90 protein-coding genes, 4 tRNA genes and 2 pseudogenes (1 of these 96 running past the window's edge) are annotated in these 115,343 nt (G+C 61.6%); 50 read left to right on the top strand and 46 right to left on the bottom strand.

Going from position 1 to position 115,343, the window contains the following annotated elements:
* Nucleotides 1-56, bottom strand: partial view of a copper homeostasis periplasmic binding protein CopC gene (gene copC / locus FIV35_RS16495; RefSeq protein WP_034098885.1) — the 5' end (the start) only. It extends 310 nt beyond the left edge of the window; the window shows 56 of its 366 coding nt (coding positions 1-56); its start codon is at nt 54-56; its stop codon lies beyond the left edge, outside the window.
* 116 nt (nt 57-172) lie between these two features.
* On the opposite strand from copC, the gene FIV35_RS16490 reads away from it, so the two are divergent.
* The gene (locus tag FIV35_RS16490; protein ID WP_034138650.1) at nt 173-793 is read left to right on the top strand and encodes a TetR/AcrR family transcriptional regulator; all 621 of its coding nucleotides are present in this window, start codon (nt 173-175) and stop codon (nt 791-793) included.
* A gap of 119 nt (nt 794-912) precedes the next feature.
* On the opposite strand, the gene preA is transcribed toward FIV35_RS16490, so the two are convergent.
* From preA to hydA, 3 genes are all read right to left on the bottom strand, one after another.
* Entirely contained in the window at nt 913-2,187 is a 1,275-nt protein-coding gene (gene preA, locus FIV35_RS16485) for an NAD-dependent dihydropyrimidine dehydrogenase subunit PreA (RefSeq protein ID WP_034098881.1), read from the bottom strand.
* Nucleotides 2,187-3,554, bottom strand: coding sequence for an NAD(P)-dependent oxidoreductase (locus FIV35_RS16480; protein ID WP_034138649.1), 1,368 nt, complete (start codon nt 3,552-3,554; stop codon nt 2,187-2,189). Before FIV35_RS16480 ends, preA begins: the two co-directional genes overlap by 1 nt.
* A 146-nt stretch (nt 3,555-3,700) precedes the next feature.
* Nucleotides 3,701-5,140 carry a dihydropyrimidinase gene (gene hydA / locus FIV35_RS16475; RefSeq protein ID WP_034098877.1) on the bottom strand — a complete coding sequence of 480 codons (1,440 nt, stop codon included), beginning with the start codon at nt 5,138-5,140 and terminating at the stop codon, nt 3,701-3,703.
* A gap of 591 nt (nt 5,141-5,731) precedes the next feature.
* On the opposite strand from hydA, the gene FIV35_RS16470 reads away from it, so the two are divergent.
* Nucleotides 5,732-7,219: an NCS1 family nucleobase:cation symporter-1 gene (locus tag FIV35_RS16470; protein WP_034138648.1), complete on the top strand. Its 1,488-nt coding sequence runs from the start codon at nt 5,732-5,734 to the stop codon at nt 7,217-7,219.
* Nucleotides 7,220-7,243: 24 nt separating this feature from the next.
* Nucleotides 7,244-8,527 carry a Zn-dependent hydrolase gene (locus FIV35_RS16465; protein WP_034138647.1) on the top strand — a complete coding sequence of 428 codons (1,284 nt, stop codon included), beginning with the start codon at nt 7,244-7,246 and terminating at the stop codon, nt 8,525-8,527.
* A gap of 57 nt (nt 8,528-8,584) precedes the next feature.
* Here FIV35_RS16465 and FIV35_RS16460 read toward each other — a convergent pair whose 3' ends face one another.
* The 4 genes from FIV35_RS16460 to FIV35_RS16445 form a co-directional block, all read right to left on the bottom strand.
* On the bottom strand, nt 8,585-9,043 hold the full coding sequence (locus tag FIV35_RS16460) for an REP-associated tyrosine transposase (RefSeq protein ID WP_034115379.1): 459 nt from the start codon (nt 9,041-9,043) through the stop codon (nt 8,585-8,587).
* 943 nt (nt 9,044-9,986) lie between these two features.
* Nucleotides 9,987-11,405, bottom strand: a complete 1,419-nt coding sequence (locus FIV35_RS16455; protein WP_034138646.1) for an efflux transporter outer membrane subunit — start codon at nt 11,403-11,405, stop codon at nt 9,987-9,989.
* The gene (locus FIV35_RS16450) at nt 11,389-12,555 is read right to left on the bottom strand and encodes an efflux RND transporter periplasmic adaptor subunit (RefSeq protein ID WP_034138645.1); all 1,167 of its coding nucleotides are present in this window, start codon (nt 12,553-12,555) and stop codon (nt 11,389-11,391) included. Before FIV35_RS16450 ends, FIV35_RS16455 begins: the two co-directional genes overlap by 17 nt.
* Complete coding sequence (locus FIV35_RS16445; protein ID WP_083377854.1) at nt 12,545-15,766, bottom strand: efflux RND transporter permease subunit; 3,222 nt, start codon at nt 15,764-15,766, stop codon at nt 12,545-12,547. The genes FIV35_RS16450 and FIV35_RS16445 overlap by 11 nt, the downstream gene beginning before the upstream one ends.
* Before the next feature lie 193 nt (nt 15,767-15,959).
* On the opposite strand from FIV35_RS16445, the gene FIV35_RS16440 reads away from it, so the two are divergent.
* Nucleotides 15,960-16,370 carry a PA0061/PA0062 family lipoprotein gene (locus FIV35_RS16440; protein WP_034098864.1) on the top strand — a complete coding sequence of 137 codons (411 nt, stop codon included), beginning with the start codon at nt 15,960-15,962 and terminating at the stop codon, nt 16,368-16,370.
* Here the strand turns inward: FIV35_RS16440 and FIV35_RS29620 are convergent.
* A complete protein-coding gene (locus tag FIV35_RS29620) occupies nt 16,367-16,519 on the bottom strand; it encodes a hypothetical protein (RefSeq protein WP_167389900.1) in 153 nt (50 codons plus the stop codon). The genes FIV35_RS16440 and FIV35_RS29620 overlap by 4 nt on opposite strands.
* 187 nt (nt 16,520-16,706) lie before the next feature.
* Here FIV35_RS29620 and FIV35_RS16435 point away from each other — a divergent pair, with 187 nt between their 5' ends.
* A complete protein-coding gene (locus tag FIV35_RS16435) occupies nt 16,707-17,369 on the top strand; it encodes a peptidase C39 family protein (protein ID WP_052198982.1) in 663 nt (220 codons plus the stop codon).
* Between the two features lie 48 nt (nt 17,370-17,417).
* On the opposite strand, the gene pbpG is transcribed toward FIV35_RS16435, so the two are convergent.
* Together pbpG and folD are read right to left on the bottom strand one after the other, a co-directional pair.
* Nucleotides 17,418-18,341 (bottom strand): D-alanyl-D-alanine endopeptidase, encoded by a 924-nt coding sequence (gene pbpG / locus FIV35_RS16430; RefSeq protein WP_034098860.1) that lies wholly within the window; start codon nt 18,339-18,341, stop codon nt 17,418-17,420.
* 207 nt (nt 18,342-18,548) lie between these two features.
* Nucleotides 18,549-19,403, bottom strand: coding sequence for a bifunctional methylenetetrahydrofolate dehydrogenase/methenyltetrahydrofolate cyclohydrolase FolD (gene folD, locus FIV35_RS16425; protein WP_034098858.1), 855 nt, complete (start codon nt 19,401-19,403; stop codon nt 18,549-18,551).
* Between the two features lie 275 nt (nt 19,404-19,678).
* Between folD and FIV35_RS16420 the strand changes: the two genes are divergently transcribed.
* The 11 genes from FIV35_RS16420 (at nt 19,679) to FIV35_RS16370 (ending at nt 29,983) form a co-directional block, all read left to right on the top strand.
* A tRNA-Arg gene (locus FIV35_RS16420) sits at nt 19,679-19,755 on the top strand.
* 32 nt (nt 19,756-19,787) lie between these two features.
* A tRNA-His gene (locus tag FIV35_RS16415) sits at nt 19,788-19,863 on the top strand.
* A gap of 57 nt (nt 19,864-19,920) precedes the next feature.
* Nucleotides 19,921-20,005 (top strand) — tRNA-Leu (locus tag FIV35_RS16410).
* Nucleotides 20,006-20,082: 77 nt separating this feature from the next.
* Nucleotides 20,083-20,158, top strand: a tRNA-His gene (locus FIV35_RS16405).
* A gap of 326 nt (nt 20,159-20,484) precedes the next feature.
* On the top strand, nt 20,485-21,795 hold the full coding sequence (gene tig, locus FIV35_RS16400) for a trigger factor (protein ID WP_034138643.1): 1,311 nt from the start codon (nt 20,485-20,487) through the stop codon (nt 21,793-21,795).
* 91 nt (nt 21,796-21,886) lie between these two features.
* Nucleotides 21,887-22,522 carry an ATP-dependent Clp endopeptidase proteolytic subunit ClpP gene (gene clpP / locus FIV35_RS16395; protein ID WP_034098854.1) on the top strand — a complete coding sequence of 212 codons (636 nt, stop codon included), beginning with the start codon at nt 21,887-21,889 and terminating at the stop codon, nt 22,520-22,522.
* A gap of 112 nt (nt 22,523-22,634) precedes the next feature.
* The gene (gene clpX, locus FIV35_RS16390) at nt 22,635-23,918 is read left to right on the top strand and encodes an ATP-dependent Clp protease ATP-binding subunit ClpX (protein WP_034098852.1); all 1,284 of its coding nucleotides are present in this window, start codon (nt 22,635-22,637) and stop codon (nt 23,916-23,918) included.
* A 161-nt stretch (nt 23,919-24,079) separates the two neighbouring features.
* Complete coding sequence (gene lon / locus FIV35_RS16385) at nt 24,080-26,476, top strand: endopeptidase La (RefSeq protein ID WP_034138642.1); 2,397 nt, start codon at nt 24,080-24,082, stop codon at nt 26,474-26,476.
* Nucleotides 26,477-26,609: 133 nt separating this feature from the next.
* Nucleotides 26,610-26,897, top strand: a complete 288-nt coding sequence (locus FIV35_RS16380) for an HU family DNA-binding protein (RefSeq protein WP_221034285.1) — start codon at nt 26,610-26,612, stop codon at nt 26,895-26,897.
* A 230-nt stretch (nt 26,898-27,127) separates the two neighbouring features.
* Complete coding sequence (locus tag FIV35_RS16375) at nt 27,128-29,002, top strand: SurA N-terminal domain-containing protein (RefSeq protein ID WP_034138641.1); 1,875 nt, start codon at nt 27,128-27,130, stop codon at nt 29,000-29,002.
* Between the two features lie 168 nt (nt 29,003-29,170).
* Nucleotides 29,171-29,983 carry a DUF2242 domain-containing protein gene (locus FIV35_RS16370; protein ID WP_034138640.1) on the top strand — a complete coding sequence of 271 codons (813 nt, stop codon included), beginning with the start codon at nt 29,171-29,173 and terminating at the stop codon, nt 29,981-29,983.
* A gap of 313 nt (nt 29,984-30,296) precedes the next feature.
* On the opposite strand, the gene FIV35_RS16365 is transcribed toward FIV35_RS16370, so the two are convergent.
* Nucleotides 30,297-31,331 carry an AraC family transcriptional regulator gene (locus tag FIV35_RS16365; RefSeq protein WP_034138639.1) on the bottom strand — a complete coding sequence of 345 codons (1,035 nt, stop codon included), beginning with the start codon at nt 31,329-31,331 and terminating at the stop codon, nt 30,297-30,299.
* Nucleotides 31,332-31,335: 4 nt separating this feature from the next.
* Nucleotides 31,336-32,466 (bottom strand): carbon-nitrogen hydrolase family protein, encoded by a 1,131-nt coding sequence (locus tag FIV35_RS16360; RefSeq protein ID WP_034138638.1) that lies wholly within the window; start codon nt 32,464-32,466, stop codon nt 31,336-31,338.
* 211 nt (nt 32,467-32,677) lie between these two features.
* On the opposite strand from FIV35_RS16360, the gene FIV35_RS16355 reads away from it, so the two are divergent.
* Together FIV35_RS16355 and FIV35_RS16350 are read left to right on the top strand one after the other, a co-directional pair.
* Complete coding sequence (locus tag FIV35_RS16355) at nt 32,678-34,717, top strand: NADPH-dependent 2,4-dienoyl-CoA reductase (protein WP_034138637.1); 2,040 nt, start codon at nt 32,678-32,680, stop codon at nt 34,715-34,717.
* A 58-nt stretch (nt 34,718-34,775) separates the two neighbouring features.
* The gene (locus FIV35_RS16350) at nt 34,776-35,666 is read left to right on the top strand and encodes a 1-aminocyclopropane-1-carboxylate deaminase/D-cysteine desulfhydrase (RefSeq protein ID WP_034138636.1); all 891 of its coding nucleotides are present in this window, start codon (nt 34,776-34,778) and stop codon (nt 35,664-35,666) included.
* On the opposite strand, the gene FIV35_RS16345 is transcribed toward FIV35_RS16350, so the two are convergent.
* The 3 genes from FIV35_RS16345 to FIV35_RS16335 all read right to left on the bottom strand — a co-directional run bounded on the left by FIV35_RS16345 (nt 35,656) and on the right by FIV35_RS16335 (nt 38,281).
* Complete coding sequence (locus FIV35_RS16345; RefSeq protein WP_034138635.1) at nt 35,656-36,213, bottom strand: cytochrome b; 558 nt, start codon at nt 36,211-36,213, stop codon at nt 35,656-35,658. The genes FIV35_RS16350 and FIV35_RS16345 overlap by 11 nt on opposite strands.
* 113 nt (nt 36,214-36,326) lie before the next feature.
* Nucleotides 36,327-37,154, bottom strand: coding sequence for a phosphonoacetaldehyde hydrolase (gene phnX, locus FIV35_RS16340; protein WP_034138634.1), 828 nt, complete (start codon nt 37,152-37,154; stop codon nt 36,327-36,329).
* Nucleotides 37,151-38,281 carry a 2-aminoethylphosphonate--pyruvate transaminase gene (locus FIV35_RS16335; protein ID WP_034138633.1) on the bottom strand — a complete coding sequence of 377 codons (1,131 nt, stop codon included), beginning with the start codon at nt 38,279-38,281 and terminating at the stop codon, nt 37,151-37,153. The genes phnX and FIV35_RS16335 overlap by 4 nt, the downstream gene beginning before the upstream one ends.
* A gap of 110 nt (nt 38,282-38,391) precedes the next feature.
* On the opposite strand from FIV35_RS16335, the gene FIV35_RS16330 reads away from it, so the two are divergent.
* Entirely contained in the window at nt 38,392-39,249 is an 858-nt protein-coding gene (locus tag FIV35_RS16330) for a LysR substrate-binding domain-containing protein (RefSeq protein ID WP_034098836.1), read from the top strand.
* 100 nt (nt 39,250-39,349) lie between these two features.
* Entirely contained in the window at nt 39,350-40,057 is a 708-nt protein-coding gene (locus tag FIV35_RS16325) for a YebC/PmpR family DNA-binding transcriptional regulator (protein ID WP_034098834.1), read from the top strand.
* 169 nt (nt 40,058-40,226) lie between these two features.
* Here FIV35_RS16325 and FIV35_RS16320 read toward each other — a convergent pair whose 3' ends face one another.
* The 4 genes from FIV35_RS16320 to FIV35_RS16305 all read right to left on the bottom strand — a co-directional run bounded on the left by FIV35_RS16320 (nt 40,227) and on the right by FIV35_RS16305 (nt 44,017).
* Nucleotides 40,227-41,534, bottom strand: a complete 1,308-nt coding sequence (locus FIV35_RS16320) for a protein kinase (RefSeq protein ID WP_034138722.1) — start codon at nt 41,532-41,534, stop codon at nt 40,227-40,229.
* 39 nt (nt 41,535-41,573) lie between these two features.
* The gene (gene zapE / locus FIV35_RS16315) at nt 41,574-42,668 is read right to left on the bottom strand and encodes a cell division protein ZapE (protein ID WP_034138632.1); all 1,095 of its coding nucleotides are present in this window, start codon (nt 42,666-42,668) and stop codon (nt 41,574-41,576) included.
* Between the two features lie 108 nt (nt 42,669-42,776).
* Nucleotides 42,777-43,514, bottom strand: coding sequence for an anti-sigma factor family protein (locus tag FIV35_RS16310; protein ID WP_034138631.1), 738 nt, complete (start codon nt 43,512-43,514; stop codon nt 42,777-42,779).
* Nucleotides 43,511-44,017 carry a sigma-70 family RNA polymerase sigma factor gene (locus FIV35_RS16305; RefSeq protein ID WP_034114253.1) on the bottom strand — a complete coding sequence of 169 codons (507 nt, stop codon included), beginning with the start codon at nt 44,015-44,017 and terminating at the stop codon, nt 43,511-43,513. Before FIV35_RS16305 ends, FIV35_RS16310 begins: the two co-directional genes overlap by 4 nt.
* A gap of 193 nt (nt 44,018-44,210) precedes the next feature.
* Here FIV35_RS16305 and FIV35_RS16300 point away from each other — a divergent pair, with 193 nt between their 5' ends.
* The 4 genes from FIV35_RS16300 to FIV35_RS16285 all read left to right on the top strand — a co-directional run bounded on the left by FIV35_RS16300 (nt 44,211) and on the right by FIV35_RS16285 (nt 48,795).
* Nucleotides 44,211-45,791, top strand: coding sequence for an amino acid adenylation domain-containing protein (locus tag FIV35_RS16300; protein ID WP_080761462.1), 1,581 nt, complete (start codon nt 44,211-44,213; stop codon nt 45,789-45,791).
* Nucleotides 45,784-47,061, top strand: coding sequence for a ferredoxin reductase domain-containing protein (locus tag FIV35_RS16295; protein ID WP_034138630.1), 1,278 nt, complete (start codon nt 45,784-45,786; stop codon nt 47,059-47,061). Before FIV35_RS16300 ends, FIV35_RS16295 begins: the two co-directional genes overlap by 8 nt.
* A gap of 115 nt (nt 47,062-47,176) precedes the next feature.
* Complete coding sequence (locus FIV35_RS16290; RefSeq protein ID WP_034138629.1) at nt 47,177-48,259, top strand: catalase family peroxidase; 1,083 nt, start codon at nt 47,177-47,179, stop codon at nt 48,257-48,259.
* Complete coding sequence (locus FIV35_RS16285; protein ID WP_034138628.1) at nt 48,256-48,795, top strand: cytochrome b; 540 nt, start codon at nt 48,256-48,258, stop codon at nt 48,793-48,795. Before FIV35_RS16290 ends, FIV35_RS16285 begins: the two co-directional genes overlap by 4 nt.
* Before the next feature lie 18 nt (nt 48,796-48,813).
* On the opposite strand, the gene FIV35_RS16280 is transcribed toward FIV35_RS16285, so the two are convergent.
* Entirely contained in the window at nt 48,814-49,965 is a 1,152-nt protein-coding gene (locus tag FIV35_RS16280; RefSeq protein ID WP_034138627.1) for a M14 family metallopeptidase, read from the bottom strand.
* A 466-nt stretch (nt 49,966-50,431) separates the two neighbouring features.
* Entirely contained in the window at nt 50,432-50,782 is a 351-nt protein-coding gene (locus tag FIV35_RS16275; RefSeq protein WP_034098818.1) for a DUF6124 family protein, read from the bottom strand.
* 131 nt (nt 50,783-50,913) lie between these two features.
* Between FIV35_RS16275 and FIV35_RS16270 the strand changes: the two genes are divergently transcribed.
* Entirely contained in the window at nt 50,914-51,549 is a 636-nt protein-coding gene (locus FIV35_RS16270; protein WP_034138626.1) for a LexA family protein, read from the top strand.
* Here FIV35_RS16270 and FIV35_RS16265 read toward each other — a convergent pair.
* Genes FIV35_RS16265 through FIV35_RS16250 form a run of 4 tightly spaced genes read right to left on the bottom strand, consistent with a single transcriptional unit; the run spans nt 51,546 to nt 57,072 of the window.
* Nucleotides 51,546-53,471 (bottom strand): acetyl/propionyl/methylcrotonyl-CoA carboxylase subunit alpha, encoded by a 1,926-nt coding sequence (locus FIV35_RS16265; RefSeq protein ID WP_034138625.1) that lies wholly within the window; start codon nt 53,469-53,471, stop codon nt 51,546-51,548. The genes FIV35_RS16270 and FIV35_RS16265 overlap by 4 nt on opposite strands.
* Nucleotides 53,468-54,274, bottom strand: coding sequence for a gamma-carboxygeranoyl-CoA hydratase (locus FIV35_RS16260; protein ID WP_034114241.1), 807 nt, complete (start codon nt 54,272-54,274; stop codon nt 53,468-53,470). Before FIV35_RS16260 ends, FIV35_RS16265 begins: the two co-directional genes overlap by 4 nt.
* A 15-nt stretch (nt 54,275-54,289) precedes the next feature.
* Complete coding sequence (locus FIV35_RS16255) at nt 54,290-55,897, bottom strand: carboxyl transferase domain-containing protein (protein ID WP_034138624.1); 1,608 nt, start codon at nt 55,895-55,897, stop codon at nt 54,290-54,292.
* A gap of 11 nt (nt 55,898-55,908) precedes the next feature.
* Nucleotides 55,909-57,072, bottom strand: coding sequence for an isovaleryl-CoA dehydrogenase (locus tag FIV35_RS16250; RefSeq protein WP_034138623.1), 1,164 nt, complete (start codon nt 57,070-57,072; stop codon nt 55,909-55,911).
* A gap of 150 nt (nt 57,073-57,222) precedes the next feature.
* On the opposite strand from FIV35_RS16250, the gene FIV35_RS16245 reads away from it, so the two are divergent.
* Nucleotides 57,223-58,857, top strand: coding sequence for an AMP-binding protein (locus FIV35_RS16245; protein ID WP_034138622.1), 1,635 nt, complete (start codon nt 57,223-57,225; stop codon nt 58,855-58,857).
* A gap of 81 nt (nt 58,858-58,938) precedes the next feature.
* Nucleotides 58,939-64,122, top strand: a complete 5,184-nt coding sequence (locus tag FIV35_RS16240; RefSeq protein WP_052198981.1) for an NEL-type E3 ubiquitin ligase domain-containing protein — start codon at nt 58,939-58,941, stop codon at nt 64,120-64,122.
* A 549-nt stretch (nt 64,123-64,671) separates the two neighbouring features.
* Here FIV35_RS16240 and FIV35_RS16235 read toward each other — a convergent pair.
* The 3 genes from FIV35_RS16235 to FIV35_RS16225 form a co-directional block, all read right to left on the bottom strand.
* Nucleotides 64,672-65,571, bottom strand: a complete 900-nt coding sequence (locus FIV35_RS16235) for a hydroxymethylglutaryl-CoA lyase (RefSeq protein ID WP_034098805.1) — start codon at nt 65,569-65,571, stop codon at nt 64,672-64,674.
* Nucleotides 65,572-65,587: 16 nt separating this feature from the next.
* Complete coding sequence (locus FIV35_RS16230) at nt 65,588-65,980, bottom strand: MerR family transcriptional regulator (RefSeq protein WP_034098804.1); 393 nt, start codon at nt 65,978-65,980, stop codon at nt 65,588-65,590.
* 135 nt (nt 65,981-66,115) lie between these two features.
* Nucleotides 66,116-67,051, bottom strand: a complete 936-nt coding sequence (locus tag FIV35_RS16225) for a LysR family transcriptional regulator (protein WP_034098802.1) — start codon at nt 67,049-67,051, stop codon at nt 66,116-66,118.
* A gap of 151 nt (nt 67,052-67,202) precedes the next feature.
* On the opposite strand from FIV35_RS16225, the gene FIV35_RS16220 reads away from it, so the two are divergent.
* The gene (locus FIV35_RS16220; protein WP_034114234.1) at nt 67,203-68,432 is read left to right on the top strand and encodes an acyl-CoA dehydrogenase; all 1,230 of its coding nucleotides are present in this window, start codon (nt 67,203-67,205) and stop codon (nt 68,430-68,432) included.
* Nucleotides 68,433-68,543: 111 nt separating this feature from the next.
* Here FIV35_RS16220 and FIV35_RS16215 read toward each other — a convergent pair whose 3' ends face one another.
* Both FIV35_RS16215 and xthA read right to left on the bottom strand, forming a co-directional pair.
* Complete coding sequence (locus FIV35_RS16215) at nt 68,544-69,878, bottom strand: substrate-binding domain-containing protein (protein WP_034138621.1); 1,335 nt, start codon at nt 69,876-69,878, stop codon at nt 68,544-68,546.
* 110 nt (nt 69,879-69,988) lie between these two features.
* Nucleotides 69,989-70,801: an exodeoxyribonuclease III gene (gene xthA / locus FIV35_RS16210; protein ID WP_034138620.1), complete on the bottom strand. Its 813-nt coding sequence runs from the start codon at nt 70,799-70,801 to the stop codon at nt 69,989-69,991.
* 170 nt (nt 70,802-70,971) lie between these two features.
* Between xthA and FIV35_RS16205 the strand changes: the two genes are divergently transcribed.
* From FIV35_RS16205 to FIV35_RS16175, 7 genes are all read left to right on the top strand, one after another.
* A complete protein-coding gene (locus FIV35_RS16205; RefSeq protein ID WP_034098795.1) occupies nt 70,972-71,622 on the top strand; it encodes a GNAT family N-acetyltransferase in 651 nt (216 codons plus the stop codon).
* Between the two features lie 64 nt (nt 71,623-71,686).
* On the top strand, nt 71,687-73,414 hold the full coding sequence (locus tag FIV35_RS16200; RefSeq protein ID WP_034138619.1) for an autotransporter assembly complex protein TamA: 1,728 nt from the start codon (nt 71,687-71,689) through the stop codon (nt 73,412-73,414).
* A complete protein-coding gene (locus tag FIV35_RS16195; RefSeq protein ID WP_034138618.1) occupies nt 73,414-77,085 on the top strand; it encodes a translocation/assembly module TamB domain-containing protein in 3,672 nt (1,223 codons plus the stop codon). The genes FIV35_RS16200 and FIV35_RS16195 overlap by 1 nt, the downstream gene beginning before the upstream one ends.
* A 352-nt stretch (nt 77,086-77,437) precedes the next feature.
* Entirely contained in the window at nt 77,438-77,911 is a 474-nt protein-coding gene (locus FIV35_RS16190; protein ID WP_034138617.1) for a MarR family winged helix-turn-helix transcriptional regulator, read from the top strand.
* Complete coding sequence (locus FIV35_RS16185) at nt 77,908-79,359, top strand: efflux transporter outer membrane subunit (protein ID WP_034098788.1); 1,452 nt, start codon at nt 77,908-77,910, stop codon at nt 79,357-79,359. The genes FIV35_RS16190 and FIV35_RS16185 overlap by 4 nt, the downstream gene beginning before the upstream one ends.
* Before the next feature lie 15 nt (nt 79,360-79,374).
* Nucleotides 79,375-80,577: an HlyD/EmrA/EmrK family protein gene (locus tag FIV35_RS16180; protein WP_034138616.1), complete on the top strand. Its 1,203-nt coding sequence runs from the start codon at nt 79,375-79,377 to the stop codon at nt 80,575-80,577.
* A complete protein-coding gene (locus FIV35_RS16175) occupies nt 80,577-82,106 on the top strand; it encodes a DHA2 family efflux MFS transporter permease subunit (protein ID WP_034138615.1) in 1,530 nt (509 codons plus the stop codon). Before FIV35_RS16180 ends, FIV35_RS16175 begins: the two co-directional genes overlap by 1 nt.
* A 79-nt stretch (nt 82,107-82,185) precedes the next feature.
* On the opposite strand, the gene lpxH is transcribed toward FIV35_RS16175, so the two are convergent.
* Both lpxH and FIV35_RS16165 read right to left on the bottom strand, forming a co-directional pair.
* The gene (gene lpxH, locus FIV35_RS16170; protein WP_034138614.1) at nt 82,186-82,935 is read right to left on the bottom strand and encodes a UDP-2,3-diacylglucosamine diphosphatase; all 750 of its coding nucleotides are present in this window, start codon (nt 82,933-82,935) and stop codon (nt 82,186-82,188) included.
* Nucleotides 82,932-83,435: a peptidylprolyl isomerase gene (locus FIV35_RS16165; protein WP_034138613.1), complete on the bottom strand. Its 504-nt coding sequence runs from the start codon at nt 83,433-83,435 to the stop codon at nt 82,932-82,934. The genes lpxH and FIV35_RS16165 overlap by 4 nt, the downstream gene beginning before the upstream one ends.
* A gap of 249 nt (nt 83,436-83,684) precedes the next feature.
* Between FIV35_RS16165 and FIV35_RS16160 the strand changes: the two genes are divergently transcribed.
* The 3 genes from FIV35_RS16160 (at nt 83,685) to FIV35_RS16150 (ending at nt 89,934) form a co-directional block, all read left to right on the top strand.
* The gene (locus tag FIV35_RS16160; RefSeq protein ID WP_034138612.1) at nt 83,685-85,385 is read left to right on the top strand and encodes a glutamine--tRNA ligase/YqeY domain fusion protein; all 1,701 of its coding nucleotides are present in this window, start codon (nt 83,685-83,687) and stop codon (nt 85,383-85,385) included.
* Nucleotides 85,386-85,403: 18 nt separating this feature from the next.
* On the top strand, nt 85,404-86,792 hold the full coding sequence (gene cysS, locus FIV35_RS16155) for a cysteine--tRNA ligase (RefSeq protein ID WP_034138611.1): 1,389 nt from the start codon (nt 85,404-85,406) through the stop codon (nt 86,790-86,792).
* A 235-nt stretch (nt 86,793-87,027) separates the two neighbouring features.
* On the top strand, nt 87,028-89,934 hold the full coding sequence (locus FIV35_RS16150) for a M64 family metallopeptidase (protein ID WP_034138610.1): 2,907 nt from the start codon (nt 87,028-87,030) through the stop codon (nt 89,932-89,934).
* Between the two features lie 38 nt (nt 89,935-89,972).
* Here the strand turns inward: FIV35_RS16150 and FIV35_RS16145 are convergent, their stop codons facing one another.
* The 7 genes from FIV35_RS16145 to FIV35_RS16115 form a co-directional block, all read right to left on the bottom strand.
* Nucleotides 89,973-90,311, bottom strand: coding sequence for a Na+/H+ antiporter subunit G (locus FIV35_RS16145; protein WP_034138609.1), 339 nt, complete (start codon nt 90,309-90,311; stop codon nt 89,973-89,975).
* Nucleotides 90,308-90,586: a K+/H+ antiporter subunit F gene (locus FIV35_RS16140; protein ID WP_034098763.1), complete on the bottom strand. Its 279-nt coding sequence runs from the start codon at nt 90,584-90,586 to the stop codon at nt 90,308-90,310. Before FIV35_RS16140 ends, FIV35_RS16145 begins: the two co-directional genes overlap by 4 nt.
* Entirely contained in the window at nt 90,583-91,071 is a 489-nt protein-coding gene (locus tag FIV35_RS16135; protein WP_034138608.1) for a Na+/H+ antiporter subunit E, read from the bottom strand. Before FIV35_RS16135 ends, FIV35_RS16140 begins: the two co-directional genes overlap by 4 nt.
* Nucleotides 91,068-92,750 carry a monovalent cation/H+ antiporter subunit D gene (locus tag FIV35_RS16130; protein WP_034138607.1) on the bottom strand — a complete coding sequence of 561 codons (1,683 nt, stop codon included), beginning with the start codon at nt 92,748-92,750 and terminating at the stop codon, nt 91,068-91,070. The genes FIV35_RS16135 and FIV35_RS16130 overlap by 4 nt, the downstream gene beginning before the upstream one ends.
* Entirely contained in the window at nt 92,747-93,091 is a 345-nt protein-coding gene (locus tag FIV35_RS16125) for a Na+/H+ antiporter subunit C (protein ID WP_003202835.1), read from the bottom strand. Before FIV35_RS16125 ends, FIV35_RS16130 begins: the two co-directional genes overlap by 4 nt.
* On the bottom strand, nt 93,091-96,012 hold the full coding sequence (locus FIV35_RS16120; protein ID WP_034138606.1) for a monovalent cation/H+ antiporter subunit A: 2,922 nt from the start codon (nt 96,010-96,012) through the stop codon (nt 93,091-93,093). Before FIV35_RS16120 ends, FIV35_RS16125 begins: the two co-directional genes overlap by 1 nt.
* Nucleotides 96,013-96,187: 175 nt before the next feature.
* Entirely contained in the window at nt 96,188-97,117 is a 930-nt protein-coding gene (locus tag FIV35_RS16115; protein ID WP_034098758.1) for a DMT family transporter, read from the bottom strand.
* A 92-nt stretch (nt 97,118-97,209) separates the two neighbouring features.
* On the opposite strand from FIV35_RS16115, the gene FIV35_RS16110 reads away from it, so the two are divergent.
* From FIV35_RS16110 to FIV35_RS16060, 11 genes are all read left to right on the top strand, one after another.
* Nucleotides 97,210-97,773 carry a helix-turn-helix domain-containing protein gene (locus tag FIV35_RS16110; RefSeq protein WP_034138605.1) on the top strand — a complete coding sequence of 188 codons (564 nt, stop codon included), beginning with the start codon at nt 97,210-97,212 and terminating at the stop codon, nt 97,771-97,773.
* A 155-nt stretch (nt 97,774-97,928) separates the two neighbouring features.
* Nucleotides 97,929-99,125 carry an SfnB family sulfur acquisition oxidoreductase gene (locus FIV35_RS16105; protein WP_034138604.1) on the top strand — a complete coding sequence of 399 codons (1,197 nt, stop codon included), beginning with the start codon at nt 97,929-97,931 and terminating at the stop codon, nt 99,123-99,125.
* 12 nt (nt 99,126-99,137) lie between these two features.
* Nucleotides 99,138-99,464, top strand: coding sequence for an acyl-CoA dehydrogenase (locus FIV35_RS16100; protein ID WP_034138603.1), 327 nt, complete (start codon nt 99,138-99,140; stop codon nt 99,462-99,464).
* A complete protein-coding gene (locus FIV35_RS16095; RefSeq protein ID WP_034138602.1) occupies nt 99,464-100,903 on the top strand; it encodes an LLM class flavin-dependent oxidoreductase in 1,440 nt (479 codons plus the stop codon). The genes FIV35_RS16100 and FIV35_RS16095 overlap by 1 nt, the downstream gene beginning before the upstream one ends.
* Nucleotides 100,904-101,040: 137 nt before the next feature.
* Complete coding sequence (locus tag FIV35_RS16090) at nt 101,041-101,889, top strand: AMP-binding protein (protein ID WP_034138601.1); 849 nt, start codon at nt 101,041-101,043, stop codon at nt 101,887-101,889.
* A complete protein-coding gene (locus tag FIV35_RS16085; RefSeq protein ID WP_034098748.1) occupies nt 101,886-102,656 on the top strand; it encodes an ABC transporter ATP-binding protein in 771 nt (256 codons plus the stop codon). The genes FIV35_RS16090 and FIV35_RS16085 overlap by 4 nt, the downstream gene beginning before the upstream one ends.
* Nucleotides 102,656-103,537, top strand: a complete 882-nt coding sequence (locus tag FIV35_RS16080; RefSeq protein ID WP_034138600.1) for a branched-chain amino acid ABC transporter permease — start codon at nt 102,656-102,658, stop codon at nt 103,535-103,537. The genes FIV35_RS16085 and FIV35_RS16080 overlap by 1 nt, the downstream gene beginning before the upstream one ends.
* A 4-nt stretch (nt 103,538-103,541) precedes the next feature.
* A complete protein-coding gene (locus tag FIV35_RS16075) occupies nt 103,542-104,591 on the top strand; it encodes a branched-chain amino acid ABC transporter permease (protein ID WP_034098743.1) in 1,050 nt (349 codons plus the stop codon).
* A gap of 17 nt (nt 104,592-104,608) precedes the next feature.
* Nucleotides 104,609-105,949 (top strand): ABC transporter substrate-binding protein, encoded by a 1,341-nt coding sequence (locus FIV35_RS16070; RefSeq protein ID WP_034138599.1) that lies wholly within the window; start codon nt 104,609-104,611, stop codon nt 105,947-105,949.
* A gap of 3 nt (nt 105,950-105,952) precedes the next feature.
* Entirely contained in the window at nt 105,953-106,720 is a 768-nt protein-coding gene (locus FIV35_RS16065; protein WP_034138598.1) for an ABC transporter ATP-binding protein, read from the top strand.
* Between the two features lie 12 nt (nt 106,721-106,732).
* Nucleotides 106,733-108,127: an FAD/NAD(P)-binding protein gene (locus tag FIV35_RS16060; protein WP_034138597.1), complete on the top strand. Its 1,395-nt coding sequence runs from the start codon at nt 106,733-106,735 to the stop codon at nt 108,125-108,127.
* A gap of 144 nt (nt 108,128-108,271) precedes the next feature.
* On the opposite strand, the pseudogene FIV35_RS16055 reads toward FIV35_RS16060, so the two are convergent.
* From FIV35_RS16055 to FIV35_RS16030, 6 genes and pseudogenes are all read right to left on the bottom strand, one after another.
* Nucleotides 108,272-108,577, bottom strand: a pseudogene (locus tag FIV35_RS16055) (HlyD family secretion protein); the annotation flags it as partial.
* A 153-nt stretch (nt 108,578-108,730) separates the two neighbouring features.
* Nucleotides 108,731-109,048, bottom strand: a pseudogene (locus FIV35_RS16050) (HlyD family secretion protein); the annotation flags it as partial.
* 142 nt (nt 109,049-109,190) lie between these two features.
* On the bottom strand, nt 109,191-110,435 hold the full coding sequence (locus FIV35_RS16045; RefSeq protein WP_083377855.1) for an efflux RND transporter periplasmic adaptor subunit: 1,245 nt from the start codon (nt 110,433-110,435) through the stop codon (nt 109,191-109,193).
* Nucleotides 110,425-111,903: a TolC family protein gene (locus tag FIV35_RS16040; RefSeq protein WP_034098732.1), complete on the bottom strand. Its 1,479-nt coding sequence runs from the start codon at nt 111,901-111,903 to the stop codon at nt 110,425-110,427. Before FIV35_RS16040 ends, FIV35_RS16045 begins: the two co-directional genes overlap by 11 nt.
* Nucleotides 111,896-113,095, bottom strand: a complete 1,200-nt coding sequence (locus FIV35_RS16035) for an ABC transporter permease (RefSeq protein ID WP_034138593.1) — start codon at nt 113,093-113,095, stop codon at nt 111,896-111,898. Before FIV35_RS16035 ends, FIV35_RS16040 begins: the two co-directional genes overlap by 8 nt.
* Nucleotides 113,092-113,796: an ABC transporter ATP-binding protein gene (locus FIV35_RS16030; protein WP_034138592.1), complete on the bottom strand. Its 705-nt coding sequence runs from the start codon at nt 113,794-113,796 to the stop codon at nt 113,092-113,094. The genes FIV35_RS16035 and FIV35_RS16030 overlap by 4 nt, the downstream gene beginning before the upstream one ends.
* A gap of 355 nt (nt 113,797-114,151) precedes the next feature.
* Here FIV35_RS16030 and FIV35_RS16025 point away from each other — a divergent pair, with 355 nt between their 5' ends.
* Entirely contained in the window at nt 114,152-114,904 is a 753-nt protein-coding gene (locus FIV35_RS16025; RefSeq protein WP_034098727.1) for a TetR/AcrR family transcriptional regulator, read from the top strand.
* Nucleotides 114,905-115,343: the final 439 nt, after the last annotated feature.

Below are 115,343 nucleotides of genomic sequence, written 5' to 3'. Positions count from 1 at the left end.
GCCCCCAGCAGGGAAGCGAGCAGGGCGACAGCAGTCAGGGCTTTCTTGATCAACATGGTGCAATACCCAATCAAAGAGAGAAGCGCGCAGTGTACGAAGTTTCGAATGCGCCTGTCGCCGCGATCTAGAGCCGATGGTAGTCTTTAGGCCATGTTGTTGTCAGGGAGCCCTTATGGGCAATCACAAGAGTGGCATTCGCCGGGCAAACGTCGAAAAGATCCTGCTGGCGGCGGAGAAAATCTTCGCCGAGAAGGGCTATGGCAGCACCGCCATGGCCGACATCGCCGAAGAAGCGCAACTGCCGCGCTCCAACCTGCATTACTACTTCACCACTAAAAGCGAGCTGTACAGCGCCGTGCTGTTCGACCTGCTGGACGTGTGGAAACAGGACGCCCTGAGCTTTGAAACCTTTGACGACCCACGGGTGGTGCTAAGCAGCTACATCCGCGCCAAGATGCAGCGCTCGCGTACACGGCCGTACGGCTCGAAAGTCTGGGCCAACGAAATTATCCACGGCGCGCCGACCCTGGGTGAGGCGCTGGACGAAAGCCTGTACGACTGGGCCAAGATGAAAGAGGCGAAAATTCGCCAGTGGGTGGAAGACAAACGCATTTTGCCGGTGGAACCGTCGAGCCTGCTGTACATGATCTGGGCTTCGACCCAGCACTACGCCGACTTCGATCACCAAGTGACGATTCTGAATGATCACCAGCCGTTGTCGGACAGGCAATTCGAGAAGGCGATTCAGACGGTGACCAGTGTGATATTGCGGGGGATTGGGTTGGAGCCTTGAGTATCGTGGTGGGGCTTGGGGCCTAATCGGGGGTAGCCCCCTCCCACACTTGACCGCATTCATTCAGACAAACTCGGTCGAATGTGGGAGGGGTCTTGCCCCCGATGAGGCCAGAAGGGCTACACCGCCTCCCTGTACGGATTCCTCGGATCCTGCGTCCAATTCAAAAATGGCTTGCCCGTGTCGATGGGCACCATCTCAATGCAATCGGCCACCGGGCAGGTGATCTGGCACAGGTTGCAGCCCACGCACTCATCATCGATCACTTCGTATTTATGCGTGCCGTCCGCTTGTTTCAGGCTGGCGATGGCCTGGTGCGAGGTGTCTTCGCAAGCGATGTGGCAGCGCCCGCAGCCGATACACGCCGCTTGATCGATCTTGGCGATGACTTGGTAATTGATGTCCAGGTACTTCCAGTCCGTGGTATTGCCCACCGCGCGCCCGGAAAAATCCTGCAGGCTTGTGTAGCCTTGGCTGTCCATCCAGCGCGACAACCCGTCCTTCATCTCTTCGACGATGCGAAACCCATGCAGCATCGCCGCCGTGCACACCTGCACCGCGCCGCAGCCCAGGGCCACGAACTCGGCGGCGTCGCGCCAGGTGCCGATGCCGCCGATGCCGCAGATCGGCAAACCTTGGGTCTGCGGATCGCGGGCGATTTCGGCGACCATGTTCAGGGCGATCGGCTTGACCGCCGAGCCGCAGTACCCGCCGTGGGTACTCTGGGTGCCGACGGTCGGCAGGGCAACCATGTGCTCCAGGTCGACGCTGGTGATGGAGTTGATGGTGTTGATCAGCGACACCGCATCTGCCCCGCCGCGATACGCCGCCCGTGCCGCCACGCGGATGTCGGTGATGTTGGGCGTGAGCTTGACGATCACCGGCAACGAGCAATAGGTCTTGCACCAGCGCGTCACCTGTTCCACATATTCCGGCACCTGGCCCACCGCCGCGCCCATGCCGCGTTCGGGCATGCCATGGGGGCAACCGAAATTCAGCTCGATACCGTCGCAGCCGGTGGCTTCCACCAACGGCAGGATGTTTTTCCACGACGCTTCCACGCAAGGCACCATCAACGACACGATCAGCGCGCGGTCGGGCCAATCCTTTTTCACCTGGGTGATTTCCCGCAGGTTGATTTCCAGGGAGCGGTCGGTGATCAGCTCGATATTGTTGATGCCTAGCACTTCGCGGTTGGCGCCAAAGTGGGCCGAGTAGCGGGACGACACGTTGACTGCCGCCGGGTCCTCGCCCAGGGTTTTCCATACCACACCGCCCCAGCCCGCTTCGAACGCGCGGACCACGTTGTAGGCTTTGTCGGTGGGCGGCGCGGAGGCCAGCCAGAATGGGTTGGGGGCTTTGATACCGGCGAACACAATCGAGAGATCGGCCATTACGCAGCCTCCACATTCAGCATGAGTTGAGCGTGCATGGCCTCGGCGGCCAGCTTGCCATGTTGCACCGCCTGCACGGTGAGGTCCTGACCAAGGCTGACGCAGTCGCCGCCGGCATAGACCCCGGGAATACTGGTGCGCAGGTGCTCGTCGACGAAGATTCGCTCGCCCACCCGGTGCAGTTGTTGAGCCAACGGATCGTGTAGCGCGTCGCCGTCGAAGCCTTGGCCGATGGCTTTGAAGATTGCATCGGCGGCCAGCTCGAACGTCTCGCCGGTAGGTTGCAAGCGGCCGTCGTGCATCTGGGTGCGGGCAAAGCGCATCCCCCGCACACGGCCTTGGTCGTCCAGCAACACTTCTTCGGGCATGGCCCAGGTCAACAGGCGCACCTGGTTGGCCTTGGCGATGTCCTGCTCGTGGCCGGTGGCGCCCATGTCTGCCAGGCCACGGCGGTATACCAGGTTGACGTCGCGGGCGCCGAGGCGGGCCATTTGCACGGCCATGTCGATAGCGGTGTTGCCGGCGCCGAGCACGATGCAGCGGTCGGCCACGGGCAGTTGGGTGAGGTCTTGGGCCTGGCGCAATTCGCGGATGTAATCGGTGGCGGCGAGCAGGCCGGGGGCGTCCTCGTGGGGCAGGCCCAGTTGCTTGCTGGCGGCCAGGCCGAGGCCGAGGAATACCGCGTCGAACTGCTGGTGCAGTTCGCTCAGGGTCAGGTTGGCCCCCAGGCGCTGGCCATGGCGGATCTCGATGCCGCCGATTTGCAGGAGAAAATCCAGTTCCTTCTGGGCGAAGTCGTCCACCAGTTTGTACTTGGCGATCCCATATTCATTCAGGCCGCCGGCCTTTTCCCGCGCTTCGAAAATCACCACATCGTGCCCGTGCATGGCGCTGCGATGAGCACAGGCCAAACCGGCCGGCCCGGCGCCGACCACGGCGATGCGTTTACCGCTGGGCGCGGCGCGCTGGAAGGGGTGTTCGCTGAAGTGGGCGTTGTCCAGCGCATAGCGCTGCAATAGGCCGATCAGCACCGGCGCGCACTCTTCGGCGTTGTTACGGACACAGGCTTGCTGGCACAGGATCTCGGTGGGGCAGACCCGCGCGCAGCTACCGCCGAGGATGTTGGCCGAAAGGATCTTCTGCGCGGCGCCCTGCACATTATCGGTGTGGATATTACGGATGAACGACGGAATATCTATCTCGCTGGGGCACGCGTTCACGCACGGCGCGTCGTAGCAATACAGGCAGCGCGAGGCTTCCAGGTGGGCCTGGCGCGCATTGAGCGGCGGCGCCAGGTCGGTGAAATGGCTGGCGAGGGTCGCGCCATCCTCAACGGGATGGGGGAGATGGGTCAGGGTCTGGATCACGGTGGTGGCCTCACGGTTTTTTTTGGATTGCCTCTAAGTGGGCATTTTTTGTTGCTTGTACTGGCCTTATCGGGGGCAAGCCCCCTCCCACATTTTGATTGTGAATACATTCAAGTGTGGGAGGGGGCTTGTCCCCGATAAAGGTCTCAGCGCTTCACAGCAATTGGCCTGGAATGCTCAGCCCGCTTGCTCAACTGCTCGAACACCGCCGGATACGCCGGCCGCTCCACATAGCGCCCGGCACCGCGCTCGGCGCGCAGGTCGCCATCGGCCCAAACCAACTTGCCCTGGCTGATGGTGTGGCTCGGCACACCGCGCACGGTCTTGCCTTCGAAGATGTTGAAGTCGACCTGTTGGTGGTGAGTCTTGGCGGAAATGGTGCGCGTGCCCTGTGGGTCCCACAGCACCAGATCGGCGTCGGCGCCCACGCGGATCGCGCCTTTGCGGGGGTAGAGGTTGAAGATCTTCGCGGTGTTGGTGGAGGTCAGCGCAACAAACTCCTGCATGGACAGGCGCCCGGTATTGACCCCTTCATCCCACAGCAGCGCCATGCGGTCTTCGATCCCGGCGGTGCCGTTGGGGATTTTGCTGAAGTCGTCGCGCCCGGCGGCTTTTTGCTCGGCGCAGAAGCAGCAGTGGTCGGTGGCGGTGGTGTGCAGGTTGCCGGATTGCAGACCGTGCCAAAGCGCCTCTTGATGCCCGCGTGGACGGAACGGCGGGCTCATCACGTAGCCGGCGGCGGTCTGCCAGTCGGGGTGCTGGTAGACGCTGTCGTCCAGTAACAGATGGCCGGCAAGGACTTCGCCATAGACCGGCTGGCCCTTGCCACGGGCGTAGGTGATCTCATCCAGGGCTTCCCGGGTGGACACATGCACCAGGTACAACGGTGTGCCGATGGTTTCGGCGATACGGATCGCCCGGCTGGCCGCTTCGCCTTCCACCTGGGACGGCCTAGACAGCGGGTGCGCTTCCGGCCCGGTGATGCCCTGGGCCATCAGTTTGCGTTGCAGGTGATACACCAGCTCGCCGTTCTCCGCATGCACGGTGGGGACCGCGCCCAGTTCCAGGCAGCGTTCGAAGCTGGCGACCAGGGTGTCGTCGGCTGCCATGATCGCGTTCTTGTAGGCCATGAAGTGCTTGAAGCTGTTGATGCCGTGGTGGCTGACCAGCTCGGCCATTTCCTCGCGCACCTGTTCGCTCCACCAGGTGATCGCGACATGGAAGCCGTAGTCGGCCGCCGATTTTTCCGCCCAGCCACGCCACTGGTGGAAGGCCTCCAGCAACGACTGCTGCGGGTTGGGAATCACGAAGTCAATGATCGACGTGGTGCCACCGGCCAAACCCGCCGCCGTGCCGCTGAAAAAATCTTCGCTGGCTACAGTGCCCATGAAGGGCAGTTGCATATGGGTGTGGGGGTCGATACCGCCGGGCATCAAGTATTGGCCGCTGCCGTCGAGCACTTCGGTGCCGGCGGGGACGTCCAAGTTAGAGCCAATGGCGCGAATTAGACCGCCTGCGCATAAAACATCGGCGCGGTAACTTTCATCATGGGTAATAACGGTGGCGCCACGGATCAACAGCGACATGTCGAGTTCCTCACAGGCTTGACCGGCTTGTGCCAGTTCTAAGTGTTGTAATGCTACGTGCCGAGGTCAGGTGTTATTCCTGACAGCGGTGACAGGAATAGAAACTAGCCCGAGTTTTTCGATTGGGCAAGGATATTTTTTATAAGCTTATTATGTTAATAAGATATTGATATTTAAGTAAAAAATATTGAAATCACCAAAATGTAGCGGGCGTTCACCATTTTGACGCACTTGACAGGTTTGCAAACTGAGCAACATTTCTTATTGCAAATCAGGCGCTTGAGATATGCCGCTTGACGGGAATGAAAAATGAAAATAATTGTGTTGCACCAGATTGAGTCCGGTTGGTTCGGGCAACTTGCGTAATACCGGGATGAATCCAGCAGCAAGTAACCGGGGCTCAATCGGAAAGTTGATAAACATCAGCACGTTATATAAACGGTGAGGGCGCAGCGGCGGTCAACGGCACGAATATTGAGTGCAGTGGCGGCTGGCCGGGCCTGTGATGTCATGTTGTTTACGAGGTACTCCGGCCATCTCCTGCGTTGCAGGGGGTGAGCAACAATAATTCGAAAAAACCGTGGAGCGGCCATGCAACAGAACAGATCGCAAGTCATTGAGCGCAACGGCCTGTACGAACTCGACGCCGGCCCCGACGTCCTCGACAGCCCTCGCTACAACCACGACATGGCACCGACCAAGGTGCATGAACGAACCTGGAACAAATGGCATATCACCGCGCTGTGGGTCGGCATGTCGATCTGCGTGCCGACGTACACCCTGGGTGGGGTGCTGACGGCGTATTTCGGCTTGTCGGTGGGCGAGGCGCTGATTGCGATCCTGCTGGCCAATATCGTGGTGTTGTTGCCGCTGACCCTCAACGCGTTTCCCGGCACTAAGTACGGCATTCCGTTTCCGGTGCTGCTGCGTTCCTCGTTCGGCATCCTCGGTTCCAACGTGCCGTGCCTGATTCGCGCGCTGGTGGCGTGCGGCTGGTTCGGCATCCAGACTATGTTCGGCGGCCTGGCGATTCACCTGTTCCTGGGCTCGATTTTCGAGGGCTGGAAGGCCCTGGGCGGCACCGGTGAAGTGATCGGGTTCATGATGTTCTGGACCTTGAATCTGTGGGTGGTGCTGCGCGGCGCCGAGTCGATCAAGCGCCTGGAAACCCTGTCGGCGCCGCTGCTGGTGGCGGTGGGCATTGGCTTGTTGGTGTGGGCGATGCCGAATGTGTCCATCAGCGAATTGATGGCGATCCCGCCCAAACGCCCCGAAGGCGCGAGCCTGACCGGTTATTTCATGGCCGGCCTGACTGCGATGGTGGGCTTTTGGGCCACCTTGTCGCTGAACATTCCCGACTTCAGCCGTTATGCCAAGAGCCAGAAGGACCAGATCCTCGGGCAGATTTTCGGCCTGCCGTTGACCATGTTCCTGTTCGCCGCCCTCGGCGTGATCATGACCGCCGCTTCGGTAAAACTGGTGGGGGTGAGTGTGTCTGATCCTGTCACGCTGATCGGCCATATCCAGAGCCCGGTGTGGGTGGCCATTGCCATGGCGCTGATCATCATCGCCACGCTGTCCACCAACACCGCGGCCAACATTGTTTCGCCCACCAACGACTTCCAGAACATCGCGCCCAAACTGATCAACCGCACCACCGCAGTGATCCTCACCGGCCTGGTGGGGCTGGCGCTGATGGCCCATGAACTGCTCAAGAAGCTCGGTTTGATCGTCTCGGATGTGAGCCTGGAGACCGTGTATTCCAACTGGCTGCTGGGCTATTCGAGCCTGCTGGGGCCGATCGCCGGGATCATGGTGGTGGACTATTTCATCACCCGCAAACAACAACTGGACCTGGCCGGCCTGTACCGCGATGACGTGTATCCAGCGTGGAACTGGAGCGGGTTTATCGCCTTTGGTGTGCCGGTGGTGCTGACCTTGCTGGCCTTGGGCAGCGATGCGTTCAGCTGGTTCTACAGCTATGGCTGGTTCACCGGCTCGGCGCTGGGCGGGCTGTTGTATTACGGCCTGAATGCCAAACGCGGGGCCAGCCCGGTGGTCGTCAAAGTCAATTCATAAGAAATACAGCCTGAGGAGATCCCCATGAACGCTGCCGTCGACGTTCTGCAATCGGCCCACCCGCATATCAACCGTGACCGCCTGTGGCAGTCGCTGATGGACCTGGCCAAACTGGGTGCCACGCCCAAGGGCGGCGTGTGTCGCCTGGCCCTTACCGACCTTGATCGCAAGGCCCGCGACCTGTTCGTGCAGTGGTGCGAAGAGGCCGGCTGTACGGTGAGCGTCGACGGCATCGGCAATATTTTTGCCCGTCGCCCAGGGCGCAACCCGGACCTGCCACCGGTGATGACCGGCAGCCATATCGACACCCAGCCTACCGGCGGCAAGTTCGATGGCTGCTTTGGTGTACTGGCCGGCGTGGAAGTGCTGCGTACTCTCAACGACCTCAAGATCGAAACCGAGGCGCCTCTGGAAGTGGTGGTGTGGACCAACGAGGAAGGCTCGCGCTTTCCGCCGTGCATGATGGGCTCCGGGGTGTTCGCCGAGAAATTCACCCTGGCCGATACCCTGGCCAAGGTTGACGCGGAGGGCGTCAGTGTGGGGGAGGCGTTGAACGCGATTGGCTACGCGGGAACACGTCCCGAGAGCGGGCATAAAGTCGGCGCGTATTTCGAGGCGCATATCGAACAAGGGCCGATTCTGGAGGATGAGAAAAAAACCATCGGCGTGGTACTCGGCGCCCTCGGGCAAAAGTGGTTTGACCTGAAACTGCGCGGCGTCGAAGCCCATGCCGGGCCGACACCGATGCACCTGCGCAAGGACGCCCTGGTCGGCGCCGCAGCGGTGGTGGCGGCGGTGAATGCGGCGGCGCTGGGGCATCAACCCCACGCCTGCGGCACCGTCGGTTGCCTGCAGGCTTATCCGGGGTCACGCAACGTCATCCCCGGTGAAGTGCGCATGACTCTGGACTTCCGGCACCTGGAACCGGCGCGTTTGGATTCGATGATTGCCCAGGTGCGCCAGGTGATCGAAGACACCTGCGCCAAACACGGGTTGAGTTTCGAGATGGAACCCACGGCTGACTTTCCGCCGTTGTACTTCGACAAAGGTTGCGTCGAGGCGGTGCGTAACGCGGCGAACGGCCTGGGCCTGTCGAATATGGACATCGTCAGCGGGGCAGGGCACGACGCAATTTTCGTCGCCGAACTGGGCCCGGCGGGGATGATCTTCGTCCCGTGTGAAGGCGGCATCAGCCACAACGAAATCGAGAACGCCGCGCCGGATGATTTGGCGGCGGGGTGTGCGGTGTTGTTGCGGGCCATGCTGGCCGCTTCAGCCGCCATCGCCAGCGGCAAACTCGCGGCTTGAAATGCGGGTAAAAAATGTGGGAGGGAGCAAGCCCCCACATTTGGACTGTGCATGACGTTAAACCCAGATGGCATCCCACAGTGGGTAGTCGCCAATCCGCTCGACCAGACCCGCTCGCAATGGATTAGCCACCACATACCGGGCCATTTTTACCAAGTCATCGTCCTTTCGCAGGGCCCTGTCATGAAAGCTCTCTTGCCAGAGCCGGCCCTTGCGACCACTCACGCCATTGACGGTCCTGGTGCTTTTTGACTTCACCTGGCACATCAAGTCCGCCAGCGAGCCTTTTTTCAGTTCAAGCAACCAATGGAAATGGTCCGGCATGATCACCCATGCCAGAGAGTTGGCCAGCCCTTGGTACTGGGCTAAGCGAAATTGCCAGACCACCAGGCGACCGAGGTGGAAATGGCTGAATATCGGTACGCGTTCGTGGGTATTGGTGGTGATGAGGTAGATGCGGCCCGGCTCGCTGAAGCGGCCGATGCGCAGGCGGTGTGAAGCGGGTAGATCTGCCATTCCTTGGCCTCTCTTTAGATGTGCTTTGAGAGGCTAGATTGGTGAGCAGGAGGTTGAGGGGCAGGCTTTTGGCAGGATGTGTCTGGAAGGCCGCCATCGGGGGCAAGCCCCCTCCCACATTGGTTCGGTGGCGCTTATACATCATGTGTCTAACACAGGATCAGTGTGGAGGGCGGCTTGAATCCGATATTTTATTAGCTGATTCACCACCATCGGGGGTAAGCCCCCTCCCACATTGGTTCGGTGGCGCTTATACATTATGTGTCTAACACAGGATCAGTGTGGAGGGCGGCTTGAACCCGGTATTTCAGTAGCTGATTCACCACCATCGGGGGCAAGCCCCCTGCCACATTGGTTCGGCGGCGCTTATACATTATGTGTCTGACACTGGATTAGTGTGGAGGGCGGCTTGAATCCGATATTTCAGTAGCTGATTCACCGCCATCGGGGGCAAGCCCCCTCCCACATTGGTTCGGTGGCGCTTATACATCATGTGTCTAACACAGGATCAGTGTGGAGGGCGGCTTGAATCCGATATTTTATTAGCTGATTCACCACCATCGGGGGCAAGCCCCCTGCCACATTGGTTCGGCGGCGCTTATACATTATGTGTCTGACACCGGATCAGTGTGGAGGGCGGCTTGAATCCGATATTTCAGTAGCTGATTCACCACCATCGGGGGCAAGCCCCCTCCCACATTGGTTCGGTGGCGCTTATACATTATGTGTCTAACACAGGATCAGTGTGGAGGGCGGCTTGAACCCGGTATTTCAGTAGCTGATTCACCACCATCGGGGGCAAGCCCCCTTCCACATGCGGTTCTGCGGTGTTCATACATCGTGTGTCTGGCGCGGGACCCATGTGGGAGGGGGCTTGCCCCCGATGGCTTTATTTCATTCACAGCATCATTAACTGACATCACCGAGCTGTGCTTGCCCCCGGTCAAGCTCCAGGCTGCCAACCGCCGCCCAGGGCGGTGATCAAGCCGACGCTCGCCTGCAACTGGCGCGTCTGCACTGCCTGCAATGTCCGCTGCGCCTGCAACGCCTCAGTTTGCGCGGTGACCACATCCAGGTAACTCACGGCGCCTGCCTGGTAGCTGTTCATCGCCAATGATTGCGTATGCTGCGCCGCGTCCGCCGCTGCCTGTTCATCCTGCGCTTGCTGCTGCAAGTCCCGCAGTTGCGCCAGGTTGTCTTCCACCTCGCGTACGGCCTTCAACACCTGGCTGCGATACTGCGCCGATGCCTCTTCGAACTCGGCCTTGGCCTGGCGTTCGTTGGCGCTCAAACGTCCACCGTCAAGGATCGGCAGGTTCACCAACGGCCCCAACGCCCAATACCGGTTGCCGGCCGAGAGCAGATTGCCAACGCCTTGGGTCTGCCCGCCGATCAAGCCGGTCAAGCTGAAATCCGGATACCACGCCGCCTTGGCCACGCCGATGTTGGCGTTGGCGGCAAACACCCGGCGCTCTGCTGCGGCGATATCCGGACGACGTTGCAACAGCTGGCTGGGCAGTTGCGAGGGGATTGCCGGCAGGGCAATCAGTTGCGCAGTGGGCGCTAGGGTGAAGTCACTGGCCGCTACACCGATCAATTCTGCGAGCGCATGTTCGATGAGGTTGCGTTGCCCGCGTACGTCATCAAGCTGAGCGCGGGCTTCGAACAGTTGATTCTGGGCGCGGGTCAGGTCCAACTCCGAGGCGATCTGACCTTCGTAGCGGCTGCGGGTCAGTTGCAAGGCTTGGCTGAAATCCTCCAGGGAGCTGTTGAGGATGCGCGCCTGGGCATCCAACCCATTGAGCTGTACGTACAAGATTGCCAACTGGCGTTGCAGGCTCAGGCGCGCCACTGCCAGATCGTCGCCGGACGCCTGGGCCTGGGCGTCACCGGTGGCGACCTGGTTGCGGATTCTGCCCCAGAGATCCAGGTCGTAACTCAATGAAAAACCCGCCGTGTTGCTGTTGTACACCGACGGTTGTGTAGTCCCCCGCAACGGCCGCGAATCCGACTGCCGCTGGCGCAACGGTTGCGCGCTGGCGTTGATCTGTGGGAACAGCCCCGCGTGCAGTTGGCTGGCATATGCCTGGGCCGCATCGAAGTGCGCGAGCGCCGCCGCCAGGTCCGGGTTGGCCTGGAGCAGTTGCTGTTGCAGGTGATCCAGCGTCGCGTCGTGGTAGAGCGTCCACCACTGCGCTGCCAGTTGGTCGTTGGGTTGTGCGCTATGCCACGGGCCTGTGCTGGTCTGTTCGCGGTAATGGGCCGGCAGCTCCAGCGCCGGCGTCGTATAGCCGGGCGCCATGGAGCAGCCTTGCAAGCCCAGCAGCACCAGCGCGGCGAGCGGTTTAAGCCTTGGGCGCATGTGCACCTCCGGCGGCGGCCAGTTGTACCGGGTCGCCTTCGCGCAGGGCGTCGGGCGGGTTGTCCACCACGCGGTCGGCAGCGTTGAGGCCCTGGTCGATCACCAGCCGATCGCCCAGGTCCAGGCCGATATGGATGCTTTGCAGGTGCACATGATTGTGCCCGTCCAGCATCGCCACCTGGGTGCCTTGGGCGCGGAAGATCAGGGCACTGGCGGGGATGCTCACGCCATGGGTGTCCGCCGGGATCGGCAGGGTGGCTTCGGCATAGTCGCCGGGCAGCAGTTCGCCGTTGGGGTTGTCCGCGACAAATTGCGCGAGCAGCGTACCGGAACGCCGATCGATGGCGGTGGAGTCGCCGATCAGCCGCGCCTTGAAGTGCATGCCGGGGTGCTCGGGTACGCTCAACTCGGCTTCCAGGCCCGGATGGATCACTGCGGCGTAGTTCTGCGGCACCGGTACATACAGGCGCAACTGGTGGGTGTCGGCAATGTTGAACAGCTCCGGATCGCTGTCGGTATCGGCCTTGATCAGCTGGCCGATATCGGTATTGCGTGCGGTGATGGTGCCGGCGAACGGCGCGCGCAGGGTCTTGTAGCTTTGCAGTGCCGACAACCGCGCAACGTCTGCAGCGGCGGCCTGGACGTTGGCCTTGGCCGCCGCCGCGTTGGAGGTTTTCTCATCGGCTTCCTGACGCGATACCGAATGGCTGGCCAAGAGGTTTTGCCAGCGCGTCGCGGTGGTCGCTGCCAGGTGTGCATTCGCCTGTTCCTGAACCAATCGCGCATGGGCCTGGGCCAGTTGTTGATCGAGGTCGGGGCTGTCGATTTCGGCCAGCACTTGCCCGGCCTTTACCTGGCTGCCGATGTCGACCTTCCAATCCTTCAGGTAACCGCTGACTCGTGCATGAATCGGTGCGGTGCTCCAGGCTTCCAGGTGCGCGGGCAGGCGCAGGGTGTCGCCGGCGGCATTGTGTTGCGGTTGGAATACGCTGACATGGGGGATGGCAGCGGCCTGTGTCCAGGCGCTGACCGACTGTGCGTGCAGCGTACGGGCGTGCAAGCCGTTGGCGACCAACAGGGCGGCCAGGGTCAGGCCGCCGACACCCAGGAGCATCAGGCGCTTGCGCGAGGGTTTTTGATCAGACGACATGGGGCGTTTCTCCAGCAGTGGCGCGAGTAGGGTGACGACCGTGGACCAGGCTGAAGACCACGGGTACAAACAACAGGGTGGCAGTGGTGGCGAGAATCAGGCCGCCGATCACGGCGCGGCCCAGGGGCGCGTTCTGCTCCTCGGACAGGGCCAGGGGCAGCATGCCGATGATCATCGCCAAGGCGGTCATGCACACCGGCCGGAAACGCGTGTAGCCAGCCTCCAGTGCGGCTTTCAAGGCATCGCCGTGTTCGGCCAGGCGTTCCCGGCAGAAACTCACCACCAGGATCGAGTTGGCGGTGGCTACGCCCATGCACAGGATCGCGCCGGTCAAGGCCGGCACCGACAATGAGGTGCCGCTGAGAAACAGCATCCACACGATCCCCGCCAAGGCCGCCGGCAGGGCGGTGATGATCACGAACGGGTCGACCCACGACTGGAAGTTGACCACGGTCAGCAGATAGATCAGCACCACCGCGCCGAGCAGGCCAAAACTCAGCCCACTGAAAGCTTCATGCAGCGCATCGATCTGCCCATGCAGGCTGATCGTTGCGCCTTTGGGGCGCATGGACGCGGTGTCGTCCAGCACCTTTTGCACGTCACGCGCCACGCCGCCGAGGTCGCGCCCTTGCACATTGGCGTACAGGTCGAGTGTCGGTTGGATGTTGTAGTGGGTCACCACCGCCGGGCTTTGCACGCGGGAGATGCTTGCCACGCCGCCGAGGATCTGCGACTGGCCGTTCGCGCCGGTGACCGGCAAGGCTTCCAGCGACGGCAGGCTGTCCAGCCGATATTGCGGGGTAGCGGCGACGATGGAATAGGACACACCGTTGGCCGGGTTGAGCCAGAACGTCGGCGCAATCTGCGAACTGCCGGCCAATGATGCGACCATGCTGTTGGTTACGTCGCGCTCGGTAATGCCCAGGCCGTTGGCGCGCAGGCGGTCGACATTCACCTGTAACGATGGGTAGCCGGTGGACTGTTGGATGCGCAGATCGGCGATGCCCGGAACGTGTTGCAGGCGGCGTTCCAGCTCCAGCGCGTAGGCGCGGTTTTCGGCGTCGTTGCGCCCGGAGATTTTTACGTCCAGGGGCGCCGGCGCGCCGAAGTTGAGGATCTGGCTGCTGATGTCCGCCGGCAGGAATGCGAAGTGGCTGCCGGGAAAGCTTTGCGGCAAGGCTTCACGCAGTTTTTTCACATAGTCGGCGGTGGGCGCGTGGTGTTTTTTCAGGGTGACTTGGATATCGCCATCCTGCGGCCCGATGGTGCCGCTGCTGCTATAGGCCATATCGATGCCGCTCAGCGGAATGCCGATATTGTCGACGACGGTGTCCAGTTCTTCGGCGGGAATGATTTCGCGAATCCGCGCTTCGATGCGGTCGAAGGCGGCGGCGCTTTCTTCGATGCGCGTACCCAGCGGCAGGCGCACGTGCAGGGCCAGCGCACCGGCATCGGTTGCCGGGAAAAAGTCCTGGCCCAGGCTGGGCAACAGCAGGAACGAGGCGAGTACACAGGCGAGAAAACCCACGATAAAGCGCTTGCGGTTGCCCAGGGCCAGTGTCAGCAAACCATGGTAGGTGTCGCGGATATTCGAGAAGTGGCGCTCGAAACCTTGTTGGAAATTCAGCACGGCCTGCAGCGCGACATTGCGTGGCTTCTGGTGCTGCTCGCCCTCATGGTGGTTGATGAATTCGTCTTCGGGATGGTGCCCTGCGCCCTGTTCCGGTGTGTGCGGTTTGAGCAGAAACATCGCCAGCGTCGGCACCAGGGTGCGCGACAGAATGAACGAACTGGCCATGGCAAAAATCACCGCCAGCGCCATCGGCCGGAACAGATAACCGGCGATGCCTTGCAGCAGAAACATCGGCACGAACACGATGCAGATGCACAGCAGCGAGACGAACGCCGGGCCGACGATTTGCGCGGCGCCATCAAGAATCGCAGCCTTCACCGCCTTGCCTTGTTCCAGGTGCCAATTGATGTTTTCGATGGTCACCGTGGCGTCGTCCACCAGGATCCCCACCGCCAACGCCAGCCCGCCTAAGGTCATGACGTTGAGGGTTTGCCCGGTAACCGCCAGCAGCGCAATGGCTGACAGCACGGCCAGGGGAATCGATACCGCAATGATCAGCGTGGAGCGCCAACTGCCGAGGAACAGCAGGATCATCGCGCTGGTCAGCAGTGCAGCAATGATGCCTTCCTGGGCGACGCTGCCCACCGATTGCTTGACGAACACCGAGGCGTCGCCCAGCAGCGAAGTCTTGAGTGACGGTGGCAGGGTTTCATCGATGCGCGGCAACATCTGGCGGATGCCGTCGATGATCGACAGGGTGGAGATACTGCCGTTTTTCAGCGCCGGCATCAGCACCGCACGATGGCCGTCGACGCGCACGATATTGGTCTGCGGCGGCGAACCGTCGCGCACATGGGCGACCTGGCCGATGGTAATCAGCGCACCGTCGACGGTCTTGATCGGCAGGTTGTTCAGCTCATCGATGGCCTTGGGGCTGTTATTGAGCAGGATTGTGTATTCGTCGGTGCCGAGTTTGGCGGTGCCTACCGGAATGATTTGATTCTGCAAGGCCAGCGCCGTGCCCACGTCCTGGGCCGACAAGCCCTTGGCAGCCAGCGCCTGCGGGTCGAGGTCGAGGGTGATCTGGCGTTGCTTGCCGCCCATCGGGGTCGGCATCGCCAGGCCGGGCAGGGCGCTGAGGGGCAGGCGGATATTGTTCTGCACCAGGTCGCGGATCTTGGCTTCCGACAGTGTCGGGCTGGAAAACGCCATTTGCAGGATGGGCACGGTGGAGGCGCTGTAGTTGAGGATCAGCGGCGGCGTGATGCCGGGCGGCATCTGCTTGAGCACGGTTTGTGATACCGCCGTGACCTGGGCGTTGGCGGTGCGGATATCCACGCCGGGCTGGAAGAAAATCTTGACGATGCCCATGCCGGGCAGCGATTGAGACTCGATGTGTTCGATGTCGTTGACGGTGGTGCTCAGGGAACGTTCGTAGGTGTAGATCACCCGACCGGCCATGGCATCCGGCGACAGACCGTTGTATTGCCAGACCACAGCCACTACGGGAATGCCGATATCCGGAAAAACATCGGTGGGTGTGCGCAGGGCCGCCATCGGCCCGATGATGCAAATGAATATGGCCAGCACGATAAACGTGTACGGCTTGTGCAGTGCGGTCTTTACCAGCCCGAGCATGCGTGGATCTCCAACAGAGCAAGGATTGCAAACCCCGGCAGTCTTGCCCGACCCACCTAACACGCACCTTTCAGCCAGGTGAAGGAACATTTAGGTAAGCGCTGAAGATCGTTTCATAGGCTTTCATTTGTTTCAGGCGTAGCGGCTGCTCAAGCTTGTAGCCCATCGAATGTACGATCCAAGGAGCGCTGCCATGTCACTCAAACCGTTTTTATTGATCCCCGCCCTGAGCGCCGTATTGCTGTTATCGGCCTGTGCCGGGCCGATGCCCAAGGCGGACCCGAGCGAGGCCTGGATCGGCCTTAAAGAGGAGGCGCCCAATGACCTGCTGGCCGAACGTGTAGACGGCAAGCGCGTGGACGATGGACGCTTCTTCGAGGTGACACCGGGTGACCATCGCTTGGACGTGACGCTGTTCGAGGACGAACCCGGTGACGACAATCAGCAAGACTGCCAGGGGCGTGTCGAATACAAGCATTTCAAGGCGGGCGAGCACTACACCTTGGTGGAGTCCAGCCTGGGGATGACCGTACGCGCAACCCTAAAGGATGCACAGGGTCACGAAGTGGCGGCGACACAGGACTTCAATTGCATGCCTGGTTAAGCGTGACGCACCACCGCTTTGTGAGGCTTAGCGGGTTTGACGTGGGGGTGATGGTGCCGACGGGTAATGCGCAACACCCCCCACAACATGGCGCCGGCTACCGCCAGCCAACCGCAGATCAACAGGAAAATCGTTGTTGCAAGGCTCATTTGGGCCTCCTTCGCCCCGCAGGGGGCACACACAGTCTTCTCAATGGACAGTCTAGCTACCTGGCGGTTGCCTGCTATTGACCAATGGTCGTGTCTGTCCAACGAGTTCGCTATATCCAGGCCCGACAGAAACGTGATTGGGCTATGATCAGCGCCCTCACCGACGGCTGATCAAGAGAGTAGAAAAGTGCGGTTACGGTCGAATCTCCCAACGTCCCTGCTGCTGGCCTTCACCCTGGGGCTCACCGCGTGTGCCGGGCACCCCTCAAAACTAGCGGGCCTGCCTGAGCGGGTCGAACTCAATGGCGTGCCGACCTTCCGCAGCGAGGTCTATCAAAGCGGCCCTGCTGCATTAGCCAGCATGCTGTCGCAACAAGGCATTGTGATGACACCGGGGCTGCTGGATAAACCGCTGCATTTGCCGGGCGGCGAGGCAAACCTGGAGCGCACGATGCCGCAATTGGCGCGCGAATATGGGCTGATGGTGTACCCGTTGGAGGCCAAGTTGACCGCCGTGCTGGCGCAGGTGGCCGCGGGTTATCCGGTGATGGCACGCCTCGGCGGCGGGCTCTGGTCCGACGCGCGGTATGTCGTGGTGGTGGGCTTCAATCAGCAAAAGAGCACGGTGTTACTGCGCTCGGGCATGGACCGGCGGCTATTGATGAGCTTCAGCGATTTCGAATCGAAATGGGCCAGTGCCGGACATTGGGCGATCCTCACCCAGCGCCCGAGCCAGTTGCCGGCCAATGTGGATGCGCAGCGCTGGCGCGAGGCGGCCGATGCCACGGCCCAGGCCGGGCAGGAGCGGGCGGCGGCGCAGGCGCTTAAAGTCTTGGCGGATCACCGATAACAATGGGGGCAGGGCGCAGAGCCCCTCCCATCGGTTCTTCGGTGTTATTCAGCGCCGGACCTCGGCGGCATTCGCGCGGTTTTTCAGGTTTTTGTCGGCTTTGTAGCGCAACGCGACATCCGGCACCGCGCCGCCCTTGCCGGTCTCGACCCAACTGCGGATACGGCTGGCGTCGGCGAAGTGGGTGTACTTGCCGAAAGCATCGAGGATCACCAGCGACACCGGTCGGTTGCCCATGCTGGTCACCAGCACCAGGCAATGGCCGGCTTGGTTGGTGAAGCCGGTCTTGGTCAGCTTGATATCCCAGTTGGCGCGGTTGATCAGATGGTCAGTGTTGGAGAAACCCAGGGTGTAGTTGGGCTTGCGGAAGGCTACGGTCTTTTCCTTGGTGGTGCTCAACTGGCTCAACATCGGGTACTTGCGCGCAGCGGCCAACAGCTTGCTCAAGTCGCGAGCGGTGGATACGTTGTGGATCGATAGGCCAGTGGGTTCGACATAGTGGGTGCTGGTCATGCCGAGGGCCTTGGCCTTGGCGTTCATTGCCGCGATAAACGCCGAATAGCCGCCCGGATAGTGGTGGGCCAGGCTGGCGGCGGCACGGTTTTCCGAGGACATCAGGGCGATCAGCAGCATTTCTTTGCGCGGCATTTCGCTGCCGATCTTCACGCGGGAGAACACACCTTTCATTTCTGGCGTATCGGTGATGTTGATATCGATGTACTCGTCCATGTTTTGCTTGGCTTCGAGGACGATCAGGCCGGTCATCAGCTTGCTTACAGACGCAATGGGCACCACCACGTCGGGGTTGCTGGCATAGATGACTTTGTTGGTTTGCAAGTCGACCAGCATGGCGCTGCCGGAAGCGATTTGCAGTTTGGAAGGATCGCGGGGCGCCAGGGCGGTTTCGGCGGCATGCGCGACAGTGCCTGTGAATGCGAAAAATAGGCTGATGATGGAAAGACGAATTTTCACGCGGATGAACTCGCTAAAAAGTAAGAAATACCGTTAGGAAAACGGGTTTTTGATAAATGGCGTTACATTTTAGGAGTATGGATCAGAAACTGTCGAATGTTCTTACAGAACCAGACGAAAGTGCTTAAAAACAAAGAAAAAACAGGTTTTATTCCGGCTAATAAAAAGCCCCGCGATAAGGCGGGGCTTCTTCAGTACATGCGGTTATTAATCGTGCAGGGTTTCCGCGGCGTACAGGGTATTTTCCAGCAGGCAGGCGCGGGTCATTGGGCCGACGCCGCCTGGCACCGGCGTGATCCAGCCGGCGCGGGGCAGGGCGGTGTCGTAGACCACGTCGCCCACCAGCTTGCCGTCTTCCTGGCGATTGATGCCGACGTCGATAACGATTGCACCCTCTTTGATCCACTCACCTTTGACCAGGCCCGGCTTGCCGGCGGCAACCACCACCAGGTCGGCGCGTCCGACGTGGCCGGCGAGGTCCTTGGTGAAACGATGGGTCACGGTCACGGTGCAGCCGGCCAGCAACAGCTCCATGGCCATCGGGCGACCGACGATGTTCGACGCGCCCACCACCACGGCATCGAGACCGTACAGGTCGACACCGGTGCTTTCCAGCAGGGTCATGATGCCTTTGGGGGTGCAGGGGCGCAGCAGCGGGATGCGCTGTGCCAGGCGCCCGACGTTATAAGGATGGAAACCGTCGACGTCCTTGTCCGGGCGAATGCGCTCAAGCAATTTGGACGCGTCCAGGTGATCCGGCAGGGGCAGTTGCAGTAGCACACCGTCTATCGTCGGGTCCTCGTTGAGGCTGTCGATCAGGTCGGTCAGGGCCTGCTGGGTGGTCTGCGCAGGCAGGTCGTAGGCCTTGGAAATAAAGCCGACCTCTTCACAGTCTTTACGCTTGTGCGAGACATAAACCTGAGACGCAGGATCGCTGCCGACCAGGATCACCGCGAGTCCCGGTGTGCGCAGGCCTTGCTGGCTGCGCTCTGCGACCCGTTTGGCGATCTGCTGGCGCAGGCTGGCGGCGATTGATTTGCCGTCGATAAGTTGTGCAGTCATTACGCGTGATTAACCATCGAGAGGGGGAAGAAAAGTGCGCGCATTCTCGCACGCCAAGACGTGAGGGCAAAGGCGCTTGGTCTGCAAATTGCCCTAACTCCTTAAATAAAATGAATTTTTTTCAAAAAAGATTTGACGGGTTTCAGGGCGCTCTATACTATTCGTCGCACTTGTCGGGCACAGCCTAGCACTGGTTAAGAAGGTCGAGCAGAATCACTGTTCTGTAAGGCTGGAAGCACTTAGTTTGTAATCCTCCAAGAGTACAGATTAATAAGGCGCCCGTAGCTCAGCTGGATAGAGCATCCGCCTTCTAAGCGGATGGTCGCAGGTTCGAGTCCTGCCGGGTGCGCCATTAGGCAGCTTTGGCACAAGTAGCGCTATATGGTGGGCGTAGCTCAGTTGGTAGAGCACGGGATTGTGACTCCCGTTGTCGAGGGTTCGATCCCCTTCGTCCACCCCATATTTTGAAAGGCGCCAGATTTTACAGTCTGGCGCCTTTGCTTTAAGAGCTTCAAGCGCGGATGTGGTGGAATTGGTAGACACACTGGATTTAGGTTCCAGCGCCGCAAGGCGTAAGAGTTCGAGTCTCTTCATCCGCACCAATCAAAGCTTTGTTCGATCGTAAGATCGAGCAGGGCTCAACAAAGAAGTGGTTTGGTTTCTTTGTTAACGCAATATGGTGGGCGTAGCTCAGTTGGTAGAGCACGGGATTGTGACTCCCGTTGTCGAGGGTTCGATCCCCTTCGTCCACCCCATATTCGAAAGGCGCCAGATTTAACAGTCTGGCGCCTTTTTTGGTTTTAGCGGTTCGGATCGTGGGCGGCCGTAGCTACCGGGTCGCAGTGTCAGGGATGGAAGTGATGGCCTCTTCTATATATAGAAGAGGCGGCACAGAGCCCTGGCATGATTGGCTGTATTTGTCAGCGGGGCGAGGAGCAGCAGTGCTCTCGTGCCGATAAATTGCCGGCTGTTTGCGAGCATATTTCCAGTAGGGTGACTTCTTGAGTTTGACCCACTAGAATGCATGCCCTTGATTGGGGTCGGAAATGGCCGGCTAACGTCTGTGCAACGAGGAATATCCATGCAAGTTTCTGTTGAAAATACTACTGCTCTCGAGCGCCGCCTGAGCATCACCGTGCCGGCAGAGCGTATCGAGACTGCGGTCAACAAGCGTCTGCAGCAGACTGCCCAGAAGGCCAAGATCGCTGGTTTCCGTCCAGGCAAAGTGCCGATGAGCGAAATCAAGCGTCGTTTTGGTGCCGATGCGCGTCAGGAAGCTGTTGGTGACGTCATTCAGGCTTCTTTCTACGAAGCCGTTGTCGAGCAAAAGCTGAACCCAGCCGGCTCGCCTTCGATCGAGCCTAAGTCCCTGGAAGCAGGCAAGGACCTGGAATACGTAGCCGTATTCGAAGTGTTCCCTGAATTCGAAGTTGCCGGCTTCGAGGGTATCGCTATCGAGCGCCTGAGCGCTGAAGTGGCCGATTCCGATCTGGACAACATGCTGGAAATCCTGCGCAAGCAGAACACCCGTTTTGAAGTGGTCGAGCGTGCCGCCCAGAACGAAGACCAACTGAACATCGATTTCGTTGGCAAGGTTGACGGCGAAGTATTCGCTGGCGGTTCTGCCAAGGGCACTCAACTGGTGTTGGGTTCCAATCGCATGATCCCTGGTTTCGAAGATGGCCTGGTTGGCGCTAAAGCTGGCGAAGAGCGCGTTTTGAACCTGACCTTCCCGGCTGACTATCAGAACCTGGACCTGGCCGGTAAAACCGCCGAGTTCACCGTGACCGTCAACAGCGTTTCCGAGCCTAAGCTGCCAGAGCTGAATGAAGAGTTCTTCGCTCAGTTCGGTATTAAAGAAACCGGCATCGAAGGTTTCCGCGCCGAAGTTCGCAAGAACATGGAGCGTGAGCTGCGCCAGGCCATCAAGTCCAAGGTGAAGAACCAAGTCATGGACGGTCTACTGGCCGCCAACCCGATCGAAGTACCTAAGGCTCTGCTGTCCAATGAAGTGGATCGCCTGCGCGTTCAAGCGGTTCAGCAGTTTGGTGGCAACATCAAGCCTGATCAACTGCCTGCCGAGCTGTTCGAAGAGCAAGCCAAGCGTCGCGTAGTGCTGGGTTTGATCGTGGCTGAAGTGGTCAAGCAATTTGACCTCAAGCCTGACGAAGATCGCGTTCGTGAAATGATCCAGGAGATGGCTTCGGCCTACCAGGAGCCTGAGCAGGTCGTGGCTTGGTACTACAAGAACGACCAGCAACTGAACGAAGTACGTTCGGTTGTGCTGGAAGAACAAGTTGTGGATACTGTTCTGCAGAAGGCTAAGGTGACCGATAAAGCGGTCTCTTACGAAGAAGCAGTCAAACCGGCGGAAGCAGCACAAGCCGACTGATTGTCCAACTCGTTGGAAATACAACCATAAGCCAGCCTCGCGCTGGCTTATGCGTTTTCAAGACATGACTATTTGGGAGTAACTGCAGAGCATGTTCCGTAATTCCTATATTCAGCAGAACTCTGATATCCAGGCCGCCGGCGGCCTGGTCCCGATGGTTGTCGAGCAGTCCGCTCGTGGCGAACGCGCCTACGACATCTACTCGCGCCTGCTCAAGGAGCGAGTGATCTTTCTGGTTGGTCCGGTAGAGGACTACATGGCCAACCTGATTTGCGCGCAACTGCTGTTCCTTGAAGCGGAAAACCCGGACAAGGACATCCATCTTTACATCAACTCGCCGGGTGGTTCGGTGACTGCGGGTATGTCGATCTACGACACCATGCAGTTCATCAAGCCAAACGTGTCGACCACTTGTATCGGCCAGGCGTGCAGCATGGGCGCATTCCTGCTGACTGCGGGTGCTCCGGGCAAACGTTTCTGTCTGCCGAACTCCCGCGTGATGATTCACCAGCCATTGGGTGGTTTCCAAGGTCAGGCGTCGGATATCGAGATCCACGCCAAGGAAATCCTCTTCATCCGCGAGCGTTTGAATACGCTGATGGCCAAGCACAGTGGTCGCACGCTGGAAGAAATCGAGCGTGATACCAACCGTGACAATTTCATGAGTGCGGAAATGGCGCGTGAATACGGGTTGATCGACGCAGTGATTGACCACCGCCCCGCATAATATAAGCCGCTCAAAATAAGGTGGGTCGGCGTAGCCGATCATCGGCGGGCTTGAAAAAGCCCGCATAAGCCTTCATCTTGTGTTGCAAGCCTATCGGATTTGGATCGAACGAATGACTGACACCCGCAACGGCGAGGACAACGGCAAGCTGCTCTATTGCTCCTTCTGTGGCAAAAGCCAGCATGAAGTACGCAAATTGATTGCCGGCCCCTCGGTCTTTATCTGCGACGAGTGCGTCGACCTGTGCAATGACATCATCCGCGAGGAGGTGCAGGAAGCCCAGGCCGAAAGCAGCGCGCATAAATTGCCTTCGCCCAAAGAAATCAGCGGCATTCTTGACCAGTATGTGATCGGTCAAGAGCGCGCCAAGAAGATTCTGGCCGTAGCGGTGTACAACCACTACAAGCGCTTGAATCAACGTGACAAGAAAGGTGAAGAGGTCGAACTCGGCAAGAGCAACATCTTGCTGATCGGTCCTACAGGTTCGGGTAAGACCCTGCTTGCGGAGACCCTCGCTCGCCTGCTGAACGTTCCCTTCACCATCGCTGACGCGACCACCCTCACCGAGGCTGGCTACGTGGGCGAGGACGTCGAGAACATCATTCAGAAATTGCTGCAAAAATGTGATTACGATGTCGAGAAGGCCCAGATGGGTATTGTCTACATCGACGAAATCGACAAGATTTCGCGCAAATCCGACAACCCGTCCATCACTCGGGACGTGTCCGGCGAGGGTGTGCAGCAAGCGCTGTTGAAACTGATTGAAGGCACGGTTGCCTCCGTACCGCCGCAAGGTGGCCGCAAGCACCCGCAGCAGGAATTCCTTCAGGTTGATACGCGTAATATTCTGTTCATCTGTGGCGGTGCGTTCTCCGGTCTGGAAAAGGTTATTCAAAACCGTTCCACCCGTGGCGGCATCGGTTTCAGTGCGGAAGTGCGCAGCAAGGAAGAAGGTAAGAAAGTGGGCGAGTCCCTGCGTGAAGTCGAGCCTGACGATTTGGTCAAGTTCGGTCTGATCCCGGAATTCGTCGGCCGTCTGCCGGTCCTGGCTACGTTGGATGAGCTGGATGAGGCTGCTCTGATTCAGATCCTCACCGAGCCGAAAAACGCCCTGACCAAGCAATACGCCAAGCTTTTCGAAATGGAAGGTGTAGACCTCGAGTTCCGTACCGATGCGCTCAAATCTGTAGCGAAGCGGGCACTGGAGCGTAAGACCGGTGCGCGCGGTTTGCGCTCGATCCTCGAAGGTGTGTTGCTCGACACCATGTATGAAATTCCCTCGCAGTCCGAGGTGAGTAAAGTGGTGATCGACGAAAGCGTTATAGAGGGTAAGTCCAAGCCACTGTATATCTATGAAAACAGTGAGCCGGCTGCCAAGGCTGCGCCAGACGCATAAGCGTTTCGCGGTTTCGGTACAGACAAAGGGGCCTCCAGGGGCCCCTTTGTTTTTTTGTAGGTTCTTACTGCGTTTAACTGCCGGCAATAAGCTTGTTTTTTTTGCATGCAGCCCCCATCTTGGCTTCATGCTTACTTTTGAACTGTCATAGAGGCGAAATCATGAAGACCACCATCGAATTGCCTCTCCTGCCGTTGCGTGATGTTGTCGTCTATCCGCACATGGTTATCCCGCTGTTCGTGGGGCGCGAGAAGTCTATCGAAGCCCTCGAGGCCGCGATGACGGGCGACAAGCAGATCCTGCTGTTGGCCCAGAAAAATCCAGCTGATGATGATCCAGGCGAAGACGCCCTGTATCGGGTCGGCACTGTTGCTACTGTTCTGCAATTGCTCAAACTGCCGGATGGCACCGTCAAGGTGCTGGTGGAAGGCGAGCAACGCGGCGCGGTGGAACGCTTCATGGAGGTGGATGGCCACCTACGTGCCGAGGTGGCGTTGATCGATGAGATTGAGGCCCCGGAGCGCGAGTCTGAAGTGTTCGTACGCAGTCTGCTCTCGCAATTCGAGCAGTATGTACAGTTGGGCAAGAAGGTCCCGGCTGAAGTCCTATCTTCTCTTAATAGCATTGATGAGCCCAGCCGCCTGGTCGATACCATGGCTGCCCATATGGCGCTGAAGATCGAACAGAAGCAGGACATCCTCGAAATCATCGACCTGCCGGCTCGCGTCGAGCATGTGCTGGCGCTGTTGGACGCTGAAATCGACCTGCTGCAGGTTGAAAAGCGCATTCGTGGCCGCGTTAAGAAGCAGATGGAACGCAGCCAGCGTGAGTACTATCTGAATGAGCAGATGAAGGCCATTCAGAAAGAGCTCGGCGACAGCGAGGAAGGCCACAACGAAATCGAAGAGCTGAAAAAGCGCATCGATGCCGCAGGTCTACCTAAAGATGCATTGACCAAAGCCACCGCCGAGCTGAACAAGCTCAAGCAAATGTCGCCGATGTCGGCCGAAGCCACCGTGGTGCGCTCCTACATCGACTGGCTGGTGCAGGTGCCGTGGAAGGCTCAGACCAAGGTGCGCCTGGACCTGGCCCGCGCCGAAGACATTCTCGACGCCGACCACTACGGCCTTGAAGAGGTCAAGGAGCGCATCCTTGAATACCTCGCCGTACAGAAGCGCGTGAAGAAAATCCGCGGGCCGGTGCTGTGCCTGGTCGGGCCGCCTGGCGTGGGCAAGACCTCTCTGGCCGAATCCATCGCCAATGCCACCAACCGTAAATTCGTCCGTATGGCTCTGGGTGGCGTGCGGGATGAGGCGGAAATTCGTGGCCATCGCCGCACCTATATCGGTTCGATGCCAGGAAGATTGATTCAAAAGATGACCAAAGTCGGCGTGCGCAATCCGCTGTTCTTGCTCGATGAAATCGACAAGATGGGCAGCGACATGCGTGGCGATCCGGCCTCGGCCTTGCTCGAGGTTCTCGATCCTGAGCAAAACCACAATTTCAACGACCATTACCTCGAAGTCGATTACGACTTATCCGACGTCATGTTCCTGTGCACCTCCAACTCCATGAATATTCCGCCGGCGCTGCTGGATCGGATGGAGGTGATTCGTCTGCCGGGTTACACCGAAGACGAGAAGATCAACATCGCGGTCAAGTACCTCGCGCCCAAGCAGACATCGGCCAATGGCCTGAAGAAGGGCGAGATTGAGTTCGAGGTCGAAGCGATTCGCGACATCGTGCGTTACTACACCCGCGAGGCCGGTGTGCGGGGGCTTGAGCGCCAGATCGCGAAGATCTGCCGCAAGGCGGTCAAAGAGCATGCTTTGGAAAAACGCTTCGCGGTGAAGGTGACGGCCGACTCCCTTGAGCACTTCCTGGGCGTGCGCAAATTCCGTTACGGGCTGGCTGAGCAGCAGGATCAGGTCGGGCAGGTGACGGGTTTGGCGTGGACTCAAGTGGGGGGTGAGCTGCTGACCATTGAGGCTGCGGTGATCCCTGGCAAGGGCCAGTTGATCAAGACCGGTTCCCTGGGGGATGTGATGGTCGAGTCCATCACCGCCGCGCAGACCGTGGTGCGCAGTCGCGCTCGGAGCCTGGGGATCCCCTTGGACTTCCATGAGAAGCACGACACCCATATCCATATGCCGGAAGGGGCGACCCCGAAGGATGGTCCAAGCGCCGGCGTGGGCATGTGCACCGCGCTGGTGTCGGCATTGACCGGTATTCCGGTACGCGCTGATGTAGCTATGACCGGGGAAATTACTCTGCGTGGTCAAGTATTGGCCATTGGTGGTCTGAAAGAGAAATTGCTTGCCGCGCACCGTGGTGGAATCAAGACCGTGATCATTCCTGAAGAGAATGTTCGCGACTTGAAGGAAATTCCTGACAATATCAAGCAAGATCTTCAGATTAAACCCGTTAAATGGATTGACGAGGTCCTGCAAATTGCGCTGCAATACGCGCCGGAGCCCTTGCCGGATGTGGCCCCGGAGATAGTTGCTAAGGACGAAAAACGAGAGTCTGATTCCAAGGAAAGAATTAGCACGCATTAATGCGAATAAGCCTGGAGGCTTCCTTGACAGCTTTTTAGAGCCCTTGTTATAAAGCGGCTCTTAAGTGTCTGTAGGCCATTCAGCACTGGTTTTTGCTTTCACCAAAAAACTTAGAATCATACTCAATAGATATATAAGGGGACTTAGAGTGAACAAGTCGGAACTGATTGATGCTATCGCTGCATCCGCTGATATCCCGAAAGCTGCTGCTGGCCGTGCGCTGGATGCAGTAATCGAATCCGTCACTGGCGCTCTTAAGGCCGGCGACTCCGTGGTACTGGTAGGCTTCGGTACTTTCTCTGTGACTGACCGCCCAGCTCGCACTGGCCGCAACCCACAGACTGGCAAAGCACTGCAAATCGCTGCTGCCAAGAAACCAGGTTTCAAAGCCGGTAAAGCCCTGAAAGAAGCCGTCAACTAAGTTTCGATCAAGCCTTACCTACCCGGGTCAGACGCAGGTCTGGCCTGGCAGCGGAGCGGCAGCTGACCCACGTATCCATTGGGTCGCCACGCCGGGGGTGTGGGTTCAAACCCCCGTCCGCTCCGCCAGTTACGAGAAGGCGCATCCTCGGATGCGCCTTTCTTCTATCCGGACTCTACCCACGCTCCACGGTTGCCAATTTTTGAAGTTCAACCGTTTCTGGGGGACGCATGCTGCAAAATATCAGGGACAATTCACAAGGCTGGATTGCCAAGACCATTATCGGGATCATCGTCGCATTGATGGCGTTCACCGGTATCGAAGCGATTTTCCAGGCTTCGACCAACACCAAGCAGGACGTGGCCAAGGTCAACGGTGAAACCATCACCCAGACCGAACTGAGCCAGGCCGTCGACATGCAACGGCGCCAGCTGATGCAACAGCTGGGCAAAGATTTCGATGCTTCGCTGCTGGACGAAAAATTGCTGCGCGAGGCGGCCCTCAAGGGTCTTATCGATCGCAAGCTGCTGCTGCAAGGTGCCGCCGATTCCAAGTTTGGCTTCTCTGAAGCCGCGCTGGATCAGGTGATCCTGCAGACACCGGAATTCCAGGTGGATGGCAAATTCAGTCCAGAACGATTTGATCAGGTGATTCGTCAACTGGGCTATACCCGTTTGCAATTCCGTCAGATGCTGACGCAAGAAATGCTTATCGGCCAGGTTCGCGCAGGTATCGCCGGCAGTGGTTTCGTAACCGACGCCGAGGTGCTGGCTTTTGCCCGTCTGGAGAAACAGACCCGCGATTTCGCCACCGTCAACATCAAGGCCAATCCTGCAGCGGTGAAGCTGACCGACGAGGAGGTCAAGGCCTACTACGATCAGCACGCCAAAGAGTTCATGACCCCTGACCAAGTGGTCATCGATTACCTCGAGTTGAAGAAGTCGTCCTTCTTTGATCAGGTCAACGTCAAGGACGATGAGCTGCAGGCGGCTTATCAAAAGGAAATCGCCAACCTCGCTGAACAGCGTCGTGCCGCGCATATCCTGATTGAAGTCAACGACAAGGTCACCGACGCTCAGGCGAAAGCGAAAATCGAAGAAATCCAGGCACGCCTGGCCAAAGGTGAGAAGTTCGAAGCCTTGGCCAAGGAGTTCTCTCAGGACCCTGGTTCGGCCAGCAACGGCGGCGACCTCGGTTTCGCCGGCCCTGGCGTTTACGATCCGGATTTCGAAACCGCCCTGTACGCGTTGAACAAAGACCAGGTCTCGGCACCGGTGCGCACCACCTTTGGTTGGCACTTGATCAAGCTGCTGGGGGTTGAAGCACCTGAGGTGCCGACTTTTGCCAGCCTGAAGGACAAGCTGACCCGCGAGCTGAAGACTCAGCAGGTCGAGCAGCGTTTCGTCGAAGCCACCAAGCAGTTGGAGGATGCGGCGTTCGAAGCGTCCGACCTGGCTCAGCCGGCGTCTGACCTCAAGCTCACTGTGCACACCTCGGCGCCATTTGGCCGTGACGGCGGTGAAGGGGTCGCGGCTAACAGGGCCGTGGTGACCGCCGCATTCAGCCCGGAAGTGCTGGATGAAGGCGCTAACAGTAGCGCCATCGAGCTGGACCCTGAAACCATCATCGTGCTGCGTGCCAAGGAGCACCGCAAACCTGCGCAATTGCCGCTGGAGAGCGTTGTCACGGCAATCCGTGCTCAGATGACCAAGGAGCGCGCCAGCGCGGCGGCCAAGACCCATGCCGACGAGCTGATTGCCAGCCTGCGTGATGGCAAGACCCCGTTGAACCAGCCGATTGACGGTCAGGCGTGGAAAGTTACCGAAGCGGCTACCCGTGGCCAGGAAGGGATTGATCCTGCCGTGCTGCAAGCCTTGTTCCGCATGCCAAAGCCTGCGTCCAAGGACAAGCCGACCTTCACCACCGTGACCCTGGCCGATGGTAGCCTGATGATCGTGCGGTTGAACGGTGTCAACGAAGCAGCTGCCCCATCGGACGAAGAAAAGGCGCAATACCGCCGCTTCCTCGCTTCCCGTGTCGGTCAACAGGACTTCGCGGCTTATCGTAAACAGTTGGAAACCAAGGCTGACATCAAGAAATACTGATGCCGGCTTGAACAAAAAGCCTCCGGCCTGAAAAGTCCGGGGGCTTTTTCATGGGTGTTCGTTCAGGGGGGCGTAGTCAACCTGTGACGTTTTACCGACAGGAATACGCGCGCCTGCCCCCCGTTCTGTTGCACAATACCGCCCAGATCGTTTTCCTCAGGATTATCAATGTCGACATCATTTCACTTGCGCAGCCTCGGGTTGGCGTTGGTGTTGGCGGGCGCCGCGGGCTGCTCGTCACCCAAGACCGCTATTTATGAACATGAGAACTTCGACGATTCCGGCACCTTTTCCCGGGACTACCCAGTCAGCGATGTGGCAGCGTGCGAAGCCGCACGGCGTGCGTTGCTGAGCCAGGGCTACATCATCACCAGCAGCGACCCAAAACTGGTGGTGGGCAACAAGAGCTTCCAGCAGAGTGGCGAAACCCATTTGCAGATCAGTTTCAACGTGGTGTGTGCCGACGACGGCAAAGGCAAGAAACATTCAACGATGTTTGCCAACGCCTTGCAGGACCGCTACGCGCTGAAGAAGGTTAACAACTCGGCGAGCCTGGGAGTGGGGGTGCTGGGTTCGGTGTCGATGCCGATCGGCTCCACCGATGACTCCATGGTCAAGGTCGCCAGTGAAACGGTGTCCGCGCCCAAGTTCTATGAGCGCTACTTTGCGCTGGTGGACGTGTTCCTGCCCCAGGAAGTGAAGAAGGCCGAGCATATTCCGGAGAAGCCGAAGGCTGAACTGGGGGTGCCAGAGCCTAAAACCGAGCCGGCCGCCGAGAAAGTCGAGGCGCCCAAGGATCAGCCAGCTGAGCCTGCCGCCTCGCAACCGCTCGCTCCACCGGCAGAACCCGCGCCGATTGCGCCTCAGGCGGCGCCCGAAGCAGTCCCCGCGCCAGAACCTACGCCGGCTCCCGCGCCGACCAATCCCGACCTGCCCGCGCCGACAGAAGCCATTCCCCCGCTGCCTACGCCTGCACAGTAATCAACACGCTACGGGATCGACGCTGATCCCGTAGCGGCGAGTGCCTCCACTGCCTCCCTGGGCTAAATCACCGACCTGCTGCTACGTTTAATCCTCAAGTGCAGAAACGTCATGGCGCTGACTTTTTTTCGTCATCACGGCACTTTAGGCTGAATATGCGGGTCATTTGCTAAGGCCGCTCTACACCGGCTTTTCTCATCCAAAACAGGGAGCACACCATGGACGATTATCAAGAAGAGCTGTTGGAGTATCAGGCGTTTGAACTGGACCCTTTGGATCCGGCCGACGATGCCACCGAGCTGTAACACCGACCTTAGGCGGAATGCCGCTGACTGCGGCGAAACTCCCCTGGGGTCTGGTTGTTCCATCGCCTGAACGCGCGTTGAAAGGCCTGGGCTGAGGCAAACCCGAGCAAGTAGGCGATTTCGCCGAAGGCCAGTTCCGTATCGCGGATATAGGTCATGGCCAGATCGCGGCGGGTGTCATTGAGAATTGCGCGAAACTGGGTGCCTTCTTCCGCCAGTTTGCGTCGCAGGGTCCAGGTCGGCAGCTTCAAGCGTGCCGCCACTTCTTCCAGGTCGGGTTCCCGACCGCCATTGAGCATAGGCCCGAGCAAACGGGTAATGCGCTCGCTCAGGCTGCGAGTGCGGGTCAACTGCTCCAACTCCCGTTCGCACAATTGCAGCAACAGGTGCCAGGTACTTGGGCAATGTTGCGGGTTGCGCAGGGCCAGGGTGGCTTGGCTCAGACGCAGTTGGTTCAGATCAGCACCGAATTGCACAGGGCTATCGCCCAGCAGGCTATAGCGTTCGCTGTAGTCGGGGGCTTGAAATTCGATCTCGATCCGCTGGGCCTGCACCGGTTGCAGGGCCAGGCTGGACAATTGATGCAGCCAGCCAGCAATGATCGAGTCGACCACAAAGCGGTTGTAGGCGTTATACGGGCTGATGGAGTAGAAGCGCAGCCAAGCGCCTTGGGCGTCCTCGTGAAAGCTCGATTGCCCGCGGTAGTTGGAGCCGTACAGCGGCTCAAAGCGCGTCAACGTGCGTGCGGCCTCGCGCACGGTGGGCGCTTGAGCGGCGGTGACACCGGCGAGTCCAGCCTGGCTCAGACGGCTGAGCTGGCCCATGCGCAGGCCCAGGGCAGGGTCGCCGGTGAGCTGTATGGCGGCGTGGCCCAGACGCATATAGCGGGGGATCGACAACCGCGCGCCGGCTTCGGCCAATCGCGCCGGGTCGAGGCCGTATTGCAGCAGCAGGGGTTGCGGGTCCAGGCCATGGCTGTGCACCGCGTCGGCCAAGGTGTGCACGAAGCCCACCGACAAGTCCCCCAGACGCACTGGTTTCACAGCGTTACAGCCAGATATTCAGCATGCGCGCGCCACGGGCGTCGCCATCGGCGGTGATCTGGCCGTTGCTGCTGAGGAAGCTGTGCCCCGCAGTGCCCAGGTCCCAGAACTGCCCGCGTAGAAATACGCTCATACCGGCGCTGGCCTGGCTGACGGGTTGCTGGCTGATCAGCGTGAGCCGGCGCCAAGCCTCGCCCTCACTGAGTTCCTCGGGCTTGAGGCTGACTTCCGGCGGCGTGGAAACGCTCTTGAAGCCGCGCCATGGCCGGTCCCAGGTCTCGCGGCCAAGCACGAATGCCGGCACGGCGATCAACTGGGCGCCGCTGTCATTGAGTTTGCGGTAATTGTCCGGGTACCAGCTGTCGCTGCCCACCAATATGCCCAGGCGACCCGCCGGCGTGTCCACCACATTGACTACGTTTTCGTCACCTGGTTGGATAAATTCGCGCTCGTCGTAGATCGGGTAGAGCTGGCGCTGGGGATCGCCGATGGGCAAGCCGTCGGCAGCGAATACCACGCTGGCGTTGTACAGGGCGCCGTGCCCGATCTGCAGTTGCCGTTGGCTGATGCTCGGGTTGGGTAGGGCGATGGACCCGGCCACCAGGGTCACGCCGAACTCTTTGGCCAGCCCGCCGAACAGTACCTGATAGTCGCGAGCCATGGCGGGCGCTTTCATGCGCAGGTAGGCGTCGTCCATGCGGTCGGCGCCGGTGGCGCTGATCCAGGCGCGCAGGAACTGCACCGGGTTGCTGATCGACAGCCAGTTCATAGCCTCCTTGAGGTGCAGCGCTTGATAGACTTCGTTCTTTTCGCCGGTGAGCATCAGCCAGGTGCCGATGTGTTCGGGCAGCACCACAATGGTCTTGTCGTTGATCAAGCCTTGGTCGCGGGCGTTTTGCAGATACGCAGCGAGTTTCAGGTGCAGGCGTTCCAGGCTCTGGTAGTCGGCGGGAAACAACTCCGGCTGGATGCCTAGTAGGTTGCCTCGGTCGGCTGGTACGCCTTCGTTGACGGCCAGGGTGATGCGCAGGTCCGACAGGTAATGCGCCACAGGGCGCTCCTGGGTCCAGACCAGATACGCGGTGACGGCGGCAACCAGGGCCAGGGTGACGGTGAACGCTAGAAGTTTACGCATGGGCAACAGACAACAGACCGGGTGCTGGGTTCGGCGTCTAGGGTAGGGCCCATGCCTTGGCTTGCCAAGGGGCGCTGTACATTTGGATCAATAACTTGTCAGTTTCAGTCATTGAGCAGTCGGTAACCGCCTCTTAGTCTGTGGGGCATAAACCGATGGTTGGCCATTCGAGCCGGCCACGTCCCGTGATGACCTGCCGTGGAGCTGTACCATGACCGCCGCTGCTTACCCGCACCTGCTGGCCCCGTTGGACCTGGGCTTTACCACTTTGCGCAACCGTACCCTGATGGGATCGATGCACACCGGCCTGGAAGAAAAACCCGGCGGTTTCGAGCGCATGGCCGCCTATTTCGCCGAGCGCGCCCGGGGTGGCGTGGGTTTGATGGTCACCGGCGGTATTGGCCCCAACGATGAGGGCGGTGTGTACGCCGGCGCGGCCAAACTGACCACCGAGGAAGAAGCGCAGAAGCACAAAATCGTGACCCAAGCGGTGCATGCGGCGGGCGGTAAGATCTGCATGCAGATCCTCCACGCCGGGCGGTATGCCTACAGCCCCAAGCAAGTGGCACCGAGCGCGATCCAGGCGCCGATCAACCCGTTCAAGCCCAAGGAGTTGGACGAGGAAGGCATCGAAAAACAGATCCAGGATTTCGTCACTTGCTCGCGGCTGGCTCAGGTCGCCGAGTACGATGGCGTAGAAATCATGGGCTCTGAAGGCTACTTCATTAACCAGTTCCTCGCCGCGCACACCAACCACCGCACCGACCGTTGGGGCGGCAGCTACGAGAACCGCATGCGCCTGGCCGTGGAAATCGTGCGTCGTGTGCGCGAAGCGGTGGGGCCGAATTTCATTATTATCTTCCGCCTGTCGATGCTCGACCTGGTGGAAGGTGGCAGCACCTGGGAAGAAATCTTGCAACTGGCCAAGGCCATCGAGCAGGCCGGTGCGACCATCATCAACACCGGTATCGGCTGGCACGAAGCACGCATCCCGACCATTGCCACTAAAGTGCCGCGTGGCGCGTTCAGCAAAGTCACCGCCAAGTTGCGCGGCGCGGTACAGATCCCGCTGATCACCACCAACCGCATCAATACCCCGGAGATTGCCGAGCGCATCCTGGCCGAAGGTGATGCCGACATGGTGTCGATGGCGCGGCCGTTCCTTGCCGACCCCGAGTTCGTCAACAAGGCGGCCGCCGGGCGTGCCGATGAGATCAACACCTGCATCGGCTGCAACCAGGCGTGCCTGGATCACACCTTCGGCGGCAAGCTGACCACCTGCCTGGTCAACCCCCGTGCGTGCTACGAAACCGAGCTTAACTACCTGCCGGTCAAACAGATCAAGAAAATTGCCGTGGTCGGTGCCGGCCCCGCCGGTCTGGCGGCGGCGACGGTGGCCGCCGAGCGTGGGCACCAAGTGACCCTGTTCGATGCCGCCAGCGAGATCGGCGGTCAGTTCAATATCGCCAAGCGCGTGCCAGGCAAAGAAGAATTCTTCGAAACCCTGCGCTACTTCAAACGCAAATTGCAGACCACCCATGTCGAGGTGTGCCTCAATACTCGCGTGGACGTTGCGCAACTGGCGGCCGGCGGCTATGACGAAATCATCCTGGCCACCGGCATTGCGCCACGCACCCCGGCTATCCCAGGGATCGATAATCCCAAGGTGCTGAGCTACCTGGACGTGATCCTTGAACGCCAGCCGGTTGGCCAGCGCGTGGCGGTGATCGGCGCCGGCGGCATTGGCTTCGACGTATCGGAGTTCCTAGTGCATCAGGGCGTGTCCACCAGCCTGGACCGTGAGGCGTTCTGGAAGGAATGGGGCATCGACACCCAACTGCAGGCCCGTGGCGGTGTGGCCGGTATCAAGCCCCAGCCCCATGCGCCGGCGCGAGAAGTGTTCCTGCTGCAACGCAAGGCTTCCAAGGTCGGCGATGGCCTGGGCAAGACCACTGGTTGGATCCACCGCACCGGCTTGAAGAACAAGCAGGTGCAGATGCTTAACAGCGTCGAGTACCTGAAGATCGATGACCAAGGCCTGCATATCCGTATCGGTGCCGAGGGCGAGCCGCAGTTGCTGGCGGTGGACAACATCGTCATCTGCGCCGGTCAGGACCCGCTGCGCGACTTGCACGACGGCCTGGTCGCCGCTGGGCAGAACGTGCACCTGATCGGCGGCGCGGACGTGGCGGCCGAGCTGGACGCCAAGCGCGCTATCAACCAAGGCTCGCGCCTCGCCGCCGAGCTGTAATGCCCTGAGCCGGGGCGGTGCTAGACTACCGCCCCGTTTTCCAGGCAGATCCACCCCCATGGGCCCCTTCGATTGGCTTCCCATCGCTCCCCTTGAACCATTGCACCTCGATTGGCTGAACGGCATCGAGCTGGCTGTGCTGCGCCTGGACCGTATAGACCCCCTGATCAGCGGCAACAAGTGGTTCAAACTCACCGAGCATTTGAGGCAGGCAGAGCAGGCCGGTGCCCGTGGCATCATCAGCCTGGGCGGGGCTTACTCCAACCATTTGCATGCCTTGGCGGCAGCGGGTGAGCGCTTTGGTTTCGCCACTGTCGGCCTGTTGCGCGGCCATCCTCAAGACACCCCCACCGTCCTCGACCTGAAAGCCTTTGGCATGCACCTGCATTGGCTGGGCTACGCCGGCTATCGCGCGCGTCACGGGGCGGACTTCTGGTTGCCGTGGCGTGAGCAATACCCGCAGTTGTATCCGGTGCCCGAAGGCGGCGGCGGGCTCCCCGGTGCGCTGGGTTGCGCGGTGCTGGTGGAGCAGGTCCGTGGGCAATTGAGCAAGCTGGGTTGGGACGCTTACGACGCTTGGTGGCTGGCCGCCGGCACGGGGACGACCCTGGCAGGTTTGGCCTTGGCAGAAGCGGGCGCCCACCCGGTGTACGGTGCGATGGCGGTGCCGGATGATCACGGCGTGGCCCAGAATGTGGGGGCGATTGTGGCCGGGGGCTACGAATTGCTGGAGGCCAGCCGCGGTGGGTTCGCCAAGGCCGACGCTGCATTGCTCGACTTTATGCAAACCACCGAACGGGCCACTGGCCTGCCGCTGGAGCCGCTCTATACCGGCAAGGCGCTGTTGGCGTTGAAGCAGCAGATCGAGGCCGGGCGGTTCTCGCCCGGCACGCGTCTGATCTTTGTGCACACCGGTGGCTTGCAGGGCCGTCGCGGGTTCACAGGTTAGCGCGCTTACCCGGCATCATCCGCAGCGCGGTGTTATCGCGAATCACATAGTGGTGCACGATTCCCGCCAGCGCATGCAGGCCGATCAGCCAGTAGCCGATTTTGCCGAACAGCACATGCCAACCTTCGAACTCTTTGGCCAACGCCTTGTTTTCAGCGATCAGCGGTGGCAGCTCAAGACCATAGAACATCACTGAATGCCCTTCGGCGCTGACGATCAGCCAACCGGCAATCGGCATGCCGATCATCAAGGCGTACAGCGCCCAGTGCATCAGTGTGGCCAGCAGGCTCTGCCATGGCGGCGGGGTGGGGATGATCTTTGGCGCGACCCCCAGGCTCCGGGCGAACAGGCGCAGCCACACCAGCACGAACACGGTGAGGCCGAACATAAAGTGCATTTCCACGATCAACGTGCGTGCGCCGCTGCCCTTGGGGAACTGCCCGCGTAGCTCAATGCAGGCGTAAACCACCGCCAGCAGCACCACCATCAACCAGTGCAGCGCAATCGACATGGTGCTGTAGCGCGTATCGGAATTTTTCCACGGCATCGCTGGGATCCTCATTGGTCAGGGCATGCCTTCGTTCTTTTGTGACGAAGTATTTCTACTGTATGCCTGTTTCCAGGGATTTGTCCGCTGCGACAGCGTTGTTTTGACCTCAATCAGTGGCTTTGCGGCATTTCACCGCGGGCCAGGCGTTGGTTGATGTCGGCGATGACCGCCGGCAGGTCGTTAATGGTGTCGATCAGGTAGTGGGGCCGCGAGCCTTCGAACATCGCTTCGATTCGCCTGCGTTCGCTGGCCAGCGTGGCGGCGTCGAGGGCGCGAAATTGCGCATAGGTCAGCCCCAGCGCATTGCCAGAGCAGGTCAGCGCCACGGTCCACATGCCGGCGCGGCGGCCTTCGAGGATGCCCGGTACGGTGTCGTCGACTTTTACGCACGCTGCCACGTCGTCAATGCCCAGGGCGATCACATTCGCCAGGGCCTGGGCGGGCCATGGACGGCCATTGGGTACTTCGTCAGTGGCGACCACATGGTCGGCGACGTAGCCGTTGCGCGCGGCCAGGGCGACCACTTTGTCCATCACCTGCTTGGGGTAGCCGGAGCAGGAGCCGATCTTGATGTTCTGGGCACGCAGTGTGGCGATGGTATCGAGCGCGCCGGGGATCAGCGCCGAATGCTCGGCGATCTTCTCGATCTGCAGGGGCATAAAGCGCTTGTAAATGGCCGTAACGTCGTCATCGGTGGGCGTGCGCCCGAATGCCTGGCGGTAGCGCTCGGCAACCTGCGGCTGATTGCACAGGGTGCGGATGTGGTCCCACTTGCCCATGCCCATCGGGCCCCGGGCTTCGTCGATGGATACCTGCACGCCGAACTCGGCGAAGGCCTCGACAAAAATCTGCGTGGGCGCGAAGGAGCCAAAGTCGACCACGGTGCCGGCCCAATCCAGGATCACGGCCTGGAGTTTGGTGGGGTTTTGATAGTTCATGCGGGTACTCCAGACGCAGAGAGAAGAGGGATGTCCATGGCGCGCAATACCTGGGCGATGGAGGTTACGGCGGCGCGCATGTCGGTAGCGTCGACATGGCCGATGCAGCCGACGCGAAAGGTTTCCACCTGGGTCAATTTGCCGGGGTAGAGGATGAAACCCTTGGCCTTGACCCGTTCGTAGAACTCCTTGAACTGGTAGCGCGAGTGTTGCGGGGCGTGGAAGGTGACGATGATCGGTGCTTGGATCGCCGCCGGTAGGAAGCTGCGCAGGCCCAGCTCGGCCATGCCCTCAAGCAGCGTCTGACAATTGTGCGCGTAGCGCTGATGGCGCGCGGGCTGGCCGCCTTCTTCGTGGTATTGCAGCAGCGCTTCGTGCAGGGCCGCCACCACATGGGTGGGCGGGGTGAAGCGCCATTGGCCGGTTTCGGCCATGTAACGGTGCTGCTCGAAAAGGTCCATCGCCAGGGAGTGGCAGTTGCCTTGAGCAGCGGCCAGCGCTTGTTTATCGAGAAAGACAAAACCCATGCCCGGCACGCCTTCCAGGCACTTGCCTGAGGCCGCTATCAGCGCGTCAAACGGCACTTCGCGGGCATCGATCGGCAGCGCACCGAAGGAACTCATGGCGTCGACGATCAAGCGCTTGCCGTGGCTTTTTACCACCTGGGCGATGGCCGGCAGCGGGTTGAGAATGCCGGTGCTGGTTTCGCAATGGATCAGCGCGACATGGCTAATCGACGGATCGGCGTGCAGCAGGCGGTCCACATCGGCGGCGGTGGTGGGTTCGTCCTCGGCGGTTGCAAAAGTGCTGAATGCACGGCCGAGCACTTCGCATATCTTCGCCAGGCGTTTGCCGTAGGCGCCGTTGATCAGCACCAGCACCTTGCCATCCCGTGGCACCAGGGTGCCGATTGCTGCCTCGACGGCGAAGGTGCCGCTGCCTTGCAAGGGCACGCAGTGGTGGCTGTCGGCGCCATGAATGATTGCCAGCAACCGCGCGCGGACGCTGGCGGTGAGTTGGTTGAAGCGCTCATCCCAGGAACCCCAGTCCACCAGCATGGCCTGGCGGGTGCGGGCAGACGTGGTCAGAGGGCCTGGGGTCAACAGCATCGGCGCGGTAGGGAGCATCGTGGGTTCTCTTCAGCGTTGGGTTGAATCTACGGCGCTTACGTTGCGGTTTGGCGTGATATCAATCAAATTGTTTGTTGTTATGCGAGCTATCAGCGAGGCCGATAAGCATGAACCTGTTTCAACTGCGTGCATTCGATGCCGTGGCCCGCGAGGGCAGCTTTACCCGTGCGGCGGCGCGGCTGTTTATCAGCCAGCCAGCGGTAACCGGGCATATCAAGGCCCTGGAGGAGCACTACCAGATTCCGCTGTTGCGCCGCACGGCGCGGCGGGTCGAGTTGACCGAGGAGGGCGCGCGGCTGGCGGCGATCACCCGGGCGATCTTCGGTCTGGTGGACGAGGCCCAGGCCCTGCTCGAAGCCAATCGCCAGTTACTCAGCGGGCGCCTGGAAGTAGCGGCGGACGGTCCGCACCTGGTCATGCCGATGATCGCCAGCCTGCGCGCGCGGTACCCGGGCATCACCGTCAACCTGCGGCTGGGCAATGCTCAGGAGACCTTGGCCGCGCTGTTGGCCGAGCATGCCGATGTGGCGGTGCTGACCGAGGTGGAACCCCGCCATGGCGTGCATTTGCAGCCCTTGGGCGAATCGCATATCTGCGCCTTGGTCCCGTCCAGCCACCCATGGACGGAACTGCCCAACGGCATCGAGCTGAAGCAACTCGACGAGGTGATCATGGTGCTGCGCGAGCCCAGTTCGATCACCCGCCGCACCTTTGATGCCGCCTGCCAAGCCGCCGCTGTGCAGCCCAAGGTGCTGCTGGAACTGGATAGCCGTGAGGCGGTGACCGAGGCGGTCGCCGCGCAATTGGGCGTCGGCGTGGTGTCGTCGATGGAGGTCAGCCAAGACCCGCGGGTGCGGGCGGTGCCGATCCGCGGCGCCGGGCTACTGAACCGGCACAGCCTCGGTTGCATGGAGCGACGTCGTTCCCTGCGCCTGATCCAAGCGTTTTTCGAGCTGGCGCCGTGACGGTTTTTTGGTGGAACGATGCGTTCTCGCGCTATAAACTCTGCCCCCAAAGCGCCGGCCAGTAGACGTTTCGGCGCGATGGACGAGAAGAGAGCGAGTCATGGGCGCACAGTGGAAAGTCAAACATAAAGAAGCGGCAGCCAATGCCAAAGGCAAAATCTTCGGCAAGCTGGTGAAAGAAATCACCATCGCCGCGCGCAACGGTGCCGACACCGCGACCAACGCCCACCTGCGTCTGGTGGTGGAGCAGGCCAAAAAAGCCTCGATGCCCAAGGAAACCCTGGACCGCGCCATCAAGAAAGGCGCCGGTCTGCTCGGCGAAACCGTGCAATACCACCGCGTGACCTACGAAGGGTTCGCGCCCCATCAGGTGCCGCTGATCGTCGAGTGTGTGACCGATAACATCAACCGCACCGTGGCGGAAATCCGCGTGGCATTCCGCAAAGGCCAACTGGGCGCTTCCGGTTCGGTAGCCTGGGACTTCAACCACGTCGGCCTGATCGAGGCCTCGCCGGACAGCCCGGACGCCGATCCTGAAATGGCCGCCATCGAAGCCGGCGCCCAGGATTTCGAGGACGGCGAAGAAGAGGGCACCACCCTGTTCATCACCGAAACCACCGACCTCGACGCCGTGCAAAAAGCCCTGCCGGAGCAAGGCTTCACCGTGCTATCGGCCAAGCTGGGCTACATCTCGAAGAATCCGGTGAGTGGTTTGACCGACGAGCAGATGGCTGAAGTCGAAGCCTTCCTCGAAGGCTTGGACAACCACGACGACGTGCAGGACATGTTCGTCGGCCTGGCGGGCTGATCGACGGCTGAGCAAGGTGGGAGGGGGCCAGCCCCCTCCCACATTTTGATCCAGGCAGGCAGTGAATATCAAAGGCTGGATGGGCTTGCTCTAACACCCGCCAGCTAAGCGGGCACTGTGTAATTTTCTATCCGAGCTGTTTTGGAGCCCCTCTCTGACATTGCCTTAATTAGTCAAAGTTGCAGATGGCGTGCAGCAACGCCTCGATCTCTTCGAACCCCGGCCGCGCCAGCACGTCCGGCTGACAGCAGCGCGCCTGCAGCGCCACCAGTGCCGCATCTACGGGTTCCCCCTCGATCCGCTCCAGCAATTCCCCCAACAACACCCCGAAGGCCCGCACTTCGATGCGCTGCAATGCCCGGGTTTCCACGGTGTCCGCCACGGCATGGAATGACGCCGCGCCAAAGTCCCCCAGCAAACAATCGCCCGTCGCGTTCCACAGAATATTGTGGGCGTACAGGTCGCCATGGGTGATGCCGTGACGGTGTAGATGCGCCGCCACCGAAGCGATGCCACGGGCTATGCGCAGTGCGACGTCGACGCTCAAGCGGGTGTCGGGCGCGTAGATATCGCGCGTGCAGGACGCCAGGCTGGGCAGGGCGGCCAGGTTGCGGTAGCTCGGCTCGATCAGGTCCATTACCAAGGCGGCCTGGTCATCGGGGTGGCCGACTACGCGACCTTGCACCTTGATCAGGTTGGGATGCCGCCCGGCGGCGATGCACGCCTGCATTTCGTGCAGCGGTGAACCGTCGCTGGTAATCGTGCCTTTGTAGAGCTTGACCGCCACCGGCAGGGCCTGGGGTTTCCACAAGGCTTTGTGGATCACGCCGGAAGCCCCTTCGCCAAGGACATCGGCCAATGCCAATTCGCCCCAGGGAATATTCGGCGTGGTGTCGTCTGCCTGGACTTGCACTGCCATTTCCACTGGGTTGCCGGCATAAGCCAGCCAGGTCAGGCTTGGCAGTGACAGCAGCCAGTCCGGCAGGTGGGTGAGGCGATTGGAGGCGATGCGGATCAGCTCAAGGTTGTGGCACTGAGCCAAGCTGCGTGGCAGTTGCTCCAGTTGATTGCCGGCCAGCATCAGCTTTTGCAGCAATGGCCGTTCACCCAACGCCTCGGGCAACTGGCGAATGCAGTTGTCGGTGAGGATCAGCCAGCGCAGTTGCGGCGGTAGGGCGGCGGCGGGCACTTGGCTGATCCGGTTGGCCTTGAAGCCGATCATGCTCAATTTCGCGCACTGACCCAGGCAGGTCGGCAGTTCGGTGAAGGCGTTATCCGAGCAGAACAGCACGCGCAGGTGCGGCAGGCGATGCAGGTCGTCCGGCAAGCGGCTCAGGGCGTTACCGCTGAGGTTGAGGATTTCCAGGGTGTCGGCCAGTTCGAAGATTTCCCGAGGAAACTCGGTGAGCCCGCAGGAAAGATCCAGGCGCGTGATACCGGCCAATTGGCCGGCCTTGAGTTGGGCGAGGGTAGTCATGAACGGCGCGGTCACTCGGCAAGGGGGCTTAAAGGGCGCTTATGATACCGGGTCGGGCATGGGTTGCGGGTCGACCTGTTGCAATTGGCTCAGGCGGCTGGCGGTGCGGGCCAGGTCGATGGCCTCGCCCGCCAGGCAGTCGGCCAGGGGCTCGGTGCCGATCAGGGTCAGGTGTTTGTCGCGGTCGTAGAGCACGTCCACCAGATTGATGAAGCGTTGTTGTACGGCAATCGGGCACTGCGCCAGGTGGGGCAGGCCGTCGATGATCCAGTGATCGAACGTCTCGCACAGCAAGAGGTAGTCCATCACCGCCGTCAGTTGCTCGCAAAGATCGGCGAAGGTGAAGACGATGGTGCGCGCTTGGTGGTGGCGACATACCAGTTGCCGATTGCCCACCTGCAACTGCTGCGCTGGGCCTTGAGTCGCCGGCAGGCCGAGGGCCGCACGCTGCGCGGCCGTGCCTGGCCACAGGTAGACGCCGGCGGTAAAGCGCTGCGTGGCATGGGCCTGGGGCAGGCTGCGAAAGTCCTGGGGCGAGCTGACTTCCAGCACGTCCATGCGCGCGGCGATCAGGTCGATCACCGGCTTGAAGCGCTCGTGGTACAGCGGGTTGGGCAGCAGTCCTTCGGGCGCGTAGTTGGAGGTGACCAGTACCAGCATGCCGCGCTGGAACAGCGCTTTGAACAATCGGCTGATAAGCATGGCATCGCCGATATCGTGGACGTGGAACTCGTCGAAGCACAGCACCCGGCAGTCTGCCAACAGCTCATCGAGGGTCACGCCCAGCGCGTCATCCTGTTCACGGTGCTGGAACATGCCCCGGTGCAGACGCGCGAAGAAATCGTGGAAATGCACCCGCTGTTTCTCGGCCAGCGGCAGCGCCTGGAAAAAGCCGTCCAACAGCCAGCTCTTACCGCGCCCCACCGGCCCGTGCAGGTACAGGCCACGGGTGGCTTGGCCGTCGAGCAGGTGGCCGGTCTCGCGGGCCATGGCGGCAATCGCTCGGGTTTGCCCGGCGCTGAGGGTGTAGCCCTGCTGTTGGGCTTTGTGCGCAAAAAACTCGGGGATGGAGGCGTCGCTGCGTGGCGCGCGTTGTTTACCAAGCAGGCGACGGATCAAAGTCGGCACGGCCACTGCGGATCACTCTGTGGGTCAAAGGTCGCTCACTTTAGGATGCTCTTCACGTTTTGACCAATCGCGAAGGCGCGCATCGGCCATCTCGAAAACGCATGACCCCCACGACTAGAAGGTCTGCAGCGGCGCCACCGGGTGATCCACCGGGCTGACCACCGCGTAGTTATAGCCGCCACCGGACCAGTACTGCGCTTGTAGCCCATCGGCGGTGCGGCTGCCACGGGGCAGGAAGCCGTTGTCCGGGCCCGGCGGGCGAATGTAGAAACTGATACGCCGCCCTTGCGCGTCCTGGTACAGCACCATGGCAGCGGCGCCTTGATCGGTGGTGAGCAGACGCCCGCTGACCGGCATGAAGCCCGACTGGCTCAAGTCCGGCAAACGCTGGGCCTGTTGGAAGTAACGGTCGAGCCAGGCTTGCATGGTGCCGCTGTCCTGAGCACGGTAGTCGGCGGGCAGGATGCCGTCCTGGGCGAACAGGCGGAACGCCTGCATGGCATCGGCCATGGGTTGCAGCGGCGGTTGAGTCGCCTCGCGGGCCTGCCAGCCGCCCCAGCCGCCGAGGCTCACCGCCACCAGCAACAGCGCTGCCGTGGCCAAGTGGCGACGCGTATTGTGCCGGACGCGCTGGCGGATCAGCGCGGGGTCCAACTGCGGGTTGGCGGGCTGTTGCAGGGCGCCACCCAAGGCTGCGCGCAATGCATGTGCGTCCTGTTGCCAGGCCTGCACTTGGGCCGCCACCTCCGGGTGGGTCGCCAGCCAGGTGTCCAGGGCACGCCGGTCATTCTCAGAAAGCTGATGATCGACGTAGGCATGTAAGTCATGTTCGTTGGGAGGCAGGCTGATCATTTGAGTATCCGCAGAGAAGGGCTGGCAATTTCGCCATCGCTGAGTTGACGCAGGGCCTGGCGCGCCCGTGACAACCGCGACATCACGGTGCCGAGGGGCACGTCGAGAATCTCGGCGACTTCTTTGTAGCTCAAACCTTCCACGGACACCCACAGCAGCAGCGCGCGTTGCTCGGTGTTCAATTGATCGAAGGCTTGCAGGGTCGACTGGGCCATCACGGTGCGTTCGACCGAGGGCTGCACGTCTTCGCGTCCGGTAAAAAAGTCGAGCATGCGCGCATAACGGCGGGTACGGCGCTGGGCATCGAGAAACTGCCGGTAGAGGATCGAGAACAGCCACGCGCGCAGGTCGCCTTCCGGGCGTTTGTCGCCCCAGCGGGTGATTGCACGCTCCAAGGTGGCCTGCACCAGATCGTCGGCGCTGCTGGTGTTGCGCGTCAGGGACACGGCAAAGCGCCGCAGCCGGGGCAGGAGTTCGCGTAGCGGTTCGTCGAGTTCATGCATGGTGGGTCAGTCTAGCCAGTTGTGAGAGTAGACGTTCGCCCGCGTAGGTTATTCCATGCCTACCTGAAAGAAATGTTGCCCTTGTGGGTGCGCCCTCTCTGGATAGCCCACAGGCCTGTAATGCCCCACGCCCGCCTCAATCCAGCCTCGTGACTGCCGGTACAGGATCGGCAGCAATGGCGAGGGCGTATTGATGGCATTACTGACAGGCAAAGCATCTTATTTTCGGCCGGAACTGGCGCACTTGCCGGCGGCGCAGCAAGTGATTTTCGAGCAATGGGGCTGCGGCGCCATTGTTCAGCCGGAATACGGCTGCATTCATCTGGCGATCGAAGCGCACGCCGCGAGGGCGCCTCAGGCTATCGCGGCCGAATGGGCGGGCCAGCGGATCAGTTATGAACAACTCAACCGCCAGGCCAATCGGCTGGCCGCGCGGTTGGTTGAGCGCGGGGTCAAGCAGGGCGATACCGTGGCGTTGTTCGTCGAGCGGTCCATTCCCATGCTGGTGGGCTTGCTGGCGGTATTGAAGGTGGGGGCCGCCTATGTGCCGCAGGATGCGCGGATTGTACCGCCTGTGCAGTTGGCGATGATCCTCGACTCGCTGAGTAGTCCGGTGATTCTGACCCTGTCGAACCTGGCCGAACGCATCCCCGCAGAAGCGGCTCACCGGTGCCTGTGGCTGGACGCATTCCTGGCGGAGGAAGCCGAAGTTGCCCAGGACAACCAACAGGCATTCGCGGTGGTAGAGCCCGACGACCTGTGCTTTGTGCTGTTCACGTCCGGCACCACCGGGCGTCCCAATGGCGTGCGCGTCAGTCACCGCAACCTGTGCAATATCCTGTTGACCGAGCCCGGCTGCATGGGCATGGCCCCGGGCCGCACGGTCGGGCAGGTTCTCAATATCGGCTTTGACATGGCTGCCTGGGAAATCCTCGGTTGCCTGGCCCACGGTGCCACGCTGTTGATCCGTGGCAAGGACATCCCACAGACCGCCGCGCGCTGTCATGTGTTGATTGCCACACCCTCAATCCTGGCGACCTTGAGTCCTCACCAATGCCCCGACCTGCAGACGGTCGCGGTGGCCGGCGAGCCCTGCACGCAGGCCTTGGCCGATCAGTGGGCGGCGCACTGCACGTTCTACAACGGTTGTGGGCCCACCGAAACCACCATCGTCAATACCTTGCACCGGCATGAGTCTGGCGCCTTGCTGACCATCGGCCGGCCAACCCCGAACAACACGGTGTATGTGCTCGACGAACAAGGGCGTGCCTGCGAGCTGGGCCAACCTGGGGAAATGTGGGCCGGTGGGTTGGGCGTCACGGCCGGCTACTTGAACAACCCGGCGTTGACCCAAGAGCGATATCGCCCCGATCCGTTCCTGGGCGGCGACAACCTGATGTTCCGCACCCGCGACCTGGGACGCTGGACGGCGGACGGCCAGCTCGAACACCTGGGGCGCGTGGATGACCAGGTCAAGGTGCGTGGGTTTCGTGTAGAGCTGGATGCAGTGTCCTCGGCCATCGAGGCCGGCGAAGGATGCACGCGGGCTGTCACCCTCAAGCTCGACAGCCGAAGCCTGGTGGCGTTCGTGTCGCCGGCCAGCGCCGATATCGAATCCTGCCGACAGGCGTGTGCGCAACGGCTGGCGTATTACTGCGTGCCGTCGCTGATCGTTGCCTTGGAGCATTTTCCGTTGACCGCCAGGGGCAAGGTCGACAAGGCGTTGCTGTTGCAGTGGGCCGTGGAACGGCAAGGGGAAGCCAGCCATGCTTGATGCCCTGAGCCGTACCGTGGTTCCGCCCAGGCCCGCGCTATGGCGACGCTGGCGGGCGTTGCCGCTGTTTTCCTATTACAACCGCCTCGCCGGGTTGGTGTTGCTGGGTAACGGCACGTTCTTGTGGTGGTGGCCGCGGATTGACGTGCAGGTGCTTTCGCAAATGGTGCTGATCAACCTGTCCCTGGCGATCCTGATTCGTCAGCAGTACGTGATCAATGCCCTGTTCTGGCTGGCGACGCGGGTGCCGATCACTTGGCCACTGCGTATCCGGCGCAGCGCGGCGAAGGTGTATCACCTGGGCGGGTTGCACAGTGGTGCGGCCCTGGCGGCCACGGCTTGGTTTGCGGCGATGATGCAGGCGCAGTGGGTGCAGGTCGAGGTGGTTGCGTCGAGCACATTATGGCTGGGCAGCGCGCTGCTGGGATTGCTGGTGGTGATGGTGATCATGGCCCAGCCGTGGGTGCGTAGCCGGTTTCACAACGCTTTCGAGCGGGTGCACCGCTTTGCGGGCTGGTCCGCATTGGGATTGTTTTGGGCGCTGACGCTGATGGCTTCCTCAGAGCGCCCCACCGATCTGTTACACAATGGCGCGTTCTGGCTGTTGGGGCTGGTGAGTATCAGTATCGTGCTGCCATGGTTGCGCTTGCGCAAAGTTGCGGTGGAGCACATACGGCCTTCGTCCCATGCGGTGATTACGCGGTTCGCCCACACCACGCCGTTTGCCGGTTCATCCACTGCCATCAGCCGGCACCCGCTGTTGGAATGGCACGCGTTTGCCAATATTCCGGCCCCGCGGGAGGCGGGGTTTCGTTTGGTCATCTCCCGGGCCGGGGATTGGACGGGCCGCTTTATCGACGCGTTACCCCGTCATGTGTGGGTCAAGGGCATTACCACCGCGGGAGTGGCCAATGTGGAAACCCTGTTCAAGTCGGTGGTGTACGTCGCCACTGGCAGCGGGATCGGCCCGGTGATGCCGCACGTGTTGGCGCGCAAAGTGCCGATCCAGTTGATCTGGTCGACCCGCAGCCCACGAGCGACCTATGGCGATGCCCTGGTCGACGAGATTCTGCGGGCTCACCCCCAGGCGTTGATCTGGGACACCGCCGAACGCGGCAAACCCGACTTGGTACAACTGGCCTATGGCGCCGTGCAGGCCTGCGGGGCGGAGGCGGTGATCTGTATCGCCAACCAGGCATTGACGCGACATGTGGTGCAAGAGCTTGAAGCCAGGGGCATTGCGGCCTATGGCGCGATTTGGGATTCCTGAAGCGCGGTATGTGAGGTCGTACCGCTGAAAAAAACTACAGTGAAGGGGGAATAAGCCTACGTGGGATTCGTCTCATAGCACTTTCCCCCTGCGGCCCTCGGCCCTGGAGTTTTTTATGCTGGATCACCCATCACCGCCCCGTCCTGCCTTGAGTACCGCAAGCCTGGTGGTGCGTCTTGCTGCCATCGGTGTTGTGGTGGCCGGTTTGGCCGCAGCGTTTGCCTACGTCAATGGCACACTCGACCCACAGCGGCTGCGGCCTAAAACCTTGGTCAATGCCCTGGAAACCAACAACGGCGTGCACCCTGGCTATCGGCGCAACCACGCCAAAGGCGTGTGCGTGGCGGGTTACTTCCAAAGCTCTGCCGAGGCGCGCGCCTATTCGAGTGCCGAGGTGTTCAGCGAGGCCAAAACCCCGTTGATCGGCCGCTTCGCCTTGCCCAGCGGCAACCCGTACGCGCCTGATAGCAGCGTGCCGATCCGTAGTTTTGCCGTGCAGTTCAGCCAGGCCAACGGCCAGCAATGGCGCACCGGCATGAACAGCATGCCGGTGTTCCCGGTGGGCACGCCCGAGGCGTTCTATCAGTTGCTCAAGGCGGGCGCGCCGGACCCAGCCACCGGCAAGCCGAACCCAGCGAACATGCCGGCGTTTTTTGCCGCCCATCCGGAGGCCGCACCGTTCCTGGCATGGGTCAAGACCGCCAAACCGTCGGCCAGTTACGCGACCGAAACCTATAACGGCATCAATGCGTTTTATCTGGTGAACGGGGAGGGCAAGCGTCAAGCCGTGCGCTGGGCGGTGGTGCCCCAAAGCCAAGACGCGGTGGGTGATACCGCCGTCGATGGTTCGGACTTCCTGGAGAAAGACCTGGTGCAGCGACTGGCCGCCGGGCCGCTGCGCTGGCAGTTGAACATGACCCTGGCCAACCCCGGCGACGTGCTGGACGATGCCAGTAAACCCTGGTCCGGCCCCCATACGGTGCTGAACGCCGGTACCCTGGTGGTGCAAAGCAGCCAGCCCCAGGCCGACGGCGACTGCCGCGATATCAACTTCGATCCGTTGATTCTGCCCAGCGGTATTCAAGCCTCCAATGACCCCTTGCTGGCGGCCCGCTCGGCGGCATACGCCAGTTCTTACCTGCGCCGCGCCGGCGAGGTCAGCCCCTTGCACCATGCTCCACAGGAGTCGAAACCATGAAGGCCTCTCCACAACTCTTCGCGCCCTTGGCGCGCCTGCTGCACTGGCTGATGGCGCTGATGGTCATCGCCATGCTGTTTATCGGCGCGGGCTTGGCGGCCTCGGTCTCGGAGCGGCATGCCTGGCTGATCCAACTGCATAAACCGTTGGGTATTGCGATTCTGGCGCTGGTTATCGTCAGGCTGGTGGTGCGCTTTTCCACGCAGCAACCGCCTCTGCCCCAGGACTTGCCGCAGTGGCAAGTGTTGGCAGCAAAGGCATCGCACCTGATGTTGTATGGTTTGATGCTGGCATTGCCGCTGCTGGGCTGGGCGATGATTTCAGCGGCGGGCGACCCGGTGATGCTCAGCAGCTCCGTACGACTACCGGCGCTGGTGGAGGCGAACGCACCGTTGTTCGCGCTGCTGCGTAAGGCCCATGGGTACCTGGCGTACCTGCTGTTTCTCACGGTGTTGGTGCACCTGGCGGCGGCGTTGTTTCATGGGCTGATCCGACGCGATGGTGTATTGCAGAGCATGACCGGCACCAAGGACTGATGCCGGGGCGCGTTGCTGTCAGCGCAACAGGCCGACGATATCGGCGACGCTGCTCAGTACATCCTTGCCCAGCTGTTTCGAGCGCTCGCCCGACCAGCCGGTTTTCGGGTTGGGCGCGTCGTTGTTGTCCTTGAAGGGCATTTCCAAGGTCAGCGACAGGCAATCGTACTTTTGGCCGACCGCATTGCAGGCCAACGTCATGTTGGCTTCGCCCGGCAGGTCGCGGGTGTAGCCATGAGTGGTCTGGAAGTCACGGGTCAAGCCGCTGAGGTGGCTGCGAAAGTGTTTTTCCAGGGCTTCGATGCGCGGCGTGTAGCCTGGGTTGCCTTCGCAGGCAGCGGCGAATACATAGGGGATTTCTTCGTCACCGTGGATATCCAGGAACAGGTCCACGCCGTACTGTTCCATCTGCTGTTGCACGAACAGTACTTCCGGGCTGAGGTCCTGGCTCGCGCTCTGCCACGCGCGGTTGAGGTCCTGGCCCATGGCGTTGGTGCGCAGGTGCCCGTGGAAGGCGCCGTCCGGATTCATATTCGGCACCAGGTACAGGTCAGCCACCGCCAGCAGTTTTTTCAGCTCGGCATCGCCGTCCTGTTGCAATCGTTCGATGATCCCTTCCATAAACCATTCGGCCATGTGTTCGCCCGGATGTTGCTGGGCGATGATCCATACGTTGCGTCGTCCTTCGCCGCCTTTGCCCCGGCGCAGCAACTGAATGTCGCGGCCTTCGACACTCTTGCCGGTGGCCAGCAACTGGGTGCCGGTGTGTTTGAGCGCCTGCTCGATCAAGCCGTCATGACGTTCGCGGCTGTAGGGTTCGAAGTAAGCGAACCAGGCGTGCTTCTCGCGAGTCTCCAGGCTGATGTGCAGGATTTCGCCATCGAAGCGTGTCGGCACGCGGAACCAGTTGACGTGGTCGTAGGAGGCTACGGCGTTGTAGCCGCTCCAGGCATGGGGATATGAAGAGCGCCCGGCATTGCTCAAGCGGAAGGTGTGGGTATGGCCCACATGCATACCCTCGGCCTTGAAGTGAAACCACTGGAAATGCTGGCTGCGTGTGTCGGGTTTGATCGCCAGCAGCAATTGATAGGCATCGCTGGCGTCCAGCACCTGGATATTGCCACTGTCGAAGTCGGTGCTGATTCTGATGGAGGTCAAGGCCACTGTCATAGTCTGGTTGCCTGATTATGAGTATTGTGGCGGCTATATTACACAGGAGTCCGGTAAAGCCTGGATGCAAAATTGTTGCGCAGGGAGGGGGGCATCATCCTTGACGCCGCCGCAGCTTAGAATTTATGAGATTGATTCTCAAGCGCTATTTCCCAAAGATGTGAGCCAGAGCCTTTGGGTAGCTTTCATTCGGCGATGGTCTTTTGCTACCATGCGCGCCATCACGCAACACACAGTCTTCATTAGCCTGAAGCCATGCCAGGGAAACTGGCAAAAAAAAAGACCCGGCCAAAGAGCCGGGTCAAAAACCGTGATTAGCCTGATGAGGAGATATTCCAAGAGTCCGACCTAAGGTCTCTTGGTCTATCGACTGATCTCGCGATCAGCTGGGTTCAATAATAATCATTATCATTTGCAAGTCAAATGTTTTTATCCGTGGGATAGAAATATTTTTCCTTTGCGCCGATCAGCTGTCCGCCTGCGCTTCGCGCACCTGCAACGACCGCTCGACCATCGCCTTCGCCATATCGATCAAATACACCACTGAAAACGCCAGGTCCCGCTGATTACCCTGGTGGTTGCTCGCGGATTCATACGCAGTGGCCGCCGCGCTGCGCAGCAGGTCCGAGGCATGTATCAAGGCTTCTTCCTGACTGATACCTGCTTTGATGGCGAACAACGCCTCGTTCGCCACCGGCGTCGACATCTCTTCTTTCAGGTAGAAATCCAGCGCGCGCTGGGCGGCGCCGCTGCTGCGCAGGTCTTGCAGCTCATCGTTTTCAGCGGGTTCAGGCAGGAGGTACGGGCTCGTCGTCATAAGGGGCAGTACTCTGGGTGGGTGTTGAAAACCTTATGCCTGATAATAGTACGTATCGTATTTATGTCGTTTTATGGATTACTACAAACTGTTTATTGCCCTGAAAAATACCTGACGTATTGTCTGGGCCCATGGATAAATGGATCGCGTTGGTCAGGGCCAACATGAAAGACCGCAAGGTCACGCAAGGTGAACTGGCTGAGCGCTTGGGCATGTCCCAGGGGGGCGTCGGTCATTGGCTCAACAAGCGTCGCGTGCCGAGCCTGGAGGACATGAACCGGGTGCTGGAAGCATTGGGTCTGGGGGATCTGGAAGTGGTGCAGGAAGTGCGCGAGCGTCGCGCCGAACCGGCATTGCCGACGCCACGGCACGCGGCGTTTTTCCGCTACCCCGTCAATGAATGGAGAGGCCTGTGCGAAGCCCGCGAGGAGCGCCCGGCCTATGCTGGCGCGCGCTATGAAACCACGGATTATCACGCCAGGGGCGACGCCTTCTGGCTGCCGGTCACGGGCGATGCCATGACCGCGCCCAGCGGCTTGAGCATCGGCGCAGGCATGATGATCCTGGTAGACCCGGCCGTCAGTGCCGGCCCCGGTAAACTGGTGGTCGCGCAATGGGCCGACAACCCTCACGCGACCTTCCGCCAGTTACGGGAGGAGAGCGGCCAGCTCTACCTGGTGCCGCTCAACCCCACGTACCCTAAACAGCTGTTCACCGAGGCGTGTCGCATCCTCGGTGTAGTGGTGCAGGCCATGGCGAGGTTCTAGTCCGCCGTTTCCAGCTCCACCAGCGTGCAGCCTTCGGCGACCATTTCGCCTTCCTGACAGAACAGCGCCTTGACCACCCCGGCTTCGGGAGCACGGATGCTGTGTTCCATCTTCATCGCTTCGAGCACCACCAGTTGCGTACCGGCCTCGACCGCCTGGCCGGCCTGCACCAGCACCCGCACAATGCTGCCGTTCATGGGCGCCGTCAGGCCACCCTGATGGGATTGGTTGGCTTCCACGGCAGCAATCGGGTCGAACAGGCTGACCCCATGCATTTCACCGTCCCAGCGTACAAACACGCCGCCGTCGTGCCGGACCGCCAGATAGCTGCGACGCACGCCGTCGCGTTCGATGCTCAACTGCTCGCCGTGCAACTGCGTAATGTCTGGCGCCAGGGTCACCAGTCGGTCCTGCCCGTTGCAGCTCAAGTGCAACGAAACCTCAGCGGGCAACCCCGCGCGAAAGCCACGGGTGTCTGCCCACGGGCCGTCGCCGGCGGGCAGGCTGTGCATCAGCGCGGCACCTGCGGCCTGCCAGAAATCATCACTCAGCGCGCCGGTCGGCGGCAGCAATTGTTCCTGATAGCGCGGAATAAACCCGGTATCCAGTTCGGCTGCGGCGAATGCCGGGTGCCCAATAATGCGCCGCAGGAAGCCCAGGTTGGTCTTCAGCCCGCCCACGGCGAATTCGTCGAGCATGCTCAGCAAGCGCAGGCGCGCCTGTTCACGGTCCTCGCCCCAGGCAATCAACTTGCCCAACATCGGATCGTAGAAGGGCGAAACGTTATCCCCCTCACTCACGCCGCTGTCCACGCGGCGCCCAGGGCCGGGGGTGGATTCGCGGTACAGCGCCAAGTGCCCGGTGGCGGGCAGAAAATCATTGGCCGGGTCCTCGGCATACAGACGCACTTCGATGGCATGTCCGATCAAGGGCACCTGTGCCTGGGTGATCGGCAGCGCCTGGCCCTGGGCCACGCGGATCTGCCAGGCCACCAGGTCCAGACCGGTAATCGCTTCGGTGACCGGATGTTCGACCTGCAACCGCGTATTCATCTCCATAAAGAAGAACTCGCCGCGCGCGTCGAGCAAAAACTCCACGGTGCCGGCGCCGACATAGCCGATCGCCTGGGCCGCCCGCACGGCAGCCTCGCCCATGGCACGGCGCTGTTCAGCGCTCAAGCCGGGGGCCGGAGCTTCCTCCACGACCTTCTGATGACGGCGCTGAATCGAGCAATCCCGTTCATTCAGGTACAGGCAGTGCCCGTGCTGGTCGGCGAAAACCTGGATTTCCACATGACGGGGCTTGAGCAGGTATTTCTCCACCAGCATCTGGGCGTTGCCAAATGACGACAACGCCTCGCGTTGGGCAGAGGCCAGGGCGTCGGCCAATTGGCTGACATCCTCGACCACTTTCATGCCTTTGCCGCCGCCGCCGGCCGTGGCCTTGAGCAGCACCGGGTAACCGATGCGGGCACAGGCGTCGCGGAAAGTCTCCAGGTCTTGGGCCTCGCCGTGGTAACCCGGTACCAGGGGCACGCCGGCGGTTTCCATCAACGCTTTGGCTGCGGATTTGCTGCCCATGGCGTCGATGGCAGAGGCGGGCGGGCCGAGGAAGATCAAGCCGGCGGCTTCGATGGCGCGGGCGAACCCGGCGTTTTCCGAGAGAAACCCGTAGCCCGGATGAATCGCCTGGGCGCCGCTGGCCTGGGCGGCGGCGATCAGTTTGTCGATTTGCAGGTAACTGTCACTGGCCTTGCTGCCCCCCAGGTCGACGCAGATATCCGCTTCGCGGCAATGGCGCGCGTCGCGGTCGATGGCGCTGTGCACGGCCACGGTGGTCAGCCCCATGGCCTTGGCGGTGCGCATCACGCGACAGGCGATTTCACCCCGGTTGGCCACCAGTATGCGGGTCAAAGTACTCATGAACGCGGCTCCTGCGCTTGCCAGCTCGGTGGACGTTTTTGCAGGAAAGCGCGTAAGCCTTCCTGGCCCTCGGGGCTGACGCGGATGCGGGCGATGGCGTTTTCGCAGTAGCGGCGCAACGCCGGGGTGAGGGCGCCGTTGCCGACTTCACGCAGCAGATCCTTGCTGGCGCGCATCGCCGCCGGGCTGTTATGCAGCAGGTTGGCTATCCAGTGTTCGACGTGAATCTCCAGCTCGTCCGCCGGGTAGCTTTCAGCCAACAGGCCGATCTCCCGCGCGCGCTGGCCGCCGAAGCGCTCGGCGGTGAGGGCGTAGCGCCGTGCCGCGCGTTCGCCGATGGCTTGCACCACGAACGGGCTGATCACCGCCGGCGCCAGGCCGATGCGCACTTCCGACAGGCAGAACTGCGCATCGTCGGCGCCGATGGCCATGTCGCAGCAACTGATCAAGCCCAGGGCGCCGCCGTAGGCTGCACCTTGCACCACCGCCAGGGTGGGGATTTTCAGCTTGGCCAGGTTGTACATCAGTTCCGCCAGTTCGCGGGCGTCGTCGAGATTGGTGTGGTAATCCAGCTCGGCCGATTGCTGCATCCAGGCCAGGTCGGCCCCGGCGCTGAAATGCTTACCGCGCCCGCGCAGCACCAGGAACCGCAGGGAAGCATCGCCCTGCACCTGGTCGAGGGCGATGATCAGCTCGCGGATCATCTCGGCATTGAACGCGTTGTTCTTGGCTTCACGACTGAGCCACAGCGTGGCAAAGCCACGGCGGTCGGCGATCAGTTCGAGGGTGTTGAAATCGCTCATGGGGTGCTGCTCCATTTACATGCGGAACACGCCGAAGCGGCTCGGCTCGATGGGGGCGTTCAAGGCCGCGGACAGGGCCAGGGCCAGCACGTCGCGGGTCTGCAACGGATCGATCACGCCGTCATCCCACAGGCGCGCGCTGGAATAGTAGGGGTGCCCCTGGGTTTCGTACTGGTCGAGGATCGGCTGCTTGATCGCGGCTTCCTCCTCGGCACTGAACCTGGCGCCCGCGCGTTCGGCCTGCTCGCGCTTGACCTGCACCAGCACGCCGGCCGCCTGTTCGGCGCCCATCACGCCGATACGCGCGTTCGGCCACATCCACAAAAAGCGCGGGTCATAGGCGCGACCGCACATGCCGTAGTTACCGGCACCAAAGCTGCCGCCGATGATCACGGTAAATTTGGGCACCTTGGCGCAGGCCACTGCCGTCACCAGTTTGGCGCCGTGCTTGGCAATGCCGCCGGCCTCGTATTTCTGGCCGACCATAAAGCCGGTGATGTTCTGCAGGAACAGCAGGGGGATGCCGCGCTGGCAGGCCAGTTCAATAAAGTGCGCGCCTTTCTGCGCGGCTTCGGCGAACAGAATTCCGTTGTTGGCCAGGATCGCAATCGGGTAGCCGTGCAGATGGGCGAAACCGCACACCAGCGTGGTGCCGAACAGCGCCTTGAACTCATCGAACACCGAACCGTCCACCAGTCGCGCGATCACTTCGCGTACGTCGAACGGCTGTTTAGGGTCGGCCGGAATCACGCCGTACAACTCTTCGCCGCTGTACAGCGGTGCCACCGGCGTACGTTGCAGCAACTGGCCCTGTTTGTGCCAATTGAGGTTGGCCACGCTGCGGCGGGCCAGGGCCAGGGCGTGTTCATCGCTGTCGGCATAGTGGTCGGCCACGCCCGAAATTTTGCAATGCACATCCGCGCCGCCGAGGTCTTCGGCGCTGACCACTTCCCCGGTGGCGGCCTTCACCAACGGCGGGCCGGCCAGAAAGATCGTGGCCTGCTGGCGCACCATGATGGCTTCGTCGGCCATGGCCGGCACATAGGCGCCGCCGGCGGTGCATGAGCCCATCACCACGGCGATCTGCGGGATGCCTTGGGCGCTCATATTGGCCTGGTTGAAAAAGATCCGCCCAAAGTGCTCGCGGTCGGGAAATACCTCGTCTTGACGCGGCAGGTTGGCGCCGCCGGAGTCCACCAGGTAGATGCACGGCAGGCGATTCTGCTCGGCGATGGTCTGGGCGCGCAGGTGTTTTTTTACGGTCAGCGGGTAGTAGGAGCCACCTTTGACCGTGGCGTCGTTGGCCACAATCATGCACTCCACGCCTTCGACGCGACCGATTCCGGCGATGACGCCGGCCGCGGGCACGTCTTCGCCGTAGACCTGATAGGCGGCGAGTTGGCTGAGTTCAAGAAACGGCGAGCCCGGATCGAGCAGGCGATTGATGCGTTCGCGCGGCAACAGTTTGCCCCGTGAGGTGTGCCGCTCTTGAGCCTTGGCGCCGCCGCCTTGCTGCACGTGAGCGAGCAGAGTGTGCAGGGCGTCGACCTGTTGGCGCATCGCCGCGCTGTTGGCGGCGAACTCCGCCGAGCGCGGGTTGAGCTGGGTGTGCAAGGTGGCCATGGCGCGTGCCCTCAGCGAGTTTCGTTGAACAGTTCGCGACCGATCAGCATCCGCCGGATTTCACTGGTGCCGGCGCCGATTTCATACAGCTTGGCATCGCGCAACAGGCGCCCGGCGGGGAATTCGTTGATGTAGCCGTTGCCGCCGAGAATCTGGATCGCATCCAGGGCCATTTGCGTGGCCCGTTCGGCGCTGTAGAGGATCACCCCGGCGGCGTCCTTGCGGGTGGTCTCGCCACGTTCGCAGGCCTGGGCCACTGCATACAGATAGGCGCGGCTGGCGTTGAGTTGGGTGTACATATCGGCGACTTTGCCCTGGATCAACTGGAACTCGCCGATGCTTTGGCCGAACTGCTTGCGGTCGTGGATGTACGGCACGATCAGGTCCATGCACGCCTGCATGATCCCGGTGGGGCCGCCGGAGAGCACCACGCGCTCATAGTCCAGGCCGCTCATCAGCACTTTCACGCCGCCATTGAGCACGCCGAGGATGTTGTCTTCGGGCACTTCGACGTCATCGAAAAACAGCTCGCAGGTGTTGGAGCCGCGCATGCCCAATTTGTCGAACTTGTTGCTACGGCTAAAGCCCTTCCAGTCGCGCTCGACAATAAACGCGGTGATGCCGTGTGGGCCTTTTTCCAAGTCAGTCTTGGCGTAAATCACATAGGTGTTGGCATCGGGACCGTTGGTGATCCAGGTCTTGCTGCCGTTGAGCACATAGTGGTCGCCGCGCTTGTCGGCGCGCAGCTTCATCGAGACCACATCGGAGCCGGCGTTCGGCTCGCTCATGGCCAAGGCACCGACGTGTTCGCCGCTGATCAGTTTGGGCAGGTACTTGAGCTTCTGTGCGTGGTTACCGTTGCGGTTGATCTGATTCACACAGAGATTGGAGTGAGCGCCGTAGGACAACGCCACGGATGCCGAGCCACGGCTGATTTCTTCCATGGCCACCACATGCGCCAGGTAACCCAGGCCGGCGCCGCCGTACTCTTCCGGAACGGTGATGCCGAGCAGGCCCATGTCACCGAATTTGCGCCACAGGTCGGCGGGGAACAGGTTGTCGCTGTCGATTTGCGCCGCGCGCGGTGCGACCTCTTTGGCCACGAAGGACTGCACCTGGTCGCGCAGCATGTCGATGGTTTCGCCGAGGGCGAAGTTCAGGGACGGGTAACTCATGGACAGGCACCTTAATGTGAGCTTTGTTGTTGTGTGGTCGGCGCGCCAGGGGAGGGCGCTCACCTTTACGTTAACGTAAGCTTGCGTTGTGACGCTGTCAATCGTAGTTTACGTTTACGTCAACCTACAAAAAAGATAACAGGGGTCGTTATGGATCAACTGCATCAGAGCTACAGCCGTGGCTCCCAGGACAAAGCCTTACTGGCCATGACCATCGGCCAGGCCTTCGATCGCACAGTGGCGCAATTCCCCGATGGCGAAGCGCTGGTGGTGCGTCATCAGTCACGGCGCTATACCTGGCGGCAACTGGCCGATACCGTCGACCTGCACGCCCGTGCCTTCCTCGCCTTGGGCCTGCAGACAGGCGACCGCTTGGGCATCTGGGCGCCGAACTGCGCCGAGTGGTTGATCAGCCAGATTGCCAGCGCCAAGCTCGGCGTGATCCTGGTCAATATCAACCCGGCGTACCGCACCAGCGAGCTGGACTACGTGCTCAAACAGTCCGGTTGTCAGTGGCTAGTGTGCGCCGGGGCGTTCAAGGGTTCCGATTACCACGGGATGCTCCAGGAACTGCAACCCGACCTGCGCGGCATCATCAGCCTCGATCCCAGCCCGCCGGCAGGCTTTATGCCCTGGTCGACGCTGGCCGCCCTCGGCGCCGAGGTAACGCCCGAGCAACTGCACCAGCGCCAGGCCAGCCTGCACTTCGATCAAGCCGTTAATATCCAGTACACCTCCGGCACCACCGGGTTCCCCAAGGGGGCCACGCTCAGTCATCACAATATTCTCAATAACGGCTACATGGTCGGTGAGAGCCTGGGCCTGACCGCCCAAGATCGCTTGGTGATCCCGGTGCCGCTGTATCACTGCTTTGGCATGGTGATGGGCAACCTGGGCTGTATCACCCATGGAACCGCCATGATCTACCCGAACGACGGCTTCGACCCATTGCTGACCCTCAGCGCCGTCGCCGAAGAACGCGCCACTGGCCTGTATGGCGTGCCCACCATGTTTATCGCGCTGCTTGATCACCCGCGGCGCGGTGAGTTCGAGCTATCCAGCCTGCGCACCGGCATCATGGCCGGCGCCACGTGCCCCATCGAAGTGATGCGCCGCGTGATCAGCGAGTTGCACATGGGCGAAGTGCAGATCGCCTACGGTATGACCGAAACCAGCCCAGTGTCCTTGCAGACCGGGCCACAGGATGATCTGGAGCGCCGGGTCACCACCGTCGGCCGCACCCAACCGCAGTTGGAAACCAAGATCATCGACATCGATGGCAACACCGTCGCGCGCGGTGAAATCGGCGAGCTGTGCACCCGTGGCTACAGCGTCATGCTCGGCTACTGGAGTAATCCCGAGGCAACCCGCGAGGCCATCGACGAGGCCGGCTGGATGCGCACCGGCGATCTGGCAAGCATGGATGAGCACGGTTATGTGCGCATTGCTGGACGCAATAAGGACATGATCATTCGCGGCGGTGAAAACGTGTACCCGCGCGAGTTGGAGGAGTTTTTCTTCACCCACCCGGCGGTGGCCGATGTGCAGGTGATCGGCATTCCGGATGCGCGCTACGGCGAAGAAATCGTCGCCTGGATCAAACTCCATCCGGGCCACGCGACCGATGAGCTGGATTTGCAGGGCTGGTGCAAGGGTCGCATTGCGCACTTCAAGACGCCTAAGCACTTCAAGTTCGTGGATGAGTTTCCGATGACCGTCACGGGCAAGATCCAGAAATTTCGCATGCGCGAGATCAGCCTCCAGGAATTGAGCACCGAGCGCTGAAACGGGGTGCTGGGCTACCGCGTTCGGCCTGCGCCAGCTGCCTAGAGTGGCGGATTATTCCGCTACTCGAAGGCGATGCCCATGACCGATCTGCTCACTGATCCGCTTGCCCTGCCCGATGTCGATGAGCCAAGCCCCCATGTGGGGCCCATCCAGGACAACACCCCCGCTTGGTATACCGATGCGCTGGCAGGGCGCAAGACCGAATTGGCCAACCTCAAGCTGGTTATCCCGTCCTGGTACACCAACGCCGACTCAACAGCGAAAAACCGATTGAAGGCGGTCCACGACCGCAGCCGGACGTCGTTAAACCAGCTGGATCAATGGTTCAGCCAACTCAAAAGCCCCGCCGACTATGCCGAACCCTTGCTGGTGGCGGCGATTGAAGAGAAGTTCGGCCTACGCCTCGACGTCACGAGCGTGTTCTACGCGCGCAAGATGGAGCAGAGATCGTGCAGCACCGATTCGGAAGAACTGTCGACCACCACCGTGTCGTCAGCGTCGTCGCCGCTGTATTTCTACAAGGGCGTCAGCCTGCTTGAAGCGGCCTTGATGAATTTCACCGAGGACGATGCAAGCAAGCCGATCTGCTTGGATTGTCGTTTGATCACCCGCTATAACTTCCACCAATATTCCAGCGCAAAGAAGCATGCACCCGCGAGTGTCAAGTCGTTCAAACTGTCGATCAAAGCCCACGAATTTGCCGCCCTGTGCCGGACGCTGGACCTGGGGCAGTCGTACTACGAGCATGTGCGCGGCATCATCAACGCCCCGATTCTGGCCAAGCCCCCCGGCGCCCTGACCGGCCAGCTGTACAGCACGTTGATCACCGCGCACCGCAATCAGTTGGAGTTGGCCGCCGAAATTGCCCTGATGCAGGGCCATATCCAGCCCCAGGACCATCGCTTGATCCAGGCGATTCTGATTCAACAGACCGGGCACACATGGGCAGAGGATGACGTCAGCTTTTCGCCCTTGCAGTTGTGCACGGTCGTGATCGAGCAGGTGCTGATCATCGGGCCGGTGGTGTGGCAGCCCCATCCGCGAAATGCCACGATCCTGCCGCGACCGTGCATGGTCTACATCCCCGGCGATCCGCTGCACCCGCTCAAGGCTTACGACAACCTCACCGTCTTCGTCGACCACCTGACCACGCGCCTGTGCCGTGCTGACTACCGTACCTTCTTCAGCCAGTTCGTCCCGCTTTCCCGGCAAGAAGTGTTTTTTACTAAACTCAAGGCACTACTGGACCCCGACGAGGTTTACACCGCCACGCAGAACTTCGATCCGGCGCTCAAAGCCCGGCTTCACCGCCAGGGCACCTACGCACCGCCTTGGCGTGACGTGTGGATCGACAGCGCGCAACAGCGGGTTCGCTCGATCATGGACAACGCTCAGGCGAGCGCCGTGTCCACTCAAGAGGCTACGGACCATGCCGAGAAAGCCTGGCTGTGGTCGTGGGGCAAAAAAATACTGGATGTGCTGAACGTGGCGGCATTTGTGGTGCCGTACCTTGGCGAAGTGATGCTGATAGTTGCGGCGGTGCAAATGGTCGACGACGTGGCAGAAGGCATACAGGCGTGGTCCGAGGGCGATGCGCGCGCGGTCTGGGCGCACTTCTCGGCGGTGGGTCTGAACTTGGCGGGGCTGGCGGTGCCCGCCGCGCTGGCAGCGTTCAAAGAGACCGCTTTTATCAAGCGTTTGGTGCATGTCGACTTCGGCGGGCGCAGCCGTTTATTTGACTTCGATCCGACGCGGTACACCCACTCGATCAGCCTGCCCGCTGAGCTGAAGCCGAACAGCCTGGGCTTGTATGAGCATCAAGGCGCCACGTACCTGCCGTCGACCCACGGCGGTCACTACAAGGTGCAAGCCATCGCCGAGGGAGATTTCAGGCTCGTCCACCCGGATGGCGACGCCCGTTACTGGCCCAGGGTACGCCACAACGGGGCGGGTGCCTGGGTGCATGAATTCGAACAACCCCTGACGTGGGATCGCAAGACCCTGTTGCGACGTCTCGGTCCCAGCGTCGACGCTTTCAGCGACGCTCAATTGGAGCAGGTCCGAGCGCTGAGTGGGGTCACGGATGAGCAATTGCGCCGGGTTTACGTCGATCAGCAATTGCCGCCGCCGCTGTTCAGAGAAGTGCTACGGCGCTTCGAATCTGCCCGTCGCTACCAAGGCTTCATTGACCGCCTGAGCAGTACCGACCCTGCCGTTTTTGGGCGTGTCGACTGGAACTTGCAAATGAGGTTGTTGCTCGACAGCGGCAAGTGGCCTGAAGCCAGGGTGCTGGTCGCCTTGGATGCCGACGGCGATATCGTCTGGCGTTCGGCCGCAGTCGCCCAACGCAGTCAGGTGGTCAAGCTCGATCTGGCCCAAGCGGCGACCCGGGATGGCGTGATTCTGCCGTCGCTGCTGAGCCAATTGAGCGAAGAGCAGATCCGGCACCTGTTGGACGAGCCGGCCGTCGAGCGAGCGCTGCGTTATGAACTGATGCTGACCGGCAGAATTGATTCCGACTTTCTGGCGACGGCCGCCGATAAGGCGTACGCGGATCGCTTGGTTGAACGCATGATGAGCGAGCAGCGCACACCCCAGGCGAGGGCGCTGCGTTACCGCGACCGATTGCGCGAGTTGGCGCAGGACAGCAAAGCCAGGTTGTTTGGCCTTGAAATCGCGGCCGGGGACGTGTCCAGTGAGGCGAATGTGCAACTGCTCCAGCGCGACTTTCCAGGCTTGCCCAAACTGATCGCCGAAGACCTGTTGGCCCACGCCACCGACCAGGAGTTGGCGCGTATGGGCGAAACCTCTCGTGTGCCGTTGCGTTTGGCTGAAGAGGCGCGCCGCTATGGGCAGAAGGTCCGAGCCCTGCGCGCCCATACCGATCTGTTGTTCGATAACGAACTCACCCCGGACAGTGTGCGTCTGGCGCTGCACAAGCTGGCGACGCTGCCGGGTCGTCTTGACGGCGTGGGTCTTGAGTTACGCGCTGACACCTATGACGGTGAATTATTGGACCGCGTCGGGCGTGCTGACGCGCCCAGGCAGTTACGCCTCGTGCGCATCAGCCTCAACGAGTGGAAGCTGTTCAGCGGTCCCGATGACCTGGAGTATTGGCGTTCTGACAAAGATGCTTTCTACACCGCGCTCTGGCGGGTGGGTTACAGCGGGCGCACGGATTGGCGGCAACTGAAAGCCTCCACCCAGGCGTTGAAGGAGCAGCTCGCACAACAGCCCTTGAGCGAAGAGGCCACGCGCCAGGCCCTTGGCTTGCAAGCCATCAAACCGGGGTTCAAGTCGCCTATGCGCCTGGCGGACGGGCGGTTTGGGTACCCGCTTAGCCCGGTGGGCGGCGCGGGGCGGCGGCCGTTTATCTGCACCATGAAAGCCATGTATCTGTACCCGTCGAAGTCACTTGAAGAAGTCGAAGCCCTGTATGGGCTTCAAGGTTTGACTGATGCCCAGGTTCTAGCCCGCCTCAGCAGCCTCGAAGAGGAATACAACCAGCTGAAGCAGACGCTGGACGCCTGGCATCAGGACGCAGAGCCGGGCCACAGCCAAATTCGTCGCAGGGTCGCGGGGACGATTATGGCCGCGTGGCAGCGCCAGTCGCCGCAAGCGTATGCGGCGGATCAAACACCGATTGGCCACATGCTGGATTTATCGGACGAACTGGTGGGTGAACTGCCGCCGATAACGGCGAATATGGATCATGTGGGCAGCCTGGATTTAGGCCGAATGGGGCTGTCGGACGAGTCGCTCCCCTTTCTCAACGCATTCGGCCGCCTGCGCTGGCTGAATATGCGCGAAAACAACCTCACGCAACTGCCGGAGTTCACCCATGGCGGGGCGGGGCTGACCAAGCTCAACCTGAGTCGCAATGACCTGCAACTGACCGACGCCAGTCGTGCGCGCCTCGAAGGGATGCGAGACCTGAAAATCCTCGATCTGTCCGACAATCGCCGCTTGGGCTGGACCGCCGATCTGCGGGGCATGCGCAGCCTCAATCAACTTTATCTGGCCGACACCGGCACCACGACCTTTCCGATGGGGGCCGAGCAATTGACGTCCTTGGCCAGGATCGACCTGCACTCGAACCAGATCACAACCTTGCCCGACTATGCGTATCAGCACTTGGACCGGATCAACGTGCACGAGAACCCGCTGTCGGCGGCCACCCGCGAACGCCTTGGCCTGGAGGCGCCGTTGGATCCGGCGCAGTGGGCCGACCACGTCACGTTGGACGAGGCTCGGACCCTGTGGTTGCGAGAGGTGCCTGCCGCCGAACTGACGCACCGCGCCCGGCTGTGGGACGACGTGAAGGCTTGCCCTGATTCGGCCGCCCTGTTCACGGTCCTGGCCGACACTACCCGCAGCGCCGAATACGCCTCGCCGGTCACCCGCGCCGCATTGACCCAGCGGGTGTGGGACTTGTTGGAGGCCGCCAGTCAAAGCCAGGCCATTCGCGAGTCGCTGTTTGGCATCGCCGATGATCGTGTCACCTGCGGGGATGGCAGTACGGTGGAGTTCATGAACCTTGAGAGTGAGCTGTTGGCGTTGAAGGCGCTTGAGCAGGCGGGGGAAGCGGACAGCGAAGGCTCACTGATCAGCATCGCCCGCCAGTTGTTCCGTCTGACGCTGGTGGACGCCGTGGCTGAACAGGACGTTGCTTCCCGCGGGCCGGGTTTTACCGAGCAGGTCGAAGTGATCCTGGCCTACCGGATCGGGCTGGCGGATAGGCTGGGGCTGCCGATAAACACCCGTGAAATGCTGTTTCCCCAGCAGGCCAATGTGAGCCAGCAAGCCCTCGACAGTGCTTATCGGCAAGTGCTCAGGAACGAAAGTGTTACCGCTGACGAGAGCGCTTTTTTCGTGGGGCGCGAATTCTGGGAGAAACACCTGCGCAGCCGATACCCGCAGGAGCTCCAGGCATTGATGGGCCCGGGTATTGAATTGATCGAGGAAAAAAGCTCGGCGTTGTTCGAGCTTTCGGATGTGCAAGGCGAGCAAGACACGGGGGCGGACCTGGCGGCGCAAGCGGACTGGCAGAGCCGTCATGATGCGGCGGTCGACAGGCTGGCGCGCCTGTTGGGCAAAAGCAAAGACGACATTCTGGTCGATGGCGCCATGCCCAGTGCGTTCTTCGACGGGGAACTCAAGCAACTGGCGGCGGCGCGACAGCAAGAGCAAACACAGGCATTGCAGCGTCTGACTCGAAAGGTGCTGAACAATTTCATGGCCACCGAAGGCACATCGGTGTGAGGAGCCGAACGCCCACAACACGAAGGGGACCCGAAGGTCCCCTTTAATGTGCGTTGCCTGCTCTTTTTTTATTATTGAGGGGCGGTCTATTGTTGTTTTTGGCAACCGTTACCCTTTACCGCTGTTTTTGGCGATCCCCATCCGGGATCAAGAGCAAACGTATTTTTTTGAGCGCTGATCTGCTTCTTCGCAAGCGATCCAACCAGTGGGTAGCTACCTGAAGGTAGTTTTATTTTTCTCTATCCGGTTGCGGGTCTCGGCACGCCGTACCCTGCGAAGCACATCTTCTCCAAAAAAATCTGTTAGCTGCGTCTCTGCCGTGTTGTTTTTGTTATGTCAGAGTCGTTTCGTCTTATTTTTATTAGGTTTGGCGCTTTTTATTCTTGTTATGCCATAGAGATAGCAGAAGCCGTGCCAACTTTTAAAATGTCTTTAAAATCAATGAGTTGATTTTTTTGTAGGAAATGACCGGGGGCAAATACGACAAAATATGTTCCCGTGTTACTCGATGTGTAGGGCTTGGGTAACACATTGTCACAGGCGTGCTACTCACACAGCGTTACGCGCCTTGGCCACCCGCGAACCGCTGGGGCGCCCCAGCACCTGACTGATCTGCCGGCCTGCGAGGATCAAGGCGTCCAAGTCGACCCCGGTGTGAATGCCCAGGCCATTGAGCAGGTACAGCACGTCTTCGGTCGCGACGTTACCGCTGGCGCCCTTGGCATACGGGCAGCCGCCAAGCCCGGCAATAGAGCTGTCGAACACCTGGATGCCTTCCAGCAGCCCGGCGTACACGTTGGCGATGGCCTGGCCATAGGTGTCGTGGAAATGCCCGGCCAACTTGTCCCGTGGCACCTGCGCGCCGACCACTTCAAACAGGCGGCGGGTGGCGCCCGCCGTGCCGGTGCCGATAGTGTCGCCCAACGACACTTCATAACAGCCCATGGCATACAACTCCCGCGCCACTACCGCCACCTGTTCGGCGGCGATCTCGCCTTCATAGGGGCAGCCCAATACACAGGACACATAGCCGCGCACACTGACTCCGTGTTGCTGGGCTGCGGCCATGATGGGCGCGAAACGTTCCAGGCTTTCGCTGATGGAACAGTTGATATTGCGCTGGGAAAATGCCTCGGACGCGGCCGCGAACACCGCCACTTCCTTGACCCCGGCGGCCAGCGCGTCTTCGAAACCGCGCAGGTTCGGTGCCAATGCGCCATAGGTCACGCCGGGTTTGCGCTGGATCTGGGCGAACACCTCGGCGGAGCCGGCCATTTGCGGCACCCACTTGGGCGAAACAAAACTGCCGACTTCGATATAGCTCAAGCCGGCGGCGCTGAGGGCGTCGACCAATTGAACCTTGTCCGCGACGCTGATGGGGTTGGCTTCGTTCTGCAAACCGTCGCGCGGGCCGACTTCAACCAGGCGGACGTGGGAGGGGAGGGTCATGGCGGTCACCTTCTGATCAATCGCCGGCTTGGCGCATGGTTTGGGCCAGGGCCTGGGTGCAACGCTCTTCGGCGGTGTCCAGTTCCAGCTTCATCTGTTCGATATCCAGCAGTTGCTGTTCCAACTGCTCACGGCGCTCGGCGATCTTGGCCAGCATGCTGTTGAGCTGGATGTGGTTGCCGCTGCTGGGGTCATAGAGTTCGATCAATTCGCGGCACTCGGCCAGGGAAAAGCCGATGCGCTTGCCGCGCAGGATCAGCTTGAGGCTGACCTTGTCCCGCGCGCTGTAAATGCGCTCCTGGCCACGCCGCTCAGGGGCCAGCAGGCCCTGTTCTTCATAGAAACGAATGGCGCGGGTGGTGATATCCAGCTCGCGGGCGAGGTCGGAAATACTGTAGGTAGTGCTCATGGCGGCGCTCAAGAAAGTTCTGGCGCTAAGCTAAAGGTAGGTTGACGTGAACGTCAAGGTCCGCTGCGCGGACCATCGGGGGCGAGCCCCCTCCCACAAAGGGCTCCTTGGTAGTCCATTGCACGGGAGGGGCGCTCAAGCTTGTTGTTTGTCGAGCTTCTTTTCGTGGGCGGTGACTTGTTGGCACAGCTCGATCATCTGCTCGCGCATCCAGCGGTTGGCCGGGTCTTGGTCGGTGCTTTCGTGCCAGTACAAGTGGGTTTCCACCGGCGGTACGTCGTTGACCGGCAAGTTGAACCAGTGCAGTTCATGGCGTCGGGCAAAGCGCTCGGGCACGGTCATCACCATGTCGGTCTGCTGCAGCACTTGCGAGGCCATCAGGTAATGCTGGGAGCGCAGGGCGATCTTGCGCTGGATGCCCATTTTGCCCAGCGCCAGGTCGACGTGGCCCAGACCATTGCGACGGCTGGAGATATGGATATGGGTCAGCGACAGGTAGTCGTCCAAGGTGAATTTGTCCTTGCCCGCCATCGGGTGGCCCTTGCGCATGGCGCAGACGTAGCGGTCCTCCATCAGCTTGACGTGACGTACCTGCGGGTCGGTATTGAGCGGCGCGTCCACGGCAAAGTCCAGGCGCCCGGCGGCCAGTTCCTTGGTGGTTTCGCGGCGCTTGGACAGGAAACTCTCGATCACCACCGTGGGCGCCAGGCGGCGCAGGCGCTGGAACAGCGGCGGCAGGATCACCGCCTCGGTAAGGTCGGTCATGCTGATGCGGTAGGTTTTGGCCGCCTGTTGCGGGTTGAAGATGCGGCTTTCCTGCACCGACACCCGCAGCAGCGACAGCGCGTTGCGCACCGGGCCGATGATGTTCTGCGCCATCGGCGTGGGCACCATGCCTTGGGCGGTGCGCACGAACAGCGGGTCGTTGAAGGTCTCGCGCAGGCGGGCCAGAGCGTTGGACACCGCCGGTTGGGTGATGCCGACAATCTGCCCGGCGCGGGTCAGGTTGGCTTCGGTGTAGATCGCGTCAAAGACGATGAAGAGGTTGAGGTCGACCTTGCTCAGATTCATTTCGTTGCGCTCTTATTGTTAGGTGTTCATACGCCGATCATATATCGGTGATGAATGTTAATACACGCCGAGAATAGGCTAGGTAAATTATCAACGCTGTTCTAGCATCGATTGCATGACCTAAACAACCTCTCCAAGAAGGGAGCTGCTCATGGATTTCGCCTATTCGCCCAAGGTTCAGGAACTGCGTGAACGCGTCACTGCGTTCATGGACGCTTACGTTTACCCCGCCGAGCCGGTGTTTGAACGCCAGGTCAGCGAAGGCGACCGTTGGCAGCCCACTGCGATCATGGAAGAGCTCAAAGCCAAGGCTAAAGCCGAGGGCCTGTGGAATTTGTTCTTGCCCGAGTCCGAACTGGGCGCTGGCCTGACCAACCTCGAATACGCGCCCCTGGCGGAAATCATGGGCCGTTCGCTGCTGGGGCCGGAGCCGTTCAACTGCTCGGCGCCGGATACCGGCAATATGGAAGTGCTGGTGCGCTACGCCAATGCCGAACAGAAACAGCGCTGGCTCGAACCACTGCTGCGCGGCGAGATCCGCTCGGCATTCGCCATGACCGAACCGGACGTGGCTTCCTCGGACGCCACCAACATGGCCGCCCGCGCCGAACGCCAGGGCGACGAGTGGGTGATCAACGGCAAGAAATGGTGGACTTCCGGCGCCTGCGATCCACGCTGCAAGATCCTGATCTTTATGGGCCTGAGCAACCCCGATGCGCCGCGTCACCAGCAGCACTCGATGATCCTGGTGCCGGTGGACACCCCCGGGGTGAAAATCCTGCGGCCGCTGCCGGTGTTCGGTTACGACGACGCGCCCCACGGCCATGCCGAAGTGCTGTTCGACAACGTGCGCGTACCTTATGAAAACGTGTTGTTGGGCGAAGGGCGTGGCTTCGAGATTGCCCAGGGGCGCCTTGGCCCGGGCCGTATCCACCACTGCATGCGCTCGATCGGCATGGCCGAGCGCGCGCTGGAACTGATGTGCAAGCGCTCGGTCAGCCGTACCGCATTCGGCAAACCGTTGGCGCGGTTGGGCGGCAATATCGACAAGATCGCCGACTCACGCATGGAAATCGACATGGCGCGCCTGCTGACCCTGAAGGCGGCGTACATGATGGACACCGTGGGTAACAAAGTGGCGAAAAGCGAAATCGCCCAGATCAAAGTGGTGGCGCCGAACGTCGCCCTGAAGGTGATCGACCGCGCGATCCAGATCCACGGCGGTGCCGGGGTGTCCAACGACTTCCCCTTGGCCTACATGTACGCCATGCAGCGCACCCTGCGCCTGGCCGACGGCCCGGACGAAGTGCACCGCGCGGCGATCGGCAAGTTCGAGATCGGCAAGTACGTGCCTCGGGAGTTGATGCGCGGCGGGCAGTAACACCGCAGCGCCTGCATCGGGGGCAAGCCCCCTCCCACCTGTGATTGTGTTTCAGTGTGGGAGGGGGCTTGCCCCCGATAAGGCCAGTGCCAGCAACCCAACACCCAAGCCTCAATACACCCACACCTCCACCCGCCGATTCTTGATCCGCCCCTCATCCGCCGTATTCGCCGCTACCGGCATCTGCGCCCCGAACCCACGGATATCGCGCAGCACCACGCCGCTGCGAACCAGCTCGCGCCGCACCGCCATGGCACGCAGCTTGGACAGCAATGCTGCGCGTTGCGGGTCATTCTTGGCGTCGCCAAAGCCCACCAGCGTGACCTGCTTATTGAGCTTGTCGTGACTTTTCAGGTACGCCACCACCCGTTGCAGGTCCTGGCGTGCCTTGTTGTCGAGGCTGGCGCTGCCTTCTTCGAAGCGAAAATTCACGCTCAAACGCTGGGCGTCGCGGGCTATTGCCTGGTAGTCGTCGGGCATCGTGGGGCGCGGTGTCACGGCCATGGCTTGCACCTGCTGCGCGATAAAGCCGTTGGCCGCCACGATCGCCTGGCCCTTGGGGCTCTGGGTAAAGTCCACCAGCGCATCGGCCCAGGGGTTGCGGTTCGACGGTGGCAAGTAAAAGTACAAACGGCGTGACAGCGGGTAATCCTCGGTGGCGATCAGGCTGTTCAACGGCAGCATCGGTTGCGAGTCACCGTCGACAACCGCCACCGCCTTGGCCTGGCGCACGTAGGGCAGGCCGATAAAGCCGATGCCTTGGGGATCGCCGCTGACCGCGTCGGACAACTGCTCGCTGGATTCGAAACGCTGGGCGCTCGCCACCAACGGCTTACCGCGCAGGCGCAGCACCAGCTCTTTGAAGGTGTCGTAGGTGCCCGACTGATCATCCCGCGCATACACATGGATCGGCCCGCCGACCCCGCCCAACGCCTCCCAGGTGCTGATCTCGCCGTTGAAGATCTGCGCCAGTTGCACGGTGTTCAACGTCGTTAGCGGGTTGCGTGGGTTAAGGATGATGGCCAGGCCATCGATGGCGATCACCTGTTCGGCGTCTGGGCTTTTCAGGTCGCCCAGGGGTTCGAGGTCCACCAGTTCGCTGTCCTTGATGGGTCGGGACGAGGCGGCCAAGTCCGCGCTGGTTTTTTTAAGCGCTGCAAAACCGGTGCTGGAACCATGGGCCGCCACCTCGACGGTCACCGTCTTGCCTTGGCGCGTTTTGCCGACGATCCGCTGTTCATTGGCTCCGTCGGCCGGCTCGCTGTGTACGTCTTGCAAACCCTGCTGCGCCATCAACCCCTTGACCAGTGCCGGGCCCAATGCCGCGCCAATGGTGTTGGAACCTTGGATGCGCAACGCCGGACCATGATCGGGGGCGGGCAGGGGGACGGCCACGGCGGCGAGGGGCAATAGGCAACACAACAGGAACAGAACGCGCAGCGTCATGCCGGCACCTTCTCAAGCCAAAGGGAGTGCCGCGAGATTAAGTCAGTCAGGTTGCATAAATATGACTGACTGACGGCCACGCCCAGATCTGATCGAGCCCCGACAACCCGTCAGCTCAATTCAAGCCAGATCGGCGCATGGTCCGAAGGCTTTTCCAAACCACGCAATTCATAATCCACCCCCGCATCCTTGACCCGATGCAGCAAGCCCGTGGACGCCATGATCACGTCGATGCGCAGGCCGCGCTTGGGCTCATCTTCAAAGCCGCGGCTGCGGTAGTCGAACCAGCTGAAACGGTCGGTCACGTCCGGGTTCAGGTGCCGGAAACTGTCCACCAGGCCCCAGTTTTTCAGGCGCGCCATCCACTCGCGCTCCTCGGGCAGAAAGCTGCATTTGCCGGTCTTGAGCCAACGTTTGGCGTTGTCGGCGCCGATGCCGATGTCGCAGTCTTCCGGGGAAATATTCACGTCGCCCATCACCACCAGTGCCTGGTCGTTGCTGAACTGGCTTTCCAGCAATTGCTGCAGGTCTTCGTAGAAGCGCTGCTTGGCCGGAAATTTGGTGGGGTGGTCGCGGCTTTCGCCTTGGGGGAAGTAGCCATTCATGATGGTGACCGGCTGGCCGTTCTCGTCGGCAAAGGTGCCCCAGATAAAGCGGCGCTGGGCGTCTTCTTCATCGCTGGCAAAGCCTTTATGCACGCTCAACGCTGGCTGACGCGAGAGCAGGGCCACGCCGTAGTGGCCTTTCTGCCCGTGGTAATACACGTGATAGCCAAGGGCTTGCACTTCGGCGAGAGGGAACTGGTCGTCGTGGACCTTGGTTTCCTGCAGGCCGATCACATCCGGTTGATGCTTTTCAATCAGCGCCGCCAACTGATGAGGGCGGGCGCGCAGCCCGTTGATATTGAAGGAGACGATTTTCATGGTCGGCAGTCCGGTCTTGGCAAAAAGGGCGATGCTAGCCGACAAGTCAGACGGGGGCCAGCGTGGCGGTAGGGCAGATGCGCTGCTAATGTCTGGGAACGACTGGAGCTGCGTAGGTTCGTACCCATAAGAACGCCATCCTTTGAGTGGCGCCCACTGAGATTGACTGTATGCCTGAGACTTCGACTGCCATCGCCGACATCCGTGTGCTCAACAGCGGCTATTCCCGCGAAGCCCGTTCCCTGTTGTACCAGGCTTACCGCCACGAACCGACATTCGCCTATATCTTTGAGGCCGAGCGTCCAGGTTATGAACAGCGGGTGCGCGCCACCGTGCGTGAGCTGGTCAAGCAGCACTTCTTCCAGAAGCTGCCGGCCATTGGCCTGTTTGTGAATGACCGTCTGATCGGCATCGCGCTGATCGCGCCGCCGCAACGGCGCCTGGGAATCACCGAGAGCTGGGCCTGGCAATTGCGCATGTGGCTGAGCACCGGGGTGCGCGGCACGCGGCGTTATCTGGATTATCACCATGCCGTGCTGGCGTGCTTGCCCAGTGAGTCGGTGCATATGCTGCCGCTGTTGGGGATTCATCCGCAGTTCCAGGGCAAGCATTACGGTGAGCAGTTGTTGCAGGCGGTGCATAACTGGTGCGCCGAAGACCCGCATTCGTCCGGCGTGGTGCTCGACACGGGCAATTCGCGTTACCTGGAGTTTTATAAACGCCAAGGTTATGAGGAAATCGGTGAAGTGGCAGTGGGGCCGGTGTTGGAGCATGTTTTTTTTCATCCCAACCCTCAGGTATTGCAGGCCGCCACGGCGTGATGCAGATTTTTTCAGAACTTTCCGAGTTCTACGTTTCTCGCCCGCTCGTGTAGCATCCGCGCCTATGAAGTTTCCAGGAAGATTCACCAGCAGCTTGATTCTGCTGTTTACAAGCTGCGGCGCGCTGGCGCAAAGCGAATTGGACGTGCGCATCAAACCCGCCAACGACGCGTTGAAAGCCAATATCGAGGGCTATATCGGCGGCGTGGGCGACCGCGATGAAGAGGCCCTGCTGCGGTTCAGCCGTGGCGCCGAGGAGCAGGCGCGCAAAGCCGCCCAGGCGCTGGGCTTTTATCAACCGCGCATCGACAGCGACGTGCAGGGAGGCAAGAACCCGCGCCTGATCCTCAACATCGACCCTGGCGAACCGGTGCACTTGCGTGATGTGACCATTCGGGTCGAGGGCCCGGCGGCGAACCTCAAAGCGTTTCGCGTACCCGCCAGCGACGACCTTAAATCCGGCGCCATCCTCAACCACGGCCATTACGAAGACGCCAAGCGTTTGATCCAGAACCAGGCCTCGCGCTACGGTTTTTTCAGCGGGCGCTTTACCCGGCAGACACTCGCGGTGGACCCCCAGGCCGGCGTCGCCGATATCGAACTGGTGTATGACAGCGGCCCGCGTTACACCCTCGGCAAGGTCAGTTTCGCCGGCGATACGCCGTTCGACGAAGACCTGCTGCACCGCATGGTGCCGTTCAAAAGCGGCGACCCCTACGACTCCGAGCTTATTGCCGAACTCAACCAGAACTTGCAGGCCAGCGGGTTTTTCGAAGGCGTGCGCGTGGATGCCGCGCCCGCCGCCGCCACCAATGACGTGATCCCGGTGGCCGTGCAGTTGGACACACGCAAGCCGCGCACCATGGGCCTGGGCCTGGGTTACTCCACCGACGTCGGCCCGCGCGGCAAAGCCAACTGGACGCGACATTGGGTCAACCCTCAGGGCCATAGCTATGGCTGGGAAGCCGAGCTGTCGGCGCCGCGGCAGAACGTCGGCCTGTGGTACGACATTCCCCTCGACCCGCCGCTCACCGACAAACTGCGCTTCGCCGGCGGCTACCAGAACGAAGAAATCGCCAACACCGACACCCTGAGTAAATTGCTCACCCTCGGCCCGGAATGGCACAGCAAGCTGCCCAGCGGCTGGACGCGGGTGATCTCGCTCAAATGGCAGCGCGAAGAGTACCGCCTGGGTGACGATTCGGGTCTGAGCAACCTGTTGATGCCGGGCGTCAGTTATTCCTACCTGCGCAGTGACAATCGCATCGACCCGCACCATGGCTATCGCCTGCAATTGGACACCAAGGTGGCCAAGGAAGGGCTGGGTTCAGACACCAATTTGCTGTACGGCACGGCGATGGTCAAAGGCCTGACCACCCTGTGGGACAACCATCGCTTCCTCGCCCGTGCCCAAGTGGGCGGCAGTGCCACCAATGGCTATAAATCAGTGCCGCCGTCGCTGCGTTTTTTTGCCGGTGGCGACCAAAGCGTGCGCGGCTACGAGTACCAGACGTTGTCCCCCGAAAACGACCGCGGCGATCGCATCGGTGGGCGCTACATGGTGGCGCTGAGTGCCGAGTATCAATATTCCATCGCCGAAAAATGGCGGATCGCGACCTTTATCGACCAGGGCAACTCCTTCAACAATCTGGAGCTGCCCAGCCTGAAGACCGGCGTCGGCGTCGGCATCCGCTGGGTCTCGCCGGTCGGGCCGATTCGTCTGGACCTGGCCCATGCCCTGGAAGATCCGGGCGGCGTTCGTTTGCACTTTTCCATGGGGCCTGAGTTGTGATGCGTGGGGTGAAAATAGCCGGGCTGGCCGTGGTGGCCGTCCTCGCCATAGGGGTGCTGACGGGCTGGGCGATACTCAGCACCCAGGCCGGCAGCCGTTGGGCGCTGGCGCGTGTGCCGGGGTTGAGCGTGGAGAATTTCCAGGGCCGTTTGGGCGGCCAATGGCGCGCCGACCATCTGCTCTGGGAGCAGGGCAGCAGCCGCGTCGAACTCCAGGCGCCGACGTTTGCCTGGTCGCCGGCTTGCTTGCTGCGCATGACCTTGTGCATCGACCGACTGGAGGTGGAACAGGTCAGCCTGCAATTTCCCCCCAGTGGCGACGAGAGCAGCGGGCCGATCCAACTGCCGGACTTGAAACTACCGGTAGCCCTGCAATTGGGCGAGGTTCGCGTCGGTCGCCTGTTGTTCAACGGCAGCGAGGAGCTCAAGGGCCTGCAACTGGCGGCGCACTGGACGGCGGCGGGCATGCAGATCGACGCCGTGCACCTGCAGCGCGACGATCTGGTACTGGACCTGAGCGGCTTGTTGCAGCCCAGCGGTGATTGGCCGTTGACCGCCAGCGGCAACCTGAGCCTGCCTTACGCACCCGGCGGTGCGCCGTGGACAGTGGCGCTGAAGGTCGACGGCGATCTGCTCAAAACCCTCAAACTCGACGCCGACAGCAGCGGCTACCTGCCGGCCAAACTCAGCGGCGAACTGCAACCCCTGGCGGAAAACCTGCCCGCCCAATTACACATCACCGCCGATGGCTTCAAGCCCAGCGCTGATTTGCCCGACACCCTGCAGCTCAATCAACTGGACCTTACCGCCAAGGGCGACTTGAGCCGTGGCTACCAACTGCAAGGCAAGGCGGTGTTGCCGGCGGAAAAAGGCCCGGTCGATCTGTTGCTGCAAGGCAAGGTAGACGCCAAAGGCGCGCAGATCGCCGGCCTGGACGTAAATGCCGGCGACAAACAAAGCCTGAAACTCAGCGCCAACCTGGACTGGCAGCAAGGCTTCAGCGCCGATGCCAAAATCGCCTGGCTGGATTTCCCGTGGCATCGCCTGTACCCGGTGATCGACGAGCCCCAGGTGACGTTGCGTACCTTCAATGGCGAGGTTGCTTATAAAGATGGTAATTACCTCGGCAACCTCACGGCCGACCTCGATGGCCCGGCCGGTCCGTTCTCGGTGGTCACGCCGTTCAGCGGCGACCTTACGCAGGTGTTCCTGCCGGAGCTGAAACTGAGCGCCGGTCAGGGCAAGGCCGAAGGTCACTTGAACCTGCAATTCGCCGATGGCATCGCCTGGGACACTGCGCTGGACCTGTCGGCGCTGAACCCGGCGTACTGGGTGGCGGAGTTGCCCGGCACCCTGGCCGGCCCGCTACGCAGCAAGGGCGAATTCAAGAACGAGCAGCTCAAACTCAACGCCGACCTCGACCTCAAAGGCCGCCTGCGCGGGCAAACCGCCGTGCTGGCGGCCAAGGCCGATGGCGCCGGCGAGCAGTGGACCCTGGCCAATCTCGACTTGCGCCTGGGCGACAACCGCATCCAGGGCAGCGGCAGCCTGCAGCAGCGTCTGGCCGGGCAGATCGATATCAAGCTCGCACGCCTGGCCCAGTTGTGGCCGCAGTTGCGCGGTCAAATCAACGGCCGGCTCGACGTGGCGGGTACGCTCAAGGCGCCCCAGGGCAAGCTCGGCCTCAAGGGCCAGCAACTGGCGTTCGCCGACAACCGCCTGCAAGCCCTCAGCCTCGATGCCAGGTTGGATAGCGCCCAGCGCGCGAAAATCGACCTCAAGGGCAGCGGTATCCAAAGCGGTGACACCCAGGTCGGCACGCTTACCGCCAGCGCCCAGGGCGACATCCGCCAGCAAAAGGTCCAGCTCGACCTGGCCGGGCCCCTGGTCAAATTGGCTCTGGCCCTGGACGGTACTCTAGATAAGGGCAACTGGCGCGGGCGTCTGGCCAGCGGCGATGTGCAGGCCGGTGGCCAGGACTGGCGGCTGCAGTCCCCGGCCAAAATCGAACGCCTGGCCGATGGCCGACTGACATTTGCGGCGCACTGCTGGGTCTCCGGAGCATCGAGCCTGTGCGGCGAAGACCAGCGGCTGATGCCCGAGCCGAAGTTGCGCTACCACCTCAAGCAGTTCCCCATCGACAGCCTGGCGGCGTTTTTGCCCAAGGATTTCGCCTGGCAGGGCCGACTCAATGCCGACCTGCAACTGGACCTGCCCGCCAGTGGCCCCAAAGGGGTGGTGTCGGTGGATGCCAGCGGTGGCACCTTGCGCGTCAAGGAGAAGGCCCAGTGGTTGGACTTTCCCTACGACACCCTTAAGCTGGAAACCACTCTCAACCCCCGGCGCATCGACACGCAGCTGAACTTCCATGGCGGCAAACTCGGTGAGTTGCTGTTGCAGGCGCAGATCAATCCATTGCCGAAAAACAAGCCGATCACCGGCCAGTTCAGCCTCATGGGGCTGGATCTGGCCGTGGCGCGGCCATTCGTGCCGATGGTGGAAAAACTCAGCGGCAAGCTCAACGGCAACGGCCGCATCAGCGGTGGCCTGCTGGCACCGCAGGTCAACGGCAGCGTCAACCTGGTGGGCGGCGAAGTGTCCGGGCCCGAACTGCCCATCAGCCTCGAAGGGCTGAATGTGCAGGCGCTGATCGCCGGTGAAAGTGTGCAGTTGAATGGCGGCTGGCGCAGCGGTAAAGCCGGGCAGGGCAGCCTCAAGGGGCAGATCGACTGGGGCCAGGCCCTGGCGGTGGACCTGCACCTGCAAGGCGCGCAACTGCCGGTCACCGTCGAACCCTATGCCGAGCTGGAAGTGGCGCCCGACTTGACGATCAGCCTCAAGAACGACCGGCTGGCCATCGCCGGCAAAGTGCAGATTCCGCGCGGCGATATCACCGTGCGTGAACTGCCGCCGTCGACGGTCACGGTGTCGGATGACACGGTGATCATTGGCAGCCAGACCGAGGAGGGCAAGCCGCCGATGGCCATGGCCATGGATATCGACGTGGTGGTGGGTGAAGACCGGCTGAATTTCTCCGGCTTTGGTCTGACCGCCAAGGTGCAGGGCCAGGTACATATCGGCGATAACCTGGACACTCGGGGCGAGCTATGGCTCAACGACGGCCGCTACCGCGCCTATGGGCAGAAGCTCGACGTGCGGCGTGCACGCCTACTGTTCGCCGGGCCGCTGGACCAGCCGTACCTGGACATCGAGGCGATCCGCAAGACCGACGACGTGACCGCCGGTATTCGCCTGAGCGGTAGCGCCGAGCAGCCTACGACGCAGATCTTCTCGGAACCGGCCATGAGCCAGGAACAGGCGCTGTCCTATCTGGTGCTGGGGCGTCCGCTGAGCACCACCGGCGAAGACAACAATATGCTCGCCCAAGCCGCCCTGGGCCTGGGCCTGATGGGTAGCGCCGGGGTGACCTCGGACATCGCCAACAAGCTCGGCATCCGCGACTTCGACCTCGACACCCAAGGCAGCGGCAACAACACCGCCGTGGTCGCCAGCGGCAAAATCACCGAGAAACTCAGCCTGCGCTATGGGGTTGGGGTATTCGAACCGGCCAACACCATCGCCTTGCGCTACCTGCTGAGCAAAAAGGTCTACCTGGAAGTGGCCAGCGGCGTGGCCAGTTCCTTGGATATCTTCTACAAGCGCGATTTCTAAACCCAACGGGGATAGAAATGTGAGAGGGAGCTTGCTGTGGTGAGCGGTTTTTCTGTAGTGAGCGGGCTTGCCCCGCGCTGGGCTGCGAAGCAGACCCAAACCCAGGCGCCTCGGTGTATCAGCTAAAACCACATCGCGTGGAATGGGGCCGCTTCGCAGCCCAGCGCGGGGCAAGCCCGCTCACCACGGCAAGCCCGCTCACCACAGCAAGCACCCTCACACATTAAGTCTGTCTTTCACCCACCCATCGCCAAACTACCAAGCAACCTAACTATTCCATTTGACTTTCGCTGCCTAGGCAGTAATATCTCGTCACACATTCACTGCCTAGGCAGTAATAAGGTGACTTTCTATGCCGCACTTCACCCCTGACAACTTCCACAACTGCCACCTTGGCCTGTTGCTGGGCCGCGCCGCGATTCTCAAGGACCGCATCATCGACACCCATATGGAACCCCACGGCATCACCGCCGCGCAGTTCAAGGTGTTGATCATCATGGCCCAGTTCGGTGTCGACACCCCGGCGGAGCTATGCCGCAACCTGTCCCTGGACAGCGGCTCGATGACGCGCATGCTCGATCGCCTGGAGCAGAAAGGCTTGCTGTGCCGGCAGCGCTCCGAACAGGACCGGCGCCAGGTGCAACTGGTCCTCACCGCCGACGGCCAGCGCTTGGCGGACATGCTGCCGCACATCGGCGCCGCTGCGCTGAATCAGCTGGCTGGTGTGCTCGAACCTGGCGAGCTGGAAACCCTGGAAAGCATCCTCAAGAAAATTCTGATAGCCGCAGGTGACCCCATCACCCTGCAGCGGGTAGGTAAAGCATGAACACACGCGCCCTATGCCTGGTGCTCATGGCCATGAGCATGGCCGGCTGCGCCAACTACAGCGGCCTCGACACCCAGGGCCAGCGCCTCGATGCCAATACGTTGCAAACCGGCAAGTCCTTGAGTGGGGTGACCCTCTCCAGCGCTGCCTGGCCGAGCGCCGATTGGTGGAAAAGCCTCGGCGACCCGCAGCTCGACGGCCTGATCAACGAAGCCCTGCAAAACAGCCCGGATATGCAAGTAGCCAGCGCCCGTGCGCATCAGGCTCAAGCGGCTGCCTACGCCGCCGACGCCGCGCGCATGCCGACCCTGGATGCCAGCGCCGGTGTGAGCCGTTCGCGCCTGGCCAAAGACCAGGACCCGCGCGGGGAGGGCGATGCCTACTCGACGGTGCGCAACATCGGCGCCAGCTTCAATTACACCTTTGACCTCTGGGGCGGCCAGCGCGCCGCCTGGGAGGCCGCGTTGGGCCAGGCGCGTGCCGCCCAAGTCGATCAACAGGCCGCGCGCCTGACCCTGGCCGCCGATGTGGCCAAGGCCTACAGCGATCTGGGCCAGGCCCACATCGTGCGTGACCTCGCTGAAGAAGACCTCAAGCGCACCCGGCAGATGCTCGAACTGAGCCAGCGTCGCCTGGATTCGGGCATCGACAGCCACTACCAGTACCAGCAAACCGAAAGCCTGGCGGCGAGTTCCGAGTCGCAGTTGATCGATGCGCAAAAACAACTGCAGAGCGCCAAGATCGCCCTGGCGGTGTTGCTCGGTAAAGGCCCGGACCGTGGCGGAGAACTGGCACGCCCGGCCGTGCTCAAGCCCGCCGCTGTGGCGGTGCCTGCGGTGCTGCCCGCCGAGCTGCTGGGCCGGCGCCCCGATCTGATCGCCGCGCGCTGGCGCGTGGAGGCGGCGGGTCGCAATATCGATGCGAGCAAAACCCGCTTCTACCCCAACCTCAATCTCAGCGCCAGCGCCGGCGCCGAGTCGTTGCTGGGCGATGCCATGTTCGGTTCGGCCAGCCGCTTCTTCAATATTGCGCCGACGGTCTCGTTGCCGATCTTCGACGGCGGCCGCCTGCGTGCCGACCTTGACGCCCGCGACGCTGACTACGACCTGGCCGTGGCGCAATACAACAAAACCCTGGTGCAAGCCCTGGGCGATATCGGCAACACCTTGTCGCAACTGCGCGACACCGGTCGGCAGATCCAGGCCCAGCAACACGCTACGGACATTGCCCAGCAGTCCTACGACACGGTGGTCCAGCGCTACGGCTCCGGCATCGGCAGCTACCTGGACGTGCTCAGCATCGAGCAGCAACTGCTGCAGGCCCAGCGTCAGCTGGCGACCCTCAATGCCGGGCAAATCACCCTGTCGATCCAATTGATGCAGGCCCTGGGCGGCGGTTACAGCGCCAGTAATGTCGCGTCGACCACCCCTGCCACCCGCACGGAATAATTCGAGGTATTTGTTATGGCCACTGCCGAACACTCCAACGCCACACCGCAACCGAACACCAACAACAACCCGCGCAAGCGCAAAGTCATGCTGATCGGCCTCGCCTTGATCGTCATCCTGGGCGTGGTCGGCGTGTGGGGTTGGTACGAACTGTACGGGCGCTTCAATGAAAGCACCGACGATGCCTATGTGAATGGCAACGTGGTGGAAATCACCCCGCTGGTCACCGGCACCGTGGTTAGCATCGGCGCCGATGATGGCGACCTGGTGCATGCCGGCCAGGTGCTGGTCAATTTCGACCCGAACGACGCCGCTGTCGGCCTGCAAAGTGCCCAGGCCAATTTGGCGCGCACCGTGCGCCAGGTACGTGGCTTGTACAGCAACGTCGACGGCATGAAAGCCCAGGTCAATGCGCAGAAAGCCGATGTGCAGACTGCTCAGGACAACTACAACCGCCGTAAGACCCTGGCCCAGGGCGGGGCGATTTCCCAGGAAGAACTGTCCCACGCCCGTGACAGCCTGACCGCAGCCAAGAACGCCCTGACCAACCTTGAACAGCAACTCAAAACCACCAACGCCCTGGTGGACGACACGGTGATCAGCTCGCACCCCGACGTGCAGGCCGCCGCCGCGCAACTGCGCCAGGCTTACCTGACCAACGCGCGCAGCACCTTGATCGCGCCGGTCACCGGCTACGTGGCCAAGCGCAGCGTGCAATTGGGCCAGCGCGTGCAACCAGGCACGGCGTTGATGGCGGTGATCCCACTGGACCAGCTGTGGATCGACGCCAACTTCAAGGAAACCCAACTGCGCGATATGCGCATCGGCCAGCCGGTGGACATTGAGTCGGACATCTACGGCAGCGACGTTAAATACAGCGGCACCGTCGACAGCCTCGGCGCCGGAACCGGCAGTGCATTCGCCTTGCTGCCGGCGCAGAACGCCACCGGTAACTGGATCAAAATCGTGCAGCGTGTTCCGGTACGCATCCACATCAACGCCGAAGAACTGGCCAAGCACCCGCTGCGCGTGGGCTTGAGCACGGTGGTCAATGTCGACCTGCATGACCAGAGCGGCCCGGTGCTGGCGCAACAACCGCCGCAGAAGGCGTCGTTCACCACCACGGTGTATGACCAGCAACTGGCCGAGGCCGATGCCATGATCACGCAACTGATCCATGCCAACAGCGTCGCCTCTCCCAAGGCTGCGCAACGCTGATGAGCAAGGAAGCCTCGTTCACGCCGCCCAGCCTGTTGATGTCCACTATTGGCCTGTCGCTGGCGACCTTTATGCAGGTGCTCGATACCACCATCGCCAACGTGGCGTTGCCGACTATCTCCGGCAACCTGGGCGTGAGTTCGGAGCAGGGCACCTGGGTGATCACCTCGTTTGCGGTGAGCAACGCAATTGCCTTGCCGCTCACCGGCTGGTTGAGCCGGCGCTTTGGCGAGGTGAAGCTGTTCCTGTGGGCGACCATGTTGTTTGTATTGGCGTCGTTCCTCTGCGGGATTTCCACCTCGATGCCCGAATTGATCGGGTTTCGGGTACTGCAAGGCTTGGTGGCCGGGCCGTTGTACCCGATGACCCAGACGCTGCTGATCGCGGTGTACCCGCCGGCCAAGCGCGGCATGGCCCTGGCGCTGCTGGCGATGGTCACGGTGGTGGCGCCGATTGCCGGGCCGATCCTCGGCGGTTGGATCACTGACAGTTACAGCTGGCCGTGGATCTTCTTTATCAACGTGCCCATCGGCATCTTTGCGGTGATGGTGGTGCGCTCGCAGTTGAAGAAACGTCCGGTGCACACCAGTTACCAACCCATGGATTACGTCGGGTTGCTCAGCTTGATCGTCGGGGTCGGTGCGTTGCAGATCATCCTCGACAAGGGCAATGACCTGGATTGGTTCGAATCCAATTTCATCATTATCGGCGCGGCGATCTCGGCGATTGCCCTGGCGGTGTTTGTGATCTGGGAAATGACCGACGAGCATCCGGTGGTCAACCTGCGGCTGTTCGCTTACCGTAACTTCCGCATCGGCACCATCGTGTTGATCCTCGGCTATGCCGGTTTCTTCGGCATCAACCTGATCCTGCCGCAGTGGTTGCAGACCCAGATGGGCTACACCGCCACCTGGGCCGGGCTGGCGGTGGCGCCGATCGGTATTCTGCCGGTGCTGATGTCGCCGTTCGTGGGCAAGTACGCGCACAAGTTCGACTTGCGTCTGCTTGCGGGCCTGGCGTTCCTGGCGATTGGCCTGAGCTGCTTTATGCGCGCGGGCTTCACCAATGAAGTGGACTTTACCCATATCGCCCTGGTGCAACTGTTTATGGGGATCGGCGTGGCATTGTTCTTTATGCCGACCCTGAGCATCCTGATGTCCGACCTGCCTCCGCAGCAGATCGCCGACGGTGCCGGGCTCGCCACGTTCCTGCGTACCCTGGGCGGTAGCTTTGCGGCGTCGCTGACCACTTGGATCTGGATCCGCCGCGCCGACCAGCACCATGCGTACATGAGCGAAAGCATGACGCCCTATGACTCGGCCACCCGCGATGCTCTGCAGGCGCTGGGCGGAGCGGGGCAGAAAGCTTATACGCAGTTGGATCACATCCTCACCAGCCAGGCGTACATGATGTCCACCGTGGACTATTTCACGTTGCTGGGCTGGATGTTCATGGCGTTGATGTTGCTGGTGTGGCTGGCCAAGCCGCCGTTTGGTGCCAAGGCAGGGCCGGAAGCGTCCGGCCACTGATTGGCAAAGACTCAAATGCAATCAATTGTGGGAGGGGGCTTGCCCCCCACATTTTGATCTCTATCAGTGGGTTTGAGGATCAGGCGCCAGGCAATGCGAGTTGCGGGTTGACGAAGTCAAACGCCGCCAACTGAAAGCCTTGCTCATCCACCTGCAACGCCCAACCCTGCTTGTCCCAATCCCCGAGCACAATGCGCCGGGCAGCCTGGTCACCGATCTGCAGCTTGTGGATCGCCGGGCGGTGGGTATGGCCGTGCACGAGTGTGCGCACGCCGAAGTGCTGCATGACCCGCGGCACTTCCTCGGGGGTAACATCCACAATGTCATTGGCCTTCATGCGCGTTTGCGCCCGGCTCTCGCTGCGCAGCTTGCGCGCCAGCTTGTGGCGGCTGCCCAAGGGCAGATGGCGCAGGATAAACAGCACAATGGGGTTGCGCAGGATGCGCCGCAGCTTCATATAGCCAAGGTCGCGGGTGCACAGGCTGTCGCCGTGCATCAGCAGCACGGGCTCACCGTGCAGTTGCACCACGCTCGGGTCTTTAAGCAGGGTGGCGCCGGCGGCTTTGCAGAACGCCTTGCCGAGCAAGAAATCGCGGTTGCCGTGCATGATGAAAATCGCGGTGCCGCTGTCGCTCAGTTCACGCAGGTGCGCGCAAATCGAGCGTTGGAATTCGGTCATCCCATCGTCGCCAATCCAGGCTTCGAAGAAGTCCCCCAGAATGTACAACGCCTGGGCACCACGGGCGCGGCCGTGGAGCAGATCCAGAAACGCCCGGGTGATGTCCGGGCGCTCCTCTTCCAGATGCAAATCTGAAATCAGCAATATCACCCAACGATCTCGGCTTTCTCGATGATCACGTCTTCAGCAGGGACGTCCTGGTGGCCAGCCTTAGAGGTGGTGGACACGCCTTTGATCTTGTCGACCACATCGGTGCCTTCGGTGACTTTACCGAACACCGCATAACCCCAGCCCTGTACGTGCTTGCCGCTGTGGTTGAGGAAAGTGTTGTCGGCCACGTTGATGAAGAACTGCGCGGAGGCCGAGTGCGGCTCCATGGTACGGGCCATGGCGACGGTGTACTTGTCGTTGGAGAGGCCGTTGTCCGCTTCGTTCTGGATGCTTGGGCGCTTGTCTTTCTTTTCTTTCATGCCTGGCTCGAAACCGCCGCCCTGGATCATGAAGTTGCCGATGACACGGTGGAAAACGGTGTTTTCGTAGTGGCCGGCTTTAACGTATTCGATGAAGTTGGCGACGGTGATCGGCGCTTTCTCGGCGTTCAGCTCGATGACGATGTCACCGTGGTTGGTGGTCAATTTGACTTGAGTCATGTGCACTACTCTTTTCAGGGAATTCGTGGGTTTGGGCGCGCAGAGCGCCTGACCTGTCTGGCTAAACGGCGGCCAAGGCGCGCAGTTTAGCGTGCCCGGCGGGAATTTCGAGGTGGTTTTTTACCGCCCGTGCATTAAATGCAGCAGTTTTGGGCCACGCTCTGTCAGCGGCTTGACCGCTTCGGCTATGATAAGCCCTTTGTTTTATCTGGCCGCAAACGGCCACGAACCTGTCTGTTCAAGGATCCTATGAGCAAGCCCACTGTCGACCCTACCTCGAATTCCAAGGCCGGACCTGCCGTCCCGGTCAATTTCCTGCGCCCGATCATCCAGGCGGACCTGGATTCGGGCAAGCACACGCAGATCGTCACCCGTTTCCCGCCTGAGCCCAACGGCTACCTGCACATCGGTCACGCCAAGTCGATCTGTGTGAACTTCGGCCTGGCCCAGGAATTCGGCGGCGTCACGCACCTGCGTTTCGACGACACCAACCCGGCCAAGGAAGACCAGGAATACATCGACGCCATCGAAAGCGACGTGAAGTGGCTGGGTTTCGAATGGTCCGGTGAAGTGCGCTATGCCTCGCAGTACTTCGACCAGTTGCACGACTGGGCCGTGGAGTTGATCAAGGCCGGCAAGGCCTACGTCGACGATCTGAGCCCGGAGCAAGCCAAGGAATACCGTGGCACGCTGACCGAACCGGGCAAGAACAGCCCGTTCCGCGACCGTTCGGTGCAAGAGAACCTGGACTGGTTCGCCCGCATGCGCGCCGGTGAGTTCCCGGACGGCGCCCGCGTACTGCGCGCCAAGATCGACATGGCCTCGCCGAACATGAACCTGCGCGACCCGATCATGTACCGCATCCGCCACGCCCATCACCACCAGACCGGCGACAAGTGGTGCATCTACCCCAACTACGACTTCACCCACGGCCAGTCGGACGCCATCGAAGGCATCACTCATTCGATCTGCACCCTTGAGTTCGAGAGCCATCGTCCGCTGTATGAGTGGTTCCTGGACAACCTGCCGGTGCCGGCCCATCCGCGCCAGTACGAGTTCAGCCGCCTGAACCTGAACTACACCATCACCAGCAAGCGCAAGCTCAAGCAGTTGGTGGACGAACAGCACGTCAACGGCTGGGACGATCCGCGTATGTCCACGCTGTCGGGCTTCCGCCGTCGTGGCTACACGCCGGCTTCGATCCGTAACTTCTGCGAAATGGTTGGTACTAACCGCTCCGACGGCGTGGTGGACTACGGCATGCTCGAATTCAGCATCCGCCAGGACCTCGACGCCAACGCGCCGCGCGCCATGTGCGTACTGCGTCCGTTGAAAGTGGTGATCACCAACTACCCGGAAGATAAGGTCGACCACCTCGAACTGCCGCGTCATCCGCAGAACGAAGCCCTCGGCGTGCGCAAGCTGCCGTTCGCCCGGGAAATCTACATCGACCGTGACGACTTCATGGAAGAGCCGCCAAAAGGCTACAAGCGCCTGGAGCCGAACGGCGAAGTGCGCCTGCGCGGCAGCTACGTGATCCGTGCCGACGAAGCGATCAAGGACGCCGACGGCAACATCGTCGAACTGCGTTGCTCGTACGACCCGGACACCCTGGGCAAGAACCCCGAAGGCCGCAAGGTCAAGGGCGTGATCCACTGGGTGCCGGCCGCCGCCAGCATCGAGTGCGAAGTGCGTCTGTACGATCGTCTGTTCCGCTCGCCGAATCCGGAGAAGGCCGAAGACAGCGCCAGTTTCCTCGACAACATCAACCCCGACTCCCTGCAAGTACTCACTGGTTGTCGTGCCGAGCCATCGCTTGGTGACGCACAGCCGGAAGACCGTTTCCAGTTCGAGCGCGAAGGCTACTTCTGCGCGGATATCAAGGACTCGAAACCTGGTGCTCCGGTATTCAACCGTACCGTGACCCTGCGTGATTCGTGGGGCCAGTGATTCTCTAAGGAAGCCGTTGTGCTAACGATCTACAACACACTCAGCAAGACCAAAGAAGTCTTCAAGCCGCTCGATGGCAACAAGGTGCGCATGTACGTGTGCGGCATGACCGTGTACGACTACTGCCACATCGGCCACGGCCGCAGCATGGTGGCCTTCGACCTGGTCACCCGCTGGCTGCGTTTCAGCGGCTATGACCTGACCTACGTGCGTAACATCACCGACATCGACGACAAGATCATCAATCGCGCCAACGAAAACGGCGAGTCGTTCGACGCGTTGACCGAGCGCATGATCGCCGCGATGCACGAGGACGAGGCGCGCCTCAACATCCTCAAACCGGACATGGAACCGCGCGCCACCGACCACATTGCCGGCATGCACGCGATGATCCAGACCCTTATCGACAAGGGTTACGCCTACGCGCCGGGCAATGGCGACGTGTACTACCGCGTGGCCAAGTTCATGGGCTACGGCAAGCTGTCGCGCAAGAAAATCGAAGACCTGCGCATCGGCGCGCGCATCGAAGTCGACGAAGCCAAGCAAGACCCGCTGGACTTCGTGCTGTGGAAAGCCACCAAGCCCGGCGAGCCGAGCTGGGAGTCTCCGTGGGGCGCAGGCCGCCCGGGCTGGCACATCGAATGCTCGGTGATGTCGACCTGCTGCCTGGGCGAGACCTTCGACATTCATGGCGGCGGCAGCGACCTGGAGTTCCCGCACCACGAAAACGAAATCGCCCAGAGCGAAGCCGCCACCGGCAAGACCTACGCCAACGCCTGGATGCACTGCGGCATGATCCGCATCAATGGCGAGAAGATGTCCAAGTCCTTGAACAACTTCTTCACCATCCGCGACGTGCTGGAAAAGTACCACCCGGAAGTGGTGCGTTACCTGCTGGTGTCCAGCCACTACCGCAGCGCCATCAACTACTCGGAAGACAACCTCAAGGACGCCAAGGGCGCCCTGGAGCGGTTCTACCACGCGTTGAAAGGCTTGCCCGCCGTTGCACCTGCCGGCGGCGAAGCCTTCGTGGCACGCTTTACCGAAGTCATGAACGACGACTTCGGCACGCCGGAAGCCTGCGCGGTGCTGTTCGAAATGGTGCGCGAGATCAACCGCCTGCGCGAGAGCGACCTCGACGCGGCGGCAGGCCTGGCGGCACGCTTGAAAGAACTGGCGAGCGTGTTGGGCGTGCTGCAGATGGAAGCCGACGACTTCCTGCAGGCCGGCGCCGAAGGGCGTGTGGATGCGGCTGAAGTGGATGCGTTGATCCAGGCGCGCTTGGCGGCTCGTGCCAGTAAAGACTGGGCGGAATCCGACCGTATCCGCGACCAACTGACCGCGATGGGTGTGGTGTTGGAAGATGGCAAAGGCGGCACGACCTGGCGGTTGGCTGATCAAGCTTGACCGTTGATTGCTGAATAAAAAACGCCCCGACTGGTTCGGGGCTTTTTTTGCACACTGTTTTACTGAGCGGCTCGCACGCCGCAGCCCATGTGTTCCTTGACAAATCCAATCCCATGAACCTGACTTAAACACGGAGAACGTCTACGCGGTTTGCGACGAAACAGTTTTATCTCTTAAAGCGTTTTAATTTCTTCAAGGCATGAAGGATATTGAAATGAATAGGATATGGGCTGTATTGGCGCTGCTGCTGTGGATGCCAGCGTGTTATGCACAGAATCTGTGGCTGCAGCTGCAGAGTCGGCACGAAACCATAGAGGCGGTCGAGGCCTCCCTCGGGGATTATCGCGTCCCCCCCGTTACGCCGGCCACGGCAGCCGTTGAGCGCGGTTGGAATATCGTTGTCGTGGATGCCAGTAACAAGACCCTGTACAGCCGCATGATCGATGACAGCCGTTATCGTCGTGGGGAAGTGTTTGATGAGGTCACGGGGCAGATCAAGCGGGTGAAGGAAACGTTCGTGGCCGAAGGCATGGAAGAGGTATTGCTGCCCTTCGACAGCCAAGTGGCGAGGGTCAGGATTTACCGCATCGACGTCGATAACGCTAGCCCCCCACGTGGCCAGCAAGCGGCTAGACCGGTCGTCGACATGGATCGCCAGGCAATTGAGCGCCTGACCAAACGCGCGTCCTTGCGTGGCGTGCTCGGCGATATCGACAGTGACAAGGTGGTGGTACTCAACCCGGACGGCAGTACTGGAAGAAAGCCCTTGGTCTTCGCCTTTGTCGGCGACGGATACGCCCGTGAAGATATGGACGCGTACCGTGAAGAGGTGAACGCCGCGATCGAGATCATCACGGGCGACGCGGTATTCGCCGGGATCAAGGAACAGGTCGGGTTTTTACGTGTGGATCATGTTTCGCCAGTGTCGGGCCAACCGGATACTGCCGCGATTGAAAGTATGATGAAGCACAGTAATCAGTTGGGGCACGGCATTTATGATGTGTCCATCAAACTGTCGAAGTTCACCTATCATCAGCATGGCGTCGGCGGGATCGCCAGCACCAATAAGATTTATATCTTCAAGACCACACCTGGTCAGCCCGTCGCCCTGTCCGCGATTCCCCATGAGATCGGGCACGCGCTGTTCGGCCTGACGGACGAATACCCTTCCTACGACCCTCCTCAAGACTGTTCCCCCAAGGATTCCCTCTGGCCGAACGTGACTCGGCAGACCGACCGAACAAAAGTCCCGTGGGCCGACTTGATCAAGCCGGATACCCCGGTTCCGACCGACGAGAATGTTGCCGAAGCCGGCGCCATCGGCCTGTACACCATCTACAAGGATTGTCTCTACAACCCCGTACCCCAGGGCATCATGGGTGGCGGCCGCTATGGCACCAAGGGTTATCAGGCAGGGTGGGGCGCGGTCAACGAACGGCACATCCGTAGCGTACTGCAGGCTTATCTGGGGAGCGCGCTGCCGTTGGTGTTCTCGCCATCCGTCGTTATGAAGATCAAGACCGGGGAGCAGCGAGACTATCTGGGGGCGACTGTACGCGACAGCGGTGTGCCCCTGATCCTTGAGGCCGGTTCGACGAGTGTGCCCAATCCTGGGGCTGCGGCGTTCTCTTATCGCTGGACGTTGCCCGCCGAACTCAAGCCTCAGGTCAATGGGCGCTACGCGATGATCGTCCCGCCCGAAACGCCGCAGTTCGCGCAATACCCTGTGCAAGTGGAGATCACCGACACCAAGGCCTCCAACAGCCGTACCGAAACGCTGACGGTGTTCCCGAAGATCCGCATCACAGGGGAAATCATCGGGCCATCCTCCGTGATCGGAGGCACATGGCTGGAATTGACGGCCGCTACCCAGCACCAGGGCGGCAACGACCCATCATTTCACTACGCCTGGACGCTGCCATCCGGCTGGGGCCAACCCATCGGCAATGGGACCCCGACCCTGCGTGTGCTCTCGCCACCCGTGGCGGTGAGCACGTCGGGTACGTTCAGCGTGGTGGTCACGCCGTCCGTGGCACTGCCGGGAACCGAGAACAATCCTTATCCCGACAAGCGCAGCATCAAGGCCGATGCCGTGACCCTGACTACAACCGTGGTAGCCAGGCAACGCGAGCCGGTCGATATCGAGCCCCACGCGAAGATCCAGGGGCCGTCGTCGATCGGTGTCGCGCAGTTGTTCAGCCTGGATGGGTCCGGCTCCGAGATCCCGTATTCACCCACCAGGATGCAATACCGCTGGACAGCCCCTGGGTTTGCGCCGGTCAGTTCTACCGTCATTGCGCCGCAATTCAAAGCGCCGGCAAGCCCCGGCGATTACCCGGTGACCCTCACGGTCACCAACAGTGAGCACCGCAGCAGCGTGGTTACGCGCACGCTTAGGGTCCAGGCAGGGGAGGCGCCGCCCGAGCCGGAGAGGATCGAGGGGCCGCAGACTGTCACATCGGGTGAGGTCGTCACCTTCCGCGCCATCGTCAACCATCCGCAAGATGTTCGCGGTTACAGCTGGGCATTACCTCAGGGGTTTGGCTTCGACCATGGCAACGCGGCACAGATCACGCCAACGGTGCCGACGGTCACGCAGAATACCGGCGGCAGGGTCGGTGTGCTGGTCTATCGGACGGGGTCCGCCAACCCTACCTCGCTCGCCAAGGACATTGTGATCCAGCCAAAGCCCGGTGGCGCGGCGCCCGTGGCGAAGATCACTGGGGCTGCCACGGTGCCGGTAGGTGAAGTACTGGTGATGTCGGCCGTGGGGTCCAGCGGCGATAAGCTGCGCTATACCTGGACCGCGAATGGGTTCTCTCCCGCGACTTACGCCGGCATTGGCCCGATCTTCACGGCACCGACGACGGCAGGCCCGCGCACACTCGTGCTGACCGTCACCGACGCCAGCAATCGCAGCGCGACCGCCAGTCATACGGTCAATGTCACCGCCCGGCCTGGCAGCGACTGCGCGCCGGCATGGGTGGCTGGCAAGGTGTATGCGACGCCGGCGGAGAAGGTGTCCTACGCCGGCTACAACTACGAAGTCGCCCATTGGACTCAGAACGACCGGCCGGACCTGAACTATGTGTTGAGCGGTTCCGCCAAGCCCTGGCGGCGCCTGGGAACCTGCACACCATGAGAGGCTCGCCCATGTTTTTACCGCGCTGACCTCAGCGCTCAGCGCCGGCTGCTGACCTCAGCCGGCACATCATCCCCGGCCATGCGCTTGCGAAACAGCGCCGTGCGGGCTAGCAATACTGTGGTCACCGGCACGGTGATCGACAGCAGAATCGGGATCAACCAGCCATGCAGCACCGGCCCGGATTTGAGCACCGAAAAGTAGATGATCGACGCCAACGCCACGCACCACGCGCCCAATGTCGAGGCCAGGGCCGGTGGGTGCATGCGCTGGAAGAAGTCCTTCATGCGCAGCAGCCCCAATGCGCCAATCAGTGCAAACAGGCTGCTGAGTACCAGCAGCACGCCCACCACGATTTCCATCCATATCGGCATCATTCAATCACCTCTCCACGCAGCAGGAATTTGGCCAGGGCAAACGAGCCCACGAAGCCGAACAGCGCGATCAGCAGCGCCGCTTCGAAGTAGGTGTCACTGGCATAACGAATGCCCAGCACCAGCATCATCAGCATTGCCAGGATGTACAGATAGTCCAGGGCCAGAACCCGGTCTTGGGCCGATGGGCCTTTGAACAGGCGTATCAGGGTCAGCACCATGGCCAGGGAAAACAGGAACAGGCTGAACAGGATCGCGTTGGCGAGCAGGGGGCTCATTCGAAGATCTCCATCAGGGGCCGCTCGTAGGTGGTTTTGAAGTGCTCGATAAACTGCGCTTCATCGTCCAGATCGAACACGTGCAGCAGCAGGATGCTGCGGTCCAGCGCCAGTTCCGACCAAATGGTGCCGGGCACCACGGTGGTGATCATCGACAGCGCCGCCAGGCCGTTGGGGTCACGCAGGTCCAAGGGGATCTTGATAAAGCACGAGCGCGGCGGGCGCGAGCCGCAGGTCAGCACGCCCCAGGCCACTTGCAGGTTGGACACGATCACGTCGCGCCCCACCAGCAGCAACAGGCGCAGAATCACGCCCGGACGGCGGATGCGGATCGGCAGCGGCCGCAACGGCGCCATCATCAGCGGGGCCAGAAAGCCGAGCAACGCGCCGAGCAGCAGATTGCCAGGGCTGACGGACAGGTTCAGCACCAGCCACAGCAGCCACAATGCCAGGGATAGCCACGGGGCAGGGAATAGGCGCTTCATGGTTGCACCTGTGCGGCAGTGGCCTTGGCTTCAGGGCTGGGCTCCGGGCGCGTGGCCATGACGGCCATCACGTACTGCTCGGGGTTGTTCAGACTCTGGGCGGTGGCCTGGGTGTAGCGCATCAGCGGTTCTGCCTTGAAGGTCAGCGCGATGCTCAGCCCCAGTAAAAAGAAGATCGGCAGGCATTCATAGCGACGCAGCAGTGGCGACGGGCGTTCTTCCGGGGTCCAGAAGCGCTGGATGCCCATACGCGCAAACGCGATCAGCGAGGCCAGGCCGGACAGGATCAACAGCACCACCAGGCCCCACGCGGCGGGCCGGATCGGCGCGTCGGCGCTGGCACCGAGGCCCAACGGGTTGACCAGCGCGCTCAACAGGCTGAGCTTGCCGATAAACCCGGACAGCGGCGGCATGCCAATAATCAGCAGGGCGCAGGCCACAAAGCTCAAGCCGAGGAAGGCCATGGTCCAGGGGATCACCTGGCCGATCACGGCTTTCTGCTCGTCGTCCAGGTTCACGCCGGGCCGAGGGTGCAGGGACTCCATGGCTTTGGGCAAGGCGTCGATCTCTTCATCCAGCGGCAGGTCGTTGGCCGAACGCGAACGCTCGATCAGTTCGGCCAACAGGAACAGGGCACTCAAGGCCAGGGTGGAGCTGACCAGATAGAACAACGCGCCAGCGGTCAGGCTCGGTTGGGCGAAGCCTACCGCCGATAGCAGGATCCCAGCCGAGACCAGGATACTCAGGCTCGCCATGCGCTCCAGCCGCTGCGCCGCTACCATCGCCAGCGCCGCGCAGATGATCGTGGCCATGCCGCCGTACACCAGCCAGTCGCCGCCGAACAACGCCGACGCGCCGGCCTGGCCGGAGAACAGCAGGGTCCACAAGCGCAGCACGGTGTACACGCCGACCTTGGTCATGATCGCGAACATCGCCGCCACCGGCGCACTGGCCGAAGAGTAGGCCGGCGCCAACCAGAAGTTCAGCGGCCACATGCCAGCCTTGGCCAGGAACGCGGTGGCGAGGATCGCCGCACCGGCGTGCAGCAGGCCGCGATCGGCCTCGGGCACCAGCGGGATTTTCAGCGCCAGGTCGGCGAAGTTCAGCGTGCCGGTGACGCCGTAGGTCATCGCCGCGCCGATCAGGAACAGCGACGACGCCAACAAGTTGATCGCGATGTAATGCAGCCCCGACGATACCCGCGCGCGGCCGGAGCCATGCAACATCAACCCGTAGGACGCGGCCAGCAGCACCTCGAAAAATACGAACAGGTTGAACAGGTCTGCGGTGAGGAATGCACCGTACAGGCCCATCATCTGGATCTGGAACAGCGCGTGGAAACTGGTGCCGGCGCGGTCCCAGCGTGCCATGGCGAACAGCAGCGCACTGACGCCAATGATTCCGGTGAGCACCAGCATCAGCGCCGACAGTTGATCCACCACCAGCACAATACCGAACGGCACTTGCCAGTTGCCCGGCAGGTACACACCGATGGAGCCGGGGCCGTCTTGCTGCGTCCAGTACAGCAGCAGGATCGCGGTGGCGAGGCCAAGCATGCTGGAAAACAGGTTGATACGCGCCTTGAGTGGCCGGCGTTTCTCGCTGAGCATCAGCATCAGCGCGGCGGTCAGCAACGGCAGCAGGATCGGCGCGACGATCAGTTGGTTCACCCACGTCATTCCTTGGGCTCCCGGCCATCCACATGGTCGGTGCCGGTCAGGCCCCGCGATGCCAACAGCACCACCAGAAACAGCGCGGTCATGGCGAAGCTGATCACGATGGCGGTCAGCACCAGGGCCTGGGGCAGGGGGTCGGTGTAGTGCAATAGGTCCTGCGGCACGCCGTCCTTGATGATCGGCTCCTTGCCGATAAACAGGCTGCCCATGCTGAAAATGAACAGGTTGACCCCGTAGGACAGCAGGCACAGGCCCATCACCACCTGGAAAGTCCGTGGTCGTAGGACCAGCCACACCCCCGACGCCGCCAGGACCCCAATGGCAATTGCGATGACTTCTTCCATCAGGCGGCTCCTTCGGTTGCAGCGACTGCTTTAGGCTGGTTGCTCGGTTTATGCGCACGCACCGATTGGTGGCCGAGGGCGGTGAGCATCAATAGGGTCGAACCGACCACCATGGCGTACACGCCCACATCGAAGAACAACGCGCTGGCGATATGGATATCGCCCAGCACCGGCACGCTCAGATGCAAGGTGTGGGTGGTGAGGAACGGATAGCCGAAGCACAGCGCACCGAGCCCGGTGAGGGTCGCGGAAAACAAACCGAAGCCCATCCAGCGCATCGGCCGCAGGCTCATCTGCGCCTCGACCCACTGGGTGCCGGCCACCATGTACTGCAGGATAAACGCCACCGACATCACCAGGCCCGCGACAAAACCGCCGCCCGGTTGGTTGTGGCCGCGCATAAACAGATAAAACGACACCACCAGCGCAATCGGCAGCAGCAAGCGCACCAGCACCGCCGGCACCATCATAAAACCCAGGGCGGTGTCGCTGGCCTGGCGTGGGTTGACCAGGTCGGTGGCCACGTCCGGCGCCAACTGCCGTTGTTGTGGCGGCAGCTCCATACTTTCCTTGGATGGGCGGAAACGCCGCAGCAGGGCGTAGACCGTCAGCGCCACGGCGCCGAGCACGGTGATTTCGCCCAGGGTATCGAAGCCCCGGAAGTCCACCAGCATCACGTTCACCACATTGCTGCCGCCGCCTTCGGGCAGGGCGCGGCTGAGGTAGAACGAGGAGATATCGTTGGGGGTCTGGCGGGTCAGCATCGCGTAGGACAGCAACGCCATGCCACCACCCACCACGGTGGACAGCAGGAAGTCGCGGACCCGGCGCACCCTGGCCCTGCGCAAGGTATTAGGCAGCGGCGAAACCTCTTCGATCCGCCGTGGCAGCCAGCGCAGGCCGAGCAGGATCAGCACGGTGGTCACCACTTCCACCACCAGTTGGGTCAGGGCCAGGTCCGGCGCCGAGAACCACACGAATGTAATGCAGGTCATCAGCCCGCACACGCTGACCATGGTCAGGGCGGCGAGCCGGTGGTACTTGGCTTGCCAGGCGGCGCCCAGGGCGCAGGCGATCGCCAGCACCCACAGGGTTACGAACACCACCGAACCGGGGATTTTCGGACGGTCGCCCCAACTCAGGCCGCTGTTGAGCATGGGGATCAGGCCGCCGATCACCGCCACCAACACCAGCAGGAACAACTGCGGTTGCAGGCGCTTGGTGCTGATGCGTTTTTCGATCCTGCGCACGCCGCGCATCATCACCACCAGGCTGCGTTCGAAGCCGCGCTTGCCGTTGAAATAACTGATCACCGGCGGGTACTTGAAACGGCCGCGCTTGAGCTGCTTGCGTAGCATCAGGTACAGCACCACACCGCCGGACATCGCCACCAGGCTCATGATCATCGGTGCGTTCCAGCCGTGCCAGATCGCCAGGCTGTACTCGGGCAGCACGCCGCCCACCACCGGCAACGCGGCAGCGGCGAGGATCGAACCGACCATCTGCGCCGGAAAAATCCCCACCAGCAGGCAGGTGAATACCAGCAGCTCCACCGGTGCGCGCATCCAGCGCGGTGGCTCGTGGGGGGTGTGGGGCAGGTTGTTGGGGGGCGGGCCGAAGAATACATCCACGGTAAAACGCAGTGCGTAGGCGACGCTGAAGGTGCCGGCAATGGTGGCGATCACCGGCAATGCGACTTCCACCCATCTTGTCGCCGAGATAAATACGGTTTCGGCGAAGAACATCTCTTTGGACAGGAAACCATTGAGCAACGGCACGCCGGCCATGGACGCACTGGCCACCATCGCCAGGGTCGCGGTGAACGGGATCAGGCGCACCAGGCCGCTGAGTTTGCGGATGTCCCGCGTGCCACTTTCGTGGTCGATGATGCCCGCAGCCATAAACAGCGAGGCTTTAAAAGTGGCGTGGTTGAGGATGTGGAACACGGCGGCCACGGCGGCCAGCGGGCTGTTGAGGCCCAGCAGCAAGGTGATCAGCCCGAGGTGGCTGATGGTGGAATAGGCCAGCAGGCCCTTGAGGTCGTTTTGGAACATGGCGCAGTAAGCGCCGAGGAGGAGGGTGAGGGCGCCGGCACCGCCGACGATCCAGAACCATTCTTCGCTGCCGGACACCGACGGCCACAGGCGGGCCAGCAGGAACACGCCGGCCTTCACCATCGTCGCCGAGTGCAGGTAGGCCGAAACCGGCGTGGGCGCGGCCATGGCGTGGGGCAGCCAGAAATGGAACGGAAACTGCGCACTCTTGCTCAAGGCACCCATCAGCACCAGCGCGAGCATCACCGGGTACAGCGCGTGCGCACGAATCTGATCGCCCGCCGCCAATACCAGGTCAAGGTCGTAGCTGCCGACGATATGCCCCAGCAGCATCACGCCCGCCAGCAGGCACAGACCACCCGCGCCGGTGACCATCAGCGCCATATAGGCACCGCGTCGCGCATCGGCGCGGTGGTGCCAATAGCCGATCAGCAGGAATGAGAACAGGCTGGTCAGCTCCCAGAAGAACACGATCTGGATCAGATTGCCGGAGATCACCAGGCCCAGCATGGCGCCCATAAAGGCCAGGAAAAACGCGAAGAAGCGCGGTACCGGGTCGTCCGGCGACATGTAATAACGCGCATACAGCGACACCAGTGTGCCGATGCCCAGCACCAGCATCGAAAACAGCCAGGCGAAGCCATCCATGCGCAGCACGAAATTTAGCCCGAGGCTGGGCAGCCACATGAATTCTTCGCGAATCACGCCGCCGTAGGCGACCTGGGGGTACAGCAAGGCGACTTGAACGGTGCCGACCAGCGCCACCAGGCCGGCCAGCAGGGATTCGGTATTACGTGCGTTATGCGGCAGCAATGCCGCCAGACAGCTGCCGATAAAAGGCAGAAGCAGTAGAACTATCAGGGACATAGGCTTCTAATCTGCGGGAGTTTGGGATGCATCATACGTGCCGCTTTCTGGATCACCAAACGGCAAGATGTGGCAGGATCCTACAGAGGCAGTTGAAGACGGCTACAAGCGGCAAGCTGCAAGAGAAACAGCCGGCCGCGTATTTCGTACGGCTTGTGGCTGACAGCTTAGACCATCAACCCTGATTTTCCGGTTCAACTTCGGCCTTAGCGTCGACAACGTTCGAGCTGTTCCTCTTCATTTCACTCACAATCACCGCCACCACGATCAGCGCCGCGCCCAGCATGGCAATTGGCGGGAAGCGCTCACCGGCAATCCGCCCGACCACGCCAGCCCACACCGGCTCGCCGGCATAGATCAACGTGGCCCGGGTTGGCGAGACGCTTTGTTGCGCCCAGTTCATCGCCACTTGGATCACCGCGCTGGTCAGGCCCAGGCCCACTGCACTGAACAGCAGCAACCACGAGAACCCCGGGAGCACCTCGCCCATCGGCACCACCATCAGAAATGACAGCAGCGATGCGGTGGCCAGTTGCACCACGGTCACGCGGCGCACGTCCACCTGGCCGGCGAACGCGCTGATCAGGATGATTTCGGCGGCAATCGCGATGGCGCCGATCAAGGTCGCGATTTCCCCGGCGCTGAAATTCAGCGATGCACCCGCCGGGCCGGTCAGCAACATCAGCCCGGCAAACGCCAGCATGATACCCAGGCTCGGCATCAGGCCCGGCCGACGGCCCAGTACCAGCCATTGCAGCAACGGCACGAAGGGCACATACAAAGCGGTAATAAACGCCGATTGGCTGCTGAGGATGGTTTGCAGGCCGATGGTCTGCAACCCGTAGCCGAACATGATCGCTACACCGATAAATACCCCGGCTTTCAACTCGAACAGCGTCAGGTCGCGCAAGGTGCGCAAGGAAAAGAAACCGACCGCAATGGCCGCCGCGGCAAAACGCAGGCCCACGAAAAACATCGGCCCGCTGACGGCCATGGCGTGTTGCACCAGTAAAAAGGTGCCGCCCCAAATCATGGTGATAAACACCAGGATGCACTCGGCTTTGCTGAATCGATGGAAACGCGATGGAGAGTTCGGGGTGGTCATGTGGGCTCGGTCTTGCAAGGAAAAGGCACGGACCGCACAATGCGCCGCACGCTGGGCAGTATACTGCGCACACCCACCCATTGAGCAATATAGTGCACAAAGAAAATCCGCAGCGGGCTTCGGTCCTGCAACACGTCAGCCAGAACGTTCGTCGCCTGCGCCACGCCGCCGACCTCAGCCAAGCTGCGCTTTCGGAAAAGTCCGGGGTCAGCCGGCGCATGCTGGTGGCCATCGAGGCCGGCGAGAAGAACGTCAGCCTGTCGACGCTCGACCGCGTCGCCGAAGCCTTGGGCGTTGCCTTCAGCGACCTGATCCAAGCCCCGGACGTGCGCGACCATAGCCGTATCAACGAGCTGGCCTGGGCCGGCGAAATCGTCGGCAGCAAGGCCGTGTTATTGGCCAAGGCCACCGCGCGGCGCGAGGTCGAGTTGTGGGAATGGCGCTTGGAACCCGGCGATATTTACTCCCCCGACCCCGATTTGGAAGGCTGGAGCGAGCAACTGTTCGTGTTCGAAGGCTTCTTGACCCTGGTGGTGCGCGACCAGGAAAACACCATTGCTGCCGGTGAGTTCTTTATGTTTGCCAGCCATCAACCCCACGCCTATCGCAATGACGGTGAGGTGGCCGTGCGTTTTGTGCGCAACGTGGTGATCTAACTGTTTGCCAGGCAACAGTGGAACCACACTTTGCTGGTTAAACACATCAGCTGGCACCGCATATAGGCAGCAAATCGCTGATTTTATTGGCGATTAAAATCAGGCACGACTCCTGCAATCCCCAGGTCATCCCCATCGGAACCTGGAGTCGGCCCATGTCAGCCCACCCTCTGCACCCTGCCCATATCATCCGCTCGGATGCCGAAGCCATCGAGGTGGCCACGCGTCTGGCCGAACGCTTTGCCGTTGGCGCCAGTGAGCGCGATCGTGAACGCCGCCTGCCGGTGGCCGAACTCGACGAGTTTTCCGCCAGCGGCCTGTGGGGCATCACCGTGCCCAAAGCCTACGGTGGCGCCGAAGTGTCCTATGTGACGGTGGCCGAGGTGATCAAGTTGATCTCCGCCGCCGACCCCTCCCTCGGGCAGATCCCGCAAAACCACCTTGGCGTGGTGGACCTGCTGCTGCACACCGCCAGCGAGGAACAAAAGCGCTATTACTTCGGCAAAATTCTCGCCGGTTATCGTTTCGGCAATGCCTTCTCCGAGGCCAAGAGCAAAAACGCCGGGACCTTCGACACGCAAATCCGCATCGATGGCGACAGTGCGCAGATCAACGGTGAAAAGTTCTATTGCACCGGCGCACTGTTCGCCCACCTGGTGCCCACCGTCGGCAACAACGAGCACGGCCAGGCGCTGATTGCCTTCGTCGAGCGCGACGCCCCAGGGCTGAGTGTGATCGACAGCTGGGACGGCTTCGGCCAGCGCACCACGGCCAGTGGCGGGGTGACCCTCGATGGCGTAACGGTGCCCCTGAGCGCGGTGATACCCGCACACCTGGCCTTCGACCGACCCACTGCCAATGGCCCGATCTCGCAGATCATCCAGGCCGCCGTCGACACCGGCATCGCCGTAGGCGCTTTGGAGCAGGCCAAACTCCACGCACGTCAGGCGCGGCCTTGGATCGACAGCCAGCAGGAGCACGGCTGGCAAGACCCTTTCACGATTGCCGCCATCGGTGACCTGGCGTGGCGCGTGCACGGCACCGAAGCCATTCTCGCCAAGGCCGGCCTGGCCGTGGACCGGGCCCTGGCCGAGCCGAATGAAGACAGCGTCGCTCAAGCTTCGCTGGTGGTGGCCCAGGCCAAAGTGCTGTCGGCGGAAACCGCATTGCTCGCCAGCAGCAAATTGTTCGAACTGGCCGGTACGCGCTCGGTGACGGGCAAGTACAACCTCGACCGGTTCTGGCGCAATGCCCGCACCCACACCCTGCACGACCCGGCCCGCTGGAAATACCACTTGATCGGCAATTTCGTGCTCAACGGCGTGAAGCCTGCACGCCACGCCTGGAACTGAGAGACCTGACCCATGACCACACTGACCCTTGCGCGCCAACTGCTGGACAGCACCCGTCGACATGTCGAACGCAGCGATGACCCCTACGTGATCAGCCGCTTTGGCGATCTGCAGATCCGCGTCGACGTGGCCGCCGCCTTGCTCGAACGGGCCGAGACCCACCCCAGCCCGGTCGCCCGCGCCGAAGCGCAGATCGCTGCGGCCGAAGCACTGATTGCTGCCAGCAACACCGAATTCGAATTGACCGGCCAACGCAGCGAGCTGCCTTCAAGCCTGGATAACCCGCTGCGTCACACCTACCACGCAGTCGGTAACTACCACCTCAACGGAGTGCACTGATGGCCCGTGAAATCCGCCTGAATGCCTTCGACATGAATTGCGTCGGCCACCAATCCCCCGGCCTATGGGCGCACCCGCGCGACCGTTCGTGGCAGTACAAGGACTTGGCGTACTGGACCGACCTGGCAAAAATCCTGGAGCGGGGCAAGTTCGATGGGCTGTTTATCGCCGATGTGCTGGGTATCTACGACGTGTACAACGGCAATGGCGACGCAGCGATTCGCCAGGCTACCCAAGTGCCGGTCAACGATCCGCTGTCGCTGATCGCCCCTATGGCGATGGTCACCGAGCACCTGGGGTTTGGCCTGACGGCCTCGCTGTCGTTCGAACACCCGTACCCGTTCGCGCGCCGGCTTTCGACCCTCGATCACCTGACCCAAGGCCGCATCGGCTGGAACATCGTCACCTCGTACCTGGAAAGCGGGGCCAAGAACCTGGGGCAGAAAGCCCAGACCGAACACGACGCGCGCTATGACTATGCCGAAGAGTACCTGGAGGTTTGCTACAAACTCTGGGAGGGCAGTTGGGAGGAGGGCGCGGTATTGCGTGATCGCGAGCGCCGGATATTCAGCGATCCGAGCAAAATCCATGAGATCCGCCACGTCGGCAAGCACTTCCAGGTGCCCGGCATCCACCTGTGCGAGCCGTCGCCGCAGCGCACGCCGGTGCTGTACCAGGCCGGTGCGTCCAGCCGTGGCAAGCAGTTCGCTGCCGAGCAGGCCGAGTGCGTGTTCGTCGCGGCGCCGTCCAAGGTGCTGCTGAAAAAGACCGTCGCCGATATTCGCCGCCGCGCGGCCGAGGCAGGGCGGGACCCGAAGAAAATCCTGATTTTCAACTTGCAGACGGTGATCGTCGGCGAAACCGACGCCCAGGCCAAAGCCAAGTTCGACGAGTACAAAACCTACGTCAGCTACGAAGGCGCCATGGCGTTGATCTCCGGCTGGACCGGCATCGACTTCAGCCAGTTCAAACCCGACGAACCACTCAAACATGTGCACACCAACGCCATTCAATCGGCGGTGGAAGCCTTCTCCACGGCCGACCCGAACAAGGTCTGGACCCCCAACGAACTGGCCGACTGGGTTGGTATCGGCGGCTTTGGCCCGCTGTTCGTCGGCGGCCCAGAGACCGTGGCTGACCTGTTGCAGGAATGGGTCGAAGAGACCGACGTGGACGGCTTCAACCTGGCCTATGCGTTGACCCACGAAACCTTTATCGACGCCGTCGACTGGCTGGTGCCGGAGTTGCAGAAGCGTGGCGCGTACAAGACCGAATACGCCCAAGGCACGCTGCGCGAGAAGTTGTTTGGTGATGGTGCAAGGTTGGGCTCGAACCACCCCGGCGCGGGCTACCGCAATTTATCTGGGGTACAAAAAACTACTGTGGGAGGGGCGGTGCGACGATTCGACTTGCCCCCGATAGCGGTGGGTCAGTCATGAGTGCTCTAACTGGCCCACCGCCATCGGGGGCAAGTCGAATCCTCGCACCGCCCCTCCCACAATCGTCCTGCGTTGATACACAAATACTCAGCCAGCGGACCACCGCACGCATACCACCCCAATAGGAGCAACCCCCTATGAGCGTGCACGAACCCAAGGCTCTTCTGGAACACCTGCGCCACTGGGCACAACTCACACCGCTGCACATTGCCCTGCGCCACAAGCGTCAGGGCCTGTGGCACGCGTGGCGCTGGATCGACGCCCTGCGCGACGTAGAACGGCTGGCCGATGGTTTGCGCCAGCAAGGTTTGAGCGATCAGTCTCGTTTGGTGCTCAGTGGCGCGTTTGAGCCGAACCTGTTGTTGCTGGCGTTGGCGGCCCAGTCCGTCGGCGGTCAGGTGCTGACGCTTCCCGACAACCTGGAACCCCAGGCGCTGGAACAACAGCTATGGCGTATCCGTCCCAGCCACGTCTACGTGCAAGGTCGCCAGCCCGATTGGGCGTTTACCCAGCGGTTGGACTTTGCCCAACTGCTCGGCCCGGTTGACCCTGCGCAGCACCTGCAGCGTTGGTGGCAACCCACAGCCGAAACCGCGCTGTGGAGCGAGGACAGTACCCAGTGGCAAGACGGTCTGGCGGTGGTGCTGGAGCAATGGCTGCACAGCGGCCACGGCCTGGCCTTCCCGGAGAACCCGGCGTCGGCGCGACGTGATCGCAGTGAAGTCGCGCCCACGGGGCTGCTGTTATCGCCGGCGCGTTTGCAACAGGTGGCCGACGACATCGAAAGCCGCCTTGCGCCCCACGGCACCTGGCGTCGGCGCCTGTGTGAGTGGGCCATCGCGGATGCCCGCAGTGGCCTGCGTCGTGTGCTGAAAAATCGCGTGCGCCGGTTGTTGGGCTTCCAGCGCCTGACGTCTATCTGGCAACCCATCAAGTCCAATGTCGAGCCAACGTGGCTCGCCGAATTCAAACGGAAAAGCGCATGAGCCAAGCCATCCTCCAAGTGCGGGATATTTCGCTGTCGTTCAAAGGGGTCAAGGCGATCAGCGGGCTGTCGTTCGACGTGCAGCGCGGCGAGATATGCGCGTTGATCGGCCCTAACGGCGCCGGCAAAAGTTCGCTGCTCAATGTACTCAACGGCGTATACCGCTTCGATGCCGGCGAGATCATATTCGACGACCAGCATTTCCAGCGCATCGACCCCTTGGGGGCGGCACGCCGGGGTATCGGTCGCACCTTTCAGAACAACGCCTTGTTCAAAAAAATGAGCGTGCTCGACAACCTCCTCACCGGTCTGTCGCGGTATATGCGCAGCACCTTTATCGAGCAGGCCCTGGGCTTACCCCGGGCGCGACGCGAAGCCGAGGCGTTTGGCCTGCGCGGCCAGGGCGTTCTCGAATTTCTAGAGTTGCAAGCCCACCGCGATGTGCTGGTGGGCAATCTGTCCTACGGCCTGCAAAAGCGCGTGGAATTGGGCCGCGCACTGATCGCCGAGCCCAGCCTGTTGTTGCTGGACGAGCCCATGGCCGGCATGAACGCCGAGGAAAAACAGGAAATGGCGCGCTTTGTCGCCGATGTGAACCGCGACCTGGGCACCACGGTGGTGTTGATCGAACACGATATCGGTGTGGTCATGGGCCTGTCCGACCATGTGGTGGTGCTGGACTACGGGCGCAAGGTCGGCGACGGCACGCCCGCCCAAGTACAGGCCAACCCCGAGGTAATCGCGGCCTACCTGGGAGTCGTTCACTGATGACGTTCTTCTTTGAAACCCTGCTCGGCGGCCTGCTCGCCGGCACCCTGTATTCGCTGGTCGCCATCGGCTTCGTGCTGATCTACAAGGCCAGCGGCGTGTTCAATTTTGCCCAGGGCGCGATGCTGCTGTTTGCCGCGCTGACTTTTGTCAGCCTGCATGACCAGGGCGTGCCATTTGCCCTGGCGTTACTGCTGACGGTCATCGTGATGATTGGCGGCGCGTTGCTTATCGAACGGTTGGTCTTGCGGCCGCTGGTGAACCGTTCGCAAATCACCTTGTTCATGGCCACCCTGGGCCTGTCGTTCATTATCGAAGGCTTGGCTCAGGGCCTGATGGGCTCCCAGGTGCGCGCGCTGGATCTCGGGATCGACGACGTGCCGCTGTTTGTCGGGCCGCTGATGCTCAGCCAGTTTGACCTGGTCGCCGCGGCTGCCGCAGGGGTGCTGGTGACGGTGCTGGCGCTGCTGTTCAACAAGACCCGCATCGGCGTGTCGTTGCGGGCGGTGGCGGATGACACCACGGCGGCGCTGTCCATCGGCATCCACCTCAACCGCATCTGGCAGATCGTATGGGCGGTGGCCGGTGTGGTCGGGCTGGTGGCGGGGCTGCTGTGGGGGGCGCGCCAGGGCGTGCAGTTCTCGCTGTCGCTAGTGGTGCTCAAGGCGTTGCCGGTGTTGATCATCGGTGGCTTCACTTCGATTGGCGGGGCGATGGTCGGTGGGCTGATCGTTGGCGCCGCGGAGAACCTCGCCGAGGTGTACATCGGCCCGCTGATCGGCGGCGGCATCACGCCGTGGTTCGCCTATGTCCTGGCCCTGGCCTTCCTGTATATGCGTCCCGCCGGCCTGTTCGGCGAGCGCGCCATCGAGCGAGTCTGAACCTATGTCGATCCCTGTCGTTGAACACGCCGCGCCCTTGTTGCTGATCCAGCGGCGTGCGCCCTGGGGCCTGATCGGCTTGCTGGGCTTGGCCTTTATCGTGGTGCCGCTGTGGGGCAATGATTATTGGCTCAATGCGATTTTGATCCCGTTTCTGGTGTTGTCCCTGGCCGGTCTGGGCCTGAACCTGCTGACCGGCTACACCGGGCAGACCTCGGTGGGCGCTGCGGGCTTCATGGCGGTCGGTGCGTTTGCCACCTATGGCTTTTTACTGCGTTTGCCTGAGTTGGGCCTGCCGGTGGCGTTGCTCGGCGGCGGCGTGATCAGCGCGCTGGTGGGCCTGCTGTTTGGTTTGCCCAGCTCGCGGATCAAGGGGTTCTACCTGATGGTCACTACCCTGGCCGCGCAGTTTTTTCTGGAATGGTTGTTCGTCAAGTTTCCCTGGTTCTACAACTACGGTTCATCCGGCACCATTTCCGCGCCCGCTCTGACGTTGTTCGGCCATGACCTCAACACCCCGTTGGGCCGCTATTGGCTGACCCTGGTCAGCGTGTTGCTGTTGACCTGGACGGCCGTGAACCTGGTGCGCAGCCAGGTGGGGCGCAATTGGATGGCGATCCGCGACATGGACACCGCCGCCGCTGTGATCGGCATTCCGGTGGCGCGCTACAAGCGCCTGGCGTTTGCGGTCAGCTCGTTCTATCTGGGCATCGCCGGGGCGCTGTGGGCCTTCGCTTACCTGGGCACGGCCAGCGCCAGCAGCTTCGATATCAATCGCTCGTTCCAGATTCTGTTCATCATCATTATCGGCGGCATGGGTAGTATCGCCGGCAACTTTGTCGGCGCCGCGTTTATCAGCCTGCTGCCGATTTTCCTCAGCCACGCCGGTCAGGCGCTGTTCGGTGGCGCGGTGGATGCGGGGCAGTTGCAGAACCTGCAGAAAATCATCTTTGGCGTGTTGATCATCGTGTTCCTGATCAAGGAACCCGACGGTTTGATTCGCCTGTTGCACACCCTTCGCGATCGGCTGCGCCAGTGGCCGCTGCGTTTCTAACCTCAAGAGAACTTCCTATGCGTGCATCCTTCAAACAATCCCTGGCCGGCGCCGCGTTAGCCGTGGCTGCGTTCACCACCAGCGTGCCCCCGGCGGTGGCGTCCCCGGACCAGCAATTTATCCCGCTGGCTACTTACCGTGTCGGCGCCTACGCGTCCAGCGGCGTGCAGGTGTGGGCCGGGATGATCGACTATTTGCGCTATATCAACGAGGTCGAGGGTGGCATCAACGGGGTGAAACTGGTGTGGCAGGAATGCGAGACCGAGTGGACCGCCGAGAAAGGCATCGAGTGCTACGAGCGCTTTAAAAACGGTCTGGATGGCGCCCCGGTCGCGGTGTACCAACCCAATGGCGCGCCAGCGGCTTATGCGCTGAGCGAGCGGGCCGAGGTGGATAAGATCCCATTGATCACCCTCGGCTACGGGCGTACCGAGGCCACCGATGGCACCGTATTCCCCTACAACTTCCCGGTGATGCTGACCTTCTACAGCGAGGCATCGAGCCTGGTGAACTACATCGCCGAGCGGGAGGGCGGTTTCGACAAACTCAAGGGCAAGAAGATTGCCACGGTGTACCACGACTCGGCCTACGGACGTGAAACCCTCGGCCCGCTGAAGCTGCTGGCGGAAAAATACGGCTTTGAAAATATCCAGATCCCGGTGGCCGATCCGGGCAACGAACAGTCCGCGCAATGGCGCCAGGTGCGCCAGGCCAACCCGGATTGGGTGTTCCTGCGTACCTGGGGCGTGTCCACGCCGGTGGCGGTGAAGACGGCGGCGCGCTTCGGCTTTCCGGTGGACCATATCATCGGCGATATCTGGGCCAGCTCCAGCGAGGACGTGCTGCCTGCCGGCGCCGCCGCCAAGGGTTACCTGGCGCTGACACCGTACCCGGCGGGGGCGGATTTCGAGATTCACAAACGCCTCAAACAATACGTGCTCGACAAAGGCCACAGCGACCTCAAGGACCTGAAGAACTTCGGCAGCGTCTACTACAACTCCGGCCTGGTGAACGCCGCCGTGGCGGTCGAGGCGATCCGCACCGCCCAGGCCAAGTTCGGCAAGCGTCCGCTCAACGGCGAAGAGGGGCGTTGGGGCCTGGAGCACTTGAACATCGACGATGCGCGCTTGAAAGACATGGGCTACCTGGGCCTGATGCAGAACCTGAAACTGTCGTGCCGCGATCACGAAGGTGGCGGCTCGGCGCGGGTGCAGCAATGGGACGGTGCGAACTGGACGCTGATCAGCGATTGGATCGCCGCCGACCGTGCGCTGCTGCGCCCGCTGATCGACGAGAAGTCCGCCGCGTTCGCCAAGGAAAAAGGCCTGACGCCACGCGCCTGCACCGGGGATGAATAAGCCATGAACCAACCTGCCAGTGTGTCGGCGAGCCCGGCGCTGTTGACTGTCAACGATATCGAGGTGGTCTACGACGGCGCGATCCTGGCGGTGGCCGGGGTGTCACTGAGCGTGCCCAAGGGCGCCATCGTCGCCTTGCTGGGTGCCAATGGCGCCGGCAAGAGTACCACCCTCAAGGCCATTTCCGGGCTGGTGCGCGCCGAGCGCGCCGAGGTCAGCCGGGGGGTGATCGAATATGCCGGTGCGGACCTGGCCGGCATTGATCCCAACCAGCGCGTGCGCCAGGGCATGGTGCATGTGCTGGAGGGCCGCCATGTGTTCGGCCAGCTCAGCGTGGAAGACAACCTGCGCAGCGGCGGCTTTGTGCGGCGTTTGAGCCGCAAGGCCATGGCCCAGGACCTGGAGCGCATTTACACCTGGTTCCCACGGCTCAAGACCAAGCGCCACACCCGCGCCGGGCTGACCTCCGGCGGCGAGCAACAGATGGTCGCCATCGGCCGAGCGTTGATGACCCGTCCTACTTTGGTACTGCTCGACGAGCCGTCCATGGGTTTGGCGCCTATGATCGTGCAGGAGATCTTCGAGATCATTGCGCAGCTCAACCGCGAACAGCAGGTGAGCTTCCTGATCGCCGAGCAGAACATTAACGTCGCGCTCACCTATGCGGCCCATGGCTATGTGCTCGATACTGGGCGCGTGGCCTTGAGCGGCAGTGCCGCTGAACTGCGGGCGCGCGGCGACCTGCATGACATCTACCTGGGTAAACAGTAAGGGCGAACCTGCATGACGGAATCCACCCGCAACGCTGATGTGCTGATCATCGGCGGCGGCCTGAGCGGCACGATGCTGGCCGTACAACTGCTGCGCCTGCCCGGTCGGCGCCAGATCCTGGTGATCGAACCGCGCGCCGAACTGGGTCGGGGCGAGGCTTACAGTGCGGTCGAACTGGGCCACACCCTCAACGGCAACGCCGCGCGCATGAGCGTGGACCCGGACAACCCCGACGACCTCACGCAGTGGCTCACCGAACACATCGCGGCCGGCGGTTGGCCGGAGTCGGCCGAGCAGGCGGTGCCGATCAGCGAGCTGTTCCCGCCGCGCGGGCTATTTGGTGTGTATGCGCAGCAGCGGCTGGCCGAGGCCAAGGCACGCTCGGCGTCCACGGTGGAGCATGTCAGGGCCGAAGTGATCGACGTGCAGGTGGATGCGGATTCAACCCTGCTGACCCTCGATAACGGCCAGCGGTTGCGCGGTAACTTTGCGGTATTGGCTACCGGCATGTTCCCGGCGGCGCGCACGCCGCAGACCCACTCCAGCGGCGTCAACGCGGCGGCGGTCGACCCATGGGACGTGGCGACCATGAGGCGCCTGGATCCACGCTCGACGGTGCTGATTATTGGCTCCGGGTTGACCATGGTGGACGCCGTGGTGTCCCTGGAACAGGCCGGGCATCGCGGGCCCATCGAGATCTTTTCGCGCCATGGCCTGTTGCCCCATGTGCGCCGGCAACCGCCGGCCTGGGACGACTTCCTGGCTGCCGACCCGGCCTTGCGCAGCCCTCGGCAACTGCTGCGCGAACTGCGTCGCCAATGCACCATCGCGCAGGCCCAGGGCATCGACTGGCAAGCGCCGCTGGACACCGTGCGTGTCCATATCGGCCGTCTCTGGAGCCAGGCCAGCGAGCGCGAGAAGCGCCAGTTCGTGCGCCATGTGCGGCCGTGGTGGGAAAGTCATCACCACCGCTCGCCGCCGCTGAGCGCGCAGCTAGTGGCGCGTTTGCATGAGGAGGGGCGGTTGCGTATTCGTGCGGCGTCATTCAAGGGGCTGGTGCCCGCGCAAAGCGGCGTCACCATCGCGGTGCGCCAACGCGGCGAACAGACGCTCACTCAAGTGACGGGCGCGGCGCTGATCAACTCCAGCGGCATCGAATACGACTGGCGCCGCGTAGCCCGGCCCTTGCCGCAGCAGTTGCTCAAGCGCGGGTTGATCCAGCCCGGGCCGTTGGCATTGGGCATCGCAGCGGATGTCTCGGGGGCGGTGCTGGATGCCCAGGGCCAGGTCAGCGCGCGATTGTTCGCCATGGGCCCGCCGTTGCGCGGAATGTGGTGGGAGAGCACGGCAGTGACGGATGTGGCGCTGCAAGCCAAAGCCCTGGCCTCGAAGCTGGCAGCGGTCTAACAGAAGCTGACAAAGGACTAAAAGAAGCTGACAGAGGACTTAATGTGGGAGGGGGCTTGCCCCCGATGGCAGTGTGTCAGTTGGCCAATTCTTGACTGAGCCACCGCTATCGGGGGCAAGCCCCCTCCCACAGTGGTTCTTCATTTATTTTGAGATTTTCACAAGGCCGGGCTTCAGGCCGAACACCTCAACCCCTTGCGCCGTCGACTGGCCGGTGGTGACCTTCACCCGTTCCACCGGTTTATCCATCGCCTCGCGGTACGCCACCGTCATGTCCGGCTCAATCGCCTGGCTGGGAATCACGATTGCCTGTTCATTGTTGTAAGTGACGATGGTCAGCCGCGCACTCATGCCCAACCGCACCCGCTGTAGCTGCTCTGGGGTGAGTGTGGGGATCGACAAGGTCACCGGAAACTGTGCGCTGCCCTGGGTGTCGCTGGCGATGGCCAGGCGCTGACCACGAAGCTGACAGAGGTCTAATAGAAGCTGACAGAGGACTTAATGTGGGAGGGGGCTTGCCCTCGATGGCGGTGTGTCAGTTGGCCAATTCTTGACTGAGCCACAGCTATCGGGGGCAAGCCCCCTCCCACAGTGGATCTGCATTTATTTTGAGATTTTCACAAGGCCGGGTTTCAGGCCGAACACTTCAACCCCTTGCGCCGTCGACTGGCCGGTGGTGACCTTCACCCGTTCCACCGGTTTATCCATCGCCTCGCGGTACGCCACCGTCATGTCCGGCTCAATCGCTTGGCTGGGAATCACGATTGCCTGTTCATTGTTGTAAGTGACGATGGTCAACCGCGCACTCATGCCCAACCGCACCCGCTGTAGCTGCTCTGGGGTGAGTGTGGGGATCGACAAGGTCACCGGAAACTGTGCGCTGCCCTGGGTGTCGCTGGCGATGGCCAGGCCGCTGACCACGAAGCTGACAGAGGTCTAATAGAAGCTGACAAAGGACTTAATGTGGGAGGGGGCTTGACCCCGATGGCGGTGTGTCAGTTGGCCAATTCTTGACTGAGCCACCGCTATCGGGGGCAAGCCCCCTCCCACAGTGGTTCTTCATTTATTTTGAGATTTTCACAAGGCCGGGCTTCAGGCCGAACACCTCAACCCCTTGCGCCGTCGACTGGCCGGTGGTGACCTTCACCCGTTGCACTGGTTTATCCATCGCCTCGCGGTACGCCACCGTCATGTCCGGCTCAATCGCCTGGCTGGGAATCACGATTGCCTGTTCATTGTTGTAAGTGACGATGGTCAGCCGCGCACTCATGCCCAACCGCACCCGCTGTAGCTGCTCTGGGGTGAGTGTGGGGATCGACAAGGTCACCGGAAACTGTGCGCTGCCCTGGGTGTCGCTGGCGATGGCCAGGCCGCTGACCACACTGACGGAGCCCTTCAGCCGTTCGCCGTCGAACCCGTCGCCCATGACTTCCACGGCCTGGCCCTGGTGCAGTTGGTTGATATCCAGCTCCGACACCTTGGCGACGATCTTTAACCGTTCGATATTCGCCAAGCCAAACAGCACCTGGCCCTGGCTGACCTTGCTGCCGGCCTGGATCGGCGCGTTGGCGTTGCCACCACCGGCCGGGGCGTTGTTGCCGGGGGCGGGTACCACGATGCCGGAGAACGGCGCCTTCACCTCTTGGGCTGCAAGCAGGGTGCGCAGGGCTTCGTATTTCACGGTGGCGTTGGTCAGCTCCATATCGGCGATCTGGCGGTATTCGCCCTTGCCCTGTTCCAGCGCCTGTTGCAGTTCGCTGCGGGCCGAAGCGAGGTCCAATTGCTGCTGCTGGGCTTGCTGGCGCAGGTCGTCCAGTTCGTTGCGTGGGATGATGCCGCGTTTGAACAGATTCTCGCTTTCGGTGAGTTTGCGCTGCGTGTTGTCGGCGCTCATCTGCGCGGTGCGCAGGCTGCGGCGGGCGCGGCTGACGGTGGGGCTGCTGTCCCAGTCCTGCATTTCCTGCACGGTGCGCCGGGCCTTGAGTTGGGCGGAGAGGGCATCGCGCAATTGCACTTCGAGGGTGGCCGGGTCCATGCGCAGCAACACCTGGCCGGCCTCGACCCGCTGGCCTTGCTCGACCAGATTGGCCTGCACATTGCCGTCAAACGGCGCGGTGAGCACAAGCGTGGTGTCGGGCTCGATTTTGCCCACCAGGCCGATCTCATGCACCAGCGCGTCGGGCTTGACCGCCAGCCACTGCTCGGGCGTGCCGTCGGGAGCGGAGGCCGGGCTGCGCAGGGCCAGCCCCACGCCGCCCAGCAGCAGGATCAGCACAGCGCCCAGCAGGGCTTTTCGATTAGTAGTCATTGAGGGCAATTTCCCAACTTTCCAGCGTCATGCCCAGGGTCAGATCGAGCTGGGTCTGGGCGTTCAGATAAGCGATCAACGCGTTGAGCTGCGCGTTTTCAGCGTTGCGCAAGTCGGTCTCGAAGCTCAACACCTGGAAGTTGGTGGAGCGCCCGGCGCTGAGTTTTTCCCGTTCGATCTCGATCTTGCGCCGCGACAGCTCCACGGCGCGCTGGGCGATTTCATACTGGCGCCAGCGTGTGCCCAGGTCGCGCACCACATCGTTGACGCTACGCTCCAGCTCTTGGCGGGCGTCGGTGATGCGCACCTGCTGGTCCTCGACATTCACGCGCGCGCGCACTTCGGCCTGGCGGGTGCTGATATCCCCGATGGGGATCTGCACCTGCACGCCGGCATAGCTGTCCCATGTGCGGTTATTGCTGCTGCCGGCGTCGTTATTGTAGGTGTCACGTATCTGGTTTGCGCCGGCCACCAGGTCCACCTGCCAGCGCCCGGAGTCTTTGGCGATCACCAGGTTGAGGTCGGCTTGCTGGCTGCCGAGCAGGGCGGCGAGGTATTCCGGCTGTTGGGTCTGCGCCAGGTTGAACGCCTGGCGCTTGTCGATTTGCATGGGCCGGGCCTCCAGGGCTTCGGTGGCGCGGATCGGCGTGGACAGGTCCAGCGCCAGCAGGCGCAGCAGGGCCAGGCGATTGGTGTCCAGCTGGTTCTGCGCTTCTTCCACGCCCAGTTGCTGGGTGGCGATATCGGCTTCGGTCTGCACGATTTCAAACTCGGCCATGCGCCCGGCGCCGATCAAGGCCCGGTTGACTTCCAGCAAGGTGCCGGAGCGCTTGAGCGCATCCTGCACAATGCTCAATTGTTCCTGAGCGCGCAGCAGCTCGCGGTAGGTGGCGATGATCTGGCTGATGGTCTGCGCAACGGTGGCCTTGAGGTTCAGGCGGTTGGCCTGTTCCGCCAGGCGCGATAGGCGCAGCGGTGCGGTGGTGGCATCCCAGCCGGCACCGCGCAGCAGCGGCTGGATGATCGCCAGGTCCAGGCCATCGCTGCGGTAGCGGCCGGCGCGGTCGGCGTTGTTCAGTTGCTGGGTCCAGGACATGCTCAGGCGCGTGCCGTACTCGCCGAGCAGGCTGCTGGACGGCGTGACATTGGCATTGCGCGCGTTGTCGACCGAACCGCGGGTGCTGCGATAGGAACTGTTGAGGGTCAGCTTGGGGTTGAACACATCTTCGGCGACCCGCAAGTCGAATTTCTGCGCCACCCGTTGCAGGTAAGCGCTGCGGATCGCTGGATTGTTGCGCAGGCCCAGGTACACGGCGTCGCCCAGGGTCAGGTCGGTGATCTGGGCTTTCAGCGAGACGCCTCGGTCGTAGCCGCTGCGGGTGGTGCTGGGCGCCGAGGGTTTGATGACCACGTCGGCCGCCATGCCGGGCAGGCTGATCAGGGCGAGGCACAGCAGCCATCTATTCATCGCGCAGGGCCTCCACCGGCTGCAACCGCGACGCCGAGACCGCCGGGTAAATGCCGAAAAACAGGCCCACCAACAATGTGCTGCCCACCCCCAAGGGCAGGGCGGCGGCCGCCAGGTCGAACACCCAGCCCGATAACCAGGCGTACAACCAGGCGGCGGTCATGCCGAGCACCGCGCCGCACAGGGCGCCGACGGCGGTGAGGGTGACCGCTTCGAGCAAAAACAGATTGCGAATATCTCGCTGCCGCGCGCCCAGCGCCATGCGGATGCCGATTTCGCGGCGGCGCTCCGAGACATTCATCAGCATCACGTTCATCACGCCCACGCCGCCGCCGATCAGGGAAATCGCGCCGAGGGCCAGCAGCAAGTAAGCGAAGGTGCGGCTCTGGCGCGTCATGCCATCGATCATTTGCTGGGGCACCTGGATGTCGACATCGTGCTCGGTGAGTTGGGCGCGCAGGGCGTCGGCCGCGGCCCGGGCCAGGTGTTCCATGTCCTGGCCGACAGCGGCGCGGATGATCAGGTTGTTGATCTGCGGCGCCGCGTAGATGCGCCGCATGCCCTCGGCGGGCAGAAACAGCGACTCGCCGGGCTGCACCGGCATCAGCATCGCCCGTGGCTGGGGCTGCAGCAGGCCCACCACCAGAAACAGGTAGTCGTTGATGCGCACGCGGTCCCCCAGCCGCAAGGGATCCCCCGGCGCGCTCAGGGCCTGGGCAACGTCGGCGCCGATCACGGCGTAGGTTTCGTTGACATCGAAGCCCGACAGGAAGCGGCCGTGTTGCAAGGTCAGGCGCATCGCCGCAGCGACATCCGGCGTGCTACCGACGAAGTTGGCGTTGACGCTGCGCCCATGGAACACAATGGGCCCGCTGAACAGGCTGAGCGCGCCGATATGGGCAATGCCCGGAACGGCCTGGCGCACGGCGTCCAGGTCCAAGTGCGTGCGCATCGGCACGTTAGCGCTGCCCTTGGGGGGGAATTGCACCACCAGGGTGTCGGTGCCCATGTCCTTGAAGATCAAGGCGGCATCCACCGAAGCGTTATGGCCGATATTGATCAGCGCCACCACCGACGAACTGCCGATAACGATGCCCAGCAGCGCCAGCATCGAGCGCTTGCCCAGGGTGCGCAGACTGACGAGGGCTTCATGCAGCAGCTGGCTGAGGCTTTGCTCGACCCGCAGGCTCATAGGCGCCCAACCTCTTGCACCACACCGTTGCGCACCAGGATCTTGCGCTCCAGGCGCTCGGCGATCTGCGGGTCGTGGGTGACGATGACCAGGGTGACCTGCTGTTCGCGGTTGAGGGCCAGCAGCAGGTTCATGATGTCCTGAGCGGTGCCGCTGTCGAGATTGCCGGTGGGTTCGTCGGCGAGGATCACCGACGGGTTGCCCACCAGCGCGCGGGCGATGGCCACGCGTTGGCGCTGGCCGCCGGAAAGATCGGCGGGGCGATGGTGGGCGCGCTCGGCCAGGCCCACCTGTTCGAGCATGCGCAGGGCCTGTTCCACCGAGGCATGGCGCGACACGCCGCGATAGCTCAGGGGCAGGGCGACATTGTCCAGCGCGCTCAGGCGCGGCAGCAGGTTGAAGCTCTGGAATACGAAACCGATCTGCTGATTGCGGATCGCCGCCAGTTCGTCGGGGCTGGCGCTGAAAATATCGTGGCCGGCGAAGTGGTACTGGCCGCAGTTGGGCAGGTCCAGCAGGCCGAGAATGTTGAGCAGGGTACTTTTGCCGGAACCGGAGGCACCGAGAATGCCGCAGCTGTCGCCACGGGCGATGCAGAGGCATACATCGTTGAGAATGGACAGTTCCTGCCCGGCCAATTGATAGCGTTTGCCGATGCCGTGCAAGGAAATCAAGCCTGGGAGCGTGGAGTTGCCTGTCATCTTGACTACGCCTTCAGTCTCGACGGTGCCTGATCCCCAAGCAAAGCGTTGTAACAAATTCGCGGGTGACAGGTACGGGTTACGGACTGGTTTAATTTCTTGTTTTTAAAATATTGTTTGAATACTAACCGCGTTCCCTGGGCTTCGCCAGCCATGGATATAGAGCGGTTTTACCCTTTGAAATGATTTTCCCCACATCCTCAGCAGGTTGCCCCGACGCCTTCAGTCTGCCCTCAAGTAGCCGTCCGGTAAGGTTTTGAATGCCACGGTAAGGTGTCACAGCTTGCTTTCGCACGACGGCCCCGGTATAAAAAATCAAATTATTTTTTAAAACAATATTTCCGTGGGATCCCTAATGGTCGCGAAGAAACTCAGCGCTCCAAACGTTACCAAGACTCGCTTGCTGGATGCGACAGAGGCTCTCTTCATCAAGTACGGATATGACGCGGTTTTGTTACGGCAGATTACCGAGCGTGCCCAGGTCAACCTGGCTGCGGTGAATTACCACTTTGGGGACAAGGATTCCCTGATGAAAACCCTGCTGATGCAGCGCCTGGAACCGCTCAACGAACAGCGTCTGGAATTGTTGGCACGTTGCGAAGCCGAATCCGATGGCCCGCTGGACTGCGACACCTTGCTCGGCGTGCTTTTCGCTCCGGCCATGGGCCTGGAGCGCAGCGACCCGGCCAGTGGAGAAGGGCGCTCGTTCATTCGGTTCCTGGGGCGCGTCTACAGCGATACGTCGCCGTTTATCCAGGAATACCTCAAAGTGCATTACCAACCGGTGTTCCAGCGCTTCTTCGAAGCCTTCGCCCTGGCCTTGCCGGATTTACCGCGCAACGAGCTGGGGGTGCGCCTGCAATTTGCTCTCAAGGCGATCTCTGGGGTGATGGCCGGCACCGAGCTGCGCCTGCTGATGAATTCCATGAGCCTCGGCCGTCCGGCTACCGATGCGGAAGTCATGGCCAAACTGATTACCCTGGTCTCGGCAGCGATCCGTGTACCGCAGCAGAGCCCTGAAGCGGAAACCGCCCTGGCCAAAGTGCTGGACACCCAGCGCGCGATTCGTGAAGAGGCTGCGGCGCCAAGCGCTAAAGCGTCGCGCTGAACGGTAGTTTTTCGAGGCAAAAAAAAAGCCCGCTGGGGCGGCGGGCTTGATGTGCAACATTTGTAACGGATGAGGCTTCACCCTACGTCGCGGGATGTGAATAAAGCGTGAAAAATTTGTAAGAGAAAGTGTGAAGTTGTTGATCACTTCAACGTGACGCCAACGGCTGCCGTTCGTCGCCACTGTCAATTCTGACAGTTACCCACCCCACTCGGATGGGGGTTTGATTCTCCTTGCACAACGCGCCAGTCCTGAGCGCGCTCCCAGCCAGGAGATTCATCATGTCCGACACCCCCCTTGACCCCGAGAACGATTCGATCTCGGGCGGTCTACCCGCCGCGTCGCTTCCAGTGCCCTATCAATCACCCAGCCTGGAACGCCCTGAACCGCGACGAATTGAAGACCTGGATCACCCATATTCGGCCTTCCCCTGGGTCGA

Origin of the sequence: Pseudomonas rhodesiae, assembly GCF_007858255.1 — a bacterium.
GTDB classification, from domain to species: Bacteria; Pseudomonadota; Gammaproteobacteria; order Pseudomonadales; family Pseudomonadaceae; genus Aquipseudomonas; species Aquipseudomonas rhodesiae.
This window is presented reverse-complemented; position numbering and strand designations above follow the sequence as displayed.

Bases quoted from the DNA above. Each gene is read 5' to 3' on its own strand.
- FIV35_RS16490 (WP_034138650.1), top strand. From the start codon at position 173: ATGGGCAATCACAAGAGTGGCATTCGCCGGGCAAACGTCGAAAAGATC.
- preA (WP_034098881.1), bottom strand. From the start codon at position 2,187: ATGGCCGATCTCTCGATTGTGTTCGCCGGTATCAAAGCCCCCAACCCA.
- hydA (WP_034098877.1), bottom strand. From the start codon at position 5,140: ATGTCGCTGTTGATCCGTGGCGCCACCGTTATTACCCATGATGAAAGT.
- FIV35_RS16470 (WP_034138648.1), top strand. From the start codon at position 5,732: ATGCAACAGAACAGATCGCAAGTCATTGAGCGCAACGGCCTGTACGAA.
- FIV35_RS16465 (WP_034138647.1), top strand. From the start codon at position 7,244: ATGAACGCTGCCGTCGACGTTCTGCAATCGGCCCACCCGCATATCAAC.
- FIV35_RS16460 (WP_034115379.1), bottom strand. From the start codon at position 9,043: ATGGCAGATCTACCCGCTTCACACCGCCTGCGCATCGGCCGCTTCAGC.
- FIV35_RS16455 (WP_034138646.1), bottom strand. From the start codon at position 11,405: ATGCGCCCAAGGCTTAAACCGCTCGCCGCGCTGGTGCTGCTGGGCTTG.
- FIV35_RS16450 (WP_034138645.1), bottom strand. From the start codon at position 12,555: ATGTCGTCTGATCAAAAACCCTCGCGCAAGCGCCTGATGCTCCTGGGT.
- FIV35_RS16445 (WP_083377854.1), bottom strand. From the start codon at position 15,766: ATGCTCGGGCTGGTAAAGACCGCACTGCACAAGCCGTACACGTTTATC.
- FIV35_RS16440 (WP_034098864.1), top strand. From the start codon at position 15,960: ATGTCACTCAAACCGTTTTTATTGATCCCCGCCCTGAGCGCCGTATTG.
- FIV35_RS29620 (WP_167389900.1), bottom strand. From the start codon at position 16,519: ATGAGCCTTGCAACAACGATTTTCCTGTTGATCTGCGGTTGGCTGGCG.
- folD (WP_034098858.1), bottom strand. From the start codon at position 19,403: ATGACTGCACAACTTATCGACGGCAAATCAATCGCCGCCAGCCTGCGC.
- tig (WP_034138643.1), top strand. From the start codon at position 20,485: ATGCAAGTTTCTGTTGAAAATACTACTGCTCTCGAGCGCCGCCTGAGC.
- clpP (WP_034098854.1), top strand. From the start codon at position 21,887: ATGTTCCGTAATTCCTATATTCAGCAGAACTCTGATATCCAGGCCGCC.
- clpX (WP_034098852.1), top strand. From the start codon at position 22,635: ATGACTGACACCCGCAACGGCGAGGACAACGGCAAGCTGCTCTATTGC.
- lon (WP_034138642.1), top strand. From the start codon at position 24,080: ATGAAGACCACCATCGAATTGCCTCTCCTGCCGTTGCGTGATGTTGTC.
- FIV35_RS16375 (WP_034138641.1), top strand. From the start codon at position 27,128: ATGCTGCAAAATATCAGGGACAATTCACAAGGCTGGATTGCCAAGACC.
- FIV35_RS16370 (WP_034138640.1), top strand. From the start codon at position 29,171: ATGTCGACATCATTTCACTTGCGCAGCCTCGGGTTGGCGTTGGTGTTG.
- FIV35_RS16360 (WP_034138638.1), bottom strand. From the start codon at position 32,466: ATGCGTAAACTTCTAGCGTTCACCGTCACCCTGGCCCTGGTTGCCGCC.
- FIV35_RS16355 (WP_034138637.1), top strand. From the start codon at position 32,678: ATGACCGCCGCTGCTTACCCGCACCTGCTGGCCCCGTTGGACCTGGGC.
- FIV35_RS16350 (WP_034138636.1), top strand. From the start codon at position 34,776: ATGGGCCCCTTCGATTGGCTTCCCATCGCTCCCCTTGAACCATTGCAC.
- FIV35_RS16345 (WP_034138635.1), bottom strand. From the start codon at position 36,213: ATGCCGTGGAAAAATTCCGATACGCGCTACAGCACCATGTCGATTGCG.
- phnX (WP_034138634.1), bottom strand. From the start codon at position 37,154: ATGAACTATCAAAACCCCACCAAACTCCAGGCCGTGATCCTGGATTGG.
- FIV35_RS16335 (WP_034138633.1), bottom strand. From the start codon at position 38,281: ATGCTCCCTACCGCGCCGATGCTGTTGACCCCAGGCCCTCTGACCACG.
- FIV35_RS16330 (WP_034098836.1), top strand. From the start codon at position 38,392: ATGAACCTGTTTCAACTGCGTGCATTCGATGCCGTGGCCCGCGAGGGC.
- FIV35_RS16325 (WP_034098834.1), top strand. From the start codon at position 39,350: ATGGGCGCACAGTGGAAAGTCAAACATAAAGAAGCGGCAGCCAATGCC.
- FIV35_RS16320 (WP_034138722.1), bottom strand. From the start codon at position 41,534: ATGACTACCCTCGCCCAACTCAAGGCCGGCCAATTGGCCGGTATCACG.
- FIV35_RS16310 (WP_034138631.1), bottom strand. From the start codon at position 43,514: ATGATCAGCCTGCCTCCCAACGAACATGACTTACATGCCTACGTCGAT.
- FIV35_RS16305 (WP_034114253.1), bottom strand. From the start codon at position 44,017: ATGCATGAACTCGACGAACCGCTACGCGAACTCCTGCCCCGGCTGCGG.
- FIV35_RS16300 (WP_080761462.1), top strand. From the start codon at position 44,211: ATGGCATTACTGACAGGCAAAGCATCTTATTTTCGGCCGGAACTGGCG.
- FIV35_RS16295 (WP_034138630.1), top strand. From the start codon at position 45,784: ATGCTTGATGCCCTGAGCCGTACCGTGGTTCCGCCCAGGCCCGCGCTA.
- FIV35_RS16290 (WP_034138629.1), top strand. From the start codon at position 47,177: ATGCTGGATCACCCATCACCGCCCCGTCCTGCCTTGAGTACCGCAAGC.
- FIV35_RS16285 (WP_034138628.1), top strand. From the start codon at position 48,256: ATGAAGGCCTCTCCACAACTCTTCGCGCCCTTGGCGCGCCTGCTGCAC.
- FIV35_RS16280 (WP_034138627.1), bottom strand. From the start codon at position 49,965: ATGACAGTGGCCTTGACCTCCATCAGAATCAGCACCGACTTCGACAGT.
- FIV35_RS16275 (WP_034098818.1), bottom strand. From the start codon at position 50,782: ATGACGACGAGCCCGTACCTCCTGCCTGAACCCGCTGAAAACGATGAG.
- FIV35_RS16270 (WP_034138626.1), top strand. From the start codon at position 50,914: ATGGATAAATGGATCGCGTTGGTCAGGGCCAACATGAAAGACCGCAAG.
- FIV35_RS16265 (WP_034138625.1), bottom strand. From the start codon at position 53,471: ATGAGTACTTTGACCCGCATACTGGTGGCCAACCGGGGTGAAATCGCC.
- FIV35_RS16260 (WP_034114241.1), bottom strand. From the start codon at position 54,274: ATGAGCGATTTCAACACCCTCGAACTGATCGCCGACCGCCGTGGCTTT.
- FIV35_RS16255 (WP_034138624.1), bottom strand. From the start codon at position 55,897: ATGGCCACCTTGCACACCCAGCTCAACCCGCGCTCGGCGGAGTTCGCC.
- FIV35_RS16250 (WP_034138623.1), bottom strand. From the start codon at position 57,072: ATGAGTTACCCGTCCCTGAACTTCGCCCTCGGCGAAACCATCGACATG.
- FIV35_RS16245 (WP_034138622.1), top strand. From the start codon at position 57,223: ATGGATCAACTGCATCAGAGCTACAGCCGTGGCTCCCAGGACAAAGCC.
- FIV35_RS16240 (WP_052198981.1), top strand. From the start codon at position 58,939: ATGACCGATCTGCTCACTGATCCGCTTGCCCTGCCCGATGTCGATGAG.
- FIV35_RS16235 (WP_034098805.1), bottom strand. From the start codon at position 65,571: ATGACCCTCCCCTCCCACGTCCGCCTGGTTGAAGTCGGCCCGCGCGAC.
- FIV35_RS16230 (WP_034098804.1), bottom strand. From the start codon at position 65,980: ATGAGCACTACCTACAGTATTTCCGACCTCGCCCGCGAGCTGGATATC.
- FIV35_RS16225 (WP_034098802.1), bottom strand. From the start codon at position 67,051: ATGAATCTGAGCAAGGTCGACCTCAACCTCTTCATCGTCTTTGACGCG.
- FIV35_RS16220 (WP_034114234.1), top strand. From the start codon at position 67,203: ATGGATTTCGCCTATTCGCCCAAGGTTCAGGAACTGCGTGAACGCGTC.
- FIV35_RS16215 (WP_034138621.1), bottom strand. From the start codon at position 69,878: ATGACGCTGCGCGTTCTGTTCCTGTTGTGTTGCCTATTGCCCCTCGCC.
- xthA (WP_034138620.1), bottom strand. From the start codon at position 70,801: ATGAAAATCGTCTCCTTCAATATCAACGGGCTGCGCGCCCGCCCTCAT.
- FIV35_RS16205 (WP_034098795.1), top strand. From the start codon at position 70,972: ATGCCTGAGACTTCGACTGCCATCGCCGACATCCGTGTGCTCAACAGC.
- FIV35_RS16200 (WP_034138619.1), top strand. From the start codon at position 71,687: ATGAAGTTTCCAGGAAGATTCACCAGCAGCTTGATTCTGCTGTTTACA.
- FIV35_RS16195 (WP_034138618.1), top strand. From the start codon at position 73,414: ATGCGTGGGGTGAAAATAGCCGGGCTGGCCGTGGTGGCCGTCCTCGCC.
- FIV35_RS16190 (WP_034138617.1), top strand. From the start codon at position 77,438: ATGCCGCACTTCACCCCTGACAACTTCCACAACTGCCACCTTGGCCTG.
- FIV35_RS16185 (WP_034098788.1), top strand. From the start codon at position 77,908: ATGAACACACGCGCCCTATGCCTGGTGCTCATGGCCATGAGCATGGCC.
- FIV35_RS16180 (WP_034138616.1), top strand. From the start codon at position 79,375: ATGGCCACTGCCGAACACTCCAACGCCACACCGCAACCGAACACCAAC.
- FIV35_RS16175 (WP_034138615.1), top strand. From the start codon at position 80,577: ATGAGCAAGGAAGCCTCGTTCACGCCGCCCAGCCTGTTGATGTCCACT.
- FIV35_RS16165 (WP_034138613.1), bottom strand. From the start codon at position 83,435: ATGACTCAAGTCAAATTGACCACCAACCACGGTGACATCGTCATCGAG.
- FIV35_RS16160 (WP_034138612.1), top strand. From the start codon at position 83,685: ATGAGCAAGCCCACTGTCGACCCTACCTCGAATTCCAAGGCCGGACCT.
- FIV35_RS16145 (WP_034138609.1), bottom strand. From the start codon at position 90,311: ATGATGCCGATATGGATGGAAATCGTGGTGGGCGTGCTGCTGGTACTC.
- FIV35_RS16140 (WP_034098763.1), bottom strand. From the start codon at position 90,586: ATGAGCCCCCTGCTCGCCAACGCGATCCTGTTCAGCCTGTTCCTGTTT.
- FIV35_RS16135 (WP_034138608.1), bottom strand. From the start codon at position 91,071: ATGAAGCGCCTATTCCCTGCCCCGTGGCTATCCCTGGCATTGTGGCTG.
- FIV35_RS16130 (WP_034138607.1), bottom strand. From the start codon at position 92,750: ATGACGTGGGTGAACCAACTGATCGTCGCGCCGATCCTGCTGCCGTTG.
- FIV35_RS16125 (WP_003202835.1), bottom strand. From the start codon at position 93,091: ATGGAAGAAGTCATCGCAATTGCCATTGGGGTCCTGGCGGCGTCGGGG.
- FIV35_RS16120 (WP_034138606.1), bottom strand. From the start codon at position 96,012: ATGTCCCTGATAGTTCTACTGCTTCTGCCTTTTATCGGCAGCTGTCTG.
- FIV35_RS16115 (WP_034098758.1), bottom strand. From the start codon at position 97,117: ATGACCACCCCGAACTCTCCATCGCGTTTCCATCGATTCAGCAAAGCC.
- FIV35_RS16105 (WP_034138604.1), top strand. From the start codon at position 97,929: ATGTCAGCCCACCCTCTGCACCCTGCCCATATCATCCGCTCGGATGCC.
- FIV35_RS16100 (WP_034138603.1), top strand. From the start codon at position 99,138: ATGACCACACTGACCCTTGCGCGCCAACTGCTGGACAGCACCCGTCGA.
- FIV35_RS16095 (WP_034138602.1), top strand. From the start codon at position 99,464: ATGGCCCGTGAAATCCGCCTGAATGCCTTCGACATGAATTGCGTCGGC.
- FIV35_RS16090 (WP_034138601.1), top strand. From the start codon at position 101,041: ATGAGCGTGCACGAACCCAAGGCTCTTCTGGAACACCTGCGCCACTGG.
- FIV35_RS16085 (WP_034098748.1), top strand. From the start codon at position 101,886: ATGAGCCAAGCCATCCTCCAAGTGCGGGATATTTCGCTGTCGTTCAAA.
- FIV35_RS16080 (WP_034138600.1), top strand. From the start codon at position 102,656: ATGACGTTCTTCTTTGAAACCCTGCTCGGCGGCCTGCTCGCCGGCACC.
- FIV35_RS16075 (WP_034098743.1), top strand. From the start codon at position 103,542: ATGTCGATCCCTGTCGTTGAACACGCCGCGCCCTTGTTGCTGATCCAG.
- FIV35_RS16070 (WP_034138599.1), top strand. From the start codon at position 104,609: ATGCGTGCATCCTTCAAACAATCCCTGGCCGGCGCCGCGTTAGCCGTG.
- FIV35_RS16065 (WP_034138598.1), top strand. From the start codon at position 105,953: ATGAACCAACCTGCCAGTGTGTCGGCGAGCCCGGCGCTGTTGACTGTC.
- FIV35_RS16060 (WP_034138597.1), top strand. From the start codon at position 106,733: ATGACGGAATCCACCCGCAACGCTGATGTGCTGATCATCGGCGGCGGC.
- FIV35_RS16045 (WP_083377855.1), bottom strand. From the start codon at position 110,435: ATGACTACTAATCGAAAAGCCCTGCTGGGCGCTGTGCTGATCCTGCTG.
- FIV35_RS16040 (WP_034098732.1), bottom strand. From the start codon at position 111,903: ATGAATAGATGGCTGCTGTGCCTCGCCCTGATCAGCCTGCCCGGCATG.
- FIV35_RS16035 (WP_034138593.1), bottom strand. From the start codon at position 113,095: ATGAGCCTGCGGGTCGAGCAAAGCCTCAGCCAGCTGCTGCATGAAGCC.
- FIV35_RS16030 (WP_034138592.1), bottom strand. From the start codon at position 113,796: ATGACAGGCAACTCCACGCTCCCAGGCTTGATTTCCTTGCACGGCATC.
- FIV35_RS16025 (WP_034098727.1), top strand. From the start codon at position 114,152: ATGGTCGCGAAGAAACTCAGCGCTCCAAACGTTACCAAGACTCGCTTG.